This window comes from Ruegeria sp. YKSE079, assembly GCF_059612845.1.
Genome location: NZ_JBXWRJ010000013.1, coordinates 1 through 115,343, shown reverse-complemented (window position 1 = coordinate 115,343; position 115,343 = coordinate 1). Strand labels below are relative to the sequence as shown.

101 protein-coding genes and 1 rRNA gene are annotated in these 115,343 nt (G+C 60.8%); 50 read left to right on the top strand and 52 right to left on the bottom strand.

Annotated features, from left to right (window positions below):
* The 3 genes from pncA to AC2FMY_RS13675 form a co-directional block, all read right to left on the bottom strand.
* On the bottom strand, window positions 1-594 hold the full coding sequence (gene pncA / locus AC2FMY_RS13685) for a bifunctional nicotinamidase/pyrazinamidase (protein ID WP_496807530.1): 594 nt from the start codon (window positions 592-594) through the stop codon (window positions 1-3).
* Window positions 595-684: 90 nt separating this feature from the next.
* Window positions 685-1,710: a trans-3-hydroxy-L-proline dehydratase gene (locus tag AC2FMY_RS13680; protein WP_480748889.1), complete on the bottom strand. Its 1,026-nt coding sequence runs from the start codon at window positions 1,708-1,710 to the stop codon at window positions 685-687.
* A 151-nt stretch (window positions 1,711-1,861) separates the two neighbouring features.
* On the bottom strand, window positions 1,862-2,395 hold the full coding sequence (locus tag AC2FMY_RS13675; protein ID WP_480748888.1) for an invasion associated locus B family protein: 534 nt from the start codon (window positions 2,393-2,395) through the stop codon (window positions 1,862-1,864).
* A 164-nt stretch (window positions 2,396-2,559) separates the two neighbouring features.
* On the opposite strand from AC2FMY_RS13675, the gene AC2FMY_RS13670 reads away from it, so the two are divergent.
* Window positions 2,560-3,567: an asparaginase gene (locus AC2FMY_RS13670; RefSeq protein WP_496807529.1), complete on the top strand. Its 1,008-nt coding sequence runs from the start codon at window positions 2,560-2,562 to the stop codon at window positions 3,565-3,567.
* 19 nt (window positions 3,568-3,586) lie between these two features.
* Here AC2FMY_RS13670 and AC2FMY_RS13665 read toward each other — a convergent pair whose 3' ends face one another.
* The 4 genes from AC2FMY_RS13665 to serB all read right to left on the bottom strand — a co-directional run bounded on the left by AC2FMY_RS13665 (window position 3,587) and on the right by serB (window position 5,614).
* Window positions 3,587-3,901, bottom strand: coding sequence for a YciI family protein (locus AC2FMY_RS13665; RefSeq protein ID WP_480748886.1), 315 nt, complete (start codon window positions 3,899-3,901; stop codon window positions 3,587-3,589).
* Window positions 3,902-3,924: 23 nt separating this feature from the next.
* Window positions 3,925-4,353, bottom strand: coding sequence for an SRPBCC family protein (locus AC2FMY_RS13660; protein WP_496746570.1), 429 nt, complete (start codon window positions 4,351-4,353; stop codon window positions 3,925-3,927).
* On the bottom strand, window positions 4,341-4,670 hold the full coding sequence (locus AC2FMY_RS13655; RefSeq protein WP_496746614.1) for an ArsR/SmtB family transcription factor: 330 nt from the start codon (window positions 4,668-4,670) through the stop codon (window positions 4,341-4,343). The genes AC2FMY_RS13660 and AC2FMY_RS13655 overlap by 13 nt, the downstream gene beginning before the upstream one ends.
* Before the next feature lie 65 nt (window positions 4,671-4,735).
* On the bottom strand, window positions 4,736-5,614 hold the full coding sequence (gene serB / locus AC2FMY_RS13650; RefSeq protein ID WP_496807528.1) for a phosphoserine phosphatase SerB: 879 nt from the start codon (window positions 5,612-5,614) through the stop codon (window positions 4,736-4,738).
* A gap of 370 nt (window positions 5,615-5,984) precedes the next feature.
* Between serB and AC2FMY_RS13645 the strand changes: the two genes are divergently transcribed.
* Complete coding sequence (locus AC2FMY_RS13645; RefSeq protein WP_496746574.1) at window positions 5,985-7,139, top strand: phosphoserine transaminase; 1,155 nt, start codon at window positions 5,985-5,987, stop codon at window positions 7,137-7,139.
* 96 nt (window positions 7,140-7,235) lie between these two features.
* Window positions 7,236-8,831, top strand: coding sequence for a phosphoglycerate dehydrogenase (gene serA, locus AC2FMY_RS13640; protein WP_496746576.1), 1,596 nt, complete (start codon window positions 7,236-7,238; stop codon window positions 8,829-8,831).
* 60 nt (window positions 8,832-8,891) lie between these two features.
* Here the strand turns inward: serA and AC2FMY_RS13635 are convergent, their stop codons facing one another.
* Window positions 8,892-9,278: a hypothetical protein gene (locus AC2FMY_RS13635; protein WP_496746577.1), complete on the bottom strand. Its 387-nt coding sequence runs from the start codon at window positions 9,276-9,278 to the stop codon at window positions 8,892-8,894.
* A gap of 96 nt (window positions 9,279-9,374) precedes the next feature.
* Here AC2FMY_RS13635 and AC2FMY_RS13630 point away from each other — a divergent pair, with 96 nt between their 5' ends.
* The gene (locus AC2FMY_RS13630) at window positions 9,375-10,319 is read left to right on the top strand and encodes a LysR family transcriptional regulator (RefSeq protein WP_496746579.1); all 945 of its coding nucleotides are present in this window, start codon (window positions 9,375-9,377) and stop codon (window positions 10,317-10,319) included.
* A 43-nt stretch (window positions 10,320-10,362) separates the two neighbouring features.
* Window positions 10,363-11,106 (top strand): metallophosphoesterase family protein, encoded by a 744-nt coding sequence (locus AC2FMY_RS13625; protein ID WP_496746581.1) that lies wholly within the window; start codon window positions 10,363-10,365, stop codon window positions 11,104-11,106.
* 9 nt (window positions 11,107-11,115) lie between these two features.
* Here the strand turns inward: AC2FMY_RS13625 and AC2FMY_RS13620 are convergent, their stop codons facing one another.
* From AC2FMY_RS13620 to AC2FMY_RS13610, 3 genes are all read right to left on the bottom strand, one after another.
* Window positions 11,116-12,633, bottom strand: coding sequence for a malonate--CoA ligase (locus AC2FMY_RS13620; RefSeq protein ID WP_496807527.1), 1,518 nt, complete (start codon window positions 12,631-12,633; stop codon window positions 11,116-11,118).
* A gap of 93 nt (window positions 12,634-12,726) precedes the next feature.
* Entirely contained in the window at window positions 12,727-13,431 is a 705-nt protein-coding gene (gene hutC / locus AC2FMY_RS13615) for a histidine utilization transcriptional repressor HutC (protein ID WP_496807526.1), read from the bottom strand.
* A 30-nt stretch (window positions 13,432-13,461) separates the two neighbouring features.
* The gene (locus AC2FMY_RS13610; RefSeq protein ID WP_496807525.1) at window positions 13,462-14,820 is read right to left on the bottom strand and encodes a formimidoylglutamate deiminase; all 1,359 of its coding nucleotides are present in this window, start codon (window positions 14,818-14,820) and stop codon (window positions 13,462-13,464) included.
* A gap of 80 nt (window positions 14,821-14,900) precedes the next feature.
* On the opposite strand from AC2FMY_RS13610, the gene hutI reads away from it, so the two are divergent.
* Genes hutI through hutU form a run of 4 tightly spaced genes read left to right on the top strand, consistent with a single transcriptional unit; the run spans window position 14,901 to window position 20,138 of the window.
* Window positions 14,901-16,109, top strand: coding sequence for an imidazolonepropionase (gene hutI / locus AC2FMY_RS13605; protein ID WP_496807524.1), 1,209 nt, complete (start codon window positions 14,901-14,903; stop codon window positions 16,107-16,109).
* A complete protein-coding gene (gene hutH / locus AC2FMY_RS13600; RefSeq protein ID WP_496807523.1) occupies window positions 16,106-17,641 on the top strand; it encodes a histidine ammonia-lyase in 1,536 nt (511 codons plus the stop codon). Before hutI ends, hutH begins: the two co-directional genes overlap by 4 nt.
* Entirely contained in the window at window positions 17,641-18,459 is an 819-nt protein-coding gene (gene hutG / locus AC2FMY_RS13595; RefSeq protein WP_496746593.1) for an N-formylglutamate deformylase, read from the top strand. The genes hutH and hutG overlap by 1 nt, the downstream gene beginning before the upstream one ends.
* On the top strand, window positions 18,456-20,138 hold the full coding sequence (hutU, locus tag AC2FMY_RS13590; protein WP_496807522.1) for a urocanate hydratase: 1,683 nt from the start codon (window positions 18,456-18,458) through the stop codon (window positions 20,136-20,138). Before hutG ends, hutU begins: the two co-directional genes overlap by 4 nt.
* Before the next feature lie 52 nt (window positions 20,139-20,190).
* Here the strand turns inward: hutU and AC2FMY_RS13585 are convergent, their stop codons facing one another.
* Window positions 20,191-20,649, bottom strand: coding sequence for an Lrp/AsnC family transcriptional regulator (locus tag AC2FMY_RS13585; RefSeq protein ID WP_480748870.1), 459 nt, complete (start codon window positions 20,647-20,649; stop codon window positions 20,191-20,193).
* A 113-nt stretch (window positions 20,650-20,762) separates the two neighbouring features.
* On the opposite strand from AC2FMY_RS13585, the gene AC2FMY_RS13580 reads away from it, so the two are divergent.
* Window positions 20,763-21,965 carry a methionine gamma-lyase gene (locus tag AC2FMY_RS13580; RefSeq protein WP_496746597.1) on the top strand — a complete coding sequence of 401 codons (1,203 nt, stop codon included), beginning with the start codon at window positions 20,763-20,765 and terminating at the stop codon, window positions 21,963-21,965.
* Window positions 21,966-21,976: 11 nt separating this feature from the next.
* The gene (locus AC2FMY_RS13575) at window positions 21,977-24,364 is read left to right on the top strand and encodes a thiamine pyrophosphate-binding protein (RefSeq protein ID WP_496746599.1); all 2,388 of its coding nucleotides are present in this window, start codon (window positions 21,977-21,979) and stop codon (window positions 24,362-24,364) included.
* A gap of 306 nt (window positions 24,365-24,670) precedes the next feature.
* Here the strand turns inward: AC2FMY_RS13575 and AC2FMY_RS13570 are convergent, their stop codons facing one another.
* Window positions 24,671-25,549, bottom strand: coding sequence for a LysR substrate-binding domain-containing protein (locus AC2FMY_RS13570; RefSeq protein ID WP_496807521.1), 879 nt, complete (start codon window positions 25,547-25,549; stop codon window positions 24,671-24,673).
* Window positions 25,550-25,656: 107 nt separating this feature from the next.
* Here AC2FMY_RS13570 and AC2FMY_RS13565 point away from each other — a divergent pair, with 107 nt between their 5' ends.
* From AC2FMY_RS13565 to tcuA, 6 genes are read left to right on the top strand one after another with little or no spacing between them, the layout of a single operon-like run.
* Window positions 25,657-27,201: a trimethylamine methyltransferase family protein gene (locus AC2FMY_RS13565; RefSeq protein ID WP_496807520.1), complete on the top strand. Its 1,545-nt coding sequence runs from the start codon at window positions 25,657-25,659 to the stop codon at window positions 27,199-27,201.
* On the top strand, window positions 27,198-28,484 hold the full coding sequence (locus tag AC2FMY_RS13560) for an aspartate aminotransferase family protein (RefSeq protein WP_496807519.1): 1,287 nt from the start codon (window positions 27,198-27,200) through the stop codon (window positions 28,482-28,484). Before AC2FMY_RS13565 ends, AC2FMY_RS13560 begins: the two co-directional genes overlap by 4 nt.
* Window positions 28,484-30,883, top strand: coding sequence for a GcvT family protein (locus AC2FMY_RS13555; protein WP_496807518.1), 2,400 nt, complete (start codon window positions 28,484-28,486; stop codon window positions 30,881-30,883). Before AC2FMY_RS13560 ends, AC2FMY_RS13555 begins: the two co-directional genes overlap by 1 nt.
* Complete coding sequence (locus AC2FMY_RS13550; RefSeq protein WP_496807517.1) at window positions 30,880-33,291, top strand: FAD-dependent oxidoreductase; 2,412 nt, start codon at window positions 30,880-30,882, stop codon at window positions 33,289-33,291. The genes AC2FMY_RS13555 and AC2FMY_RS13550 overlap by 4 nt, the downstream gene beginning before the upstream one ends.
* A 3-nt stretch (window positions 33,292-33,294) precedes the next feature.
* On the top strand, window positions 33,295-34,965 hold the full coding sequence (locus AC2FMY_RS13545) for a thiamine pyrophosphate-binding protein (protein WP_496746610.1): 1,671 nt from the start codon (window positions 33,295-33,297) through the stop codon (window positions 34,963-34,965).
* A gap of 4 nt (window positions 34,966-34,969) precedes the next feature.
* Window positions 34,970-36,445: an FAD-dependent tricarballylate dehydrogenase TcuA gene (gene tcuA, locus AC2FMY_RS13540; protein ID WP_496807516.1), complete on the top strand. Its 1,476-nt coding sequence runs from the start codon at window positions 34,970-34,972 to the stop codon at window positions 36,443-36,445.
* 37 nt (window positions 36,446-36,482) lie between these two features.
* Here the strand turns inward: tcuA and AC2FMY_RS13535 are convergent, their stop codons facing one another.
* Complete coding sequence (locus AC2FMY_RS13535; RefSeq protein ID WP_480748861.1) at window positions 36,483-37,031, bottom strand: hypothetical protein; 549 nt, start codon at window positions 37,029-37,031, stop codon at window positions 36,483-36,485.
* A 156-nt stretch (window positions 37,032-37,187) separates the two neighbouring features.
* Between AC2FMY_RS13535 and pncB the strand changes: the two genes are divergently transcribed.
* Window positions 37,188-38,480 carry a nicotinate phosphoribosyltransferase gene (gene pncB / locus AC2FMY_RS13530; RefSeq protein WP_480748860.1) on the top strand — a complete coding sequence of 431 codons (1,293 nt, stop codon included), beginning with the start codon at window positions 37,188-37,190 and terminating at the stop codon, window positions 38,478-38,480.
* Here the strand turns inward: pncB and AC2FMY_RS13525 are convergent.
* From AC2FMY_RS13525 to AC2FMY_RS13490, 8 genes are all read right to left on the bottom strand, one after another.
* Window positions 38,477-39,382 carry a DMT family transporter gene (locus AC2FMY_RS13525; protein WP_480748859.1) on the bottom strand — a complete coding sequence of 302 codons (906 nt, stop codon included), beginning with the start codon at window positions 39,380-39,382 and terminating at the stop codon, window positions 38,477-38,479. The genes pncB and AC2FMY_RS13525 overlap by 4 nt on opposite strands.
* Window positions 39,379-39,900 carry a hypothetical protein gene (locus AC2FMY_RS13520; protein ID WP_496807515.1) on the bottom strand — a complete coding sequence of 174 codons (522 nt, stop codon included), beginning with the start codon at window positions 39,898-39,900 and terminating at the stop codon, window positions 39,379-39,381. The genes AC2FMY_RS13525 and AC2FMY_RS13520 overlap by 4 nt, the downstream gene beginning before the upstream one ends.
* A complete protein-coding gene (locus AC2FMY_RS13515) occupies window positions 39,893-41,344 on the bottom strand; it encodes an aldehyde dehydrogenase family protein (protein WP_496807514.1) in 1,452 nt (483 codons plus the stop codon). The genes AC2FMY_RS13520 and AC2FMY_RS13515 overlap by 8 nt, the downstream gene beginning before the upstream one ends.
* A gap of 74 nt (window positions 41,345-41,418) precedes the next feature.
* Window positions 41,419-43,017, bottom strand: coding sequence for an ABC transporter ATP-binding protein (locus AC2FMY_RS13510; RefSeq protein ID WP_480748856.1), 1,599 nt, complete (start codon window positions 43,015-43,017; stop codon window positions 41,419-41,421).
* The gene (locus AC2FMY_RS13505) at window positions 43,014-43,829 is read right to left on the bottom strand and encodes an ABC transporter permease (RefSeq protein WP_480748855.1); all 816 of its coding nucleotides are present in this window, start codon (window positions 43,827-43,829) and stop codon (window positions 43,014-43,016) included. The genes AC2FMY_RS13510 and AC2FMY_RS13505 overlap by 4 nt, the downstream gene beginning before the upstream one ends.
* Window positions 43,826-44,773, bottom strand: coding sequence for an ABC transporter permease (locus tag AC2FMY_RS13500; protein ID WP_496807513.1), 948 nt, complete (start codon window positions 44,771-44,773; stop codon window positions 43,826-43,828). Before AC2FMY_RS13500 ends, AC2FMY_RS13505 begins: the two co-directional genes overlap by 4 nt.
* A 40-nt stretch (window positions 44,774-44,813) precedes the next feature.
* Entirely contained in the window at window positions 44,814-45,857 is a 1,044-nt protein-coding gene (locus AC2FMY_RS13495; protein ID WP_496746147.1) for a ligand-gated ion channel, read from the bottom strand.
* A gap of 108 nt (window positions 45,858-45,965) precedes the next feature.
* A complete protein-coding gene (locus AC2FMY_RS13490) occupies window positions 45,966-47,453 on the bottom strand; it encodes an ABC transporter substrate-binding protein (RefSeq protein ID WP_496746142.1) in 1,488 nt (495 codons plus the stop codon).
* Window positions 47,454-47,622: 169 nt separating this feature from the next.
* Here AC2FMY_RS13490 and panB point away from each other — a divergent pair, with 169 nt between their 5' ends.
* The 3 genes from panB (at window position 47,623) to glpK (ending at window position 50,858) form a co-directional block, all read left to right on the top strand.
* The gene (gene panB / locus AC2FMY_RS13485; RefSeq protein WP_496746141.1) at window positions 47,623-48,462 is read left to right on the top strand and encodes a 3-methyl-2-oxobutanoate hydroxymethyltransferase; all 840 of its coding nucleotides are present in this window, start codon (window positions 47,623-47,625) and stop codon (window positions 48,460-48,462) included.
* A complete protein-coding gene (panC, locus tag AC2FMY_RS13480; protein ID WP_496807512.1) occupies window positions 48,459-49,310 on the top strand; it encodes a pantoate--beta-alanine ligase in 852 nt (283 codons plus the stop codon). The genes panB and panC overlap by 4 nt, the downstream gene beginning before the upstream one ends.
* Window positions 49,311-49,379: 69 nt before the next feature.
* Window positions 49,380-50,858 (top strand): glycerol kinase GlpK, encoded by a 1,479-nt coding sequence (gene glpK / locus AC2FMY_RS13475; protein ID WP_496746137.1) that lies wholly within the window; start codon window positions 49,380-49,382, stop codon window positions 50,856-50,858.
* Window positions 50,859-50,956: 98 nt separating this feature from the next.
* Here the strand turns inward: glpK and AC2FMY_RS13470 are convergent, their stop codons facing one another.
* From AC2FMY_RS13470 to AC2FMY_RS13460, 3 genes are all read right to left on the bottom strand, one after another.
* Entirely contained in the window at window positions 50,957-52,153 is a 1,197-nt protein-coding gene (locus tag AC2FMY_RS13470; protein WP_496746135.1) for an HlyD family secretion protein, read from the bottom strand.
* Window positions 52,146-52,529, bottom strand: coding sequence for a hypothetical protein (locus AC2FMY_RS13465; protein ID WP_496746134.1), 384 nt, complete (start codon window positions 52,527-52,529; stop codon window positions 52,146-52,148). Before AC2FMY_RS13465 ends, AC2FMY_RS13470 begins: the two co-directional genes overlap by 8 nt.
* A gap of 850 nt (window positions 52,530-53,379) precedes the next feature.
* Window positions 53,380-53,538 carry a hypothetical protein gene (locus tag AC2FMY_RS13460; protein ID WP_496746132.1) on the bottom strand — a complete coding sequence of 53 codons (159 nt, stop codon included), beginning with the start codon at window positions 53,536-53,538 and terminating at the stop codon, window positions 53,380-53,382.
* A 77-nt stretch (window positions 53,539-53,615) separates the two neighbouring features.
* On the opposite strand from AC2FMY_RS13460, the gene AC2FMY_RS13455 reads away from it, so the two are divergent.
* A complete protein-coding gene (locus AC2FMY_RS13455) occupies window positions 53,616-54,074 on the top strand; it encodes a DUF2267 domain-containing protein (protein WP_496746131.1) in 459 nt (152 codons plus the stop codon).
* Window positions 54,075-54,199: 125 nt separating this feature from the next.
* Here AC2FMY_RS13455 and AC2FMY_RS13450 read toward each other — a convergent pair whose 3' ends face one another.
* Genes AC2FMY_RS13450 through AC2FMY_RS13435 form a run of 4 tightly spaced genes read right to left on the bottom strand, consistent with a single transcriptional unit; the run spans window position 54,200 to window position 57,187 of the window.
* Window positions 54,200-54,691 (bottom strand): NAD(P)H-binding protein, encoded by a 492-nt coding sequence (locus AC2FMY_RS13450; protein WP_496746129.1) that lies wholly within the window; start codon window positions 54,689-54,691, stop codon window positions 54,200-54,202.
* Between the two features lie 14 nt (window positions 54,692-54,705).
* On the bottom strand, window positions 54,706-55,491 hold the full coding sequence (locus tag AC2FMY_RS13445) for a methyltransferase domain-containing protein (RefSeq protein WP_496746127.1): 786 nt from the start codon (window positions 55,489-55,491) through the stop codon (window positions 54,706-54,708).
* A gap of 41 nt (window positions 55,492-55,532) precedes the next feature.
* Window positions 55,533-56,726 carry a glutathione S-transferase N-terminal domain-containing protein gene (locus AC2FMY_RS13440; RefSeq protein WP_496807511.1) on the bottom strand — a complete coding sequence of 398 codons (1,194 nt, stop codon included), beginning with the start codon at window positions 56,724-56,726 and terminating at the stop codon, window positions 55,533-55,535.
* A gap of 23 nt (window positions 56,727-56,749) precedes the next feature.
* Entirely contained in the window at window positions 56,750-57,187 is a 438-nt protein-coding gene (locus AC2FMY_RS13435) for a hypothetical protein (protein WP_496746124.1), read from the bottom strand.
* Window positions 57,188-57,270: 83 nt separating this feature from the next.
* Between AC2FMY_RS13435 and AC2FMY_RS13430 the strand changes: the two genes are divergently transcribed.
* Window positions 57,271-57,693 (top strand): winged helix-turn-helix transcriptional regulator, encoded by a 423-nt coding sequence (locus AC2FMY_RS13430; RefSeq protein WP_496746122.1) that lies wholly within the window; start codon window positions 57,271-57,273, stop codon window positions 57,691-57,693.
* Window positions 57,694-57,846: 153 nt separating this feature from the next.
* Here the strand turns inward: AC2FMY_RS13430 and AC2FMY_RS13425 are convergent, their stop codons facing one another.
* Window positions 57,847-58,623, bottom strand: a complete 777-nt coding sequence (locus AC2FMY_RS13425) for an SDR family NAD(P)-dependent oxidoreductase (protein ID WP_496746121.1) — start codon at window positions 58,621-58,623, stop codon at window positions 57,847-57,849.
* 224 nt (window positions 58,624-58,847) lie between these two features.
* Between AC2FMY_RS13425 and AC2FMY_RS13420 the strand changes: the two genes are divergently transcribed.
* From AC2FMY_RS13420 to AC2FMY_RS13395, 6 genes are all read left to right on the top strand, one after another.
* Entirely contained in the window at window positions 58,848-59,207 is a 360-nt protein-coding gene (locus AC2FMY_RS13420) for a winged helix-turn-helix transcriptional regulator (protein ID WP_480748838.1), read from the top strand.
* Between the two features lie 345 nt (window positions 59,208-59,552).
* Window positions 59,553-60,317: an SDR family NAD(P)-dependent oxidoreductase gene (locus AC2FMY_RS13415; protein WP_480748837.1), complete on the top strand. Its 765-nt coding sequence runs from the start codon at window positions 59,553-59,555 to the stop codon at window positions 60,315-60,317.
* Between the two features lie 99 nt (window positions 60,318-60,416).
* A complete protein-coding gene (locus tag AC2FMY_RS13410; protein WP_480748836.1) occupies window positions 60,417-60,785 on the top strand; it encodes a MerR family transcriptional regulator in 369 nt (122 codons plus the stop codon).
* A gap of 415 nt (window positions 60,786-61,200) precedes the next feature.
* Window positions 61,201-62,592, top strand: coding sequence for an MATE family efflux transporter (locus AC2FMY_RS13405; RefSeq protein WP_496807510.1), 1,392 nt, complete (start codon window positions 61,201-61,203; stop codon window positions 62,590-62,592).
* On the top strand, window positions 62,589-63,017 hold the full coding sequence (locus tag AC2FMY_RS13400) for a glyoxalase superfamily protein (RefSeq protein WP_496746116.1): 429 nt from the start codon (window positions 62,589-62,591) through the stop codon (window positions 63,015-63,017). Before AC2FMY_RS13405 ends, AC2FMY_RS13400 begins: the two co-directional genes overlap by 4 nt.
* Window positions 63,018-63,133: 116 nt before the next feature.
* A complete protein-coding gene (locus tag AC2FMY_RS13395) occupies window positions 63,134-63,304 on the top strand; it encodes a hypothetical protein (protein ID WP_496746114.1) in 171 nt (56 codons plus the stop codon).
* Between the two features lie 170 nt (window positions 63,305-63,474).
* Here the strand turns inward: AC2FMY_RS13395 and AC2FMY_RS13390 are convergent, their stop codons facing one another.
* The 10 genes from AC2FMY_RS13390 to AC2FMY_RS13345 all read right to left on the bottom strand — a co-directional run bounded on the left by AC2FMY_RS13390 (window position 63,475) and on the right by AC2FMY_RS13345 (window position 72,421).
* Window positions 63,475-64,722 (bottom strand): flavin-dependent oxidoreductase, encoded by a 1,248-nt coding sequence (locus tag AC2FMY_RS13390; protein WP_496807509.1) that lies wholly within the window; start codon window positions 64,720-64,722, stop codon window positions 63,475-63,477.
* A 57-nt stretch (window positions 64,723-64,779) separates the two neighbouring features.
* The gene (gene idi, locus AC2FMY_RS13385) at window positions 64,780-65,322 is read right to left on the bottom strand and encodes an isopentenyl-diphosphate Delta-isomerase (RefSeq protein WP_496746110.1); all 543 of its coding nucleotides are present in this window, start codon (window positions 65,320-65,322) and stop codon (window positions 64,780-64,782) included.
* Window positions 65,323-65,533: 211 nt separating this feature from the next.
* The gene (locus tag AC2FMY_RS13380; RefSeq protein WP_480748830.1) at window positions 65,534-65,947 is read right to left on the bottom strand and encodes a c-type cytochrome; all 414 of its coding nucleotides are present in this window, start codon (window positions 65,945-65,947) and stop codon (window positions 65,534-65,536) included.
* Window positions 65,948-66,061: 114 nt separating this feature from the next.
* Window positions 66,062-67,069: a P1 family peptidase gene (locus tag AC2FMY_RS13375; protein ID WP_496746108.1), complete on the bottom strand. Its 1,008-nt coding sequence runs from the start codon at window positions 67,067-67,069 to the stop codon at window positions 66,062-66,064.
* 36 nt (window positions 67,070-67,105) lie between these two features.
* On the bottom strand, window positions 67,106-67,852 hold the full coding sequence (locus AC2FMY_RS13370) for an SDR family oxidoreductase (protein ID WP_480748828.1): 747 nt from the start codon (window positions 67,850-67,852) through the stop codon (window positions 67,106-67,108).
* 63 nt (window positions 67,853-67,915) lie between these two features.
* Window positions 67,916-68,335, bottom strand: coding sequence for an alternative ribosome rescue aminoacyl-tRNA hydrolase ArfB (gene arfB, locus AC2FMY_RS13365; protein ID WP_496807508.1), 420 nt, complete (start codon window positions 68,333-68,335; stop codon window positions 67,916-67,918).
* Between the two features lie 263 nt (window positions 68,336-68,598).
* The gene (locus tag AC2FMY_RS13360; RefSeq protein ID WP_496807507.1) at window positions 68,599-69,243 is read right to left on the bottom strand and encodes a queuosine precursor transporter; all 645 of its coding nucleotides are present in this window, start codon (window positions 69,241-69,243) and stop codon (window positions 68,599-68,601) included.
* Between the two features lie 93 nt (window positions 69,244-69,336).
* The gene (locus tag AC2FMY_RS13355; protein WP_480748825.1) at window positions 69,337-70,221 is read right to left on the bottom strand and encodes an esterase-like activity of phytase family protein; all 885 of its coding nucleotides are present in this window, start codon (window positions 70,219-70,221) and stop codon (window positions 69,337-69,339) included.
* Complete coding sequence (gene mepA, locus AC2FMY_RS13350; RefSeq protein WP_496746103.1) at window positions 70,194-71,057, bottom strand: penicillin-insensitive murein endopeptidase; 864 nt, start codon at window positions 71,055-71,057, stop codon at window positions 70,194-70,196. The genes AC2FMY_RS13355 and mepA overlap by 28 nt, the downstream gene beginning before the upstream one ends.
* Window positions 71,054-72,421, bottom strand: a complete 1,368-nt coding sequence (locus AC2FMY_RS13345) for an MFS transporter (RefSeq protein WP_496746101.1) — start codon at window positions 72,419-72,421, stop codon at window positions 71,054-71,056. Before AC2FMY_RS13345 ends, mepA begins: the two co-directional genes overlap by 4 nt.
* Window positions 72,422-72,786: 365 nt before the next feature.
* Between AC2FMY_RS13345 and AC2FMY_RS13340 the strand changes: the two genes are divergently transcribed.
* From AC2FMY_RS13340 to yaaA, 4 genes are all read left to right on the top strand, one after another.
* A complete protein-coding gene (locus tag AC2FMY_RS13340; RefSeq protein ID WP_480748822.1) occupies window positions 72,787-74,307 on the top strand; it encodes a pilus assembly protein TadG-related protein in 1,521 nt (506 codons plus the stop codon).
* 70 nt (window positions 74,308-74,377) lie between these two features.
* Entirely contained in the window at window positions 74,378-74,665 is a 288-nt protein-coding gene (locus AC2FMY_RS13335) for a YggT family protein (RefSeq protein ID WP_480748821.1), read from the top strand.
* Between the two features lie 90 nt (window positions 74,666-74,755).
* On the top strand, window positions 74,756-76,795 hold the full coding sequence (recQ, locus tag AC2FMY_RS13330) for a DNA helicase RecQ (protein ID WP_496746099.1): 2,040 nt from the start codon (window positions 74,756-74,758) through the stop codon (window positions 76,793-76,795).
* Window positions 76,796-76,830: 35 nt separating this feature from the next.
* Window positions 76,831-77,601, top strand: coding sequence for a peroxide stress protein YaaA (gene yaaA, locus AC2FMY_RS13325; protein ID WP_496746097.1), 771 nt, complete (start codon window positions 76,831-76,833; stop codon window positions 77,599-77,601).
* Here yaaA and AC2FMY_RS13320 read toward each other — a convergent pair.
* A complete protein-coding gene (locus AC2FMY_RS13320) occupies window positions 77,592-78,044 on the bottom strand; it encodes a VOC family protein (RefSeq protein WP_496746095.1) in 453 nt (150 codons plus the stop codon). The genes yaaA and AC2FMY_RS13320 overlap by 10 nt on opposite strands.
* Window positions 78,045-78,063: 19 nt before the next feature.
* Window positions 78,064-80,298 carry a response regulator gene (locus AC2FMY_RS13315; protein ID WP_496746094.1) on the bottom strand — a complete coding sequence of 745 codons (2,235 nt, stop codon included), beginning with the start codon at window positions 80,296-80,298 and terminating at the stop codon, window positions 78,064-78,066.
* A gap of 136 nt (window positions 80,299-80,434) precedes the next feature.
* On the opposite strand from AC2FMY_RS13315, the gene AC2FMY_RS13310 reads away from it, so the two are divergent.
* The 4 genes from AC2FMY_RS13310 to AC2FMY_RS13295 are packed head-to-tail and all read left to right on the top strand — an operon-like array spanning window position 80,435 to window position 89,303.
* On the top strand, window positions 80,435-85,858 hold the full coding sequence (locus AC2FMY_RS13310) for an alpha-2-macroglobulin family protein (RefSeq protein ID WP_496807506.1): 5,424 nt from the start codon (window positions 80,435-80,437) through the stop codon (window positions 85,856-85,858).
* Window positions 85,855-86,418 (top strand): putative glycolipid-binding domain-containing protein, encoded by a 564-nt coding sequence (locus tag AC2FMY_RS13305; RefSeq protein WP_480748814.1) that lies wholly within the window; start codon window positions 85,855-85,857, stop codon window positions 86,416-86,418. Before AC2FMY_RS13310 ends, AC2FMY_RS13305 begins: the two co-directional genes overlap by 4 nt.
* On the top strand, window positions 86,411-88,447 hold the full coding sequence (gene pbpC, locus AC2FMY_RS13300) for a penicillin-binding protein 1C (RefSeq protein ID WP_496807505.1): 2,037 nt from the start codon (window positions 86,411-86,413) through the stop codon (window positions 88,445-88,447). The genes AC2FMY_RS13305 and pbpC overlap by 8 nt, the downstream gene beginning before the upstream one ends.
* A 13-nt stretch (window positions 88,448-88,460) precedes the next feature.
* Window positions 88,461-89,303, top strand: coding sequence for a 2-keto-4-pentenoate hydratase (locus tag AC2FMY_RS13295; RefSeq protein ID WP_480748812.1), 843 nt, complete (start codon window positions 88,461-88,463; stop codon window positions 89,301-89,303).
* 6 nt (window positions 89,304-89,309) lie between these two features.
* On the opposite strand, the gene AC2FMY_RS13290 is transcribed toward AC2FMY_RS13295, so the two are convergent.
* From AC2FMY_RS13290 to AC2FMY_RS13275, 4 genes are read right to left on the bottom strand one after another with little or no spacing between them, the layout of a single operon-like run.
* On the bottom strand, window positions 89,310-91,352 hold the full coding sequence (locus AC2FMY_RS13290; protein ID WP_496748550.1) for a hypothetical protein: 2,043 nt from the start codon (window positions 91,350-91,352) through the stop codon (window positions 89,310-89,312).
* On the bottom strand, window positions 91,349-94,111 hold the full coding sequence (locus AC2FMY_RS13285) for a DUF4159 domain-containing protein (protein WP_496748549.1): 2,763 nt from the start codon (window positions 94,109-94,111) through the stop codon (window positions 91,349-91,351). The genes AC2FMY_RS13290 and AC2FMY_RS13285 overlap by 4 nt, the downstream gene beginning before the upstream one ends.
* Window positions 94,108-94,983, bottom strand: a complete 876-nt coding sequence (locus tag AC2FMY_RS13280) for a DUF58 domain-containing protein (protein WP_480748809.1) — start codon at window positions 94,981-94,983, stop codon at window positions 94,108-94,110. Before AC2FMY_RS13280 ends, AC2FMY_RS13285 begins: the two co-directional genes overlap by 4 nt.
* On the bottom strand, window positions 94,980-95,987 hold the full coding sequence (locus tag AC2FMY_RS13275; protein ID WP_496747954.1) for an AAA family ATPase: 1,008 nt from the start codon (window positions 95,985-95,987) through the stop codon (window positions 94,980-94,982). Before AC2FMY_RS13275 ends, AC2FMY_RS13280 begins: the two co-directional genes overlap by 4 nt.
* A 64-nt stretch (window positions 95,988-96,051) precedes the next feature.
* On the opposite strand from AC2FMY_RS13275, the gene AC2FMY_RS13270 reads away from it, so the two are divergent.
* Window positions 96,052-96,633 carry a DUF1285 domain-containing protein gene (locus AC2FMY_RS13270; RefSeq protein WP_496747956.1) on the top strand — a complete coding sequence of 194 codons (582 nt, stop codon included), beginning with the start codon at window positions 96,052-96,054 and terminating at the stop codon, window positions 96,631-96,633.
* An 80-nt stretch (window positions 96,634-96,713) separates the two neighbouring features.
* Here AC2FMY_RS13270 and AC2FMY_RS13265 read toward each other — a convergent pair whose 3' ends face one another.
* Window positions 96,714-97,652 carry a DMT family transporter gene (locus tag AC2FMY_RS13265; RefSeq protein WP_496747958.1) on the bottom strand — a complete coding sequence of 313 codons (939 nt, stop codon included), beginning with the start codon at window positions 97,650-97,652 and terminating at the stop codon, window positions 96,714-96,716.
* A 167-nt stretch (window positions 97,653-97,819) separates the two neighbouring features.
* On the opposite strand from AC2FMY_RS13265, the gene AC2FMY_RS13260 reads away from it, so the two are divergent.
* Window positions 97,820-98,575, top strand: a complete 756-nt coding sequence (locus AC2FMY_RS13260) for a hydroxypyruvate isomerase family protein (protein ID WP_496807504.1) — start codon at window positions 97,820-97,822, stop codon at window positions 98,573-98,575.
* 69 nt (window positions 98,576-98,644) lie between these two features.
* Entirely contained in the window at window positions 98,645-98,875 is a 231-nt protein-coding gene (locus AC2FMY_RS13255; RefSeq protein WP_496807503.1) for a DUF2798 domain-containing protein, read from the top strand.
* Window positions 98,876-98,924: 49 nt separating this feature from the next.
* On the opposite strand, the gene polA is transcribed toward AC2FMY_RS13255, so the two are convergent.
* Window positions 98,925-101,732, bottom strand: coding sequence for a DNA polymerase I (gene polA / locus AC2FMY_RS13250; RefSeq protein ID WP_496807502.1), 2,808 nt, complete (start codon window positions 101,730-101,732; stop codon window positions 98,925-98,927).
* A gap of 126 nt (window positions 101,733-101,858) precedes the next feature.
* Window positions 101,859-102,038 (bottom strand): zinc-finger domain-containing protein, encoded by a 180-nt coding sequence (locus AC2FMY_RS13245; RefSeq protein ID WP_480748802.1) that lies wholly within the window; start codon window positions 102,036-102,038, stop codon window positions 101,859-101,861.
* 89 nt (window positions 102,039-102,127) lie between these two features.
* On the opposite strand from AC2FMY_RS13245, the gene AC2FMY_RS13240 reads away from it, so the two are divergent.
* Window positions 102,128-103,120 carry an ABC transporter ATP-binding protein gene (locus tag AC2FMY_RS13240; RefSeq protein WP_496807501.1) on the top strand — a complete coding sequence of 331 codons (993 nt, stop codon included), beginning with the start codon at window positions 102,128-102,130 and terminating at the stop codon, window positions 103,118-103,120.
* Between the two features lie 3 nt (window positions 103,121-103,123).
* Here AC2FMY_RS13240 and AC2FMY_RS13235 read toward each other — a convergent pair whose 3' ends face one another.
* Window positions 103,124-103,591, bottom strand: coding sequence for a DUF1203 domain-containing protein (locus tag AC2FMY_RS13235; protein ID WP_496807500.1), 468 nt, complete (start codon window positions 103,589-103,591; stop codon window positions 103,124-103,126).
* Between the two features lie 123 nt (window positions 103,592-103,714).
* Here AC2FMY_RS13235 and AC2FMY_RS13230 point away from each other — a divergent pair, with 123 nt between their 5' ends.
* From AC2FMY_RS13230 to AC2FMY_RS13215, 4 genes are all read left to right on the top strand, one after another.
* Window positions 103,715-106,609: an error-prone DNA polymerase gene (locus AC2FMY_RS13230; RefSeq protein WP_496807499.1), complete on the top strand. Its 2,895-nt coding sequence runs from the start codon at window positions 103,715-103,717 to the stop codon at window positions 106,607-106,609.
* Window positions 106,610-106,806: 197 nt separating this feature from the next.
* On the top strand, window positions 106,807-107,424 hold the full coding sequence (locus AC2FMY_RS13225) for a cysteine hydrolase family protein (protein ID WP_480748798.1): 618 nt from the start codon (window positions 106,807-106,809) through the stop codon (window positions 107,422-107,424).
* Window positions 107,425-107,546: 122 nt separating this feature from the next.
* Window positions 107,547-107,984, top strand: coding sequence for a hypothetical protein (locus AC2FMY_RS13220; RefSeq protein WP_496807498.1), 438 nt, complete (start codon window positions 107,547-107,549; stop codon window positions 107,982-107,984).
* Window positions 107,981-108,850 (top strand): formyltransferase family protein, encoded by an 870-nt coding sequence (locus tag AC2FMY_RS13215; protein ID WP_496807497.1) that lies wholly within the window; start codon window positions 107,981-107,983, stop codon window positions 108,848-108,850. Before AC2FMY_RS13220 ends, AC2FMY_RS13215 begins: the two co-directional genes overlap by 4 nt.
* A 130-nt stretch (window positions 108,851-108,980) precedes the next feature.
* On the opposite strand, the gene AC2FMY_RS13210 is transcribed toward AC2FMY_RS13215, so the two are convergent.
* Window positions 108,981-109,985 carry a DUF1214 domain-containing protein gene (locus tag AC2FMY_RS13210; RefSeq protein ID WP_480748795.1) on the bottom strand — a complete coding sequence of 335 codons (1,005 nt, stop codon included), beginning with the start codon at window positions 109,983-109,985 and terminating at the stop codon, window positions 108,981-108,983.
* Window positions 109,986-110,171: 186 nt separating this feature from the next.
* On the opposite strand from AC2FMY_RS13210, the gene AC2FMY_RS13205 reads away from it, so the two are divergent.
* Window positions 110,172-110,579: a nuclear transport factor 2 family protein gene (locus AC2FMY_RS13205; protein ID WP_496807496.1), complete on the top strand. Its 408-nt coding sequence runs from the start codon at window positions 110,172-110,174 to the stop codon at window positions 110,577-110,579.
* A 94-nt stretch (window positions 110,580-110,673) separates the two neighbouring features.
* Here the strand turns inward: AC2FMY_RS13205 and AC2FMY_RS13200 are convergent, their stop codons facing one another.
* Window positions 110,674-111,078 carry a DUF302 domain-containing protein gene (locus AC2FMY_RS13200; RefSeq protein WP_496807495.1) on the bottom strand — a complete coding sequence of 135 codons (405 nt, stop codon included), beginning with the start codon at window positions 111,076-111,078 and terminating at the stop codon, window positions 110,674-110,676.
* Window positions 111,079-111,226: 148 nt separating this feature from the next.
* Between AC2FMY_RS13200 and AC2FMY_RS13195 the strand changes: the two genes are divergently transcribed.
* The 4 genes from AC2FMY_RS13195 to AC2FMY_RS13180 form a co-directional block, all read left to right on the top strand.
* Complete coding sequence (locus AC2FMY_RS13195) at window positions 111,227-112,714, top strand: FMN-binding glutamate synthase family protein (protein WP_496807494.1); 1,488 nt, start codon at window positions 111,227-111,229, stop codon at window positions 112,712-112,714.
* Between the two features lie 75 nt (window positions 112,715-112,789).
* The gene (gene msrP / locus AC2FMY_RS13190; protein ID WP_480748791.1) at window positions 112,790-113,692 is read left to right on the top strand and encodes a protein-methionine-sulfoxide reductase catalytic subunit MsrP; all 903 of its coding nucleotides are present in this window, start codon (window positions 112,790-112,792) and stop codon (window positions 113,690-113,692) included.
* A gap of 4 nt (window positions 113,693-113,696) precedes the next feature.
* Window positions 113,697-114,293, top strand: coding sequence for a protein-methionine-sulfoxide reductase heme-binding subunit MsrQ (msrQ, locus tag AC2FMY_RS13185; RefSeq protein WP_496747980.1), 597 nt, complete (start codon window positions 113,697-113,699; stop codon window positions 114,291-114,293).
* A 671-nt stretch (window positions 114,294-114,964) separates the two neighbouring features.
* Window positions 114,965-115,343, top strand: a 16S ribosomal RNA gene (locus tag AC2FMY_RS13180); the annotation flags it as partial.

The following is a 115,343-nucleotide window of genomic DNA, read 5'->3' as shown; positions in this document are numbered from 1 at the left end:
TTACTCCAGGCGGACGCCCGCTTTCTGCATATCCGCGTGAGCGGCGGCAAGTGAGCCGTCCAGGTCGATTGCGCGGCAGGCGTCCAGTTTCACGGTGACGTCGAACCCCAGTTTCGCTGCATCCACGGCCGAGTAATTGACGCAGAAATCAGTGGCCAACCCGACCATCGTCAGGGCGGTGATCCCGCGCGTGCGCAGGTAGCCTTCAAGCCCGGTAGGCGTTGTGTGGTCGTTTTCGAAAAAAGCGGAATAGCTATCGATGGCCGCGCGAAATCCCTTGCGCAGGATCAGATCGGCATCTGTTCTTAGTTCGGGGTGAAACGCGGCGCCGCCGGTGCCCTGAACGCAATGATCGGGCCACAGAACCTGCAGCCCATATGGCATCTCTGTCACCTCGAACGGAGTTTTGCCGGAATGTGAGCTGGCGAAGGAGGAATGGCCTGCCGGGTGCCAGTCCTGCGTCAGGATTACCGCATCGAACCGGCTCATCATGGCGTTGATGGGCGCGATGACCTCGTCCCCTTGCGGCACCGCAAGCGCACCGCCGGGGCAGAAATCGTTTTGAACGTCGATCACGAGCAGGGCATGGGTCATGTGCGGGTCTCCAGGTTGTTTATTCAGGGGTAAGCGGCGCCTTGTCCGGCGTCAACGTTCCGAAACGCCTTGCCGGGTGTCGTTCGGCATCTATGCGCCCCATGTGTCGCTGAGGCGATAGCCTGAGGGCCAGGGGTCTTCGGGGTCCAGCATGTGCTGATGGATGCCGGTGATCCAGGCGCGGCCTGAAATCTCGGGAATGATTGCGGGGCGATCGGCAAGTTGCGTGGTGCCGACGATCCTGCCGGTGAAGCGCGAACCAATGATCGACACCGCTTCAAAGGTCTGGCTCTGTGCGATCTGCCCCTTCGCGGCCATCAGCGCCAGTCTTGCCGATACTGCCGTTCCGGTCGGTGACCGATCGACCTTGCCCGGCTGGATGGCAACGGCAGATTTTCCAGTCAGCCCGCTGTCCGTAGTGGAAAGGGGGCCGCAGAAGGCGCAAAAAGAGATGTGATTCCAATCGGGGTTGTCTGGATGCGAGAACCCGAGTTGTTCGTTCGCGGCATTGGTGATGGCCACGCCCAAACGGGCGATGTGCTTGGCTTCGGATTCGATGATCTCGAGCCCCAACGCGGCGGCATCCACCACCACAAAACTGTCGCCGCCATAGGCGGTGTCGACGGTGATCGTTCCCAGTCCCGGAACTTCGAGCGGTACGCCTAACTTGTCGGCAAAGCTGGGGACGTTCTGCACATGGATGCGTTCGGCCTTTCCGTTCCGGCAATCGGCGCGCACCCGGACCAAGCCTCCCGGCGCTTCCAGCACCAGTTCGGTCACGGGTTCCTGCATCGGAATGATGCCGCTGTCCAAAAGCACAGTCGACACGCAGATCGAGTTTGATCCCGACATCGGCGGCGTGTCTTCGGGCTCCATGATGATGAAAGCGGCATCCGCGTCGGCGTGTTTGGGGGGCACCAACAGGTTCACATGTCGAAATACACCACCGCGCGGTTCGTTGAGTACGAAGTTTCGCAGCGTCTGATCTTGCGCGATGAACGATCGTTGCTGCCACAGCGTGTCACCCGGCGGAGGAGTCACGCCACCGACGATGACATCGCCGACTTCGCCTTCGGCATGGGCGGAGATGACGTGAATTGTCTTGCTGCTGCGCATGTGAACTTCCTTTGGGAAACCCGAAGCGGCCCGGGTCTGGCCGGGTCGAAAGTGCCCTGTGCCCGCCGGAGGACGCAATCTTTTTCGGGACCGGGAAACAAAAAAGCCCCGTCCGGATCGGCGGGGCTTCCCTGTGTTTTGCTGATTGCAATCAGTTTGCGCAGCGTTTCTCGGCATCCTCGACGGCGGCTGTGAACCCAAGCAGCGAGAACGTGTCCTTGGTCTGCGTGCCGCGAGCCGATCGCGCGGTCAGAACCGCCTCGGAGCCGCGTTTCATGGCGGTCACGACTTTGAGGTCTTCGGCCGGGGTGGCGGGCCAGGCCCATTCGCCATCCGTGATCAGCTCGAACTCGGTGCCATCAACAACAAGGTTCACTGTCGATCCCGGTGCAAACGGATAGCCGCCAGTAAAGGTCACCTGCCCCTTTACGTCTTTTTCTGGCCGGAAGAACACGAACAGCAAGATATCGCTGCGCCGTACCGATACGACACGGCCGCCACGGGTGTTCACGGTCTCCTTGGGCGCCGAAACGCTCCAGCATTCTGTTGGGTCGCTTTCCACGAAAACACTCCAGTCGGTCTTGGCGGCGACCCGGTTGGTGCTTTGCGCTTGCTGAGCGATTGCGGTGGTGGCCATTCCGGCCATGCACAGGCCCGCAATTATGCGGACGAGCTTTGATCCCATTTGTCCAGCCTCCTAGCCCGACTTCTACCTCAAGTTATCCGGGCGCGCATGCAGGTCTTTGCGGCCTGTCTCATATTGCGCTGCCCATCATTTGCCGACATACACACACTAACGCAGATTTCGCCATGGGCGAAAGGGCGATTGGCAGAATTTTGCGCAGGAAAATGAGGGACGTCGTGACGCATCCGGTACCGATGACAGAAGTGTGGCGTGGTTCGCTGCTTGAAAGCCTGCATCTGGGGCATGCGGTGATATGCGACGACAACGGTCAGATCGTGCAAAGCTGGGGTGATCCCGATGCCACGATCTATCCCCGCTCGTCCGCCAAGATGATTCAGGCGTTGCCGTTGGTAACGTCCGGTGCGGCGGCGAAATATGGGTTGGGGTCCGAACATCTGGCATTGGCCTGCGCGTCACATACCGGCGCGGCGATCCATACCGACCGCGTGAACGCATGGCTGGATCATCTGGGGCTGGGCGAGACGGATCTGCGCTGCGGCCCGCAGGAACCGTCGGACATGGCGGCGCGGGACGGTCTGATTCTGGCTGACGATACGCCTTGCCAGATCCACAACAACTGTTCGGGCAAGCATTCGGGATTTCTGACGCTGGCGCAGCACATGGGGGCCGGGCCGGAATACGTGGAAGTCGATCATCCGGTACAGCAAGCCTGTTTGGCCGCATTCGAGGAAGTTACGGGCGAGACCAGCCCGGGATACGGGATTGATGGTTGTTCTGCTCCGAACTTTCAGACTTCTCTAATAGGCTTTGCGCGATCGATGGCGTGGTTTGCGTCGGCCGCTGACCGGTCTGACCGGCAAAGCGATGCTGCTCAACAACTTGTCGGCGCGATGATCAAGCATCCCGAGTTGGTGGCGGGCGAAGGCAAAGCCTGTACCGAACTCATGCGCGCAATGGACGGGCGCGTGGCGATCAAGACCGGGGCCGAAGCGGTTTATGTCGCGATCATTCCGGAAAAAAGGATGGGGGTGGCGGTGAAAATCGCCGATGGCACGACACGGGCCAGTGAATGCGCGATTGCGGCCATTCTGGTTGATCTGGGCGTTCTGGATGCGAACCATCCGGCAACTCGAAAGTACCTGAATGCGACGCAGTACAGCCGCCGGGGTATCGAGTGCGGAGTGATAAAACCGGCCGCCGGGTTCATCTGACGGCCGATCTGGCAGAACTTTACATCTCCATGATCTCGGCCACTTCGACCGAGCCGTTTCCGGTCACCACCATTGGGCAGCCCTTGGCCATTTCCGTTGCCGCGCCGATATCCGCCGCTTTGACGACGGAATAACCCGAAAGCGGATTGGCGCCGCCATCATCCGCGATACCGCCTGAGCTTACGGTCTTGGACATGCCGACGGGTGCGCCGGGAATGACGACCGACTCTCCCATGCCTTCGAACCAGGCCTTCCATGCAGCCATGACTTTTTCGCCTTCTTCCGGCGTGTCCGGGGTCTTGCCCCCGTGATAGGCAAAAATGAATTCCGGCATTGTTTTACCTCCCTTGGTGAAAATCAGTTCAGATTGGCTTCGAGCTTGCGCAGGCAGGATGTCCAGCCCTCTTCGTGGCGTGCGCTGAGCTCGTCGTCGCCGAGTTCGCGATGGTCCAGCACCAGCCGCGATCCGGTCTGAGTTGCTTCAACCGTCAGCATCACGTGGCTTTCATCGCCGCGCTGATCGTTTTCGTCATGCCATCCCCAGGTAAAACCAACCGAGGTCGGAGGATTCACATGGGTGACTTGACCCGAAACCTTGAATTCTTGCCCCTCGCCGTTGACCATCACCGAAAACCAGGGACCGGTGCGGGTGAAATCCAGATTGTGCTTGGGAACGTGCAACCCTTCGGGCCCCCACCATTGCACAAGCTTGGCGCCGTCGCTGATCCAGGCGAACAGGGTTTCCGGGCTGACGGGAAAATCCCGCTTCAATCTCAGGTCGGCCATGTGTTTTCCCTTTCGATTAGTTCGCCCAGACGGTCGAGGCTGGATTCCCAGAATTGCCGTTTCGAAATGGTCCACTCGGCGATGGTACGCAGGCCCTCGGCGCGGACAGAGTACAACCGCTGGGTTCCGTTGACGCGTTGGTTTATCAAACCGGCCTCGCGCAGAACCTTGAGGTGGCGCGAAATGGCAGCACCAGACATGCCTTTGCCTTCGATCAGGTCTCCGGCGGGTTGTTCGCCCAGTTCCATCAATTGCTCGATGATTGCGAATCGGGTCGGGTCGGACAGGGCCGAAAATATGGGAAACAGGTTCGTCATATCCATTATTTAACACAAAAGTTAAATAATGGAAAGGGAATTCAGCCGAGGCAGACTCGTGACATTCATTTCACCACAAACTGGTCAGAGGAATAGCCTTGCAGATACAATAAGGCCGTCAGGTCGCCGTGATTGATCCGCACGTCGCATTGCGCGGCGACTGATGGTTTGGCGTGCAGGGCTACACCCGTGCCAGCAAGGCCAAGCATGCCCAGATCATTGGCGCCGTCGCCGACGGCAATTGCATCGGATGTGGCAATGCCCAATTGGGAGGTGATCTCGTGCAGCGCTTGTATCTTGGCTTCGCGCCCCAGAATCGGGCGCTGAACGCCCCCGGTGAGCTTGCCTTGGGCCACAAGCAGGGTATTGGCCCGGTTCTCGTCAAACCCAAGGGTTGCCGCCACGTGCGCTGTAAAGGCGGTGAAGCCGCCAGACACCAGCGCAGCATAAGCCCCGTTCGCGCGCATGGTCGCAACCAGTTCCCGCCCACCCGGCATGAACGTGATCCGCTCGTTCAGAACCTTGGCAATCACGCCTTCATCCAGACCCTCCAGCAAACCGACCCGTTCGATCAGTGCGCCTTCGAAATCCAACTCACCATTCATCGCCCGCGCAGTGATGTCCTTGACGTGATCGCCCACGCCTGCTTCGTCCGCCAGTTCGTCGATGCATTCCTGTTGAATCATCGTGCTGTCCATGTCTGCAAGCAGCATTTTCTTGCGGCGACCTTGTGCTGGCTGGATCACGAGGTCGATGCCAAGGCCCTGCATCTCGGCCCAGATATCCCAGTGATTGACCGGTATGTTGGCCAACTGAAATTCGGCTGCGACGCCGGGATTCAGCCAGACTGCCTCGCCCCCGCCCCATGCATTGCGCAACGACTCGACCAAGACGGCCTCAAGGATCGGGTTCTGAGGATTGGTCAGCAACGTGGCGATATGCATTCGGGATCTCCTGTCTTGGGTAAGCCGCATAGCGCAGGCGCAGAAATTTCACCAGAGAGCAGTTGTAAGCTGGACATCGAAGCCTGTGAGCCAAATGAAATGTGGAGCAATGCCGGAGTTTTGAGTGCAAGAGATTGCAATAAAGTGATTTTTTGCGGCCGAAAGGCCGGTTGGGTCGGGAGACCTGACTGCTGTTCGAATTTCAATCAAGAAACGCAAGTTTCCGATCGTAGCCGATACGCGTCGGAAATGAGTTCCAAAGCGGCGATTTCGGCCGCTTTCGCACTTGCCTGCCGCGCTGCGGCGCAATAGCTCTAACCGCGGGACACCCCTCCCCAACGAGGGGCGTATATCTGGAAGGGTAACACCTATGACTATCGCTCAACCGGCAACGCGGCCGGCCAATCCGCGCTTTTCTTCTGGCCCCTGCGCCAAACCCCCCACATTCGATCTGACGAAGCTTGCCGACGCCGCACTGGGCCGGTCGCATCGCGCCGCAATCGGCAAGGACAAGCTGAAAGCTGCCATTGATGGTACTCGCGAGGTTCTCGGTATTCCGGCGGATTACCGCATCGGCATCGTGCCCGCTTCGGATACCGGTGCTGTCGAGATGGCGCTATGGTCGCTGCTGGGCGCTCGCAAGGTCGAAATGCTGGCTTGGGAAAGCTTTGGCTCCGGCTGGGTGACCGATGTGGTCAAGCAGCTCAAGGTCGATGCCGAGGTAAAAACCGCGGATTACGGAAAGATCGTCGATCTGACCTCGGTCGATTTCGCAAATGACGTGGTTTTTACGTGGAACGGCACGACGTCGGGCGTGCGGGTTCCGAATGGCGACTGGATTGCGGATGATCGTCAGGGCCTGACCATCTGCGACGCGACTTCTGCCGCCTTTGCGATGGACCTGCCCTGGGACAAACTGGATGTGACCACTTTCAGCTGGCAAAAGGTTCTGGGCGGCGAAGCGGCACATGGGATGCTGGTACTTTCTCCGCGCGCTGTCGAACGGCTGGAAAGCTACACGCCTGCATGGCCCCTGCCCAAGATATTTCGACTGACCAAAGGCGGAAAGCTGATCGAAGGCATCTTTACGGGGGCCACGATCAACACACCGTCAATGCTGGCGGTCGAGGATTATCTGTTCGCGCTGGACTGGGCGCGTTCCGTTGGTGGGCTGCAAGGTTTGATCTCGCGTGCGGACGCCAATGCGAATGCTATCCACGCCTTTTGCGACCGTCATGACTGGATCGCCAATCTGGCCGAAGACCCCGCCACGCGCTCGAATACATCGGTTTGTTTGAAGTTCACCGATGATCGCATCCGGGACGGCGCAGCATTCGCCAAGGCGGTGGCCAAACGGCTTGAGGCCGAGAATATCGCGCTGGATATCGGCGCTTATCGCGACGCGCCTGCGGGCCTGCGCGTGTGGTGCGGCGGTACTGTGGAAACCTCGGATATCGAGGCGATGCTGCCGTGGCTGGAATGGACGTTCGAGGTCGAGATTGCATCGCGGACCCAAGCTGCCTGAATTTCATATGCCGGGCCGAAGCCCGGCCTACCCCATCACCGATGTACGGCGGGCTTCAGTCCGCCACACCCTAAATATCTCAAAGGACCAACTGAAATGGCCCCCAAAGTACTCGTATCCGACAAGCTGAGCGAAACCGCCGTTCAGATCTTCCGCGACCGCGGAATCGACGTGGATTTCCTGCCCGACGTGGGCAAGGACAAGGAAAAACTGGCTGAAATCATCGGCCAATATGACGGCCTCGCCATCCGTTCGGCCACCAAGGTGACCGAAAAGATTTTGGAAAGAGCCGACAAGCTCAAGGTCATTGGTCGCGCCGGGATCGGCACCGACAATGTCGACAAGGATGCCGCGTCCAAGAAAGGTGTGATCGTGATGAACACGCCCTTTGGCAACATGATCACCACCGCCGAACATGCAATCGCGATGATGTTTGCGGTCGCACGTCAGATCCCCGAGGCCAGCGCCTCGACCCATGCGGGCAGGTGGGAAAAGTCCAAGTTCATGGGGATCGAACTGACCAACAAGACGTTGGGTGTCATCGGCGCTGGCAACATAGGCGGCATCGTCTGTGAGCGGGCGCATGGCTTGAAAATGAAAGTGATCGCCTATGATCCCTATCTCAGCCACGAGAAAGCGGACAAGATGGGTGTCGAAAAGGTCGAGCTTGACGAGTTGCTGAAGCGCGCCGATTTCATCACGCTTCACGTGCCGTTGACCGATCAGACGCGCAATATCCTGAGTCGCGAAAACCTGGAAAAAACCAGGAAGGGCGTGCGCATCATCAACTGCGCCCGCGGGGGACTGGTGGACGAAGAGGCGCTGGCTGACCTGCTGAAATCCGGCCATGTCGCCGGGGCAGCATTCGACGTTTTCAGTGTCGAGCCGGCAAAGGACAATGTGTTGTTCAATCTGCCCAACGTTGTTTGCACGCCTCACCTGGGCGCCGCCACGACCGAAGCACAGGAAAACGTGGCATTGCAGGTGGCTGAGCAGATTTCGAACTATCTGCTGACAGGTGCGGTGGAAAATGCCTTGAACATGCCGAGCGTTACGGCGGAAGAAGCCAGGGTCATGGGGCCGTGGATCAAGCTTGCGGGCCATCTGGGCAGTTTTGTCGGCCAGATGACCGATGAACCGATCAAGGCCATCAACATCCTATACGATGGTGTCGCCTCGGAGATGAACCTTGCCGCACTCAACTGTGCGCTGGTCGCGGGGATCATGAAGAAATCGAACCCCGAGGTGAACATGGTCTCGGCCCCGGTCGTGGCTAAAGAGCGCGGGATTCAGATTTCGACGACCAATCAGGACAAGTCCGGGTCATTCGATGGCTACATCAAGGTAACAGTGGTTACCAACAAACGAGAACGTTCGATTGCGGGCACCGTGTTTTCTGATGGCAAGCCCCGGTTCATCCAGATCAAGGGTATCAATATCGATGCCGAGGTCGGCGCGCACATGCTTTATACCACCAACGAGGATGTCCCCGGCATCATCGGTACTTTGGGTGGAACCATGGGCGAGCATGGCGTCAACATCGCCAACTTTACGCTCGGTCGCGCTGCGGCAGGGGGTGAGGCGATTGCCTTGCTTTACGTTGATGAACAGGTTCCGGCCGAGGCGCGGGCCAAGCTGGCCGAAACCGGGTTGTTTACCCAGATCAAGCCGCTGGAGTTCGACGTCGCCTGATACACCAACTGCGGAAACGCCGCCCCACCACGCGGCGTTTTCACACTCGGCTTCCCACTCTCATACGTGGATCTCTCGCGCTACCCGAGCGGTGCGAATGACGATAAAGCCAAAGCTTGCCATCGCAGCCAACGCAAGAACTGATCCCAACTTGGCCATACCATCGCCTTGCCCGAGAATGGCCAGCGCGATTCCCGGCGCGAGGATCACCAGAGACGCCAATGACAGTGCGAAGTGTAGGCGCGGCAACGGACCTTGAGCCGCCTCGGGAACCAGATGGTAATAGAACGCGTAAATCGCGCAACTGACCCATCCCAGCAAGTTCAGATGTCCATGTGCAGGTGACAGGGTGTGATCCTGACTCGCCGCCATGTGAATGCCCCATGCCATCCCGCACAAAGCGGCAACAACCGCTATAACCATGAACCAATACGCTATGCCCTTCATGACCCCTCCGTTGGCCTGCCCGTTTCATTCAGGCGGATCCTGCACCGGCTTTTTTGATATGAGAAATTTATTGATACTATTATACATATTAACACCATGAATTTCAGAAGCTTCGATCTGAACCTGCTGCGCGTTCTGGATGCGCTGCTTGAAACCGGATCAACGACCTTGGCCGGAAAGCGTATCGGTTTGTCGCAACCGGCAATTTCGGCTGCTTTGGGGCGACTGCGGCACGCGCTGGGCGACCCGATTTTCATACGCAAGGGCAGAAAGCTGGTACCGACGGACTATGCCAGAAGGCTGAAGGCTCCGTTGAGGGAACTTCTGGAAACCACGGAAACCCTGCTGACCGGCCCAAAGGGGTTCGACCCGAAACTCTCCGACGCCCGGTTCAAGATTTCAGGCAGCGATTTTTATGCCGAAATGCTGCTGCCTCAGTTGGCCGATCATCTGTCCCATCATGCGCCGCGCATGAGAGTGCAATTGGTGGATCTGGTGCCAGACAACTATGTTCATTCGCTGGATCAGTTTGGAGTCGACATTGCGATACTGCCGCGAACCGGATTTCCTGACTGGGTCGGGTCGCGTTTTCTGCACCGTTCGCATTTCGTCGTCATTGCGCGAAAGGGACACCCAAGACTTGCCGCCAGTGGCCTAAGCCCGGGTGATATAATTCCGCTCAAACTGTTTTGTGACTTGCAGCATGTTCTGTTTTCCCCCGAGGGCAACCTGAAGGCATTGGGCGACGCGGCGCTGGAAAAGGTTGGACGGACCCGAAAGGTCGCCATGACCATGCCGGTCTTTTCAGGCGTCTACAACGCGGTATCGCAAAGCGATCTGATTGCGTTGATGCCACATCAACTTGCGGAACGGGTCGCACCGCGTGTCGAACTTGACTTGTATCAGGCGCCTATCGACGTCGAGCCGGTGAACATCATGATGGTTTGGCACAAGCGCACGACCAACACACCCGCGCATGTGTGGTTGCGTGACCAGATTGCAATGCTGATGGCGCGCCTGGATCATTCCCCTTCCTTCTGAGAACCAACTCGTTCAATAAAAGGGAAAATTGCGGAGAACCAATTTGCCACAGCCCATTTATGCAATCGGCGACATTCACGGTCAGCGCACGATGCTTGAGGACGCACTGGCCCGGATCGAGTCGGATGGCGGCGCGAATGCGCGTGTGGTCTTTCTGGGTGACTATACCGACCGGGGCCCGGACAGCCGGGGAGTGCTGGATTTGCTGATCGAAGGCCAGCGGGCAGGCCGGGACTGGATCATGTTGCGGGGCAATCATGACCGGATGTTCTCGCTTTTCATGCAGGACTATCCGGCCAACGATGATCGCCTTCTGGTTGGCCATCACTGGCTGCACGAACGCCTGGGCGGGGTCGAAACGCTGGCCTCTTATGGCGTGCACCTGAGTGAAGACAGCCGAATTTTCCAGATCCATGAGCAGGCGCGCGAGGCGGTTCCCGAAGAACATCTGCGATTTTTGGACGGCTTGGTAAACTATCACCGTGACGGTGATCTGCTGTTCGTTCATGCCGGTATTCGTCCCGGGGTGCCGCTGGAACAGCAAACTGAGGATGACCTGATCTGGATACGGTACGAGTTTCTGGAAGACCTGCGTGAACATCCATGGCTGGTGGTGCACGGTCATACGCCGGCCAAGCATGCAGAGCATCGGGGAAACCGTGTCAACCTTGACGCTGGTGCAGGATATGGGCGGCCATTGGCTTGCGCCGTTTTCGAGGGGCGTGAGTGCTGGTTGCTGACGAAACGGGGTCGCCAGGCGCTGAAAGAATTTCCCTTTTGCAGGTGAGTTTCTGCATCAGCCGCTGGAAAACAGGTCTTTGAAGGTATTCCGTAGAAGGTTTTTCTGAACCTTGCCCATCGTGTTGCGGGGCAATTCATCCATCACGATCAGCTTGCGCGGGTGTTTGAAACGGGCAAGGCTGGACCGCACCGAAGCCATCACGGCCTCCAGGTCGGGATTGGCCCCGGCCTCGGGGACCAGAATGCCCAGTACGGTTTCCCCGAAATCCGGATGCGGAACACCGATCACAGCGCTTTCCAGAATTCCGGGTTGTTCGTCAAGAACCAGTTCGATTTCCTTGGGATAGATGTTGTAGCCGCCCGAGATGATCAGATCCTTGTTGCGCCCCACGATCTGGACATAGCCGGCCTCGTCGATCCGCCCCAGATCGCCGGTGATAAAGAACCCGTCCTCACGCAGCTCGGCGGCGGTCTTCTCGGGCATCTGCCAATAACCCTTGAACACATTCGGCCCGCGAACCTCAATCAGGCCGATTTCACCCTGCGGCAGGATTTCTCCGGTTTCCGGGTTGGTGATTTTCAAGTCTATGCCCGGCAAGGGAAAGCCCACAGTTCCGGCACGACGTTCGCCGTCGTAAGGGTTTGATGTGTTCATGTTCGTTTCGGTCATTCCATAGCGTTCAAGGATACGGTGACCGGTGCGGTCTTCGAATTGCACATGGGTATCGGCAAGCAGCGGGGCAGAGCCGGAAACAAAGAGGCGCATGTGCGATGCCAGTTCGCGGGTGAAACGCGGATCGCCCAGAAGACGGGTGTAAAAGGTCGGCACCCCCATCATCGACGTGGCACGCGGCATCAGGCCCAGGATTTCATCCAGGTCGAATCCGGGCAGAAAGATCATGCTGCCGCCGGTCGCCAACACGATGTTTGTGGCAACGAACAAGCCGTGGGTATGGAATATCGGCAGGGCGTGCAGCAACACGTCATCTGCGGTAAACCGCCATTCCTTCGCCAAAACTTCGGCGTTCGAAAGCAGGTTCTCTTGCGTCAGCATCGCTCCTTTGGATCGGCCTGTCGTGCCCGAGGTATAGAGGAAAGCGGCCAGATCTTCTGCGCTCCTCCTGATCGGAGCAAAGGCCGGAAGCATACCCAGCGCACGGCGCATCAAGCTGCCAGACCCATCAGCGTTGAGCGTTGCTATTTGCGCGTCCAGCCCTTCGGTGACGGGCTGCAGATCGTCTTCACTGGCGGCGTCGCACACCACCAGTTTCGCGCCGCTGTTTTCAATGAAATAGGTCAGTTCATCGACAGTATATGCAGTATTGAGTGGCAGAAAGATCAACCCGGCCTGAGCGCAGGCGGCATAAAGAGCCAAGGCTTCGGGCGATTTGTGCACCTGCACAGCCACGCGATCACCTGCCTCCAACCCCAGCCCGCAAAGCGCATTTGCGATCCGCGCGGCGGTGTCCAGGAATGAGGAATGGGTGATCACCGTGTCATCGGGCAGATACAGGAAAGGTGTCTGTTTGCCGATGTGTTTTCCGAACAGACGATCATAAAGCGGGTTGGCCATGGGCGCATCCTTTCCTGAACCGAAGCGGCGCATGTGGTGTTCTGGAAAGTGTCTTGGTTTGGCCGAATGGTAAAGAGTGCGCAGCGGCGCAGGTCAGATTTGCGTTGTCATCCGGTATCCGGCCGCGAAATAGAACTTGGCAAAGGTGACTGGGCGCCCTTGCAGCCACGTGATCCTCTCGGCGGTGAAAACCGGCTCTCCTTCGGGAACATCCAGAAACCCGGCCAGAGTGGCGTCTGCACGGCTGGCCAGAAAGGTCAGCTCGACGTTGGTGAAGGGCACGGTCTGCACCAGCCAGTCATTTGGTCCGACGACGGAAAAATCGGCTGTTTCGACTTCTGGCACGCTGTCGACGACGATCCACCGATCCTCGTACTGGAATGGCGTGTTGTTCGAATAGTGCATGCATCGTACATGCATCACCTTTTGCCCTGCCTCCAGCCGCAGTCGCGCGCCCAGCCATTCAGGCGCGCCATTCAATTCGGCCGAAACCAGGGCATAGCGATAGGTGCCGCCCATTGCTTCGACTTCGTCCCGAACCAGCGGTATCGTGAAGCGGGCCTGCCGTTGCGGGGAACTGAGAACCCGAGTGCCAGCTTTGCGGCGCCGCTCCAGAAACCCTTCGTCCGCCAATTCCCGCAAGGCGCGGTTCACTGTCGTTCGGGTACAGGAGAACTCGACCGCCAGATCCTGTTCGTTGGGCAACAGAGAGTCTGGCCGCCACTCACCCGAACGGATGCGGTCCAGAACGATCCGCTTGATGTCGCGATAGCTGGTTGTTTCCGTGTTCTGGTTCATTGGCGGGGACCGTTGGTGTGTTTGAAACGTTTAGACATCGCGCAGCAGGTCGGCAATGGCCTTGCGATACCGCGAGGTGATCGCGTCTCGTTCCACGTGCCTTCCGTTCCGAACCCTGTGCCGGCCGGCAGACCACAGATCTGTCACCACTGTGTCGGAAGCCGCGAAACACAGCCCGTCCAGCAGTTGCCATTCCTCCAGCGCACACAGGGTCGGGTGTTCGCGGTTGATTGCAACCATATCGGCAAGCCTGCCGACAGCGATCTCACCGGCGTCCCGGCCAAGGGCCTGTGCGCCGCCCAGTGCGGCCCCGGTATATAGAGTATGACCGACCGAACCTTCGCCGGGAACAAGCACGGTTCGCGCCATGTCGCGCAAGCGCTGCGAATACTCCAGCGTGCGGAGTTCTTCGACTAGCGAAATCCTTACGTTAGAGTCTGATCCAACGCCAAACGCGCCCTTGTTTTCGACATAGACGGCGCCATTGAAAATGCCATCGCCCAGATTGGCTTCGGTAATCGGGCACAGCCCGGCAACCGCGCCGGATTGCGCCAGACCGGCGGTTTCGGCATCAGTCATGTGGGTTGCGTGGATCAGGCACCAGCGGCGATCCACATCTATGTTTTCCAACAGCCATTCGACTGGCCGTTGGCCGAGCTTTGCCCGGACGTCGGCGACTTCCTTGAGCTGTTCCGAAATGTGGATGTGGATCGGCCCGCAGGGTACTTGCGCCAGAACCTCGGACAAATCGGCAGGCGAAGTGGCCCGCAGGGAATGCGGCGCGATGCCGACCTGGGTGTCAGGGGGCATCCCACCGATTGCCTTGCATTCGTCGACAAGCCTCAGAAACCGATCCACGTCATTGCCAAACCGCAACTGACCTCCGGCAAGGCTTTCCTGATTGACACCGCCATAGGTGTAGAGCACCGGCAGATGGGTCAGGCCGATCCCGGTCTGGGCCGCAGCGGCAAAGATGCGTTGACTCAGTTCGGAGAGGTGATCATAGGTCTGTCCCCCCGGCTGGTGATGGACATAGTGGAACTCACCGACCGAAGCATACCCGGCTTCCTGCATCTCCATGAAAACAAGCGCGGCGATGGCTTCGACCTGCTCGGGAGTCAACCGGTCCAGAAAGCGATACATCAGCGTGCGCCACGTCCAGAAGCTTTCTTTGCCCGCCGCGCGCACCTCGGTCATACCCGCCATGGCGCGTTGAAAGGCGTGGCTGTGCAGGTTGGCCAATGACGGAAGCAGGGTATCCACCTGCAGGTCATCCGGGGCCGGAGCGACATCGGATTCGATGACGGCAATCCGGCCATCTGCAATCGTCACCCTTAGATCACTTGCCCAATCAGAGCCTAACAAGGCGGTTTTTGCATGGATTTTCATCAGACGCTCTTTTGTGTAGACTTTAATTTTATATACGTATACGAAAAAATAACTCGAAAGGGGAGCCCCAAAGAATCGTCATGACCGAAAAATTCGTTCTTCGCGGTGCGCAGGTTGCCACATTGGATGACGCCGCGACCCCGTATGGGATGATACCGAACGGCGCGGTTGCTGTTGAAGGCGGCAAGATCGCGTGGGTCGGCGCTGCGTCCCTGCTGCCGGACGCGTTCACGGGTTGGCAGGTAGAGGATCTTGGCGGTCGGCTTGTCACGCCCGCCTTGATCGATTGCCACACGCACGTGGTGTTCGGCGGCAATCGCGCGGTCGAGTTCGAGATGCGGCTGAACGGTGCCTCGTACGAAGAAATAGCCCGTGCAGGTGGTGGTATCCTGTCGACTGTGAATGGCACCCGCGCCGCGTCCGAAGATCAGCTGCTCGCTGATGCCCTGCCGCGGGTCGATGCCCTGTTGGCAGAAGGCGTCAGCTGTATCGAGGTCAAGTCCGGTTACGGTCTGGATCAGGAAACAGAGTTGCGCATGCTTCGCGCTGCCCGCCGGATTGAGCAGGTGCGCCCGGTCCGCGTCAAAACCACATTTCTGGGTGCGCATGCGGTCCCGCCCGAATACAAGGGCCGCGATGATGCCTATATCGACGAGGTCTGCATACCGGCCCTGCGTGCGGCCCATGCCGAAGGGCTTGTCGATGCGGTGGACGGGTTCTGCGAAGGGATCGCCTTTGACCCCGGGCAAATCGCCCGTGTTTTCGATACGGCGAAAGCGCTGGGATTGCCGGTCAAGTTGCATGCCGAACAGCTCTCGAACCTGGGCGGTGCCAAACTTGCGGCCTCGTATGGCGCGCTATCTGCGGATCATATCGAGTATCTCGACGAAGAGGGGGTGGCCGCGATGGCAGACGCCGGAACCGTCGCGGTGGTCCTGCCTGGGGCGTTCTATACCCTGCGCGAAACACAGGTACCGCCTATCGACCAGCTGCGTCGGCACAAGGTGCCGATGGCATTGGCGACCGATTGCAATCCGGGCTCGTCACCGCTGACCTCACTTTTGCTGACAATGAACATGGCCTGCACCTTGTTCCGGATGACGCCCGAAGAGACGCTGGCCGGGGCCACTCGTGAAGCGGCCCGTGCATTGGGTCTGAACGACACGGGCACAATCGCGCTCGGTCAGCGGGCCGATCTGGCGGTATGGGACGTCGAACACCCGGCCGAACTGGCCTATCGCATCGGCTTCAACCCATTGTACAAACGCATCTTTGGAGGCACTGAATGAGCGTCTTGAAGCTCACTCCGGGCATAGTCACCCTGTCCGAGCTGGCCGAAATCTATTGGAAAGAAACTCCGATCCTGTTGGACGAGGGCTGCAAACCTCAGGTTCAGGCGGCCGCAGCGCGGATTGCCGAGGCCGCGGCGGGGGACAAGGCGGTTTACGGCGTCAATACCGGCTTTGGAAAACTCGCCAGCCTAAAGATTGCGCCCGAGGATACCTCGACCCTGCAGCGCAACCTGATCCTCAGCCATTGCTGTGGTGTGGGCGAAGCTGTTCCGCGTCGGCTTGCTCGGCTGATGATGACGTTAAAGCTGTTGTCCTTTGGCCGCGGTGCATCGGGTGTGCGGTGGGAGCTGATCGAACTTTTGCAGCAGATGCTGGCGCGTGGCGTCACGCCGGTGATACCGGCGCAGGGTTCGGTCGGAGCATCGGGTGATCTGGCGCCGTTGGCGCATATGACCGCTGTGGTCATCGGCGAGGGCGAAGCGGAGGTGAACGGACAGGTAGCGCCGGGTGCTGAGGCATTGAAATCGGTTGGATTAGAGCCGATTCAGCTTGGTCCGAAAGAGGGGCTGGCCTTTATCAACGGCACCCAATTCTCGACGGCCTTTGCCTTGGCTGGGCTTTTCGAAGCGTGGCGCGCGGCGCAGAACGCGCTGGTGATCGCCGCGGCATCGACCGATGCGATCATGGGATCCACCGCCCCGCTGCAGCCCCAGATTCACGAATTGCGCGGTCACCGGGGGCAGATCGAGGCGGCAGGTGCGATGCGGGTCGTGCTTGAGGGTTCGGAAATCCGCGAAAGCCATCGCGAGGGCGACACGCGGGTGCAGGACCCTTATTGCATTCGCTGCCAGCCGCAGGTGACAGGTGCCGCGATGGATGTTTTGCGACAGGCCGCTGCGACGTTGACCATTGAGGCGAACGCCGCCACTGACAATCCTCTGGTTTTGTCTGACCCCGAAGCCATCGTTTCGGGCGGAAACTTCCATGCAGAGCCGGTTGGCTTTGCCGCGGACATGATTGCCCTCGCCGTTTCAGAAATCGGTGCCATTGCACAGCGTCGTATCGCGCTGATGGTGGACCCGACGTTGAGTTTCGACCTGCCGCCGTTTCTGACGCCTAAGCCCGGGTTGAACTCGGGCATGATGATTGCCGAAGTGACCACCGCTGCATTGATGAGCGAGAACAAGCATCTGGCCAATCCCTGTGTCACGGACAGCACGCCGACCTCGGCCAATCAGGAGGATCACGTTTCGATGGCCGCCCATGGCGCGCGGCGGTTGGGGCGCATGGTGAACAACCTCAACTACATTCTGGGGATCGAATTGCTGTGCGCGGCACAGGGCGTGGAATTCCGTTCACCGCTTGCAACCAGCGCCCCACTACAGCGCGTGATTGACCGGGTTCGGGCCGATATCCCGCCCCTGACGGACGATCGCTATCTCGCGCCCGAACTTGAAACTATCAAATCTCTAGTGGCCGCAGGCACGGTTCTGTCCGCCGTCGGTGTCGATATGCCGGAGTTGGTCTGATGCAGGTTTGCGATGTCCTGCGTGGTGACGGCCCCATTGTTCTTGGCCAGCCTCATGGCGGCACCCATGTGCCCGATGACATCGCCGCGCGCCTGAACGAAACCGGGCGCGGGCTGGCAGACACGGATTGGCACATAAACAGACTCTATTCGGGTCTTTTGACCGATATGACGGTCGTTCAGTCGCATGTTCACCGCTATGTCGTCGACGCCAACCGCGACCCTGCGGGCGTGTCGCTTTACCCTGGTCAGAACACGACCACTCTGGTGCCGCTTACTGATTTCGACGGGCGGGCGATCTGGACAGAAGGGCAGGAGCCATCGGCGGACGAAGTCGAAGAGCGGCGGCAAAAATACCATGCGCCGTATCACGCGGCACTGAGACAGGAGCTGGATCGGGTGCGGGCAAGGCACGGCACGGCGATCCTGTTCGACTGTCATTCCATCCGCTCGTTGATCCCGTTCCTGTTCGATGGCGAATTGCCCGTATTCAATACCGGCACCAACAATGGCGCGACCTGTCATCCGCTGATCGAGAAGGCGGTGGTTGGCATAGCATCCTCGGCCACAGGATACAGCTCGGTGCTCAATGGCCGTTTCAAGGGCGGCTGGGCAACGCGCCACTATGGTCGCCCCGAAACAGGCATCCACGCGATTCAGATGGAAATCGCGCAGCGCGCCTATCTGGACGAAACCCCGCCCTGGAGTTGGCGCGAGGACCGTGCCGCAACCCTTCGACCGCATCTGAAAGCGATGCTTGAACACCTCCGCGACCTCGCCCTGTCGGGCGATCTGACCGAAAAAGGAGCCCAGTCATGAGCGATCCGCGCAAGAATACCCGCGACGTCTATCCCCCCACCGGCCCCGAGTTGAATGCAAAAAGCTGGGTCACCGAGGCGCCGCTCAGGATGATGATGAACAACCTGCACCCGGACGTGGCCGAGAACCCGCATGAACTGGTGGTCTATGGCGGCATCGGACGCGCGGCGCGCACCTGGGATGACTTCGACACCATCGTGGCCAGCCTCAAGGATCTTGAAGAGGACGAGACCCTGATCGTCCAGTCCGGCAAACCGATTGCGATTATCCGCACCCACAAGGACGCGCCGCGCGTGCTGATCGCGAACTCCAACATCGTGCCGCACTGGGCCAACTGGGATCATTTCAACGAGCTCGATAAGAAGGGCCTGATGATGTACGGCCAGATGACCGCCGGGTCCTGGATCTACATTGGCACGCAGGGCATCGTTCAGGGCACTTACGAAACATTCGCCGAGGCCGGGCGCCAGCACTATGACGGCAACCTCAAGGGCAAGTGGATACTGACAGGTGGGCTGGGCGGCATGGGCGGAGCACAGCCACTGGCGGCGGTGTTCGCCGGAGCCTGCTGTCTGGCAGTCGAGTGCAACCCGGATAGCATCGATTTCCGCCTGCGTACCAGATACCTCGATGAAAAGGCCGAGACCCTGGACGAGGCGTTGGAAATGATCGACCGCTGGACCAGGGCGGGCGAAGCGAAATCGGTTGGGCTGCTGGGCAACGCCGCCGAGGTTTTCCCCGAGATCTACCGCCGCATGATAGACGGTGGAATGCGTCCTGACATCGTTACCGACCAGACCAGCGCCCATGATCCGGTAAACGGCTATTTGCCTTTGGGCTGGACCATGGCTCAGTGGCGCGAAAAGAGGGAAACAGACCCTAAGTCGGTCGAAAAGGCCGCGCGGGCGTCCATGAAACAGCACGTTGCGGCGATGGTCGATTTCTGGAACGCGGGCGTTCCGACGCTGGATTACGGCAACAACATCCGGCAGGTGGCACTTGATGAAGGGCTGGAAAACGCCTTTGCCTTTCCCGGTTTCGTTCCCGCTTATATCCGCCCGCTGTTTTGCAAGGGCATTGGCCCCTTCCGTTGGTGTGCGCTGTCTGGCGACCCCGAGGATATCTACAAGACCGACGCCAAGATGAAGGAGTTGTTCCCCGAGAACGAGCACTTGCACCGCTGGCTTGACATGGCGCGGGAGCGGATCGCGTTTCAGGGTCTGCCGGCGCGCATCTGCTGGATCGGTTTGGGTGACCGTCATCGGGCGGGTCTGGCCTTCAATGAGATGGTTGCGAGTGGTGAGTTGAAAGCGCCGGTGGTGATCGGGCGCGACCATCTGGATTCGGGCTCGGTTGCCTCTCCCAACCGTGAAACCGAAGCGATGCTCGATGGCTCGGACGCGGTTTCGGACTGGCCGCTATTGAATGCCTTGATCAACACCGCGTCAGGGGCGACCTGGGTGTCGCTGCACCATGGTGGCGGCGTCGGCATGGGGTTCAGCCAGCATGCAGGCGTGGTGATCTGCGCGGACGGTACCGAGGATGCCGCGCGGCGGTTGGAGCGTGTCCTGTGGAACGACCCCGCCTCGGGGGTGTGGCGCCATGCAGATGCCGGATACCAGATCGCCAAGGACTGCGCCCGCGAGCACGGACTTCGCCTGCCGCGGATATTGGGCTGAGTTAGGGACTGATCTTACAGGCCGCCCGGGTTTGCCGGGCGGTTTTTCTTGTTCAATCGGTCGATGGAAACACGGCTGTCCGCTTCACCGTGCTGTAGACGAAGCTGGTATCGATCGAGGCAATGCCGCCAATCGGGTGTATGCGATTGCGGATGAAATCCTCGTAAGCGTCCAGCCCCGATACCACGACCCTGAGTTGATAATCGGTAGCGCCTGTCAGGATATGGCACTCGAGCACTTCGTCTATCATCTGGATACGCCGCTCGAACCGCTGCACGTCTTCTTCATTGTGCCGCTCCAGCCGGATGCGGACAAAGACCGTGACTGGCAGACCATAAGTAGTCGGGTCAACATCGGCCATATATCCCCGGATTGCCCCTGAGGACTCGAGAATTCGAACTCGTCTCAGACAGGGTGAGGGCGATAGGTTCACTTCTTCAGCGAGGTCCTGATTGGTCATGCGCCCGTTTTTCTGCAAGGCGCGGATGATTTGACGGTCTTTGGCGTCCATTTGCGAGTCCATTGGCAGAATATGCCAAAATAGTAACTAATGCTGGCATAGTTTGCAATTAATTATCTAGGAGAGTGGTTCATCATGCCTCAAGCACAGATATGAGGTTTGCCATGAGCACGTCCAAGGGATTCGCCACCCGCGCCATCCATCACGCCTATGATCCGCAACAGAACGAGGGTGCGCTGACGCCACCCTTGCACCTGACATCGACCTTTGCCTTTGAAACCGCCGAAGCAGGCGGTGAAATGTTTGCTGGTGAGCGTGAGGGCCACATCTACAGCCGTATCTCGAACCCGACCTGTGATCTGTTGGAAAAACGCATCGCCACGCTGGAAGGGGCCGAGGCCGGTCTGGCACTGAGCAGCGGGATGGGTGCAGTGACGGCCGTCTTGTGGACCCTTCTCAGTCCCGGCGACGAGGTGATCGTCGACAAAACACTTTATGGCTGCACCTTTGCCTATATGCGTCACGGGCTGACCAAATGGGGCGTGACCATCACCCATGTCGACATGACGGATCCCGAGAATCTGCGCAAGGCAATCAGCAGCAAGACCCGCGTGGTTTATTTCGAGACCCCGGCCAACCCGAACATGCGGCTGGTCGACATCGCGGCAGTATCCGAAATCGCACATCAGGCCGGGTCCACCGTAGTGGTCGACAACACCTATGCGACGCCCTATCTGACCCGACCCATAGAATTGGGTGCGGATATCGTTCTGCATTCCGCGACCAAGTATCTCGGGGGTCATGGGGATGTCGTTGCCGGGTTGGTCGCCGGCACCGCCGGGCAGATCAAGGAAATTCGTCTCGTGGGTATGAAGGACATGACCGGCGCGGTCATGGCACCCTTTAACGCGATGCTGATCCTGCGCGGGTTGAAAACGCTGGCGCTGCGCATGGATCGCCATTGCGCTTCGGCCGTCGTGGTTGCCGATTGGCTGGAGGCGCATCCGACAGTATCTGCGGTTCATTTTCCCGGTTTGGAAAGCTTTGCACAGCATGACGTGGCCGAACGCCAGATGGCCAAACCCGGCGCGATGATCGCGTTTGAAATCGAAGGCGGATTGCAGGCGGGAACCACATTGATGAACCGCCTGAAAATGATCCAGCGCGCGGTCTCGCTGGGCGATGCCGAGACGCTCATTCAACACCCGGCCTCGATGACGCATTCTACTTATACGCCAGAGGAACGCGCCGAGCATGGAATCAGCGACGGATTAATCCGTCTTTCGGTAGGGTTGGAAGAGGTCGAGGATATTCTGGCCGATCTGGATCAGGCATTGCCGCGTAACATGCGCTTTGCCGCCGAGTAAGGAGCGCGATCATGACCGCCGATCTGATGTATCTCAAAACCATCGAACAGCGGTTGCTGTGGCTGTCGCATTGGATGATCCATAACGCGAACCACATCCGGCCCAAGACGGACGGGATAAAAATCGGCGGGCATCAGGCCAGCTCCGCCTCGATGGTGTCGATCATGACGGCGCTCTATTTCTCGGCGCTGCGACCCGAGGATCGGGTAGCCGTCAAACCGCATGCCAGCCCGGTCTTTCACGCGATGCAATATCTGATGGGAAATCAGACGCGCGAGAACATGGAGAATTTCCGCGGTTTTGGCGGTGTGCAAAGCTACCCCAGTCGGACCAAGGATGTGGATGACGTCGATTTCTCGACCGGGTCGGTGGGTCTCGGCGTCGGGATCACGGCGCTTGCCTCGCTGGTTCAGGACTACATCAAGGCCAAGGACTGGGGGAACGACGCCATAACCGGGCGCATGGTGGCGCTGGTTGGCGATGCCGAACTGGACGAAGGCAACGTCTATGAGGTTCTTCAGGAGGGTTGGAAGAACGACCTGCGCAATTGCTGGTGGATCATCGATTATAATCGACAGTCGCTGGACGGCATCGTGCGCGAAGGTCTGTTTGAACGGGTCGAAAAGGTTTTCCAAGCCTTCGGCTGGGACGTGGTGCGCGTGAAATATGGCGTATTGCAACGGGCGGCATTTGAAGAAGCCGGCGGCGAACAGCTGAAAGACTGGATCGATGCCTGCCCGAATGCGGTTTATTCAGCCCTGACCTATATGGGCGGTTCTGTATGGCGCCAGCGGTTGATGGATGATCTGGGCGATCAGGGGGACGTGACGGCCCTGTTGAATCGGCGCAGCGATGCGGAACTGGCCGCGCTGATGGAAAACCTCGGCGGCAACTGCGTCGAGACGATGGCCGACACCTTTGCCGCCATTGATCACGACCGCCCGACCTGTTTTCTGGCCTACACGATCAAGGGTTGGGGTACGCCGATTGCGGGTCACAAGGACAATCACGGCGGGCTGATGACCAAGGCGCAAATGGTCGAATGGCAGTCCCATATGGGGGTGCCGGAGGGGCAGGAGTGGGACCCGTTCGCCACCGTCACTGATCCGGCAAGCCTGCGGCGCTTTCTTGCTAGTTCTCCGTTTTTTGCGAAAGGGCCGCGCAGGTACTCCGACGCGCCTCTGCCGGTACCCGGCATCTCGATTGAAACGGGGCGGGAGATGTCCACTCAGGCTGCATTCAGCAAGATCCTGGATGATCTGGCGAAAGGGAATAGCGAACTGGCGTCCCGCATTCTGACCACGTCGCCCGATGTAACGGGAACCACTGGGCTTGGGCCCTGGGTGAACCGGCGCAAGCTGTTTTCACGGCAGGAACAGCGCGATGCATTCATCGAACATCGAATTCCGTCTACCGCGAAATGGAACTTTGCCCCCCAGGGCCAGCATCTGGAGCTTGGAATTGCCGAGATGAACCTGATGCTTCTTCTTGGCGCTGCCGGTCTTTCGCATTCGTTGTTTGGCAAACGGATCATTCCCATTGGAACTGTCTATGATCCGTTTGTCTGCCGAGGACTCGATGCATTGAACTATGCCTGTTATCAGAATGCCCGTTTCCTCATTGTCGGAACTCCTTCGGGGGTCACGCTGGCCCCAGAAGGCGGGGCGCATCAGTCGATCGGCACACCGCTTATCGGTATGTCGCAGGACGGGCTAGCGGCCTTTGAACCTGCCTTTGCCGATGAACTGGCCGTCATCATGCAATGGGCCTTCGACTATCTTCAACGCGATGGCGAAGGCGATCCGGACGAGCGGACATGGTTGCGGGATGAAACTGGCGGGTCGGTTTATCTGCGGCTGACCACAAAGCCGCTGGAGCAGCCCGGAAAGCGTGTCGATGACGCGTTTTTGCAGGGAACGATTGACGGCGCATACTGGCTGCGAAAGCCCGGCCCCAATTGCTCGGTGGTCATCGCCTATCAGGGCGCGGTTGCCGACGAGGCGATTGCCGCTGCAGGTACGATTGGCGAGTTGCGTCGTGATGTCGGTGTGCTGGCCGTAACCTCAGCCGACCGTCTGAACGCCGGATGGACCGCCGCGCAACGCGAACGCGCGCGCGGAAATCCCCACGCCAGATCGCATGTCGAGACGCTCATGGGCGATCTGCCGCGACATTGCACGATCGTCACGGCCATCGACGGCCATCCGGCAACATTGGCCTGGCTCGGGTCAGTCGCTGGTCACCGTACGATTTCGCACGGTGTGGAGCATTTCGGGCAAACCGGCACCATTGGCGATCTGTCCCGGCACTTCGGGATTGACCGGCATTCCTTGGTGAATTCGATCGGGGAACTCACAGACGGGCGCCGACCCGCGCATAGTTTTCGGGTCGCAGGATAGAACGCGAAAATCCGATGCGTCTTTGGAACTGCTAGTGGTGACGGTTCACTCGATGCTGCATCCGTGCACATTGGCGGACGGAGCGGAACATATTCGAGATCATTGAAAACAGGCGGGAACGTCTGGGTGTGGGCATAACAAGCGCTCCAATAACAAATAACTTGCTTTTAGAGTGAGCTTGTCGCGGGATTATGTATGTAATCTCAGTCACATTATGGCGGTTTGTATCGAATAAGTTTACCGTTTCAGGTTCTGATCCTTTGGCAGCACGTTTGAATGAACGTCAGAGTGATCCGAAGACCATTGTTACAGCGCAACCTGGCTGCTGGCGATCAACCAGTCGAAGACCAGGCGTGCCTCTCGTCTCGTTTTCGCCTCTTCCCGAATTTCGACAAAATACCCGTGTGTAGGAGTGATCTCTTCGTCAAACAGACGAGTTACTCGCCCATCTTTCAAATCTTGCTCGATCAGAGGGAGCCAGCCGACAATGGCGCCTTGACCCTGTGCGGCCCCACGTATCAGCACATTTGCGTCTTCGAATACCGCGCCGCGCATCGGCTGGGGTATCTTGATACCCTGTGCGGCAAACCAGTCGATCCAACCCCAGTGGTTGCGCTGATGCAGGATCGGCACCGCAAGCAGGTCCTCGGCACTTGCAAAGGGACCGAACCGGGCAATGAAGCCGGGGCTTGCGACGGCGATCGGTTGCAATTCGATCAGCTTGTGTGCTCCAACCGCCATGTCCTGCAGGCGCTCCCAGCGGATCACAATGTCTGCGTTGTTGCCTGAAAGATCACCAGGGCGATATGTCGGTACAAATTCCAGCTCGACTCCGGAATAGGTTTCCCAGAAATCACTGATCCGCGGCATCAGCCATCTTGCAGTGAATATCGGCCCGGCGGCCACGCGAACAGTTTTGCGTCGTCCCACTCGGAAGCTTTCGACCGCCACTTCGAGCAGGCTGAAAGCTTCTCCTGTCGCAGACGCCAGGCGCTGACCGTCTTCGCTCAGGGTGACGTTGCGCCCCACACGGTGGAAAAGCTTTGTACCCAACTGCTCTTCCAGACCGCGTACATGGTGGCTGATCGCCGTAGCGCTGATCGACAGGGCTTCAGCTGCGGCACGGAAGCTTCCGAGGCGGGCAGCGGCGTCAAAGGCTCTGAGTGCGGGCAGGGACGGAAGCATTCTGTCTACCGATGAGTTCAACTCATCATTTGCTGAGTAAGCTGCCTTTGTAAATAGCGTGACAGCGTGATCATCATTCCTGAGTCTTGCTTGGGAATTATACCCAGATGGTCGAAAATTTACGCAGACGTGGCAGAAAGACTCGCCTTGGGCAGGTCGAAACACCTGAAGGCAACCCTTCTGTCTGGCCAGGTCTTGAAGCCGGAAGATTCAAACCATTGTCGCCGGTTGAAGCGACACTGGTTGAGGAAAGTGCGCTGAATCTGCTGGAAACACTGGGGTTGAGCCAGGCCACTCCGTCATTGATCGACAGAGTGCGGTCTGCCGGGGGTGCCCTGGCTGGCGACGGCAGGCTTTTGTTCCCGCGCGCGCTGGTGAAATGGGCCATCGACGGTGCGCAGCGGGAGTTCGACTTGTGCGGTCGACGTTCCGAAAACGACCTGCGAATCTCTGGCGCGCGCGTGCATATGTCGACCGGGGGCGCGGCGCCGGGGGTGTTCGATCTTGAGACGCAGGCATACCGTCCCTCGACACTGCGCGATCTCTATGATGCCGCCCGCATCGTCGATCGGATGGAAAACATCCACCATTTCAGCCGACCGGTGGTCGCGCGGGATATCGAAGACCCCGCACTGATGGACCTGAACACGGCCTATGCCTGTCTTGCCGGCACGTCCAAGCACGTGTCCATCTCTATCTCGCAAGCCGAAAACGTTCCCGATATTGCCCGCTTGTGCTATCGCGTTGCGGGTGAAGAGGCGGCGTTTCGCGCACGTCCGTTTCTGACCGTCATGGTGTGTCATGTCGTGCCTCCAATGCGGTTCGCTCAGGATGCTTGCGAGGTGCTGGAGGCCGCAATATTGGCGGGGTTCCCGGTGCAACTGATCAGCGCGGGACAGGCGGGGGCGACAAGCCCGGCGACAATTGCCGGATCGCTGGTGCAGGCGCTGGCAGAAACCTTGGCCGGGCTGGTTTTTGCAAGGCTGGTTGACCCGCAGGCCAAGGCCATCTTTGCCCCCAAACCGCTGGTCGCGGACCTGCGCACAGGTTCGATGAGCGGCGGCGGCGGCGAACAGGCCGTCCTGATGGCCGGGGCGGCACAGATGGGCCGGTACTGGGATCTGCCGACCAGTTCGATAGCGGGGATCACCGACTCCAAGTGTCTGGACGCGCAATATGGCGCGGAAAAGTCTCTGGCGGTGACCCTGGCGGCACATGCCGGGGCGAATATCGTTACCCAGGCAGCGGGCATGATGTCGAGCCTTCTGGGCGTCAGCCATGCGGCCTATGTCAGCGACAACGACCTTTTGGGAAATATCCTGCGCACCATTCGCGGGATCGAGGCGAACCCTGAAAACATTGCCGCCGATGTGATTGCCGGAGTGTGCCGCGGCGAAGGACACTATCTTGGCCAACAGCATACGTATAGCCGGATGAAATCCGATTACTTCTATCCGGCTGTCGGTGACCGTCGCTCCCCCACCGAATGGGAAAAGGACGGCGGCAAACGCGTGGGCGACGCGGCCCGGCAAAGAGCTCGCGAGATATTGCACAGTCATTTCCCGGTTCATATCCCCGACGCCTTGGACCGGTGCCTTCACCAAGAATTCGACATTCGCCTGACACGTGCACAGATGGGACGTACCGGATGAGCAACAGGTCACTCAACACCCGCGCCCGCGCGGCGCTTCCCGGCGGGGTCAGCCACGAACTGCGCTTTCGCGATCCTCATCCCATCTATATTAACAGGGCAAAAGGCGCCGAGAAATGGGATGTCGAGGGGCGGCGTTACATCGACTTCAAGATGGGATCGGCCAGCCAATTGCTGGGCCATGGTCACCCCGATGTCGTGGCTGCGCTGCAAATGCAGGCGGCACAGGCGATTTTCAGCGCCGATTGCCATGAGGGCGAAGTTGAGTGGGCGGATTGGATAAATCGCCTGTTCCCGAGCGCCGAACGCACACGGTTCACCGCTTCGGGGTCCGAAGCGACCATGCTGGCCCTGCGGCTGGGGCGGGCATGGTCAGGCAAGGATCGTATTCTCAGGATCGACGGACATTATCATGGTTGGCATGATCATGCGCTGAAAGGCTCGAAACCGGGTAATCAGCGCGCAACGTCACTTGGCGTTCCCGGCGCGCTCGGCGATTTGATCGAAGTCTGTGTCGCCGATCCGTACGAGATGGAACGCGCGTTGCAGGACGACCGGATCGGTACAGTCATCATCGAGGCATCAGGTGCGAACTATGGTTCGGTTCCCCTGCCCACGGACCGCCTGAAAGCCATGCATGACGTCGCCCGCAAGGCCGGAGCCGTTCTGATCTTTGACGAGATCATAACCGGGTTCCGCTGGTCTCCTGGCGGGCGGCAGGCGCGCGACGACATCGTGCCCGACCTGACCACGCTGGCCAAGATCGTGACCGGAGGTCTGCCGGGTGGTGCGGTCTGTGGGACCACCGAGATCATGGAAATGATGAACAATACCGCGACCCGTGACGGGCTGTCGCCTCCGGTCAGCCACAAGGGAACGTTTAACGCGTCGCCGCTGATTGCCGCCGGGGCGCTTGCGGCGATGCCGCATCTGGCTAGTGGCGTGGCACAGCGTCAGGCCGATGACATGGCAGCGCGTCTGCGCGACGGGATCAACCGGTTGATGGCAAAGCGGGGGATCACCGGTGTGGCTTATGGCGAAAGTTCGACCTGCCACATGCTGTTCGGGCAGACGGATCCGCTGACCCTGACGCCTGCGGAGATCCGCAGCGTACCGCCCGCGCTGGTCGCCGGGCTGCGCGGTGGCCTGTTGGCGCAAGGCGTCGATCTGATGAGCCACACTTCATGCGTGACCTCCGCCGCTCATACGCCCGACCTGATCGACGAAGCACTGGGTGCATTTGACGTGGTTTTCGCCGCGTTGACACGGGATGGAGTGATCTGATGCCCCTGCCCACACATGCCCGCACGGTCATTATCGGTGGCGGCGTCATCGGCTGTTCCATCGCCTATCATCTGGCCCGCGAGGGGCGGAAGGATATCGTGGTGCTCGAACGCTCCAAGCTGACCTCAGGCACGACATGGCACGCGGCGGGTTTGGTGCGCCGCCTGCGCCCTTCGGCGACGTTAACGCGGCTGATCAACTATTCGATCGACCTCTATCGCGAGTTGGAACGCGAGACCGGGCAGGCCACCGGCTGGACACAGACCGGGTCGTTGACGCTTGCTACCAATCCCGACCGTCTGACCAACATCAAACGGCAGGTGTCGCTTGGCCGCGCATTCGGACTGAATGCCGAACTTGTAGATGCCGCCCGCGCCAAGGAGCTTTGGCCTCTGATCCGGGTGGATGATGTAATCGGCGCCGTCTGGTCGCCCGCCGATGGCCGGGTGAACCCGTCGGACGTGGCGCTGGCGCTGTCGAAAGGGGCGCGCGCGCGCGGTGTCCGGATTCATGAGGACTCCCGTGTGACAGGGCTGCGAAAAAAAGCCGGGCGGATCAGCGGGGTCGAGATCGGTGATCATGCAATCGAAGCAGGTGAGGTGGTCATCGCCTGCGGACTCTGGTCGCGTGAGGTGGCGGCCATGGCAGGCGCTCACATGCCGCTCTATGCCTGCGAGCATTTCTACATACTGACCAAGCCGCTGGCAGAGGTTCAGGCGCTGGGCAAGGGCATGCATTTGCCGACACTGAATGACCAGGACGCTTACCTTTATGCCCGCGACGATGTTGAGGGGTTGCTGGTAGGCTCGTTTGAACCTCATGCCAAAGGGCTGCCCCTTGACCGCCTGCCCGCCGATTTCAGCTTTGATCTCTTGGACGAAGACTGGGATCACTTCATGCCGATGATGGAAAACGCCCTGCGCCGCATCCCGGCGCTAGAGCGGGCCGAGGTGCGGATGCTCCTGAACGGCCCCGAAAGCTTTACGCTCGACAGTCAGTTCATGCTTGGGGAAAGCCCCGAGGTGCCCGGCCTGTTCCTGATGGGCGGGATGAACTCCACAGGAATCGCATTGGCAGGCGGTGCAGGCAAGGCGATGGCAGAATGGATTATTGCTGGCGAGCCGACGATGGAGCTGAACGAGGCCGACATCCGCCGTTTTAGCCCGGAAATGAACGTGCTGGGCGCGCTGGAGGCGCGGATACCGGAAGTTCTTGGTCGCCACTACGACAATCCCTATCCCGGTCGCACGATGAAAACGGCGCGTGGGCATCTGCGGTCGCCCATCCATGCAGGTCTGGCGGCCGCAGATGCCAGGTTCGAGGTACGGGGCGGCTGGGAACGAGCGCTTCATTTTGGCGGCGAGGCGGCGCATCTGCCATTGACGTTCGGCGTGCCGAAATGGCGCGATCAGGTGGGTCGCGAGGTTGACGCCTGCCGAAATGGCGCCGCCGTTCTGGATCAAAGCGCGTTCGGCAAGATAATGGTTCAGGGGCCGGACGCCTGCACGTTTCTCAACCGGCTCTGTGCCGCGCAGATGGATATCGCGGAAGGTCGCCTCGCCTATACCCAGATCCTCAATGCGCGCGGCGGCATCGAAAGCGATCTGACCGTGCAGCGGCATGGGCCCGAGACCTATCTGATGATCGTCGGCGCGGGCGAAGTGGTGCGCGATCTGAAGCGGATGCGCGAGCTGCGTGGTGCGTTCAGGGTAGAATTCACCGATGTGACAAGCGGTTATGCGATCCTGGGACTTGCGGGCGCAAGGGCGCGCGAGGTGCTTCAGGCCACCACAAACACTCTGGTACCGGATATCAAACGCTTTCATTTCGCAACGGTCGAAGTCGGTCTTGCACGCTGCTGGGCAGGGCGGCTCAGCTATACCGGCGAAGACGGCTACGAACTCTACATTCCCGCCGATATGGCAATGGCGGCGCACGAGGCGCTGACAAAGGTCGGTGCTACCCATGCCGGGCTTTACGCCATCGGCAGTTTACGAATCGAGTCGGGCTTTCGTGCCTTCGGGCACGAGCTAACCCCCGGCACCACGTCGCAAGAAGCGGGGCTTGAGGCGTTCTGTGCATTCGGTACCGGATTTGTTGGCGAGGATGCGCTGGCACGCGACGACCCTAACAGACGGATCGTTTCGGTTTTGTTTGATGATCCGGCTGCGATCCCGCTCCACGACGAACCGATCTACTTCGAGGGCCGGGTTGTTGGTCAGATCACCTCGACAGCATGGAGTTACCGTTTTGGGCGTTCGGTGGCGCTGGCCATGGTTTCCGCACCTCTGGAGCGGCTTGCATGCGAGGGCATCGTTGATGGGTTCGAGGTCGAAATTGCCTGCCAGCGTTTTGCGGCCCGGGCCTCCTTGAAGCCCGCCAAGGAGGCGTTCCAATGACCGATGCACTTCGCACCACGCAGGTGGCAATAATCGGCGGCGGCATCATGGGTGTCGCGGCCCAGTTCCAGTTGGCCGAAAATGGCTGGACCGATACGATTCTGTTCGAAAAGGCGGAGCTGACCAGCGGCTCGACCTGGCATGCAGCGGGGCAGATCGCCCATGCAGTTGGCAGCCGCATCATGGGCTGGATCAACAAGACCTCGATCGAAATCTACAAACGTGCCGAAGCGGAAACCGGCCAGTCGATCGGTTGGCACGAGGTCGGCGGCTTTCGGATCGCCACTACCGGCGACGAGGTGGACTGGATGAAATCCATCATGGGGGTCGGCAAGTTGTTGGACCTGCCGATGGAACTTGTCGGACCAGAAGAAGTCGCCAGGGGCAATCCCTTTTACAAGATCAATGACGTCAAGGCTGCGGTCCAGACCTTCGAGGATGGGCATATCGACCCCTCAGGCGTGACGATGGCGCTGGCCGCCGCGACGCGGGCACGAGGAGCCAAGATAGAGCGCCACAACCGGGTGACCGGCGCCAGCCGCAAGGGGGGCATGTGGCTGCTGAGGACCGAAAATGGTGATGTTCTGGCCGAGCATGTGGTTATCGCCGCAGGGTCCTACGCCAATCAGGTGGGCGAGTGGTTCGGGCTCAGAATCCCCTCGGTCTCGTGCTTGCATCACTACTTGGTCACCGACACTGTGCCCGAGTTTCAGGGGCGGCCGGAACTGCCGGTGATGCGCGACAATGCATTTGGCGGCTATATTCGGCAAGAACAGCGATCGGGGCTGATTGGCATCTACGAGGGTCACACGTGCCCGACGATCTGGGAAATGCCACAGGGTGCGCCGTGGACTGCCGAAAATGAATTGTTCGAGGCGGACTACGACTCGATTGGCGATTTCCTGATGATCGCCCTCGGCAAAATGCCGGTACTGGCCAACCTCGGGATAAAGCGCGTGGTGCGTGGTGCGATCACGCACACGCCCGATGGGGGCATGCTGGTCGGTCCGTCCGGTGCTCCGAATGTCTGGTTGTCCTGCGGATCGTCCATCGGGCTGGCCTGGGGCGGCGGTGCGGGTAAAGTGCTTGCCGACTGGATGGTGCATGGCGCGGCCCAGATCAACACACGCTCGATAGACCCGCGTCGCTATGGCGAATTTGCCAGCGACACCTTCATCATTGAGCGCACCAAAGACGAGTTCATGCGCCGACACGATACGCCATGTCCGGGCAAACAGTTCCAAAGCATGCGCCCGGTCCGGCGTCATCCGCTCTATGACCGGCTGGCCGCCAAGGGTGCGGTGTTTGGTGAAGTCGCAGGATGGGAACGGCCGCGCTATTTCGGAAATGGCGGAGAGGTTGAACAGATCGGCTGGGGCCATCAACCTTGGCATCAAAATGCCAAGGCCGAGGCCAAGGCGACCCGCGCGGCGGCCGGCGTCATCGACCTCTGCGCGTTTGCCCAGTTCGAGATCACGGGCCGGGATGCGGGCGCGCTTCTGGAGCGGTTATCCGCGAACACGATCCCGGCGCGTGACGGGCGGATCAGCTTGAACCACCTGCTCACGCCCATGGGCCAGTTCGAGACCGAGATCACAATCTGGCGCATTGCCAAAGATCGCTATTTTACAGGCTCGCCCATCGCCCGCGCCAAGCCGGACTTCGACTGGATCAAGTCGCATATTCACCCCGGCGAAGACGTGACCATGATCAACCGCTCTGCCGATTGGGGCATGCTGGCGCTTTCCGGTCCGGCCTCGCGGCGTATTCTGTCGGACCTTACCGAGGTCGACCTGTCCAACGCTGCCTTCCCCTGGCTGTCGGGACAGGAAATTTCTGTTGCAGGTATACCCTGCTATGCGCTGCGGGTGTCCTTTGTTGGTGAGCTTGGATGGGAGCTTCACACGCCTTTGGACCGTATTGGCGAGCTGTACGATGAGCTGTTTGCTGCCGGAGAAAAGTATGGGCTGACCGATCTGGGCTCTTATGCCTTCAATGGTATGCGGATGGAGAAAGCCTTTCGGGCTTCCGGTGAACTCACCACCGATGTCGGCCCGTTCGATGTAGGGTTGGATCGTTTCGTGCGCGCCGAGGGGCGAGATTTCGTTGGCCGTGATGCTCTTTTGGCCCGCAAGCCGGGGTGGGAACTTCTGTACGCCGAGCTTCACGCCGAGGACATCGATATTCATGGTGGTGAGCCGGTGTTGTTGGACGGCAAGCCGGTGGGCCTGACAACGTCGGGCGGATACGGATATTCCGTCGAAAAATCACTCGGTTGGCTTTTCGTCCGCAAGGGAACAGCCCGGTCAGGACTATCGGTGCAGATTCTGAACCGGTCCATTCCCGTCACCATTCACCACGAGGCAATCTTCGACCCCCAAAACCTGCGCCCCCGATCCGAGGAGTAAGCCATGGCCACGATCAATGGCGGCGAGGCCGTCTACCGCGTTTTCAAAGCCAACGGTATCGACACCGTCTTTGGGCTTTTGGGTGGTTCGATGCTGGAGCTCTACGACGCGATGTTCCGAGGCGGCGAGATCGCCTATGTGGGTGCGCGGGATGAACGTGCAGCGGGTCACATGGCGGATGCCTGGGCGCGGATGACCGGCAAACCCGGCGTGGTGCTGGGCGCGCAGGCCGGGCCGGGTGTGGTCAACCTTGTCACCGCCGTGGCCGAGGCGCATTTGGCCTATTCTCCGATGGTTGTTATCGCCGGGGCAATCACGCGGTCAGATCAGGCCAAGGACACGTTTCAGGAGGTCGATCAGGTCGCCCTATTCGCACCGATCTGCAAGCGATCTGTCATGGTGACCGATGCTTCCCGGCTGGTCCCGATGCTCGAGGATGCAATCCGGCTGGCCAATTCCGGGCGGCGCGGGCCGGTTGTATTGCATGTTCCGCGCGATCTGTTCGCGGACGAAGTGCCGGCCTTCGATCCGAAACCAGTCAACATCGCCAGACCGGGACCTGCTGCTCCGGAGGATGTGGATGCGATTGCCCGGCTGCTCTCGTCGGCAAAACGCCCTGTTATCTTTGCAGGTGGTGGTTTCAAGTGGAGCAAGGGCCGCGACGTTCTGACCGCGCTGGTGGAAAAGCTGGAGGTGCCGGTTGTTGCTTCGACGGGTCACGCCGATGTCATGCGCCACGGCCATACATGGTTTGCCGGTCAGGCCGGACCGCGTGGCAACCGGGTGGCCAGCCGTCTGACCAAAGAGGCCGATGTGATGGTCGTGCTGGGTGCTCGGCTGGGATTCAACTCCACGTTCCATAGCAACGAATACATAGGGGCTGACACGCGTATCGCGCATGTTGACATTGAAGGTTCTGCAGTGGGGAGGTACTTCCCGGTGGAAGTCGCAGTGCAGGCGGATGCACGCCTGACCGCCGAAGCCTTGACCGCGACCGCATCAAAGCCCGACGCTGATGAGTGGCGCGCTGCCTTCAAGACGGACATGGCCAGCCTTGTTGCGGAACGGGCCAGCGAAGCGCAGATTGCCTCGCGGCCCATGCATCCTCGTCGGGCTTTGGCGGAAATCCGTGCCATGCTGCCTGAGAACGCTATCGTAACGCTCGATACGGGCAACACCTGCCTGCAGGCCGCCGACCGCCTGGCACACTATGCACCCATGTCCCTGATCACGCCGCTGGACTTCGGGCTGGTCGGTTTCGGCTTGGCTGCTGCCATCGGGGCCAAGGCCGCCGCACCGGATCGCCCGGTCGTGGCACTCATGGGCGATGGTGCCATCGGTCATACATTGATCGAAATCCAAACGGCCGTCTCTCACGGATTGCCGATCGTGATTGTCGTTCTCGACAACGAAGCATGGGGGGCCGAGAAAGCCTATCAGCAAGAATTTTTTGGCGGGCGCTTGCTTGGCGCTGAAATCCAGTCGCCACGTTTTGACAAATTTGCTGAACTTTGCGGCGGCAAGGGGATCTGGGTGAACGGCCCGGGCGAGATGGGGCCCGCGCTGGCCACGGCCATTGCCAGCAATGAGACTACGGTTATCCAGGGCAAGATTGATCCCGGCGCACTGATGACGCTGCGCAAGGACCTGTTCAATGCACCGAAAAAGGATTGAAAACATGACGACCTGGGACACCATCATCGTCGGTGCTGGAAATGCAGCCTTTTGTGCCGCGCACGCGGCGCGCGAAAAAGGCGCGAGCGTGCTCATGCTGGAATGCGCCCCCGAGGGCGAGAATGGCGGCAATTCACGCTACACCGCTGGCGCCATCCGGTTCGCCTATGACGGGGTGGACGATATTCGCGCGCTATGTCCGGACCTTTCCGAAGATCAGACCGCCATAACCGATTTCGGAACCTATACGACGGATCAGTTCTTTGACGACATGTTCAGGGTCACCCGTTTTCGCACTGATCCGGCACTATGCGAAAGGCTGGTCACCACCTCGCGCGAGACCATGTTCTGGATGCGAGACAAGGGCATCCGCTTCATGCCCATTTACGGTCGTCAGGCGTTCAAGGTGGACGGACGCTTCAAGTTCTGGGGCGGGCTGACGCTGGAGGCTTGGGGCGGCGGTCCGGGGCTGGTCGATGCGCACGCGACCATTGCACGCGCTGCGGGTGTTGAAATCCGCTATGAAACGCGAGCACTGTCGCTGGTCACCGACGGGCATGCGGTGACCGGCGTCAAGGTACGCCACAGGGGAGAGGTGTTCGAATTGAAGGCCCGCTCGGTCATATTGGCCTCGGGTGGGTTTCAGGCCAGCACCGAAATGCGCACACGCTATCTTGGGCCGGGCTGGGAAATGGCCCGCGTGCGCGGTTCGCGCTTCAACACTGGTGAAGGCATCAAGATGGCGATGGAAATCGGTGCGTCAACCTATGGCAACTGGTCGGGGTGCCATGCGGTCGGCTGGGACTACAACGCACCGGAGTTCGGGGATCTGGATGTTGGCGACGGGTTCCAGAAACATTCCTATCCCTGGGGGATCATGGTCAATGCCACGGGTCGGCGCTTTGTCGACGAAGGCGCGGATTTTCGAAACTATACTTACGCCAAATACGGCCGGGTGATCCTCGAACAGCCCGATCAGTTTGCCTGGCAGATTTTTGACGCAAAGGTCACGCATCTGCTGCGCGACGAGTATCGCATAAAGCGGGTAACCAAGGTGGTGGCCCCGACGCTGGAGGATTTGGCGCAAAAGATGGAGGGCGTTGACACGCGGGCGTTCCTTGACGAGATGGAAACCTACAACGCCTCGGTCGATGCCGACACGCCATTCGATCCCAACGTAAAGGATGGACGCGGAACCAGGGGTTTGGCTGTGCCGAAATCGAATTGGGCTAACACAATCGATCAGGGTCCGTTCGAAGCGTATCAGGTCGGTTGTGGCATTACCTTCACCTTTGGCGGCCTGCGCATTGACCCGGAAACGGCCCAGGTTCTGGACAATGATCTTGCCCCGATTCCCGGACTTTTCGCCGCGGGTGAACTGGTCGGCGGCGTGTTTTTCTTCAACTATCCGGGCGGAACAGGGTTGATCAACGGATCGGTTTTCGGACGTCTCGCGGGGAATGGTGCTGGCGGCCGTTGACACGGCGTTCGCGCCAGAAGTCGCGATCAACGGGGCCTTAACGCTGCATCACCGCGCCCAGCAATTTGGCGACCACCAGAACCAGTACCGCGACCCCGATGGCGAATCCGATACGTGCAATCGGCGACTGGCGTTGCGGAGGCGTGTTCTTGCTGGCAAGTCGAGCAGGCGTTCGTTTTCTTTCCGGCCCCCCCGGCAAGGGACGCGCCAGCAAAAGGTGGTCCATGAATTCGGAAAAATCGAAATCGCCGCAATACTCGCCCTTCAGCGAAGTCGATTTGACGTTGCGGACGAATCTTCTGAGGATGTAATTGCGCGCAGATTGATCCCGCGCCGGATAGAACCCGTCGGGCACGCCGCTGTCATACGTATTCAGCCCGAATCCGGAATCCAGAAACAACTGCCGCACTTTGGGCGAGGCACCGCGCAATGCATCGGCGGTTTTCACATCGCGGAACAGCGCGATCTTGTTGTGCGCCGAATTTTTGTCGATGCCAGTCTGACTCAACAATTCCACGAACTGTTCGTTCTCGAATACCTCATCCGGCATAATCGTAAATATGTCGAAATCGTACCTGAGAGCCATCACAACACTCAATTTTCACCTTTTACCCAACACCGGGAAATCATCAAAACCATTTGCGCCCGGACTATGACACAACTGGGATATTGTCATGTATCAGGGCGCTCTTGCCAATCTCATTGTCGCTTGTTCTAAGTATTTGCGGAATAGGAGCGCCCTATGATTGATATCGCGACACGCGTCTACAATCACAAGTGGAAAATTGATCCGATTGTGCGGTCTTTGATCGACACGGATTTCTACAAACTATTGATGTGTCAGTCAGTGTTTCGAAACAAGCCACAAACAAATGTGGAGTTTTCGCTGATCAACCGGTCGACTCACGTTCCATTGGCCAATCTGATCGACGAGGGCGAGTTGCGCGAGCAACTGGATCATATCCGCTCGCTCAGTCTCAGCCGGGGCGAAAGCACCTGGCTGCGTGGCAATACGTTTTATGGCAAGCGTCAGATGTTCCGCCCGGATTTCATGGAATGGTTCGAAAACCTGCGTTTGCCGCCCTATCACCTTGAACGCAAAGGCGACCAGTACGAACTGACCTTTGAGGGCAAGTGGCACGAGGTCATGCTTTGGGAAATCCCTGCGCTGGCTGTCCTGATGGAACTGCGCTCGCGGGCAGTGTTGAACGATATGCGCCGTTTCGAATTGCAGGTGCTCTATGCCCGCGCCATGACCCGCGTCTGGGAAAAGATTGAGCGTTTGAGAGAGATCAAAGGGCTTGGAATTGCCGATTTTGGCACCCGCCGCCGCCATTCCTTTTTGTGGCAGGACTGGTGTGTTCAGGCAATGATCGAAGGCTTGGGTAAATCCTTTACCGGCACATCCAACTGTCTTATCGCGATGCGCCGCGAAGTCGAGGCAATCGGCACGAACGCACACGAATTGCCGATGGTGTATTGCGCCTTGGCCCAAGATGACGCGGCCTTGGCGCAGGCCCCTTATGACGTGCTAAGCGACTGGCATGACGAGCATGAGGGTAATCTGCGGATCATCTTGCCGGACACTTACGGCACCAAGGGGTTTCTGGAACGCGCCCCCGACTGGCTGGCGGGATGGACCGGTATCCGAATCGACAGCGGTGATCCGGCCAAGGGCGCGGAAATTGCCATCGATTGGTGGAAATCACGCGGCGAGGATCCGACAAAAAAGCGGATCATTTTTTCGGATGGCCTGGACGTAGACAAGATTATCGAATTGCACGCCCGTTTTACCGGGCGGGCCAATGTCTCGTTCGGTTGGGGGACGTTGCTGACCAACGATTTTCGCGGTTTAGTTTCCGGCGACCGGCTTGCCCCGTTCTCTCTGGTTTGCAAGGCGGTTTCGGCCAATGGCCACCCGACGGTGAAACTGTCGGACAATCCAGAAAAGGCGATGGGTCCCAAGGCCGAGATCGAGCGCTACAAGCGGGTGTTCGACGTGGGCCGGCAGGAACCGATCAAGGTCGTGGTCTAGTGGTTAACGGGTTTGCGGCGCAAGCGTCGCTCGCGCCAGATCACCATCAAACCTCCGCCGACAATGAACAGCGCCCCGGGAAACAGGTCTGACCACGGTGTTTCATCAAACACCAGCCATCCCGCGACAAAGGCAAAGGGGATGCCGAAATAGCTGAACGGGGCCAGATTGCTTTGCTCTGTCATCCGGTACGAGACCACAAGACACAAGACGGCAGTGCCGCCGAATGCCCCCATAGCGACGATCCAGATGACGTCCTGAGGGTGGTTGATCGGGGAAAACCCGCCGGCGATGGTGGCAAGGATCAGCGCGCCCAACAAGGCCGATACCACCGAATACAGGTTGAGCAAGGGGCTGGGCACATCCCGGTCCATCAATCGAGCCGACACCCCAGTCAGCGCATACAGAAACGCCGCCCCCAATGGTGCGACCGCATCCAGCGAAAACGTGTCGCTTCCGGGCCTCATGATCAGGATCACGCCGGCAAACCCGATCAGCACGGCCATCCATCGCACGGCCCCGACACGCTCGCCTAGCATCGGTACGGCAAGCGCAGTCATGAAGACTGCATTGGAATAGGTGATGGTGGATGCCGTGGCAAAGGCCAGCTTGCCCAACGAGTAATAGAACAGGAACTGGGCAAAGGTGACGTAAATCCCCCGCATCAGACCCAGTTTCCACTGCCGGATTTTCCAGGGCCTCCCACTTTGTCGCCAGACCGAGGATGACCACAGAGCAATCAACGCGGGAAAAATACCAAAGAAATTGCGATAGGCCGAAAGTTCTGCAGCGGTATACCGGGGCGACAGATACTTGATGATCAATCCCATGACATCGAACAGGACAAGGGCGAGCAGCGACAGGGCGATGGCCAGTGCCACATTGTCCCGGTTGTCGTTCACTGCGAGTGCCTCGACGCCCGGAACATGATCCAGATAGCGGCAAAGATTCCGACGAAGCCGCCGACATAACTTGCATCATGCATCACGCCCGCGCGCAGGAAACCCACCGGCTCGGTGATCGTGGCGGGCAGCTGAATCTGTGACGCCGTCTTGGCGTCGACCGCCATCAACCCGAAAACCCAACCAATGCTGGCAGCAAGCGAAGCCATGAGCAGCACCGCGAATATCGCACGCAGCCCCGCCGACCAGAACATTCTGGCCGAAGACAACAGCAACAGGCCCAGCAAAAAAGGCGGCGAGCCGACCAGAACGCCCATCCACCAGCTTGCCCGCCAACCGACAATCGCAGCGCCGACGCGTGGCGGTGTTTCGGGTGGGATGCCAAACTGAAGGAACTTGAACTGATGGAAATAATCCGGCCCGACCGAATAGGTGACCTGATTGTGCAGCGCGCCAAATATCCCTGCGGCAACGATGGCAACGGCGATCAGCGCCAGGAAAACTCCGATCCTAGCCATGGTAGGCCGCAACCGTTTTCAGTCGCGAAAAGCCATACAACGCCTCGAACCCTTTTTCACGCCCATGACCGGATTTGCCGACGCCACCAAAAGGCAGTTCCACACCGCCACCCGCGCCATAATTGTTGACAAAAACCTGACCCGATCGCAGCCGCTTGGCCAGCCGCATCTGCCGCGCGCCATCACGCGTCCAGATGCTGGCAACCAACCCGTAATCGGTGCCGTTGGCGATCTCCACCGCTTCTTCCTCGGTGTCGAAAGGGATCAGCACCTGAACCGGGCCAAATATTTCGTTCCGGGCCAGTTCATGATCTGAAGGGACTTCAGCAAAAAGCGTTGGCCGCACATAAGCGCCGGTTTCAGGCGCGTGGGCAACAATCTGCCCCTGCGCCGCAATGGTCAGGTCAGCTCCACGAGCCAGAAAACTCTCGACAATCTCCTTTTGCCGGGTCGAGATCAGTGGCCCCACCCGCAGATCCTCGGCGGCTGGTCCGACGGTTAGCTGCTCATAGGCCTCGGCCATGCACGCCCGGACCTGATCATAAATGCCGCGCTGGGCGAGGATGCGGGATGACGCGGAACAGGTCTGGCCCGCATTCTGGATCCCTGCATTGACCAGAAACGGCAAGGCAGCCCCAAGATCGGCATCGTCGAACACAAGCTGGGGGGATTTGCCGCCCAGTTCCAGTGTCACCGGCACCACGTTGCGCCCGGCCGCCTGCTGCACCAGCGCTCCGGTGGCAACCGATCCGGTGAATGAAACATGATGCACGCCCGGATGTCCCGACAGCGCCGCCCCCGCCTCGGCCCCAAGTCCGGGCACCACGTTCAGTGCACCAGCGGGCAACCCGGCCTCGACCGCCAGGTGAGCAAAGGCCAGCGCCGTAAGGCATGCCTCTTCGGCCGGTTTCAACACACAGGCATTGCCCATCGCCAGCGCCGCTCCGACCGAACGCCCGATTATCTGCATCGGATAGTTCCACGGCACGATATGCCCCGTCACCCCATGCGGTTCGCGCAGAGTATAGACGGTGTAGCCATCGAGATAAGGAATGGTTTCCCCCATCACCTTATCCGCCGCACCGCCGTAGAATTCGCAATAACGCGCCAGCGCTACCGCATCGGCCCGTGCTTGCGTCAGCGGCTTGCCCACATCCATCGCTTCAAGCGCAGCCAGTTCGTCTACCCGCTCCAGCACCAGCTGCCCTATCCGCGTCAGGGTGCGACCCCGTTCCAGCGCAGTCATGCGTCCCCATGCGCCATCCAAAGCGCCTTGCGCTGCGCCGACCGCAGTGTCGATATCCGCGCCATTTCCGCGGGCAATCCGGCAGATCTCCAGGCCGTCAGACGGGTTGATCAGCGGCAGGGTCTGGCCGGAGGACGAGGATTGCCATTGACCGCCGATCAGGCAGAGGCCGGGGTCAAACCAGATAGCGTCATTCATCGTGCGGATCCTTTCCTGTTCATGGCAAGAGGTCCCCGTAGGGTCGCTCGCGTAGGCTGCTTCCTGTACCTGTATCACGCTGCGCCCCATCGTATGTCCGGCAGACGCGGCGCTGCGGCGATCAGGGCTTCGGTATAGGGGTGCTGAGGGTCGGTGAACACCTGCTCGGTTTCACCCTCCTCGACAATGCGGCCGGCTTTCATGACCAGCACCCGATCGGTAATCGTGCGCACCACGCTCAGGTCGTGGCTGATGAACAGGTAACTCAGGTCATAGGCATCGCACAGCTCTGCCAGCAGATCGAGGATGCGGGCGCGAACGGACACGTCAAGGGCCGATACCGCCTCGTCGAACAGGATCAGTTCGGGGCGGATGATCAGCGCACGTGCAATGGCAATACGCTGGCGCTGGCCGCCGGAAAACTCGTGAATATATTTTCCTGCGTCGTCCGGCGACAGACCCACGGCGGTTAGCACCTCGGCAATCCGGTCAGTGCGTTCTGATCCGGTCGGGGACCTGTCGAGCAGGTGAAAGGGTTCGGTGATCAGGCGCGCGACCTTGTGGCGGGGGTTGAAGCTGCCGAACGGGTCCTGAAACACGACCTGCATCTTGCGCCGCACTTCCAGGTTGGGATTTTTGCCGCTGAAAACCGGTTGACCGTCCAACAGGATATGCCCCTGCTGGACGTCTTCAAGACCCAGAATGGCTCGCGTTAGGGTCGATTTTCCGCAACCGGATTCACCCACCAGTCCCAGACGTTCACCCCGATGCAAGGTAAAACTCACATGATCGACGGCGCGATGGTGCTCCGGTTTGCCGAACAGGCGTTTTCGCGGCAGGCGATAGTCCCGCACGACGGCTGCCACCGACAGCAAAGGCGCGGAGTCGCGGCCCGTGGGAAGGATGACCTGATGACCCGAGGCCTCGAACAGCATGCGGGTATAGGGATGCTGCATCCCGGTCAGCAACCGGCGGGTGGTGTCGGCTTCCACCACTTCGCCGTCTCGCATGACCACGATCCTGTCGGCCATATCGGCCACCACGGCGAGGTCATGGGTGATCATCAGCAGTCCCATGCCGAACTCGGATACCAACCCTTTCAGCAGATCGAGGATTTGCGCCTGAGTGGTCACATCAAGAGCCGTGGTTGGCTCGTCTGCGATCAGCAGCCTTGGCCGCAAGGCAATGGCCATCGCGATCACCACTCTTTGACGCTGTCCGCCCGACAGTTCGTGGGGATAGCGACCAAGCGGGTAGCTTTCGGGCGGCAGGCCTACGCGCGTCAACACCTCGCGCGCGCGATCCCGAGCTTTTGCAGGGGTCATCGCCTTGTGGATCAGAATCGTTTCAATCACCTGATCCCCGATGGTCATGACCGGGTTGAGCGCGGTCATGGGCTCCTGAAACACCATGCCGATCCCGGCGCCACGCAGGGTACACATCTGGGCTTCGGGTCGGTCAAGCAATTCCTGCCCGTCCAGCAGGATCGATCCGCTTGTACTGGCGCCGTTTGGCAGCAGCTGCATTATCGATAGCGCGGTCATCGATTTGCCCGACCCGCTTTCACCGGTAACTGCCACCACCTCGCCCGGTTCGACCGCAAGGCTGACGCCATTCAGGATGTTCGTCCCCTGGATGGACAGCGACAGGGTGTCGATCTGCAAAAGGCTCATGCGCGCGCCACCCGAATGCGCGGGTCCAGCCAGTCGCGCAACCCGTCCCCCATCAGGTTCAGCCCCAGCACCGTAAGAACAATCGCCAGACCCGGGATCAGCGCCAGGTGCGGCGCAAAGCTGACCATGGTCTGCGCATCCGCCAGCATCCGACCCCAACTGGGCGTTGGTGGCTGTGCACCCAACCCGACATAGCTGAGCCCGGCCTCGGCCAGAATGCCCAAACTGAACTGGATGGTGCCCTGCACGATCAGCAGGTTGGCGATGTTCGGCAGGATATGCTCTGCCGAAATCCGCGCCGCGCCCTTGCCGGCAACACGGGCGGCCATGATGAACTCGCGCTCCCACAAGGATAGCGCGGCACCGCGAGTGATGCGGGCAAAGACCGGAATGTTGAATATACCGATGGCAATGATCGCGTTGACCGCACCTGCGCCAAAGACGGCAGTGATCAGGATGGCGATGACCAGAGACGGAAAGGCAAAGACCAGATCGTTGCCGCGCATGATCAGCTCGTCCAGCCATGATCCCTTGCGTGCCGCCGCCGTCAGGCCCAGCGGCACGCCAAAACCCATGCCGATGCCCACCGCAACCAGCGCGACCGCAATCGACGTACGGGCACCCACCATGATCATCGAGAACATGTCCCGTCCGAAATGGTCGGTTCCGAACCAGTGTTGCGCAGTGGGGGTTTGCAGCTTGTTGGGGATATCCAGCGTCGCGTGGTCATAGGGCGTCCAGACAAACGAGATGAGCGCCGCCAGCACCACCAATGACGACAGGCCCGCGCCCAGGGTCAGGTTACGGCTCATGTGCGGCTCCTCAGACGCGGGTCGACGGCGGCATAGGCCAGATCGACCAAGAAATTCACGGTGATCACCGCAAAGACCAGCAGCATGACCACCGATTCCACCACGATCAGATCACGGGAAGAAATCGCCTGAAATACCAGCCTTCCAAGCCCCGGCAGATAGAACACCTGTTCAATGATGATCGACCCTGCCAACAGGAAGGAAAACTGCAGCCCTATGATGGTCAGCACCGGGATCAGCGCATTGCGTACCCCATGCCGCCACAGCGCCTGACGGCGGCTCAACCCCTTGGCGCGGGCCGTGCGCATGAAATCCTCGCCCAGAATGTCCAGCAGCGCCGATCGCATCACCCGCGCCAGAATAGCGGCCTGCGGCAGCGCCAGCGCAACTGCGGGGAGCGTCAGCGAGTGCATCCCGCCCCAGAAACCGTTTTCCCACCCGGCAAACCCGCCCGCGTTGAACCAGCGCAAGTTGATGGCAAAGACCAGGACCAGCATCATCGCGAACCAGAAATTCGGGACCGCGATGCCAAGTTGGGTCGCGCCCATCACGGCGGCATCTCCGGCCTTGCCACGCCGGGAAGCGGCATAAAGTCCGGCTGGAAACGCGATGGCAGTCGACAGCGCCAGGGCATAAAGCGCCAGCGGCAGCGATACCCATAACCGGTCCGCGATCATGCCTGAAACCGGCGTGCGATAGGTATAGGATGTGCCGAAATCTCCGCTCAGCATCCCGCCGACCCAGTTGAAATAGCGCTGTGTCTTGGGCACATCCAGGCCCAGTTCAGCGCGCAGCGCGGCCAGCGTATCGGGCTGCGCATTGACCCCCAGCATGAATGATGCGGGATCCCCCGGTGCCACCTCGATCACGGCGAAGATGACAACAGAGGCAACCACCAGGCTCAGGATCAGCGAGGTCAGGCGTTTGAGGGCGTAGCGCAGCATCAGCGCCACGTTAGGCGGGGATTACATTCGGGTCCAGCATCTAAGGCGTGACCAGAAACTTGAGGACGGCATAGGCGACAATGGCGGCATAGCCAATGGGATAGATCCATTTCACGGCGTAATTATCAAGCTTCCGGGCCGCGTCCTCGCGCCCGGACAGTTTAAGTTTACTCAGGACCACGTTGAAAACGATGATCGCACCCGTGGCAAGGAACATCCACTGCAGGATGAAATCGAGAAAGGTCAAATAGCCCAGCTTTGGCAGGTCCGCCGATATGGCCCAGTTGAATGCAACAAAGACCAGCAGGTTTGCCCCAGAAATCTCGATCCGCTTGCGATATTCGTCGAGGAAAAAGACCGACCAACTGACCGTGATCAGCACCAGCATCGGAAGGAAGACCCGTATGATGTAATAGGTAATGTGCCTGCTTCCTTCGAAGACCAGCGTGATCTGATCGCTGTCGTTCCCTGAAATCCCCGGCACATTGGTTTTGGTCAGGCGCGCGTTTCCAAGAATCCACTCTTCTTCACCCAGCAGGTCACCGAGGCCGGAGTATTCGTTCAGGGGGTGGTAAGTCACGAAATTTGCGGGCAGAACCGAACTGACCTCGAACTGAAAACGCTGCGTGTCGAAAGGGTATTTGGTGAAATCGAAGTACGGAGCCTGCAGCGTTAGTGACGATTTCTCGACATAGATCACACTTCCATCCGGACGAATGGCCGCGGCGGATTGGTGAATCCAGCGGTTGGATTGCTGGTTCTCGATTACAAATACCGGGATGATCGCGCCAACGGTCGATGCATAGTCTGCTAGGGCCTTGGGTTTTAATATCCGAACTTCGCGCCCGATCTCGTTTGGATCGAATGCGAGTGCGGGATCTGTCCACTCAGCCCTTATGACAGCGACAGCACCATAGTTTTCCGCTTTCTGATCAACGTTGACAATCTGATCGATCCTGATGCCGACCCCGACATCAAGGGGGGCAGCGGGTGTTGTGGTGATGACCTCCAGATTCCCGGACAGCTCCTCCTGTGCGTTGGCGGGAAGGGCGAGGTTGACCAAACTGAGCGCGGTCAAGACCATCACGTGGACAAAAGGCCGAAGGACACCCGATATCATCATGCTCTTGTTACCAGTTCACGGGGTAGAACAAGCGAAGCCCCGCAAGACGGAGGCTACGCATCTGTGTTATCACTCGGCCCAGGATATTCCGGTCAGATCAACTGCGGCCGTTGGCGAATTGACCCACAATCCTTGAACACCTGCCTTAGCTACGCCTGTTTTGGCAAACTGGAACAGATAACCGTTCACGTAATCTTCTGCGATCATCCGCTGCGCGTCGCCCAGCAGTTTCGTGCGCTCATCCGGATCGGTCGTCTTGTTCAGAGTTTCCATCAGCGCCTGAAACTCGGGGTTGTCGTACTGGAAATAGTACTCCGGACGGGCATAAATGCCGATGTCCATTGGTTCAGTATGGCTGACGATCGTCAGGCCGAATTCCTTGCCCTTGAACACGCTTTCCAGCCACTGGGCCCATTCCACATTGATGATCTCGGCCTTGATGCCGATTTCGGCCAACTGTGCGGCGACAATCTCGCCCCCGCGACGGGCATAGGATGGCGGCGGCAGGTGCAGCGTGGTTTCGAACCCGTCGGCTAGCCCGGCTTCGGCCAACAGGGCTTTTGCCTTTTCGGGGTCATAGCCGGAAATTCCGGTCAGATCGACATAGGCCGGATTGTGGGGCGCAAAGTGCGTGCCGATGGGCGTGCCATAGCCGAACATCGCCCCGTCAATAATGGCCTGCCGGTCAATAGCGTGTGCAATCGCCTGACGAACGCGGATATCGTCAAAGGGCGGTTTCTTGTTGTTGGTGGACAGGATCGTTTCACCTTCGGTGGACCCGATCAGGACCTGAAACCGTGGGTCTGCCTCGAATTGCGGCAGATTCTCAGGCGCCGGAAAGTTTTCGAACACGTCCACATCTTCGGCCATCATTGCCGCAAAGGCGGCGGTCGGGTCCGAGATGAATTTGAACGTCGCTCTTTCCAGCGCCGGTTGCGCGCCCCAATAGTCCGGGTTGCGTTCCAGAGTGATCCGGTCGCCCTGCACCCATTCACCAAACTTGTAAGCGCCGGTGCCTACCGGATTGGTCTTGATGTTCTCGATGCTTTCGGGCGCAACGATCACCGCGTCCCCCCAGGCCATGTTGAACAGGAAATTGCCGTTCGGGCCATCAAGCGTCACCTTCACGGTCAGGGGGTCGACGACCTCGACCTCGGTGATTCCGGCAAACAGCGCCTTTTGCGCATTGGCGCTGTCCTCGGCCCGGGCGCGGTCGAGGCTGAACTTGACGTCCTCGGCATCCATCGCGCTGCCATCATGGAAGGTCACGCCATCATGCAGCTTGAAGGTATAGACGGTGCCGTCCTCGGAAATCTCCCAGCCTTCTGCCAGCCCCGGTACAATCGATCCATCGCCCATGAAACGGGTCAGCCCTTCGAACACGTTCGTATAAACCACGGTATCGATGGCCTGGGCTGCTGCACTCGTCGGGTCCAGATGCGGTGGCTCAAGCTGTGTCGCGATGGTGATATCGGATTGTGCCCAGCCCTGTGTCGCAAACAGGCCGGCCCCCAGCGCCAGCGCCGAGGCAAAGGTGCGAAACATCGGTTGTCCCATGAAAACTCTCCCCTTTTTTCGAATGACCGGACTCGCAGAGATGGTCATTTGTCTTTCAATCTCCTCTCAAACCTCGGACCAATCAAGGGAATGTTGGCGCAAAACGCTTTCTTTGAAACGCCCCATCTGCTATGCCGCGCTGCAGCGAACCAATCCCGCAGGACCCATTATGAGCGCCACAGCCCGCAAGAAAGCCCCCAACGCCGAGGACATCCGTTCCCGCAAAGGTGGCGAACCGCTGGTCAGTCTGACCGCCTATACCACTCCGATGGCCCGGCTGATGGATGCCCATTGCGATTTTGTTCTGGTCGGTGACAGCGTCGGCATGGTGCTGCATGGCCTGACCTCGACCCTTGGCGTCACGATGGAGATGATGATCCTGCACGGGCGGGCCGTCGCGCGCGGGCTGGACAAGGCGATGATGGTCATCGACATGCCGTTTGCCAGCTACGAGGAAGGACCGGCGCAGGCATTTCGCAACGCCGCGCGTCTGATGGCCGAAACCGGGGCAGTGGCGGTCAAGCTCGAAGGCGGGGTCGAGATGGCCGAAACCATCCGCTTTCTGGTCAAGCGCGGCATTCCGGTTATGGCGCATATCGGCCTGACCCCGCAATCGATCAATACGCTGGGCGGCTACAAGGTGCAGGGCCGCGATGCGCAGGCCGAAGCAGTGCTGGCCGATGCCCGCGCGGTGGCCGAGGCCGGTGCGTTCTCGGTCGTGCTCGAAAAGGTGCCTCAAAGTCTGGCCGACCGGATCACTGCCGAAGTGCCGATCCCGACCATCGGCATCGGCGCCTCTGCGGGATGCGACGGCCAGATCCTTGTGGTGGACGATATGCTTGGGTTCTTCACCGCCTTCAAACCGAAATTCGTCAAACGCTACGCCGAGCTTGGCCCCTTGGCTGAGACGGCGATTGCCGAATACGCAGCCGAGGTGCGCGCCCGCACTTTCCCCGCGGCCGAACATGTGTTTGCCGATCACGCACCCGACAGAGGCTCGTCGAAATGACAGCACCCATTCTGCGCCACCTGGCCGATCTGCGCGCCAAAACAACCGCCTGGACCCGTGCCGGTGAAACTATCGGGGTGGTGCCCACCATGGGGGCATTGCATCAGGGACACCTGTCGCTGGCCGAAGCTGCCCGCGCCGAATGCGACCGGGTGATCGTGACGATTTTTGTGAACCCCAAGCAGTTCAACAACCCCGAAGATCTGGAGAAATATCCCCGGACCGAGGTCGAGGATGCCGAAAAACTTGCCCCTTTTGGCGTCGACGCGATCTATGTTCCGGCGCCTGCAGAAATCTACCCCGAAGGCTTTTCGACAAACGTGTCCGTCGCTGGTCTGACCGACGTGATGGAGGGCGAGTTTCGCCCCGGTCATTTCGACGGGGTTGCCACGGTGGTGGCAAAGCTTTTCCTGCAGACACAGGCCAGCCGCGCCTATTTCGGCGAGAAGGATTTTCAACAGCTGATGGTCGTCCGTCGCATGGCGCGCGATCTGGACATTCCTATCGACGTGATCGGATGCCCGACCGTTCGGGAACCCTCCGGTCTGGCCATGTCGTCACGCAACCTGCGCCTGTCTGGCGAAGGGCTGATCGTGGCTGCCCGGCTGAACCCGGTCATGCAATCGGTCGCGGATGCCCTGACAAGAGGAGAGAGTTTCGCGCCACTGGCCAAGGCGGCGATTGCTGAACTGCACAGCGCGGGGTTTACGCAAATCGAATATTTCGACTTGCGCAGCGCCCATACCTTGGCGCCGCTGGACCGCCCCACCGAATCCGCGCGCCTGTTGGCCGCCGGGTGGGCCGACGGCATCCGCCTGATCGACAATGTCGAGGTTCCCGCCCTCTGAACTCGGGTCTGGCGCAAATGCGCCGCTTCGGTCTAGTGTCCTTCCAAAAGTGACAAGGGGAGGGTGCCGATGACCTATGTCATGGCCATCGATCAGGGAACCACATCCACAAGGGCCATTCTGTTCGACCAGGACATGCAGCGCGTGGCAACCGCTCAGGTCGAGTTCGCCCAGCATTTTCCACAGGAAGGCTGGGTCGAACATGATGCGGACGAAATCTGGGACAGCGTTCTGAAAACCTGCCGTCAGGTGATGGACACCCACGGCATCACCCCCGCGCAGGTGGCGAGTATCGGGATCACCAACCAACGCGAAACCACCGTGGTCTGGGAAAAGGCAACAGGCAAGCCCATCCACAGGGCTATCGTCTGGCAGGACCGGCGAACAGCGGCGATCTGTGACCGTTACCGTCAGGCTGGATGCGAAGACGACATCATTCACCAGACCGGTCTGCTGCTTGATCCCTATTTTTCCGGCACCAAGGTGAAATGGATTCTCGACTCGATCCCCGGCGCACGTGAACGCGCCGAGAAGGGTGAACTTCTGTTTGGCACCATCGACAGCTTCCTGATCTGGCGGCTGACCGAAGGCCGGATGCACGCCACCGACGCCACCAACGCCGCCCGCACCCTGCTGTTCGACATCCACAAGGGGATGTGGAGCACAGAAATCTGCGATCTGCTGGACGTTCCCACGGCCATGCTCCCGCAAGTTCGCGACTGTGCGTCCGATTTCGGGCACACGACACTTTTGGGCGGTAAAATACCGATCCTCGGCGTTGCCGGCGATCAACAGGCGGCCACCATCGGGCAGGCCTGTTTTGCGCCGGGAATGATGAAATCCACCTATGGCACCGGCTGTTTCGCCCTTCTCAACACCGGGGCCAAGCCGGTATTGTCAAACAACCGTCTGCTGACAACCATCGCGTATCAGTTGGGCGGAAAGCGAACCTATGCGCTTGAAGGGTCGATCTTTATCGCCGGCGCAGCGGTGCAATGGCTGCGCGACGCGCTAAAAATCATCGACAATGCCGCGCAAAGCGGCGAGCTGGCAGCACGGGCCGATCAGACGCAAAAAGTCGTGCTTGTGCCGGCCTTCACCGGTCTCGGCGCGCCCTATTGGAATCCCGACTGCCGGGGGGCGATGTTTGGCCTGACCCGCAATTCCGGCAGGGCCGAGATTGCCCGTGCCACGCTGGAAAGCATCGCCTATCAGACCCGAGACCTGTGGCAGGCGATGCAGGGCGACTGGGGTGCCGAAACGGATGTGATCCTGCGCGTCGACGGCGGCATGAGCGCCTCGGACTGGGCGATGCAGGGGCTGGCCGACCTTCTGGGCGCGCCCGTCGACCGGCCGGTCATGCAGGAAACCACCGCGCTGGGCGCCGCGTGGCTGGCGGGGATGCAGGCAGGTGTTTACCCCGATCAGGAGGGCTTTGCCGCCACCTGGGCGCTGGATCGCCGGTTCGAACCGGAAATGGCCCAAAGCGACCGAGATTCAGCCTATGCCCGCTGGCAGAAGGCGGTTCATGCGGCGATGATGTTTTAGGCGTACGGATCGGACATCCAGTTTGAGTCCGAAATGACCTTTGTGGCTTTCATGGTGAATGTCCGCAAACCACAAACTCGAACTTGCAAAAAATAGATCTAATGCCCACCACCACCGGCCAAACCAATTCCCATCAAAATTGACCCAAGCACCTTAATGCGCAACCCGGCAGCTTTGACCACGCCGGTCGCAGCAACGATATGCCCAAAAGTTCCGTCGATGTTATTTGTGTATCCTTGAACGATGCAGCCTGATCCGTCGAGCAACATGGCTTCGTGTTCTTTGTGCACCAATTCAATAAAGGCCTGAACGCTGCCACGATATGCTGCTTTGTTCAGCTCAAGCAAGTCTCCGCTTGGCACTACCTGACCAGTCGCGACTGCTGGTTGCACAGAAACGATATGAGCCGGGAAAATTGCGTTTCGGAATGCAATATTGGCGTTGGTTTCGCATGCAATCTCTACCGGCATTCCGTCGTAAATCGTGGAGTTGGCTACCTGAGAGAATCCGGCCACGACACGGACTGGTAAATCTTCCTGACGGTCAGGAATGATAATCATCGACGGGCGAACAACCAGTGTCGTCGCGGGGCTGCCAACGCTCAGAGCAAGCTGTGTGACGGTTCCTCGAACCAGACTTCTGACTTCGGTAAATGCGAGTGCGGTATTTGCCTGCTCAATTGTAGTCTTAATCGCCTGGCGTTCTGCCGGGAGGCTTTGTTCAATTTCGACCAAAGCGAGGTCGAGTTGCGATTTTGCTGCCTGCAGGTCGGCTTCGGCAGCTTCCAAGGCAGCGGTCGCTTCGATGACAGTATTCGTCGTTCCTACCCCGCGACTGACCAAGGCTTGAGCATCGCCCAGATCGTTTTCCAGGCTAACAATACGGGCCTCGATTTCGGCCACGCCCGCTTGTGCGACCTTTTTATTGTCCTCTGCCTTAATCTCTTCGGCGTCAATCACAGCTAGTTGCGCCTCTGCCTCCGCCAAAGCTGCGCGTTGGGCACTATCTTCGATGCGAAACAGCAGGTCACCCGGCTCAACCCGCTGGCCGTTGACGACAGCAACCTCAGTCACTGGGCCAGTGGTTTGCGCAACGACAGACACGGTACGGAAGGGCACCACGCCCGCGTAAGTTTTTGGGTGATAGTAAAAGACAATCGTGAAAACAGCGAAGGCCATGATTGCCCACAAAAACACGGCCGTTTTCATATTCCAAACGGTTATTGCTTCACCGCGACGCCGCAATTGAAAATAGCGGATCACTGCAGGAAAGGACGTGAACATAAGCTCAAACATCGTCGTTCTCCCCCTTCTCAAGCGGTGTGGTAGGTGGAGCAGATGGACCGGCATCAGCTTTGAAATTCAGATGAAAACGAGACCAATCAGCCATAAGGGCAATGAGAATGGCGCTTAAGGGCAGCAGCGGGTGAAAATGATCTACAGGAAAGATTTCGTAAATCAGTGCTATCGCCAACAAGGTTGGAATGGTCTTCGCAAGCGGTGTCCCTTGGGCCTTATGTTCCGCCCAGCGGTCGAACGCGGCATAGAGGTATACGATACCGTAGAGCCCGCCAACGACAATAACGAGAACAACGATTGCCAGATAATCGCCGTCGCCTGGAGACACAAACCAATGTGGGTCCGCGTGGCCCCCGTGCGCATTATCTGCCATGTTTCTGAACTCTCTATAGACTTGAACTTGCAACTGCAAATTGGGTTCGATTGTTTAATCAAGCGATTTAGCTTGGGTCAACAGCTTAACGACTTAACGGCAAGCTGTTATTGACGACACAAGCGTCGAGAAATCCAGCACTATGCAAAAACACGCCCCAGAGTTTGTTGGAGTTGGGCGACCTGCAGGTAACCGCATCCAGCAGCCATTGGTGTGATTGCAGAGAACACACACTTTGTCCCGCGTCGTACCCGTTCGTGCGCTGCGCGGCGAACGGCGGTGTTCCCCGAACCAGTCACTCGTGATCAGGCGGCGAATGCCGGTAGTGAACCCATACTGTTGAAAAAGTCAGATTTTGCCAAAAGTCAGCGAAAAAGCAGGCCATAGAATGCCAGCCCGAAAATTTGGCTAAGGGGTCGGCCAAAACACGGGTGCGGCGATGTATGAGGCGCTCATGACCAGCTGGGCGCAAACAGCGGCGACTTTTCTGATGCTCTGGCGTCTTGCGAAAATCGAGAACGTGAAATTTTCGAGTTTTTCAACAATATCAGCCCAAACTACCTCATGCTGCGTAGGGTCCGAACGGACGCTATGCGCACAATAGCTGTCATTGCGTAAGGCGAGGCCGACCCTTTCCCGCCGTACGTCTCCACTTGTCGTTGCCGTGGCGCAGCCCGTTGATCCGGATCTTTATCGAGCGCGCAGCATTTTCGCCGGGGCAATTATTGGGTCGCGGGAAAAGCGGACTGGTGCAGTTGCCGCTACAGCATGAGCAGAAACTTCACGCAGACGCGGCATGGCGGGGGCCGTGGAGCTGCATGTGTCATCAGTTCGGTCATTGTCGGCCACTCTACGCGCGAAAATCAAGCGACGCTTCGCTGCGAGCCGTGTCGACCATCGAGGAGCGGGTAAACTGGACGCAAGCCAAAGGCACCAGATGCCACATTTCGGCGTGTCGCAACATATCGCTTGGCCCGATCTTGTTTTTGGGATGGATGAGCGACTGCATTCTTCGCCTTGCTCACTTGCCCGTTTCCACGTTGCCAAGCTACAGTCCAAGGCGGTTCTTTTTGCCTTGGAAAAAAAATGCCGATGCCATGGACATACCGGCACGCCACGAAGGAATGGCGTGCTTTGCTTGACGATGCCAAAGAAAGAATGTGCCTGGTGTCTGACAACAACGCCTACACAGCGCTTGATGCGGTATTCCAGGTGTTTCGGCGGCGTTTAACTGCTCAGGAGGGGCTAGATTTCGCCAGTGTGCTCCCGTGTGTGCCCCGTGCGATTTTCGTGAAGGATTGGGACATCTCGGAAGAACCGCTTCCGTTCGGTGACCGTGCTTCTCTCATCGATGAAGTCAAAGCCGTCCGAAAACATCACAACCTCACACCTGACAATGCCATCGAAGCGGTGGCTTGGGCATTGCGGCGGCACGTAAATGCGAGGGACTTTCAGCGGATACTCGACAAGCTTTCTCCTCAAGCGCGTGCTTACTGGCACGTTGAGGTTGAAGATCCTTCTGAACTCGAACAGAGGATCATCTAACGAAACTCGGCGATGTTTGGTAACTTTAGGAATACGGATTGCACTCAGAGAACGTGGAAAACCACCTGTCGGCGCAATGTATCCATGTATTCGCGGGCGAGCGCCGCCGAGCATGGCACATTTGCTTAAAGCTCCATTGGCAGCCATGTGAGAATACTCAGCTCGTAACGCATTGACACTAGGCCGCACAGACCGACGACTTTCCGAACTTGACAGGGCTGCCTTATCTCCGAGAGGAGAAATCGCGCAAGCGCAGTGCGTGAAACTGCCCTGACCTCCGCGGGAAGAGAGCCCACCTCGGTCCGGCAAGTTCCGTCAATCCCGTTCTTGAGGAAGCCGGTGCGCACGATTGTCCAGTCGACTGTAGCAGCACAGATGATCTGTTCCATGCGCCGTGCCGCCTCGATGGAGCGCGGCACGGCGCACTGAAGAACCCGCGCCGCCAATATTTCGGTATCGCAAGCGCTGCCCGCGTGGATCGTCAGATTCCGATGGTGGATATCGGAAAGCCTGTCCCTGGACCGCACCAGCGCCGTGACGCTGTTGCCCCCTTCCAGAGCTAGGCGGATGAGCTCGCGGCCGGTTCGGCCGTTTGCGCCGAGCAAGAAGAGTCTCATCTGCGCTTCCTCTTTTACAGGGAGCGCAGCTGCCGCGCCGACCCGTCCCTGGCAGGCTTCCGTGCCGTGGCGCAGAATACAATCTCCCATACGCAGATCGCTTGGGCGCACCGGCGCTCGTCAATCAGCCGTTGATCGAGCGTATCGATATCGATGTCGGCCTTCGATGCAATCGAGAACCGTTCAAGGCGCGGAAGCGCCGCGCGGACGATCGAAGCAATCGGGTAGCGGGACGAGGGTGTCAGAAGGTTCGCTTCGGCACGGAATTCTTCTACCTCCAGTCCTGCTTTCGATAGAACGGAGTGCAAATGGTGGCCCATGTGGATGTCGGCACCTTCTGCCGACAGCATATCGCGCAACCAGCCTCGGACCCGATCATGCAGCGGCCAAGGCGCTCCGACCTGTTCGATCGTGGTCAGGTCATGTTCATGGAACAAGACCCGCCCGCCCGGCTTGACGACACGAACAAGGCTGCGTACCGCGGCCACAGGATCTGACTGATACATCAGCACACGCCGCCCGATGGTGGCGTCGCAGGATTCGTCCCCGACTCCTGCCGCGTCAAAGCCTCCCTCACGGAAGGAAATATTGAGCAATCCCAGTTCGATTTGTCTGGCGCGCGCCAATTGCAATGCGCCGGCGTCCCGATCAAGACCGATCACCTGACCGTGCGATCCGACGCGTTCCGCCGCCATGAATGACACCGCGCCCGTTCCGCAACCGATATCAAGCACGCGCATGCCTGGACCGATTCCTGCCCCTTCAAGCAGCCGCATGGTCATCTGATCGACGACGTTCACTGGCAAACAGCCTTTTCCATTGCCCTTACGACCGACCTATCTCATGCACGGTGCGGCATACCCGTGCCGGTATCGAGATAGGCCTTCAGGCTATCGACAAAGAACCTGTCCCATCCTGCTTCGCAAACCTCGTAGCAATGCAAGTTGGGGGCAAGTCCGACATGTTCGAAGCGGATTCTAGCGCCGTTTTCTTCGGGCGAAATTGTCCAGATCGTCCGCGTGCCGAGCCATTCTGTCTCGATCTCCCTGGGCTTGCCTTCATGCAGGTGCAGCGCCTCGACGCATTCCAACTCGACCAGTTTGCCGGGAACAAGCCGCCTGGCTTCGAAAGTCCAGTACGACCGGCCCGGCGGAAAGGTGAATCTGGCCCGATCGCCCTCATTTCGGATCGGCTGATCAGGTGTGGTCCACCAGTGTTCGAACCCCATTGTCAGTGCTTCGAAGGCTTGTTCCGGCGTGGCCGCGACCGTGAGTGACTTTTTATAGTTTCGCATGGACGGTACTGCCTCCTTTTCATTCCAATGTGGTGGCAACGTCTCCTCTATACCGGGAAGCTCGCTCATCCGGGCTTTCCAATCGGACACCCTTGGATAGAGGTCTGGCGGATAGCCGAAACCGAGCCGGTCCATTACCTTGTGGTGGTTTTCGACCGCCCGTTGGATAAGGCGGATTTCCGGGAACACGACAGCGTCTGCCGCACTCGGTACATCTCCCGCCAAATAGGGGCCTTCCGCGAGCAGGCTCTCAAGCCAGCGACATTCCGAATGCAGCTTCTCGCTGGCCCCGATCAGCGCCTTTTCTTCTTCGCTGCCCGGTTCCGGGTCGAGGCGCTGCAGCAGGACCGGCACCAGTACGGCGCGGTTGGCCTCCCGCACATAATCGCAGGCTTCCATGGTGATCTGCCAGATTCGCGCGGCCTCGTCCGGTGTCGCACCAAAGAGTCGAGGTTCGGGAAAACGTCGATCCAGCCACGCAAGTGCTGCTATCGAATCGCGGATGACGATGCCGTCCGCTTCCAACACCGGGACGGTGCCGCGGGGATTGAGCGACAGGAAAGGCTCGGATTTGTGCTCTCCGGCTGAGGCACGCAGCACGTGCTGTTCCCAAGGGATGCCTTTTAGCGCAAGAGCCACAAGCACCCGCCAGGGCCGTGGTGCGCCGCTGATTGTGTGGATGGTCAATGTCATTTCTGTTTCCTGATTCAGGTTGTGTTCCGGGCCGCCGAGTTCGGTCATTGCCACTCAGCTCGCAGGACTCATCAAAGAGAAACTGCCTTGGATGCGGCCAAGGGTGAGCTTTGCCGCCACGCCAGGGCAATGAGCGGCGCCGTTACCGCAAAGTGTACAAACGTAAACACTGTCTCGAGTGTGATGAATGAGATTGCCGATACCATGTTGTATTTGGCTGCGACCGGTAGAACCTGAAACGACCAGGAAAGCAGGCCAAAAATAAGGAAGAACTTCAACGCACTAACCAGCCAATCCGTGGCCGCGGTGCTGAAGAGCCGGGGGTAGATAAAAGCAAACACCAGCCCCTGCGCGACCATCGCAGCGAGACCAAGAGGGATGATCACCTCCTCTCGGTACAGGCCGAGCGCGTCATAGCGGTGCTGAAAGAAAGACAAGTGCCACAGATAGCCAAGGGGGAAGGTCGGCGCGACGTAGGCAGCAAAGGCGAACCAGAATTTTCTTGCCATTGCGGGTTCTCCAAAATAGGTTGCATTATGCAAGTGGTACTTCGATTACTTGCATAATGCAAGTGATAATTTTGGGGATTCACATGGTCAGACCGTCCCGTGAGTTACGTTCACATTGTCCGATCAACTTCGGGCTTGAGATCTTCGGTGACCGTTGGACGCTACTTATTCTGCGGGACCTGTTGTTTCAGGGAAAACACGGATTCAGAGAGTTCCAGGCATCTGAGGAAAAAATATCGACCAATATTCTGGCCGACCGGCTCGACAAGTTGACCCAGGCAGGGCTGATTACGTCACAGCGTGTCGAAGGCGACAGCCGACAGATCCGTTACGAGCCGACGGCGGCGGGGCTGGCGCTTGTGCCGGTGTTGGTCGAGATGGCCTATTGGGGGGCCAAGCACGACCCTGATACCACGGCCCCGGCCTCTTTTGCCCACGCTTATGAGGAGGACCGACCGAGGCTTCTTCAGGCTATCGCTTCCGGCTCAGACCCGTCAAAAATCTGAAAACCCTTCTGTCGCTTCGATCGTGGGCTCTTTTGAACCGGCCTGAAGACTACCCGTTCGAGGCAAAGGAACCGGTTTGCCTTCTGGATACCCGGCACTTCGGATCAGCGGTAATCCCTGATCTCTGATTGCCGTGAGTTCCGCCAGTCGCCGTCATTCCAGGATATGCCCCGCCGATTGGTTGAGCATGGTGCCTGCCATGCAGGCAGCAAGGTCGGACGCGGCAAAGGCGAAGACCCCGGCAGTGTCTTCGGCAGATGGCAGGCGTTTGAGCGCGGTCTTGTTCTGCTCGACAAAATCCTTCATGCCCGCGTAGTCGAGGCCGATCTGCCCGCCCATCGTCTTGAATGTGTAGTCAATGGTCGGCGATTCCGGCATCGCCTCGGACCGTACGCCGAGAACCCGAATACCGGTCGGGCCCCATTCATGCGCCAGCACGCGCATCAACCCTTCGGTCGCGGCATGTGAGGCCGAAGCCGCCGCTGACCAGGGTGCTCCGACCTTGGCCAGGGTCGAGGTGTTGAAGATCACCGTACCAAATCCCTGCCGGGCCATGTGAGGATAGGCCGCTTTGGCCGAGTTGAATTGAGCGCAGGTGTCGATGGACAGTGGCAGAAGGAACTGCTCAGAGGATACCTCGACGCTCGGTTTGCCGTGATGATAGTCCGTGGGTCGTGCGCCTGCGAGGTTCACCACAACGTCGATGCGGCCTTGCCTGTCCCAGACCGCGTCCACAAAGTCGGACACCGCCGAAGTGTCGGTGGCGTCAATATCTCGGTAATCGGCAAGCTTTTCAGCGATAGGTGCATTGGCACCGTTCCGACCGGCACCGAACACGATCGCTCCTTCCCGCAAAAATCGCTCCGCTACATGACGTCCGATATGCCCGTTCACACCGAGAACGATTGCGGTTTTCCCTTCCAAAAGCATGGTTTGTTCTTCCCTGTTTCTGTTTGCGTGCCAGCAATATGGGGTATTACAACCGATTGAAAAGACGTCAGTTTTTTCATACTTAGTCAGATAATTGCTACTATTGGTGGCAATTTCTCGGCCGCGCGATGGGGCAACCCGGTAAAATTCCATACAAAAGGTTTGATTTGTGAGGATACTCATAAAATGGTAGTTGGTAGCAAATCAGTACTGTGGAGGCCGCCATGAATGTCACCATAAGCAACAGGGACGAACCACGGCCGTCGGGCGATGCCTTTGCCGAGCGCTGCCCCATGCCCGAAATCGCTCGCCTGATCGGTGGCAAATGGAAACTGATCATACTTCAGGTGCTGATCTTCCAGGGCACGAAGCGCTTCGGCGAGCTCAGGCGGGACGTGGACGGGATAACGCAGACCATGCTGACCGGGCAACTTCGGGCGCTGGAGGACGATGGGCTGGTCACCCGAAAGGTGTTTCCGGAAGTGCCACCGCGGGTCGAGTATACGGCCACCGAAAAGGCGATGGCTCTGACCAAGATGTTTCACGCCATGCATGATTGGTGGCTTCTGGAATGCAAGACTTGAGGACAGCCAAAAGGTGCAGCTCCGCGATGGCCTGCCACCGACTTGACGGATCGACAATGCCTCGTCCCGAACCGGTTGAGCGCATCCCCAAGCGGTCAGTGTCGGAGTTGGCCGAACCCCTCAGCCGAAAGCTCCCAACGGGCCTGTAGGGGCATTTTGACCCGAATTTGCCCGATAACCGAGTTTTTCAACAGAGTCCGGCCGGGACCCGAAATGCACATATGCCCGAACCTCCATAGGCTCCCAACCAACGCTATGAAAAGCGCTTGACCTTGACGCTAGTGTCAAGGCGCTAGGCACATCTCCGATCGACACGAATTGATCCAAGGATGGAGATGAAGAGAAGTGACACAGAATGGTGCATGGCAGGGTAAGGTGGCAATTGTTACCGGAGGCAGCTCTGGTATTGGCAAGGCGGCAGCGACCGAGCTTGCAAAGCAGGGTGCGAATGTACTGATCACCGGCCGAAACGCGGACAAGTTGGCGGCAATGGCGGCTGCGAGCGATAACAACGAAGTGCTGCAAATAGATAGCTCCGACCGGACTAGCGGGGCACGGATCGTTGAAGCCGCACTATCTCGTTGGGGGCGTATCGATCTGATTGTCAACAATTCCGGTGCAGGGCAACCTCTTCCCATCGATGCCTATGACGTGGATATTATCGCAAAAATGTCAGCTATAAACATCGGCGCACCTTCGCAATTGGTAAAGGCGGGCAAGGCAGCGCTGAAAGAGAGTAAGGGCGCAATCGTGAATATCGGAACAGCGGTTTCACGGAACGCAGCACCGATGCTGGCGCATTACGGCGCGACAAAGTCAGCCCTGGAGTATTTGACCAAATCCTGGGCTGTTGAGCTTGCTGGTGACGGAATTCGTGTGAACGCGATAGCGCCGGGGCCGGTCAAAAGTGGGGCATTGACTGGCTTCATGGGTCTGCCTGAAGAGATGGCGCAGCAGGTTGAGGAACGGGAAGCCGCCCAAATCCCGCTGGGACGTCGCGGCGTGACGGCTGACATCGTACCCTGGATTTTACACCTCGGGAGCGCCGAAAATGAATGGCTGACAGGACAAGTTCTGACCGTCGACGGCGGTTGGTCGCTGCGAAGCTGATCTCTTGGGGTCCGGATGATTGCAACGAACCATCCGGTTCACCCTTGACTGTCACGTATGTGACTTACATCTCTGTCGGGTCTAGCGGAGGGTTCCCACATGCACGCAAAGGAAGCTGCAGAGCGGCTTGGGATCACGCAGCGCATGTTGCGCCACTACGAGAAAAAAGGCTTGCTGCAAGTTGGACGAGCGCCGAACGGGTATCGTTGCTACGGCGAAGCCGATCTTCGAAGGGCTGGCCGTATCCGCGATTTCATTGCGACGGGCTTTTCTACGCGCGAAATACGGGCCATGAGCGCCTGCCTTTCCGACGAGGGCTCTGGTCCATGCGACGGCGGCATAGACAAATTGACAGAGAAGCTGCAACACATTGACCGGCTCAGAGCAGAGCTTGATGAGAAGCACAGCGCTGTTCTGGAACGACTGGCGGCACTGCGAAAAGGCCTTTCTACCATAGTTAGCCATTGAACGACGGCTTCGAGACACCCAATTCTTCGCGGACCAGGTCGATGCAGGCTTTTGTCGTTTATTGGCCATTCTGATCCTTCGTTTCCCTAAACATAACGGCGGGCCAATTCAGTGGGGGAGGTTCAGATGGCCCTGACCAGGATGTTTCACGCCATGCACGATTGGTAGCATTCTGGAATGCAAGACTTGAGGGCGACCAATAGGTGTAGCTCCTCGATGGCGTGTCACCGGCTTGACGGATCGACAATGCGCAGATAGCTAGGTAGCAGGCCGCAGACGCCCGCCACCCGCTGACAATTCTGTCTTGGTGAAGTGCTGCATAGAACTGTCTTTCTGATCCTCCGAGCAGTTCGCGCGGATGGCAATGCGGGTTCCCATCTTGATAAGCGCGATCTTGTCAGAGGAATCCAGAGCCGTGTCAGCCTCCCTCCCGAACACGTTCCTGAGTGCATCGATTGGTGGTCTTTATGCGAGAACCGCCCTTCCGATCATTTTCGTCATGAGCCTGAACGGCTTGATTGCCATCGTCGATGCCCTGTTTCTGGGATATTTCGTCGGTGCTGCGGCGCTCGCGGCAATCACGGCGGTTTTCCCCGCGTATATTTTGATCGGCGCAATTGCGACCCTGGTTTCCAGCGGCATGTCGAGCGTTCTGGCCCGCCACCTCGGGGCAGGCCATATCGAAGCCGCACGCTCCATATTCGCGGGGGCGCACGGATTTGCCCTGCTTGCAAGCGGCGGGCTGATCCTCCTGTTTCTCATTTTCGGTCCGTGGTTTACGACGACCGTAACCGGCGGGTCAGAAGAGCTGGCCGGAATGGCGCTGACCTATCTGCGTATCACGGTGCTTTTCTCGCCTGTCCTCTATATCCTGTCGGTAAATTCCGACGCGCTGAGAAACGAGGGCCGGATTGGGCTCATGACCGTCGTCAGCCTTCTGACTTCGATTGCAAACATAGGCTTCAATTACCTGTTCATCGCACAGATGGGGTTGGGTGTTTCTGGATCGGCCTATGGCACGGTTGCGGCCCAGTCGCTTGCCTTTGTCGTCCTCCTGACGTTCCGTTTTCGAAGCGACACTCAGATCGCACCGACGGCGCTCGCCCAGGGCAGGCTGACATACGGGTGGCGCCGAATACTCGTTCTGGGCGCACCTCAAAGCCTGAACTTCGTTGGGCTGGCACTCGGATCGGCCGCGATCATCGCCGCACTGCAACTGAGCGGCACTCCTCACTTTGTGGACACGATGTCGGCCTATGGTATCATCACGCGGGTGCTGACCTTCTCTTTCTTCCCGCTTCTGGGGCTTTCGCACGCAATGCAGACCATCATCGGCAACAACTTTGGCGCACGGAACTGGCACCGGTCGGACAGCAGCTTGAAGTTCGCGATTATCGCGGCGCTTGTCTACTGCGTGGCGGCGCAAGCCGCCATGTCGATTTTCGCCGGGCAAATAGGATCTGCTTTCGTGTCGGATGCCGGTGTTGTCGCCGAGGTCGGGCGGATCTTGCCGACCCTCACCGCCATGTTCTTTCTGACAGGCCCTCTGATGATGATCGCGTCCTATTTTCAGGCCATCGGAGATGCGACGCGCGCAGCTGTGTTGAGCCTGTCAAAGCCCTACTTCTTCACAATACCACTGACGTTTGCCTTGGTGATGGCATTTGGAGAGCAGGGCATCTGGTTCGCGGCACCTGCTGCCGAAGGGCTGCTGCTGGGTCTGACGGGCTTCGTACTAGCTCAGAGCATGCGCACCCGAAAACTTCGCTGGGGCCTGCTGCACGACAGGGTGGGGACGCAGCCATGACCGATCTCGAATTGACGGCGGTGCAGGCAAAGCTGTTCGCCCGGGAACTGCGTAAGCGACTTGCGGCGGAGGGAGTGATCGTCAGCCACTCCGCAGCACTGGAACAAGTGGCGAAACAGCACGGTTTTCGAGACTGGAATACCCTGGTCGCCGCAATAGGAGACCGGTCGCCTTATGGCTGGCATCCCGGAGGGCGTGTCGCCGGTCAGTATCTGTCACAGCCCTTTCGTGCGACAATTAAGTCCGCCCAGCGGGTGCGGCCGGGCTGGTACCGCTTGGATCTGGAACTGGACGAAGCGATCGACGTCGTGAAGTTCGACGGCTTTTCCGGCCTGCGTAAGCGCATCAAGGCTGTTGTTGGCCCGGTTGGCGCATCCCGTGAAAAAACGTCTGACGGTGTACCACACATGAAGTTGCACCAATAGTCATCACCGCATTCAGAAAGAAAGATCACGCCACCTGCAGTGCAGTACCAAAAACGGCCGAGGTTGTGTGAAACCTCCGTTGTGAAATTTGCTTTGTCGAAACGGCAGGAGCAGGCATGTCGGGATTTATCGAGGGTATCGAGCGCAGTCAGTCGTCGCTGCTTCCTGATCGGCTTGAGGACTGGGTGGTGCCCGTTGTGAAGTTCCGGTTCCGGCTTTTCATTGCCTTGAACTTGCTTCCATCGATGGCGACGCAGTCGTCAGTATCTGAATGGTCGCTCCCGTAATCGCTCTAGGGTGAGTCTGCGTCTGCGGCGAAAGCCCGGAATCCGCCCGAGGTGATATGCGATGCGATTGCAAAGCTCCTAAACCGGCCATTGGTGCAGGAGAGGCGAATTGGTGCTTCGTCCGCAAAGCAGATCATACTTCGTACAATGGAGTACGACAGAGGCAGAACCTATTCTCCAACCCAGGCCCCCTCGGGAACCGTTCTTGGTCGCGCGTTCAGTTCGGCAATCGAGAACCCGGCGATGGATTTGTATTTCTCCGCATGGGCCGCAAGGTCCGCCTTTGGGATCACCTGATCGATATCCTCGAAATTGCCGCCGGACAGATCCTCGACCCGTTGCAGCACAGCGTCCGGGCCTCCGCCCGCCCGGTTGGCCTGCCCTACGGCGGTGGTGACAGGGCGCAGTTCGGCTTCATAGGCGCTTAACGCCAACGGGTTCACACCATGGCTCAGCATCTTGGCCCCGATCACCCGCGCGTCGATGATGCCTTGACTGGCGCCGTTCGAGCCCACCGGATAGGTCGGGTGCGCTGCATCCCCGATCAATGTGACCGGGCCGTGCGTCCATTGCGGCAGCGGGTCGCGGTCGACCATCGGGTATTCGAAAACTACATCCGCCCCCCGGATCAGCGCCGGAACGTCGATCCAGTCGAAAATCCAATTTTCGAACTCCGGCAGAAAATCGTTGATTTCGGCGGCGCGGTTCCAGTCCTCTTTCTTCCACGACGCATCCAGCGGAAATCGCTTTTCCGCGATCCAGTTGATCTCCGCCAGACCGTTGGCATCCGGATCGGATATCGGATACGCCACCAGCCGCAAATCGTCATGGCCGATCATCACCATCGCGCCGCCTCCGAACCAGACCGGCGCGCGCGTGGTTGCCCGCCACAACACCCGCCCGTTCCAGATCGGCGTGCCCTCGTCCGGATACATCTGCGCCCGGATGGCCGAATGAATGCCGTCCGCCGCGATCAGCAGCGACCCTTCAATGCGCCGCCCGTCCTCCAGCAGTAGAGCGGCCCCGTCAAACCCAACCGCCCGCGCGCCGGTTTCGATACAGCCGGTTCCCGCGCGTGCCTCCAGCGCGTGGTAAAGCATCATTTGCAGCCGCCCGCGATGCACCGAGTATTGCGGCCAGGCATAGCCCGCCCAGGTGCCGCGCGGCTCTTCCCAGATGGTTTTGCCAAGCTTGGAATAGAACCCGTATTGCCGGGTTCGGACGCCGATTGCATCCAGCTCATTGCTCAGGCCGAGGTCAAAAAACTCCCGCACTGCATTGGGTTGCAGGTTGATGCCCACGCCCAAAGGCCGGATTTTGCGGGTTGATTCATAAATGCGAAAGGGTACGCCGATCTGGTGCAGCGTCAGCCCCAGGCTCAATCCCGCGATACCTGCACCGGCGATCAGAACCGTCATCTCGTCTCTCCCCTTGCCTGCGCTCAAAAAAGCAGGCGCAAAGGCGGCGCGCAAGCCTCAGGACTTGGCCGAGATGATCAGGTCAGGCCCAAAGATCGTGTCGGCGTGGTTGTGCAGATAAATCTTCAGCCACGGGGTAAAACGGTCGGGGTGGCGGTGCACCTCGGCCAGCAGATCGTGATAGTCGACCCAGCGAGTGTCCATAACCTCATCCGGGTTCGGCTTGACATCCAGCGGGCCTCGGGAATGGGCCAGAAACACGTCCACGACTTCGTTCTCGACCATGCCATTGCCGACGTCGGCGTGATATTCCAGCCGGTGCCGGTATTCGGGATACAGCCCGGTGATCCCCAGCTCTTCGTTCATCCGGCGCACGGCGCAGGCGGACGAGGTCTCGTCCCAGTCGGGATGGGTGCAGCAGGTATTGGCCCAAAGGCCCGGTGTGTGATACTTGCCCAGCGCCCGGCGCTGCATCAGGATCTCGGTCCCGCGCACGACAAAGACCGACACCGCCTTGTGCTTGAGGCCCTTCTCGTGGGCTTCCAGCTTGTCGACCGGTGCCAGTTCACCGTCGATCCACGCCGGAATCATGAGTCCCATGTCAAACTCTCCTGTTGCCGTTCTCTGCGCGTATGACGCTGACGGACTTGGGGCGGCCGGTCTGGCTCTGTTCTTGTGTCGGTTTTCTCGTCAAGGTTCGGCATGACCGTACAGATCACCCGCCTTGTCAAAGTGACGCTGATTTGCGCGTCGTTCAATCGCACGAAAGGCCGCAGGGGCGTGCGGCCTTTCGGATGGACGGGATGCCGTCTTATTCGGTTGCGACACTCTGCAGATAGGCAAAAACGTCCTCATTGCCCTTCTTCAGCTTGAAGGTCATCTTAGACTTGGCCGAGGTGTCGTCCAGGTAAGTCTGCAGGAACCCTTTGGGGTCCATGCTGAACTCGCTGAACGTGGCTTCGTCCCAGACCAGGCCTTTTTCGCCCGCGGCGACCATGCTGTCGCTGTACTTGAAGCCCTCAACGCTACCTGCGGGGCGTCCGGCAACACCATAGAGGTTCGGGCCGGTCTTGCCACCCTTCACGATCGCTTCGCCCGAGGGGCTTTCGATCATGTGGCAGGATTTGCACTTCTTGAATTCTTTTTCACCAGCAGCGGCATCACCTTCGGCAAAGGCAGGCGCGGCCAGAAGGCCAACAAGGGCGGTGGCAAGAATACGGTTCATGGCGGAATCTCCAGATTTGGTTCGGCTGTCCCAAAAGGAACGCTGTCAGACGGCATAGTCAACCTGCGAGGGGATTTGTACCGGCACTGTGTCGCACCCTTCAGGCAATTGTGATCAGTTTCTGCCTGTAGGGGATGACCAGCACGGCAAAAGGTCGCCGTCCGCAGGTGTCGCATGATATACCGCCCGCGCGATTGCCCGCGAGATGCAAAGCGCGGCGGCATGGCCGATCTGAAGGATATCGCGCTCGGGCATGTCGATCTGACGCTCATTGGTCGAAACCGCAAAGATCAGGTCACCATCGTTCGGCAAGTGGGATGGCACAATGGCCCGGGCGATGCCGTCATGCGCGGCGGTTGCGATGCGCTTGGCCTGCGCCTTGGTCAGGGCGGCATCGGTTGCGACGATGCCGATCGTGGTGTTGGCCAGGTCCTCGAACGCGGCGGTCTTCAGGCTGGTGAACTGGCGCCCAAGCCCCGAACGCGGATCGGGGCCAAGGCCGCCGAACTCTTCCCCGACCTCGAACGGCGCGGCCCAGAAATGCCTGCCGCCGGGTGTGGTGACAGCACCGACCGGGTTGACCGCGACCAAGGCGCCGACAGTCATGCCCGAAGCCAGAACAAGCGAGGCGGATCCCAGCCCACCCTTGTGGGTTCCGGTCAAGGCACCCGTCCCGGCCCCGACGCTGCCGATTTCGAAATCAGCGCGCGCATCATCCAAAGCCTGCCGTCCCAGCGCCGGATAAGGATTGTCGCGCCAGTCCTTTTCTCCGCCGTTAAGCAGATCGAATATGATCGCGGCGGGCACCAGCGGTATACGCAGGTTCAGCAGCGGAAAACCGCGCCCCTGTTCGCGCAGCCCCGCAACCACCCCGGATGCAGCATCCAGCCCATAGGTCGAACCGCCCGACAGAACGATCGCATCGATCTGCGCCACCGTTTTGTCGGCTTCCAACAGATCGGTTTCTCGCGTGCCGGGTGCTCCTCCCATGACGCAGTAGGACCCGGTCAGGGCGCGTTCTCCCACCAGTACGGTTGAACCGGATTTCAGAACATGATCCTGCGCGTTTCCAACCCTGAGGCCGGGAACATCGGTGATGAGGTTGCGGGGGCCGGGTGTCATAACGGGCTCTGGTTTGCCGGGTTCGGAGACAGGCATTCAGATACACCGCCCGCCATCAACCTCCATCGCGACGCCGGTGACCATGCCAGCCTCGTCCGAACATAGAAAACAGGCCGCATTGCCCATATCCTCGGGGGTGGAAAACCGGCCCAGCGGAATGGTCGCCAGGAACTTTGCGCGCATTTCGGGCGTGTCTTCGCCCAGAAAGGATTTCAGCAAAGGCGTTTCCCCGGCCACCGGGCAGATCGCGTTGACCCGCACGCCTGACGGGGCCAGTTCCACCGCCATGGTCTTGGTCGCGGTGATCATCCAGCCCTTGGAAGCATTGTACCAGTTCAGCTTTGGCCGCGGCGACAGCCCTGCGGTCGATGCCACGTTGAGGATGGCGCCCGAGCCCTGGGTTTTCATATGAGGCACCAGCGCACGGGCTGTCAGATAGACCGACTTCATGTTCACGTTGAACACGCGGTCGAAATCCTGCTCGCTGACGTCCTCCAGCAAGGCGGGCAGATGGGTAACCCCGGCGTTGTTGACCAGGATATCCAGATGCCCGAACCAGCGCAGCGCCGCATCGGCCATATCCTGCACCGACGCACCATCGGCCACATCGACATGCACAGCGGTTGCGTTGGGGCCAAGGTTTTCGGCCATGGTTCGGGCCGCCTCATGATGAATGTCGGCCACCATGACCCGTGCGCCTTCGGCGATGAACTTGGCGGCGATTCCCGCTCCGAACCCCGATGCACCGCCGGTGACGATTGCGGTTTTTCCCTCCAGCCTCATGACCTTGTGCCTCCCTTCCTGTCGTTTGAGGAAAGAGTACCAACACGCCCGAAAGATGCCAGATTATTCGTCGGACACCTTGCCGCGCAGCGCCTTGACCTCGCCGCGTGCCTTCTTGGCGGTCAGGCGGCGTTTCACCGATCCATAGGTCGGTTTGGTTGCGACGCGCCGCTTTGGCGTAACCAGCGCCCGCCCGATCAGTTCGACCAGGCGCTCGCGGGCAATCTCGCGATTTCGCGCCTGCGACCGGGTCTCGTCGCACTGGATCACGATTGCCCCGTCCTTGGTCCAGCGCCGCCCGGCCAGCCGTTTCAGGCGGGCCTTGACCGGCCCCGGCAGGGATGGCGAACGCTCGGCCTCGAATCGCAGCTCGACCGCCGTCGCAACCTTGTTCACATTCTGCCCGCCGGGACCCGAGGCGCGCATAAAGCTCTCGGTCAGTTCCCAGTCCTGCAAGGCGATATTGTCAGCGACGCGTAACATGGGCCGGACCTTACAGGCCGCATGCAGAAACAGAAAGGGCCGCCCCGGCGGGACGGCCCTTCGAAAGTTCAGGAGGTCGGGTCGGTTAGATCATTCGACCAGCCGGAGCGAGCGCTCCGCCAAGGGCTGCCTTAACAGGCGATCCCCCCGGTTGTTCCGACACCTCTCTCCAATCTCTTTCTCGACACTGGATCACCTCCTTTTCTATCTGTTGCGGTTGAAAAGAAGCGTGCCACAAGTTGTGCCAATCTCAAAGCGTTTTTTTACACAGGCCGTGCGGTCAGTCGCGCCACGATCACCCTGAACGGAACCAGCGCGATCAACGCCAGCGCCAGCTTGACCAGCCAGTCGGCAAAAGCCAGCGTTACCCACAGCGGTGCTTCGGGGCCGTTCAGCATGAAAGGAACCGGCTCCCATGCCCAATTGATGGCTGCATCCGCGTTGGCGCCAAAGACCGTGATCGAGGCGGAAAAGGCGATGGTAAAAAACAGCACCGTATCCAGCGCCGAGCCGATCAGCGTCGACACCAACGGCGCGCGCCACCAACGCCCACCGCGAAATCGGTTGAACACCACAACATCCGTCAGCTGCGCGATCAGAAACGCGGTGCCCGAGGCGACGGCGATCCGCAACGGCACGGCAGCATAGGTGAATCCGTCGCCCTGCAGCATGATCTGGCTACCGATCAGCGAACAGACGATTCCGGTCAGAAAGCCCGCAAAGACCACCCGCCGCGCCGCCGCCGCGCCATAGACGCGATTCATCACGTCGGTGACCAGAAATGCGACCGGATAGGTGAACGCGCCCCAGGTCAGAAGCCCGTCGAGGATCAGGAACTGGACCAGAACGTTCGACGCCACCACAATGGTGGCCATGGCAAAAATGCCGGGAAGATGTGCGCGTTTCATGATACGGGACCCGTTTTGGCAAGGTAGCGGCAACTTGGCCCACTGCTTCGCGGGCAAGGCGGTCGTCTATTGGAAAACGGTCGCGAAGGCAAGTCAGTCGGGCAGAATGTACTCCACCAACTCCGTACGTTGCAGGCCAAGGAAATTGTCGTCCGACACCATTGTGGCGCGCAGACGGCCCAGTCGGTCACGCCATACGGACAAGCCTTCCAGATTGTCGTGGGTGCCGACACCGGTTTTCAACAGGATTTCTTCTCCACTCACGCCGGTGTCGTCAATGCTCCAGCGGCGTATCTGCGAACGGAAACCAATCAGCGATGCATCCCGTTCAAGCACGTATAGCTTTCCGTCCGGTCCGAAATCCGCGCCGACCGGAAGAAACCCCCCGATCTGGCTCAGCGTGAACGGTGTCGACCACCGTTTACCATCCCACCTGTAAACCGGGATTGACCCATCGGTGGTGCGGCTGCTTTCCGGCATCGTGTAAACCCGCCCCTGCGCGTCGATTGCGAGCGCTTCGAACGAACCGTTCCGCGCCAGCTTGGTAAAGGCTTCGGGACGCGGCAGAACGTTCGAACGTCCGTCCAGCGTTTCGTAACGCGCGACGCGATGCACACCCTCAAAGGAGATATAGATCGTCCCATCGCGGTCGATGGCCAGCCCTTCGGAATCCCCGACCCACCCGGGCAGAACCCGGTTCTGGCTGGAGCGCACCTGAAAACGCGGCCCGATGTCCACTCCTGTTATCGCATCGCCGTCGCGAAGAATCCGGGCGGTCAAAATGGATGTTCGGTCGCTCAGAACCGTCATGTCGGATCCGTTGTCGGACAATTCCAGGGCAGAGAACCCTCCAAACCAGATCGCCTTGTGCCGCCAGGTAAAACTGCTCAGATATGTGGACTGCTTGATGTCCACAGCCTGAACCGAACCCGCGACGCACAGGGCGGATATCAATCCGATTGCAAGACAGCGGCGCATTGGTTCGGCAGATCAGCCAGCACGTATTCACGGCGTTTCTTTGGAGGCGGCGCGTTCGGATCGGGCGGTGGCGGATTCAGGATATTGTTGACCCATTGTTGCGCTTCTGCACAGCCGTCCCCTTTGGGCGGCGGGTTTTGATTGGCGCATCCCTTTGCCCCGCGCGGACAGTTCAGCCTGACGTGAAAATGGTAATGATGGCCCCACCAAGGGCGGATCTTGCGCAAATAGGCGCGATTACCCTTTTCGTCATTGCACATCTGAACCTTGGCGCCGGGAAAGACGAAAATTCGCGCCACTCGCTTGTCCTTGGCCGCCTCGCGAATGATCGCGTGATGGTTGGCTGTCCAGTTGCTGTTGACATAAGCCCCGTTCGCCCGGCGCAGCGAGATGGACGAGATCTTCTCGCGCGCCTGCCGGGTCAGGCGCAGATTGTTGGCCGGCAGCATCCAGATATCAATGTCCAGCCCGATCTGGTGACTGCGATGGCCCGACAGCATCGGCCCGCCGCGCGGCTGACTGATATCGCCGATATACAGCCCGCCCCAGCCGCGCTGCCTGGCGGCAAACTGGCTGAGGTCCTGAACAAAGTCGATGGTTTCCGGGTGTCCCCAGTTGCGATTGCGCGACAACCGCATCGCCTGCCATGTCGGGCCGGTTTCAGGCAGTTGTACCGACCCCGCCGCGCATCCTTTGGCATAGCTGCCATAGGCGGCAGGTTTCTGCCGGGAGGCCTGCTGTTTTGCCCCGAACAATTCCTTGGCTAACGGTGCGGCATTGGCCGAACAGGCCAGAATCGAAATTCCGATAACTGTCAAAAGACGTAAAAAAATCATTGTTTCTGGTCCCCTTCCGGTCTGACCCAACGCATCAGGAACAGCCCCAGAATAAACAACGCCACGATCGGGGAAACCCCCAAACGCGCGCTGCCCGTGCCGATTGTTGCTAGGTCGATCAAAAGCGGCGCGGCAAAGGCGGTGGCGCGGCCCGACAGGCCGTAAAGGCCAAAGCTTTCGACAGGTGCCTTCGGGTCGGTGTGGCGCACCATCATCGACCGGCTGGCAGATTGCAGGATGCCCCCCATGCCCCCGATCAGGATACCGCAGCCGAAAAACACCATGTCCGGCAAGCCCGATCCCTCGGGCAGGGCGATGCCGTAGATCTGAGTTCTGTCCATCGACACGATGGTGACGCACACGAGGATCAGAACCCATATTGTTACCAGAATAACCGGTTTGGGGCCGAACCTGCGGTCCAGCTTGCCGCCGATCCAGGCAAAGACCGCCGAGGCGAGCACGCTGACGATGCCGAAAACACCGATCCTGATCAGGTCCCATTCCAGAACCAGTCGCGCATAGACGCCGCCGAAACTGTATAGCCCGTTCAGCGCATCGCGATAGAACATCGACGATCCCAGATATGCCGACAGGCTGCCGCGATGGCGCAGGTTCGACACCGATTTTCCCAGCAAACGCAGCGCCTCACCGACGCTGCCCTTGCGGTCGCCACGGTCCTCATCCCGGACCCACAGGAAATACGGCACCATGAACAGAATGAACCACCCGGCGGTGAATGGGCCGACAAAGCGCGTTCCCTCGCGCTGACCCGCATCCAGCCCGAACATTGGGTCCATTCCGATCAGCGTCTTGCCGTTTGGCTGCTCGACAAACAGGGCCAGCATGATCGCCAGCGACAACAACCCTCCGAAATAACCGAACGCGAACCCCGATCCCGAGATTTCGCCCACCTCGTGTTCGTTTCCCAGATCGGGAAGTTGGGAGTTGATGAAGATCAGCGCATATTCCGCGCCCACAAAGCCCAGTCCAAAGGCCGATAGGATCAACCACATGTTCGACCCGTCGGGCATCGTGTACCACAGCGCCGCCGATCCCGCCGCATACATCACCGAAAAGGCAAAGATATACGGAATGCGCCGCCCGGACACGTCGGCAAGTGCCCCCAGCAGTGGTGCGCCAAATGCGATGATCAGGCCGGTTATGGTCAGGCACCTTGCCCAGACGCTTTGCGCCTGCGCCGCCGCGCTTTGCGCGTCCAGCCCGGTGCTCGCGAAATACTCGGCGGCCACGCCCGCGAAATAAGGGCCGAACACAAACGTGACCAGCAACGTGTGATAGGGCTGGCTGGCCCAATCGAAAAACCACCACCCCCAAATGCGCCTGCGCCTGGATACCGCTGCCATTCCTGCCCCTCCTGCCTTTTGTTCTCCTTATGCGGGCAGTACACAGGATGAGGCAAGCCTTTCCGGGCGTTCCGCATCTTCGCGAATCGTTGATCCTAATTTGGAAACTGTTTCCATTAGTTTTTCACATTGTTCCGAAATTACCCTGCGTTACGAAAAAAGTGATGGGATTTACGACAGTTCCGCCAAATTACCGCCACAGTCGGGTACTAGGCCCGACACACACTTTAAGCCCCAACCCTTATCCGCCCAGTGAGGATTGCCTCATGACGTTGTTCCCAAATAAGTTGCGCGACTGCTGCGGCAGATCACCAAAAACAATTGCCCTTGCGGCTTGGCAATTCTGCAAGAACGAACGCGGGTCCATGACGATCCTTGGTTTGTTTTTGTTTCTGATCATCCTGATCACCGTCGGGCTTGGGGTTGACCTGATGCGGTACGAACGGGAACGGGTCCTGCTGCAATCCACTCTCGACCGCGCGACATTGGGTGCCGCGGACCTCGACCAGACACTCGATCCCGAAGCTGTTGTCAGGGACTACCTGAAGAAGGCGGGGCTGGAAGATCGGCTTAAGGCGGTCAAGGTGGACGAGGGCCTTGGCTTCCGCAAGATCACGGCCACCGCGGAAACCGTCGTGCCCACGCATTTCATGCATATGTCCGGCGTGGACAGCCTGAGTGCGGTTGCGGGCAGCATCGCCGAAGAATCGATCGGCGCTGTCGAGATTTCGCTGGTGCTGGATATTTCGGGGTCGATGGGGGAAGCCAGCCGGGATGGCAGCACCAAGATCGCGCTGTTGCAGGGCGCGGCAAAAGAGTTTGTCGAACTTTTGCTGGAAAAATCCGAAAGTGATGAAACCTCGATCTCGATCGTGCCCTACGCTACACAGGTCAATGCGGGCGAGACGTTGCTGGACAAGTTCACCAATGTTACGCAGGAACACGACTATTCCCATTGTGTGAATTTTATTCCGGAACAGTTCAGCGACACCGACCTGCACCGCAACGATCGGCTTGAAAGAACCGCGCATTTCGATCCGTTTACCGATAGCGAAGATCCGATAACGAGCCCGGTTTGTCCTATCCGTGACGGGAGCGAGATTACGGCATTTTCCAATAGCGCGACTAAACTGAAAGAGCAGATCGACAAGTTGACCGCCAAGGGCAACACGTCCATCGAAATCGGCATGAAATGGGGGGTCGCACTTTTGGACCCCAGCATGCGCGATATCGTGGGCGACCTCAGCGCCGATGGCGTCGTCCCGGCAGAGTTTGCCAGCCGGCCAATTGATTACGACAAGGACGTGATCAAGATCGTAATCGTCATGACCGATGGTAAAAACACCGACCAGCCGCTTCTCAATCCATCGCTAAGGTCGGGTTTGTCTGACGTTTGGTACAACGCCGAGGAAGATCAGTATTCGGTGTTTTTCTCACAAGGAAACAATCACCAGTATTACTGGCCGGACAAAAACAATTTCCGAACCACGCCCGACACGTCTGACCATCCTTACGGTGACAACGAGCCGGGTGATGCCGTCCGGCTGACCTATCAGGAATTGTTCAATCGTGCGTCCATTTATTGGAACGCATTGTACAACTACTATCCGATAAACAACGGTTACGCCGGCAGGTGGTTTGAAGCCGCTTTTTCCAGGATTAACGCGACCGCCAAGGATCAGCGCACCAAGAACATCTGCCGGATCGCGAAACGAGAGGGCATCATCGTCTACGGCATCGCATTCGAAGCGCCAACCGAGGGTCTTAGAGTTATCGAAAACTGCGCCAGCTCCGACAGTCACGTCTATGATGTGAGTGGACTGGACATCGAAAAGGCATTTGTGTCCATCGCTTCCTCGATCCAGAAACTGCGCCTGACGCAGTGACGATCACGTGCAGGGTTGCTCTTTTGGTCGAGGCTGCTTAGGTCTCGGCTAGTCTGAAAACGGAGTGCCCATGCTGTCGCTGATCCAAATCCTGCTGCTGATCCTGGACGTTGTCTGGTTCTTCATCCTGGCGCATGTGATCATGAGCTGGCTGATCAATTTCCAGGTTCTGAACCTGCATCAGCAATTCGTGGCGCAGATCTGGTATGGGCTGAACCGCATTCTCGAACCGATCTATGGCCCCGTCCGCCGCATCCTGCCACCGATGGGCGGCATCGACCTTGCGCCGCTGGTGGTGCTGATCGGCGTTTATGCGTTGCGGATCGTTCTGGTGAACAACGCAGTCTATTTCTACTGACCTCTTTTGCGCACTTGTTCACCGAATCTTAGTGTGTGAAACTGCCCATCAAGAGCAGACACCAAAAGTTGTGAACAGGGCCACCCGAACATGCTGGACGCCGCGCCATTGCTGCGAGATGTCTTCGGATTCGACGACTTCCGCACCGGACAGGCAGAGATCGTCGATGCTGTGACGGCGGGCGAAAACGTGCTGGCCATCATGCCGACCGGCGGTGGCAAGTCGCTCTGTTTCCAGCTTCCGGCGCTGTTGCGCGACGGGGTGACGGTTGTCATCTCGCCGCTAATCGCGCTCATGCGCGACCAGGTCCGTGCCTTGCAGGAGGCCGGGGTCGAAGCCGGTGCGCTCACCTCGGGCAACACGGTCGAGGAAACCGATGCTGTTTGGGAGGCACTTCAGGCCGGGCGCCTGAAACTCCTCTACATGGCGCCCGAACGCCTCGCTGCCGGGTCCGCGTTGGGCATGCTGCGTCGGATCAACGTCACCCTGATTGCCGTGGACGAGGCCCATTGTGTCAGCCAATGGGGACACGATTTCCGCCCCGACTACCTGCGGATCGGAGAGCTCAGGCGCGCGTTGAACGTCCCGCTCGCGGCCTTCACCGCCACGGCAGACGCCGAAACCCGTGACGAGATCGTCGAAAAGCTGTTCGACGGTCAGGTCCCGCGCACGTTTCTTCGCGGTTTCGACCGGCCCAACATCCACCTGGCCTTTGCCGCCAAGGACGGCCCGCGCAAGCAGGTTCTCGACTTTGCCGATGCCCGCAAGGGTCAGTCCGGCATCGTCTATTGCGGCACCCGCAACAAGACCGAAGTGCTGGCCCAGGCCCTGCGCGAGGATGGCCACAACGCCTGTCACTATCACGGCGGCATGGAGGCCGAGGATCGCCGCATTGTCGAAACCCGCTTCGCGCGCGAGGACGGGCTGATCGTCGTCGCCACCGTCGCCTTCGGAATGGGCATCGACAAGCCCGACATCCGTTGGGTTGCCCATGCCGATCTGCCGAAGTCCATCGAGGCCTACTATCAGGAAATCGGGCGCGCCGGTCGCGACGGAGCGCCCGCCGAGACCCTGACCCTGTTCGGCCCCGACGACATTCGCCTGCGTCGGTCCCAGATCGACGAGGGGCTGGCCCCACCCGAACGTCGCGCCGCTGACCACGCGCGGCTCAACGCGCTTTTGGGGCTGGCCGAAGCGCTGGATTGCCGTCGCCAGACCCTGTTGGGATATTTCGGGGAACAGGCCGAGCCCTGCGGCAAATGCGACCTCTGCGACAGCCCGGCAGATGTGTTCGACGGCACCACCCCTGTGCGCATGGCCCTGTCGGCCATTCTGCGCACCGAAGAATGGTTTGGCGCGGGCCACCTGATCGACATCCTGACCGGCAACGACACCGACAAGGTGCGCGCCCGCCGCCATGACGACCTGCCCACCTTTGGTGTCGGCAAGGCATGGTCACGGCCCCAGTGGCAGGCGATTTTCCGGCAGATGATGGGGCACGACCTGATCCGCCCCGATCCCGAACGCCACGGCGCGTTGCGCATGACCGAGGCTGCCAAACCGATCCTCAAGGCCGAGGCGACGATCCGCCTGCGCAAGGATACGATCAACAAGGCCGTCCGCCGACCCGCCGTCAAGACCATGGTGAGCGAAGAGGACGCGCCGCTTCTGTCGGCGCTCAAGGCCAAACGCCGTGCACTGGCCGAGGCCGCGCGCGTGCCTGCCTACGTCATTTTCCCCGACCGGACCCTGATCGAAATGGCCGAAAAACGGCCCAGGTCGCTCGATGACATGGCCCGTGTCGGCGGTGTCGGCGCGAAAAAACTGGAGCGCTATGGCGCGACCTTCCTCCAAGTGATCTCGGGCGAGGCGGCGGCGCTGCATCCGGCGCGGCGCAAACTGGCCGGTCGCGAGACCGCAGGCGTCTATGACCGCCTGCTCGAAGTGCAATCGGAACTGGCGCGTGGTCCCGACGGGATCGACAAGCCGCTGACCTGTTCGGCCTCACAGCTGGCCAAGGTGGCGCAACTGCGCCCCGGCGATGTGCGCGGTCTGGAACAGGTGCTGGGCGAACGCCGCGCGGAACGTTTCGGCCCGGCCTTTCTGGACGTCCTGGGGGCGGCGGGCTAGATACGGCGGAACGGCAAGGGATTTTGGGGGCGGATATGCTGGTAGTGATCTCTCCGGCCAAGCGGCTGGACTGGGCGGAGCGGGATGTCGAGGCGACCGAACCCGCCTTTCAGGAGGATGCGATCAGGCTGGCGAAAAGTGCCCGTAACCTGACGCTGGGTGACCTGAAGAAACTGATGAGTCTCAGCGACGATCTGGCCCGTCTGAACCGCGACCGCTTTCAGGTCTTCGCCGATACGCCGGATCGTAACGCGACCCGCCCTGCAGCCCTTGCATTTGCTGGCGATACCTATCAGGGGCTCGAGGCCACCTCGCTGGATGCCGACGAAATGGCATGGGCGCAGGATCACCTGCGCATCCTGTCGGGGCTTTATGGCGTGCTGCGTCCGCTCGACGCGATGCAGGCCTATCGGCTCGAGATGGGCAGCAAGCTGAAAACCCGGCGCGGCAAAAACCTCTATGAGTATTGGCGCGATCAGCTCAGCAAGGCGCTCAACCATCAGGCTGAACAGATCGGTTCCGAAATTCTGGTCAACTGCGCCAGTCAGGAATATTTCGGCGCAGTCGACCAAAAGGCGCTGAAACTTCGCGTCGTGACGCCCGTCTTCATGGAGGACAAGGGCGGTGCGCCAAAGATCGTCAGTTTCTTCGCCAAGAAGGCGCGTGGCGCGATGGCGCGATACGTGATCCAGCACCGGTTGACCGATCCGGCCTCGCTGACCGATTTCAACACCGGCGGATATGCCCATCGCCCCGATCTGTCCGAACCTGACAAGCCGGTCTTTGTCCGCCCCTATCAGGCCTGACCGTCCAGCATCGACGGATCAAAGGCCACCAGCTCCACCGTATTGCCTTCGGGGTCTGCGGTGAAAATGCCGCGCCAGCCGATCCAGCCGAACTGTTCCACCCGATAGGACTGGCCGATCCGGTCATACCAGCGCATCACGGCCTCCTGCTCGTCAAACGGCAGCGACAGGGCGATGTGATGCAGCGCCGAGTTGCCGCCCGTCACCGGCCCGCCCGCATCGCCGGGGCGAGGCGCGGTGTCGTGATGGAACAGGGCCAGCACGCTGGTATGCCCGCCGAACCCTTCGGCGATCTTGAAAAAAACGATGGGGCTGTCGCGATCCCCCCGCACCCGTTCCAGCCCGATGACGGTCTCATAGAATGCAATCATCGCCGCCATATCGGCGCAGCGGATGGCAATTTCGCCCAAGGCTCGGGGCCGGAATCCACGGTCTTCGATCATGGCTCAAAGCTATGTCGGGTCAGATGGGCGCACAAGGCAATTCAGGCCTGGACGGGACCACCGGGCGCGCGTCCGACGGTTGATGCTCGATGATCATTTCATGGATCAGGGCCTTTTGCAGCGGCTTGGTCAGATAATGATCCAGACCTGCCGCCAATATCCCCTCGGCATCCCCGGCCATGGCATGCGCGGTCAGGGCGACGATGGGCACGCGCCGCCCGCTGTCTGCCTCGATACGGCGGATTTCGCCGGCGGCCTGTTTACCATCCATCTTGGGCATCGAGATATCCATGAAGATCAGGTCGGGCGCAAACGCCGAAAATGCTTCCACCGCCTCGATACCATTGCCTGCGAACCGCAGTTCGATATCCAGATCCTTGACCATCTTGCTCAGGACCAGCTGGTTGGTCCGGTTGTCCTCGGCCGCCAGAACCCGCATCGTCCGGAGCTGCCCCGAGGGAATGGCCGGCTCATGTGTATCGGCCGTTTCCTCCCGGTCGTCCAGCGCGGGAATCCGATCAAAGACCACTGCTCCCAACGCTTCGAGACGCGAGAACAGTTCCGCCCGCGGCACCGGTTTCTGCATGACGCCCTGAACCAGATGCCGGTTTGCATCGCCGTGGATCGCACCGGGATTCGCGGTCACGATGACGATCGGCACGTCATCCCATCCCCGCTCGCGCATCAGGCGCGCCATCTCCAGCCCTTCCAGATCGGGCATGTGATGATCGCTGAGGATCAAATCGACGCTCTCATCCAGTCGTTGTAACGCCTCGGCCCCCGACCGGCACGACGTCACCCTTGCCCCCAGGCGGTCAAGCTGTTTTTCCAGAATCGCCCGGTTGACCGCCAGATCATCCACCACCATGACATGATGCAGACGTTCCGTCAGGCTGGGGGGAACGGGCTGTGGCCCTTCGGCTGTCGGCAGGGTGATCCGGAATCCGAAACAGGTGCCTTGCCCCTCTTCGCTTTCCACCCAGATCCTGCCGCCCATGATCTCGACCAGCCGTTGCGAAATGGCCAGGCCCAACCCGGTGCCCTCAAAGGCGCGGTTCCGCTCATCCTCGACCTGATTGAACTCGCCGAAGATGTGGTCGATTTTCGATCTGGCGATACCGATGCCGGTATCCTCGATCGCCATATGAATGCTGCATGTCCCATTTTCGGCATCCGGAACGCCGGTTACCCGGATCAGCACATGCCCCTTGGCGGTGAATTTCACCGCGTTCCCCAACAGATTTGTCAATACCTGCCGCACCCGGCCCGGATCGCCGACAAACAGCGTCGGCAGGAACAGGTCGTAATCCACCAGCAGCGACAATCCCTTTTCCCTAACCGTCGGTTGCATCAGCATGGCAATCTCGTGGATGCACCGTTCCAGATCAAAGCTTTCGGGGTAAAGCACCAGCCTGTCAGCCTCGATCTTGGAATAATCCAGCACGTCATTGATGATGACCAGCAATGCCTCACCCGAACTGCGGATGGTGTCGACATAAGTTTGCTGTTCTTCGTCCAGCACGGTATCGGTCAGCAGTTCCGACATGCCGACGATGCCGTTCATCGGCGTTCGGATTTCGTGGCTCATATTCGCTAAAAAGGCCGATTTCGCCCGGTTCGCCGCTTCGGCTTTTTCGCGGGCTGCGCGCAACTCAGCCTCGTAACGGACAGTCGCGGTGATGTTGAGCGCCAGGCTGACCATATCGCCGCCATGGCCTCGTTGGTCGATGAGCTTGACATATTGCCGGTTCCAGAGCTGGATCACGATCGGTTCGGGAATGTCCGACAGCCAGCGGTTGCGCATCATGTCGCGCCACTCGGATGCGGACTGTTCGCCCAGATCGATCAGGCCCTCATCTGTCAGGATCTCAAGCAGGCGCATATAGGATATGCCGGGTGCAACCTCGTCCAGACCATCGAAAACACTCAGATAGGCGGTGTTCGCACCGATCATCCTGTGATCGGCGTCATAATAGGCGAACCCGTCCTGAATGGTCTGGATCGAATGCCACAACCGGCGTTCGGCCACTTCGATCTTGGCATTTGCCACCGTGAGATCTGATTTCACCTTTTCATTTTCATCCCGCACGGTGGCGACTTCGGCGCGGGTCTCGCCAATCTCTTTCGTCAAGGCCATCGCATGCTGGCCAAGCTTGCGGTTTGCAGCAGACAATTCCGCCTGTTTGAGGTCCAGCCGCCGCTCGGCCGCCAGTCGCGCGCGCCGTTCCCGGGCCAGTTTGTCGGCAAGGCTCATTCTTCGGTTTCCTTGACAGTCTCGGCGCAGCATCGGGTGATTAGGTGAAAAACTGTTTAAACCTGTCTTGGCCGCGTCTCTGGCGTTGCAAAGGCACGGCCGCCCGTGTCACCTTGAGACCAAACAGGAGGTCGCCATGCGCCGCTTTGCATTTTTCTCAATTTCCTTGATTTTGCTGATCTTTTCCGGAGCGAACGACCTGCATGCCCAATCCGGCACCGCTGATTTCCGCTTTGTCGTCACCCGTGACGCCGATTTTTATGGCTCGGATCTGGACCCCCTGTTCGACACCGACCTGCAATCCTGTGTGCGGGCCTGTTCCGCCAACAGCCGATGTGCCGCCTTCACCTACAACACCCGTTCAAACGCGTGTTTCCCGAAATCCGGCATATCGCGGCAGGACATCTACGAGGGCGCGCTATCGGCGCAAAAGATTGCGACAGGCGACGAGGCGCTCGCACTGTCCCGCGTTCGCTCCGCGGAACTGCCGTTCCTGAGCGATGACGATCTGGCGCGCGCGCGCAACCAGGCCCGCGATCTTGGCCTGCGCCATCCCGGTGGCGGGTTCGATCCGGCATCGGTTCTGGCGGCGGCCCACGCCGCCGACACGCCGCAACTGGCGATGCGCTGGACCGGTATCGCGGTATCGCTTACTGACCGGGGCGATCTGTGGGCCGACTACGCGCGCCTGTTGCTGGATATCCCGGGCGACGACCGGCAACGCCAGCGCGATTATTCCATGCGGGCACTGAACGCAGCGGTGAATGCCTATCTGCGCGCGGAAGCCCCCGCTGCGCGGGCGACCGCCCTGTCGGTGATGGGCGACGCGCTGGAACGCAGCGATCGGGGCCGCGACATGGTCTCGGCGCTGCGGCTGGCCTCGGACCTGCAGCCGCGCGCTGACATCCTGGCCGCCCTCGAAGCGGCGGTGGCGAAATACGGCTTTCGCATAACGGATACCACTGTTGAAAGCGATGCTGCCCAGCCACGCATCTGCGCAGAGTTTTCCGAACCGCTGGTGCAGGCCGGTGTCGACTACGAACCATTCGTGCAATTGCCCGAACCTCAGCTCGTGGTACAGGCCGATGACCGCCAGCTTTGCGTGGATGGGGTCGAGCATGGCAAGCGTTACCGCCTCGTCATCCGGCAGGGTCTGCCCGCCGCCTCGGGCGAGGCGCTGATCAAGGATGTCGAGCTGACACACTATGTCCGCGACCGCGCGCCATCGGTCCGCTTTCCCGGCCGCAGCTACGTTCTGCCCAAAGCGGCCGATGCGGCGCTGCCGGTCGAGACCGTCAACCTGACCCGGCTTGATCTGAAACTTCGCCGGATCAGCGACCGAAATTTGCTGCGCGCGGTACAGGACGGCTTCTTCGGCCGCCCGCTCAGTCACTGGCAGGATCAGCAGTTTTCGTCAGAGATTGCTCAGGAGGTCTGGACCGGTACCGCCGAGGTGCAATCCGAGCTCAACCGCGACATGACTTCCCGTCTGCCGATGGGGGCCGCAATCGCGCAGCAACCGGCGGGCATCTATGCGCTGACTGCGCGGGTACCGGGTGCCGATCCCTATGACGACCCCGGCGCGACCCAGTGGTTCGTTCTGTCCGATCTGGGCCTCAGCTCGATGTCGGGCACCGACGGGTTGCATGTAGCTGTCCGGAGCCTCGGTGACGCCACTTCGCGCGCGGGCGTCGAAGTCTCGCTGATCTCTCAGGCCAATGCCGTGATTGCAAAAGCCACAACCGATGCCGACGGCTATGCCCGGTTCGATCCCGGTCTCACGCGCGGGCGCGGGGCGGCAGCCCCGGCGTTGATCCTCGCAGAAAGTGGCAGCGATTTCTCCTTCCTGCCGCTCACCGATCCCGCCTTCGACCTGTCCGATCGCGGGGTCGAGGGGCGCCCGCCCGCCGGGCCGGTCGACGTGTTCCTGACAACCGATCGCGGCGTATATCGCGCGGGCGAGACCATTCATCTGACCGCCCTGACCCGCGATGATCGGGCGCAGGCGGTCGAAGGACTGCCGCTGACCGCCATCCTCAGCCGACCCGACGGTGTCGAATACCGCCGCGCGGTCTCGGACGGCGGCAAGGCAGGCGGCCACGTCTTTGTCATGCCCGTGGCGGGTGACGCCCCGCGCGGCACCTGGCGGATCGAACTCAGGACCGATCCGCAAGGCCCCGCACTGGCCAGCCAGACCGTGCTGGTCGAGGATTTCCTGCCCGAGCGCATCGACTTCGACTTGGCCCTGCCCAACACGCCCCTGCGCCCCGGTGACAGCCCGCCGCTGCAAATCGAGGCACGATATCTTTTTGGCGCGCCGGGTTCCGACCTGACCATCGACGGGCAGGTGGTTCTGCGCGCTGCCGAAACCGTGGCTGGGTACGAAGGCTATCGTTTTGGCCGCTATGACGCTCCGAATCCTTCCCCATCCAGCCATTTCGGCGGTGCGCGAACCGATGCTCTGGGTCAGGCGACCGTGGCGGTCGAAATTCCTTCGGTCGATTTGCCGGGCAAGCCACTAGAGGCGACGGTGATCGCCCGTCTGGCCGACGGCTCGGGCCGACCGGTCGAACGCCGCCTGACTGCGCCCGTTCTGCCGCAAACCCCGGTGATCGGCATCAAGCCGATGTTCGACGACGTGGTGGCCGAAGGGGCCGAGGCCGCGTTTCAGATTGTCGCCCTGTCGCCCGATCTGACGCCTGCCAACATGCGCGTGCGCTGGACACTGAACCGCGTCGAGACGCGTTATCAATGGTATCAGCTCTACGGCAACTGGAACTGGGAACCCACCACGCGCCGCACCCGCATCGCCACGGGCGAGGCCGACCTGGGCACCGATCCCCTGCCGCTCAGCCAGCCGGTCGATTGGGGCCGGTATGAGCTGGTGATCGAACGGCTGGACGGCGACTATGCCGCCGCTGCCGTGGATTTCCACGCAGGCTGGTATCAGGCCGCTGATGCCACCGCCACGCCCGACCGGCTGGAAATGTCGCTCGACCGTGACAGCTATCGCCCCGGCGACACCGCGCAGCTGCGGATTGTGCCGCGCGCAGCGGGTATCGCGCAGATCGCCGTCCTGTCGAACCGGGTGATCTTGCGTCAGTCCATCGACGTACCCCAGGGCGCAAGCGTCATTCCCCTGCCGGTGACCGAGGCTTGGGGCGCGGGCGCTTATGTAACCGCGACCGTGATCCGCCCGATGGATGTCACTTCCGGTCAGAACCCGGCCCGTGCGCTGGGCGTGGCCCATGCTGCCGTCGCGGCGCCGGGGCGCGAACTTGCGGTGTCGATCGAGGCTCCTCCGGTGGCCGAACCGCGCCAGACCCAACAGGCCCGCATCAAGGTTGACGGCGTTGCCGAAGGAGAACAGGCCTGGCTGACGCTGGCGGCTGTGGATGTGGGCATCCTGAACCTCACGGGCTTCGACAGCCCCGATCCAACGGGATACTATTTCGGCCAGCGCCGTCTTGGGGTCGAACTGCGCGACGTCTATGGCCGTCTGATCGATGGCATGAACGGCGCGATGGGCACCGTGCGTTCTGGAGGTGACAGCGATGCGGGCCTGCGCATGCAATCACCGCCACCGACGCAGGATCTGATGGCGGTGTTCTCCGGCCCGGTGAAAGTGGACACCAACGGCGAGGCCGTGATTGACCTGCCTCTGCCCGCCTTCAACGGCACGGTACGGCTGATGGCGGTCGCTTGGTCTGCCCGCGCGGTGGGACAGGCCGAGGCCGAGATGACCGTGCGCGACCCCGTGGTCGTGACCGCCAGCCTGCCGCGATACCTGGCTCCCGGTGACACCAGCCGACTGCTGTTGGAGATTGTCCATGCCGATGGTCCCGCCGGGGATATGGGCCTGACCCTTGCCGCCTCAGCGGCGCTGGATCTGGGAGACACGCCCGCCGGTTTCACGTTGGAGGAAGGGGCCAAGGCGGTGTTCGAGATCCCCGTGCGCGCTACCGCGCTGGGCGATCCGGCGATCGACGTGACCGTCACGACCCCCGATGGCCGCGCTCTGACCCAATCACTGACCCTGCCAGTACGTGCCAACGATCCGGTCGTGGCCCAGACGCGCCGCTTCGCGCTGGGCGCGGGTGACAGCTTCCTGTTCTCGGCCGATGTCTTTGCCGGGCTGCACCCCGGCTCCGGCAAGGCTGTCCTGTCTGCCGGGCCACTGGCGCGGTTCGACGCGCCGGGCCTTTTGGACACGCTCGACCGCTATCCCTATGGCTGCACCGAACAGGTGACCAGCCAGGCCCTGCCGCTGCTCTACCTGTCTTCGGTGGCGCAGGCCACGGGGCTGGGAAACCGAACTGCGGTATCCGACAGGATCAACGCCGCGATCCGCAGCGTCCTGGCCCGGCAGGCCGGAAACGGCTCCTTTGGCCTTTGGCGCGCCGAAAGCGGCGATTTCTGGCTTGATGCCTATGTGGGTGACTTCCTGTCCCGCGCCCGCGCGCAGGGCCATGCTGTTCCCGACCGCGCCTTTGCTCAGGCGATGGACAACCTGCGCAACCGCATCAGCTATGCCCCCGATTTCGATCAGGGGGGCGAGGATATCGCCTATGCCCTGATGGTGCTGGCGCGTGAAGGTGCGGCGGCAATGGGGGATCTGCGCTATTATGCCGACGTCAAGGGCCAGGCGTTTTCGACCCCGCTGGCGGCGGCACAACTGGGGGCGGCGCTGGCGGCCTATGGCGACCAGACCCGCGCCGACACCATGTTTGCCCGCGCCGCGCGCATGGTGGCGAACCGCCCTGCGCAGGACGAAACGCTCTGGCGCGCCGATTATGGCACACCTCTGCGTGATGCCGCCGGGCTGCTTGCGCTGGCGACCGAGGCAGGCAGCGCCGCCATCGACCGCGACGCGTTGGTAGCCCGGATCAGTTCCGACACCGGCGCACTGTCGACGCAAGAGGCCGCCTGGTCCCTGCTGGCCGCCCATGCGCTGGTGCAGACGCCCGAACGATCCGGCCTGCAGGTCAATGGCGAGCCCGTCGATGGCCCCTTCGTGCAGGTGCTGGCGGACGCGGCGGACGAGGTGCTCAACATCACCGCCGCCGACGGGCACAGCACCGACATCACCCTCACCGTCTCTGGCGTGCCCGAGGTCGCGCCACAGGCGGGCGGCACGGGGTATTCCCTCACCCGCCAGTATTTCTCGATGGATGGCGCGCCGCTTGACCGCAGCAACTTTGCCGTGGGCGAACGTTTTGTGACGGTTCTGACCGTGACACCGTTCGAGGATGGCGGCGCCCGGCTGATGATCAACGATCCGCTCCCGGCGGGGATCGAGATCGACAACCCCAACCTCTTGCGATCGGGTGATGTGCGTGCGCTCGACTGGCTCAGCCTTTCCGAGGCCACCCATGCCGAATTCCGGTCTGACCGATTCCTTGCGGCGGTGGATCAGTTCGGCCCCGTCACCATAACGCTGGCCTATGTCGCCCGCGCGGTCACGCCGGGCAGCTTTCACCACCCGGCGGCCTCGGTCGAGGATATGTACCGCCCCCGCAACCGCGCCTGGACCGGCACCGGGCGGGTCGCGGTGCAATGACCGGGCGCACGGCCGTCGCCTCGGCCCATTGGCGTCGGCTCGACATCCAGGGCACCGACCGTTGCACCCTGTCGCAACTGGATCAGGGCTGGATGCTGGTCGGTCAGGCGCTCTGGCATGACGATGGCGTTGATGCCAGTCTCAGTTATGACGTGCGCTGCGATCCCGACTGGTACAGCCTGTCGGCGGATGTGGCGGGCCACATCGGCGGGCGCGCCATTGCGCTGCGCCTGCATCGCGGGCCGCAGGGGTGGGTTCTGAATGACGAGATGCAGGACAACACCGCCAACTGCCATGATCTCGACCTCAGCTTTACTCCGGCCACCAACCTGCTTCCCCTGCGCCGCCTGTCGCTGGCCCGGGGCCAAAGCGCCCACGTCAGCGCCGCCTGGCTGAAACCCGGTCTGGGCATGCTGGAACGGCTGAACCAGATCTATACCCGCATCGACGCAACCGGCATCCGTTACAGCTCGCCAAACTTCGAGGCCGAGCTTGAGGTCCACGGATCGGGCTTCGTTACCGCATATCCCGGCTTGTGGGAAGGCTGGGTCGATGGCTAGTCCGGCGCGCATCTTGCTGGGTCTTGCCGCGGGACTGTTCCTGTCCGCACTTGCGCGCGACGCGGCAGACGGGTGGATTGCCCGCACCGTTCTGCCGTCGACACTGGCGCAGACATCGACCGAGGTACGGGACCGCAACGGCGCGTTGCTGCGGGCCTATCCGGTCGAGGACGGCCTCTGGCGATTGCAGCCGGGGCCGGTCGATCCGGATTTTGTCGCAATGCTGATCCGGTATGAGGACAAACGCTTCTGGACCCATTCGGGCGTTGACCTGCTGGCGATGATCCGCGCCTCCGCACAGGCGCTGTGGAACGGGCAGGTGGTGTCGGGTGGTTCCACCCTGACGATGCAGGTCGCGCGCCTGCTGGAAAATGGCCCGACTGGCCGCTGGCGCGGCAAGCTGCGTCAGATCCGGGTGGCGCTGGCACTGGAACGGCAGCTGGGCAAACAGGATATCCTCGACCTCTACCTGACCCACGCGCCCTATGGCGGCAATCTCGAAGGCGTGCGCGCCGCGACACTGGCCTGGTTCGGGAAAGAGCCGCGCCGCCTGACCCCGGCGCAATCCGCGCTGCTCGTGGCCCTGCCGCAATCGCCTGAAACCCGCAGGCCCGACCGGCACCCCGTTGCGGCCGCTCAGGCGCGCGACAGGGTTTTGCGCCGGATGGCCGACCAGAACGCCCTGCCACTGTCCGAGGTTCGGGCGGCCTTGACCGAGCCGACGCCCGTGATGCTGCGCCCCTTTCCGCAACTGGCCGCGCATCCGGCGGATCGCGCGATCGCTGACGCGCCCGAGGCCCAGACCCATGATCTGACCATCGACGCACGGCTGCAGTCACAACTCGAACCGCTGGTCGCCCGCGCCGCCGCCCGCGCCGGGGCGCGGGTCTCTGGCGCGATGATGGTTGCCGATTATACGACCGGCGACATCCTCGCCTCGGTCGGCTCTGCCGGGTATGACGACACGCGGCAGGGCTTCGTGGATATGACCACCGCCCTGCGCTCGCCCGGCTCGACCCTGAAACCGCTGGTCTACGGGCTGGCGTTCGATCAGGGCATGGCCCATCCCGAAACCCTGATCCATGACGGCCCTGTCATGTTCGGCCGCTATGCGCCGCGCAATTTCGACGGGATGTTCCGCGGCGATGTACGGGTGCGCGAGGCGTTGCAGATGTCGCTCAACATTCCCGTCGTCCGCCTGACGCACGAGCTTGGGCCAAGCCGCATCATGGCTGCGCTGAACCGGGCGGGCGCGCACCCGCGCCTCACCGGCGGCGCGCCGGGTCTTGCGGTGTCGCTGGGCGGGGTGGGGATCACCCTGAACGATCTGGTGCAGCTTTACGTCACGCTGGCGGCTGGCGGTCAGGGACCGTTGCTGCGCGACCGCCTGACCGATCCGGCGGGCAACACAGCACGGGTGATTTCCGACGTGGCCGCATGGCAGGTCGGCGATATTCTGGCGGGTCTCGCGCCGCCGCCCGGTGCCCCCGCAAATGTGCTCGCCTACAAGACCGGCACGTCCTACGGCCACCGCGACGCATGGGCCATCGGCTATGACGGGCGGCATGTGATCGGCGTCTGGCTGGGCCGGGCCGACGGCACTCCTGTACCCGGCGCCTTTGGCGGCGATCTGGCCGCACCCGTGCTGTTCGAGGCGTTCGGACGACTGAAACCCGCATTCGACCCGCTGCCGCCGCCGCCACCCGCGACCCTGATCGTCGGCGCTGCGGACCTGCCCGCGCCGCTGCAGCGATTCCGGCCCCGCTCTGCCGCGTTCCAGCCCGCAACCGGTGCGCCGCAACTGCTGTTTCCTCCGGACGGCGCGCGACTGGCGACTGATGGTACGCCGCTGACCGTCAAGCTGCGTGGCGGACAAGGCCCTTATTCTCTGCTGGCCGATGGCCGCCCCGTCGCCACCGGCATCCGGCAGACCGAGTTCGAAATTCCAAACCCTGGCCGGGGCTATGCCTCGTTTGTCCTCGTGGATGCAAAAGGCCGGTCAGACCGGATCTCCATCGCGATCGATTGAAAGGGATGACATCATGAAACGCCTGATTGTGACGCTTGCCGCCACCCTCGCCGCCACATCCGCCACTGCCGATTGCGCCTCCGACGCGCAGATCGACGCCTTTGTCGCGGATTACCTGTCGAACACGGCAACCTCCGCACTTGTGCCCGACGGCAGCATGGATGACGCGCTGTGTGCTCAGGCGAAACTGGCCGCTGCGCTGACACCGCATCTCGGGCCGCTCATCGGCTACAAGGCGGGCCTGACCAGCAAACCCGCGCAGGACCGGTTCGGTGTCAGCGAGCCCGTGCAGGGCGTTCTCTATCGCGACATGATGCTGCCTGACGGTTCCGAAATTCCCGCCAACTGGGGTGCGCGCCCGGTTTTCGAGGCCGACCTGATCCTTGTCGTCGGGGACGAAGGCATCAATCAGGCCACCACACCAGACGAAGTGATGGCCCATATCTCTGCCGTTCGCCCGTTCATCGAACTGCCTGATCTCATCCTGGCCGAAGGTGAACCGCTCACCGCCGTCACCCTGACCGCCGCCGGTGTCGGGTCAAGGCTTGGCGTCATGGGCGCAGATATCCCGGTCGACGACCCCGCCGCCATGTCGCAGGCGCTGGCCGCGATGCAGGTGACGCTGCGCGCGGCAGATGGCGAGGTTCTGGCAACCGCCCCCGGAACGGCGGTTCTGGGCCATCCGGCGAACTCGGCCCTCTGGTTGAGGTCCAGGGGGATCACGTTCAAACCCGGCGACCTGATTTCCGTCGGTTCTTTCGGGCCGCTGATACCGCCCGCAAAAGGCAAGGGCGGTGCCTCGGTCAGCTATATCGGCCTGCCCGGTGATCCAAGGGTCAGCGTAGCATTCAAATAACGGGATTCAGTGCCGCCCCTCGCGCAGCCATCCGGCCAGCAGAAAGCCCGAGGCCAGCAACAGCACCAGCCACGGCGGCAACAACCCGGCTTGGGTAACATCGCGCGTCTCGTAAGCTCCGCGCGGCGTCAGCCCGATCCAGCCACGCCCCGAGGCGGGCCGCCCCTCACGCACCGACCGGATCGCGGGCAGCCCGGCCTCCAGCCGCATGACGCCACCCTTGAGCCCGGCCAACAGCGGCTCGAAGATCTCGCCGCTGGCAATCGTGCGCTCGAATTCCTTGGGTGCGGCAGGCCCCAGACCGATCACCGCCTCGCGCTCGCCTTCGCGCAGGCGATACAACCCGATCTCCGGCCCGAAATACTGTGCCTCGAACCGCCCCGGAGAGACCTCTTCCAGCGTCAGCTCCTCGCTGTCGCCATTGGGCCGGGTCACCGTCAGCGGCCCGACCTCCTCTTCCAGCGTGCGGCGGATGATGCGCATGCTCTGGCCATTGGCCTCGGCCCACAGGGCTTCTTCTTCAAGCTCGGGTTCCTTCATCATCCAGTGCGCCAACCGCCGCAGCAGTTCCAGCTGCGGCCCGCCGCCCTCGTATCCCCGGCTCCACAGCCAGGCGTGATCCGAAGCCAAAAGCGCCACCCGCCCCTCTCCGACACGGTCCAGAACCAGCAGCGGGCGGTCCTCGATTCCCGTCATCAGCACATCGCCCGAACGATCCCGCACATCGATCTGGCGTAGCCACGCGCCCCAGTCGCCGGGATTGCCAAGTTCCGTGGTCACCGGGTGACGCTGGCCCAGATCGGACACTTCCGGAACATATCGCTCCTCGAATACCCGCGCCGTGGGCTGGGCAGGCAGGATCGGCGCCAGCGGAGAGCGAAAGATCGAATCGGCGGTGGCGAAATCCGGCCCCGCCGCCACCAGAACCGCGCCGCCCTTGTTCACATAGTCGGTGACATTGTCCAGATAGATGGCGGGGAGGATGCCGCGCCGCTTGTAGCGATCAAAGATGATCAGATCGAAATCGTCGATCTTTTCCAGAAACAGTTCGCGAGTCGGAAACGCGATCAGGCTCAGCTCGTCCACCGGCACGCCGTCCTGTTTTTCCGGCGGGCGCAGGATGGTGAAATGCACCAGATCGACCGAACTGTCCGATTTCAGCAGGTTGCGCCACGTCCGCCCGCCCGGATGCGGCTCGCCCGAGACCAGCAGCACCCGCAGCCGGTCGCGCACGCCGTTCATCTGGATAAGCGCGGTGTTGTTGCGGTCGGTCAGCTCGCCCTCGGCCGCCGGGACCGTGAACTGGATCACGTTGCGCCCGCCATGCGGCAAGGTGATCGGCACCTCTATGTCCTGCCCGATCGGCAGGTCGAACCGTTCGGGCTCGCCCCCGTCGACCGACAGTTCCAGCGGTGCGACGGCGCGGCCCGCAGGCGCGTCGCGGCTGTCTTCGATCCGCAGGATCAGGGTCATCGGCTCGCCGATGATGGCAAAGGCCGGGGCGTTCCGGACGATCAGCCGCCGGTCCCAGTCTCCGGATCTGCCGGTCAGCAGCAGATGCATCGGCGCGGGCAGGTCGGGGGTCTGATCGGCGTCATGGATCAGCCCGTCCGACAGCGCGATGATCCCGGCAATACGGGCACGCGGCTCTTCGGCCAGCGCCTCGGTCAAGGCCCGCATCACCTGCGTGCCCTCGTCGCCTTGTCCGTCGCCCACGCGAATGCGGCGCAGCTCGGTGTTGTCACGGGACTCGATGATCCCGGCCAGCCGCTCGGCGGCCTCGCTCGTCTGCTGCTCGCGGTCCGACAGTTTCTGGCTGGCGCTTTCATCCTCGATCATCAGCACGATGTCGGTCAGTGGCGCGCGGTCCTCGATCTGATAGACCGGCCCGGACAGCGCCGCGATCAGGATCAGCGCCGCCAGCCCGCGCAAGGCCCATCCCGACAATCCCCGCCACAGGGCCAGAACGATCCCGGCCACGGCCAGTGCCGCAACCGATGCCAGGACCGGCCAGGGGATCAGCGGATCGAATATGACGGTTCCGGTCATTGTCCCAACCTGTCCAGCAAGGCAGGCACGTGCACCTGGTCCGATTTGTAGTTCCCGGTCAGCACGTGCATCACCAGATTGACACCAAAGCGATGCGCCAGTTCACGCTGACGCTCTCCGGCGTATCCGCGTCCGACCGGCAGCAGGGATTGGCCATTGCGGTCCACCGCCCAGGCTCCGGCCCAGTCATTGCCGCCGATCACCACCGGCGTCACCCCATCATTGAGGTTGCGGAACGGCATGCCCTCGATCTGTTCGGCGTCGGGGGGCGCGGATTCGACCCAAACCTCGGTCCCGGCATGACGCCCCGGAAAATCCTGCAACAGGTAAAAGGCGCGCGTCAGTACGTGATCGTGCGGCACCGGCTCAAGCGGCGGAATGTCCAGCGGCTCCGCCAGCGCCTGCAACTTGCGGCCATTCGGGCTGGCCACGCCGAACCGGGCGATATCCGCATCGCGCGTGTCGAACAGGATCATCCCGCCCGAGCGCAGATAGGTGTTCAGCCGGGCATAGGCTTCGGCCGACGGCTCCGGCTGATCGGGCGTGATCGGCCAGTAGAGCAGGGGAAAGAACGCCAGCTCGTCACGCTCCAGGTCGACCCCCACCGGTTCCGCAGGCTCGACCGAGGTGCGATAGAACAGCGTGTCCGACAGCCCGCGCAGCCCCGCCTGCGCGACATCGTCAACCTGACTGTCCCCTGTCAGCACATGCGCCAGCACAAGTTCCTTGGTCGAGGACAGCGCAAAGTCGATATCGTCACCGGCCTGTGCCTGCACTTGCGGTGCCCCCAGCACGATCCCCAGTACCAGCACCGCTGCGCGCGCCTGCCAAAGCCGCCCCGACAGCGCCAGTGACGCCACCACATCCACCACCAGCAGGATCAGCGCCAGGCTCAGCAGGATGCCACCCAGCGGCATGTCCCGCTCGACCTCCACGCCCTTGACCGGCACATCCACCGGCCAGGCTGCCGGTTCCAGCACCTCCCCCTCTGGCAGAACGTTCAGCGCCAGCCTTTGCGTGTCGTTCACATAAATACCCGGGCGCAGCTCAGGCCCGGCGCGCCCCTCGATCAGATCCGCGCCATCGACGCCGGGCAGGTTGCCCGCATCCGACAAGTCGCCAAACCCGTCCAGTACCTGATCCGGCGCCCAGACCGTGCCTTGCAACAGCTCCACCTGTTGCGACTTGGCGGCAGAGGTCACCGCCAGCCGGTCCAGCATCTCGACGAACAGGCCCGACAGGGGCAGGGTGGACCATTCCGCATCCGCCGAGATGTGGAACAGCACCACTTGCCCCAATCCCAGCGGTTTGCGCGTGACCAGCGGTGTACCATCAGTCAGCGAGGCAATGGCTTTTCCGGCAAGATCCGGTCCGGGCTGCGCCATTACCTGCGTGGTCACCGTCACCTCATCGGGGATGGTCAGCCCGTGAAACGGCGAAAACTCGGGGAAGGGCGCAAGCCCCTTGGCCTCGCCCCAGCTCATCGCGCCGCCCACCGTGCGGCCGCCGCTGCGCAGGCGCACGGGCAACAGCGCGTTGTCCGTATCCCGGCCCAGATCACTTGCCGCCATGCGCGTGCCCGCGAAGCGCAGCAACAGACCACCCTTTTCGATCCATTCGATCAGCGCGGTTTCCTCGCGCGCCGACAAAGTGGCGATATCGGCAAGCACGATGACATCCGGATTGGCGGGCAGCACCTCCAGCAGGTCGCCATCCACGAAATCGGCGGTCGGGGTCAGAACCTGGGTCAGATAATGCGGAGGCGACAACAGCTCCAGCCCCTCGCGGTTGCTGCTGTTTGTGATCAGCGCGACCTCGCGCCGCCGAAGACTGTCATCCGTCAGGCTGGCCGCTGCGGCCGACCGCTGGCCTGCGATGTCGAACCGGGTGATCCGCGCCCGCAACTCGGACGGCAGCGCCAGCGCGACCCCGGCCTGCGTCTCCCCTTCGGCAAACTCCGCCGTTGCGGTTTCCAAAACCCGCATGGTGCCTGCCGGGTCACGCCCCTCGGCTTGAATCGTCACCGATTGCGCCGGTGCCGGGTGGGATCGCACCGCAGTCAGCTGCACTGCGCCATCCTCGAACCGGGCCGGCAACAGGCCGATCACCTGTGCGCCGGTCTGATAGACCGTCACGCCGCCCCGATCCCGCAACGCCGCCAGCACATCGTCGCGCCCCGCATAATCCAGCGCGTCGCTGAACCACAGCGTGTCATACCCACCTTCAATCGTATCAAGCGCCGCCAATGAGGCGTCGATCTGAACTTCTCCCGGCTGCCAAGGCAGCGGCACCAATCCGGGCAACCGGCTGCGCCATGCCTCAGCCGCCAGGAAAACCGGCGGCTCGGGGTCGGTGAAGCGCAGAATCGCCACGGGCCGTCCGGCACGCCCCGCCTCGATCAGTTGCGCATCGATCTGGTTCAGCGTTGCAGGCCAGCGCGCCGCCCCGGCCCAGCTTGCATCCAGCACCATCAGCACCGGCCCGCTGCCCGCCCCGTCGCGTGACGGGTTCAGCACCGGTCCGGCCAGCCCGATGATGATCGCCGCCGCCGCCAGAATCCGCAGCAGCAGCAGCCACCAGGGCGTGCGGTCCGACACGCTTTCATCGTCCTTCAACCCCAAAAGCAGCGTGACGGCGGGAAACAACCGCCGGATCGGCGCCGGAGGCACCGCCCGCAGGATCAGCCACAGTACCGGCAACGCCAAAAGCCCCAGCAACAGCCAGGGCGCGGTAAATCCGATGCCAGCCAGCACGGTCATCGGGTGCCTCCATCCAGGGCGCGATACAGCCACAACAAGGCGGCCTGGGCGCTTTCGCCGGTGTGATGCTGTCCAAACTGCCAGCCCGTCGCACGGCACAACTGATATAAGGCGTCCTTGCGCTCGGCCAACCGGTCCAGATAGCGCTGGCGCAAATCACCCGCCTTCAGGGTTTCGTGCCGCAGGCTTCCGCCGACGCTCTCGAAGATCGTGCGCCCCCGATAGGGAAAACTCTCTTCACCCGGATCGAGCACTTGCAGCAGGAGGCCCCGCACGCCCCGGTCCGCAGCCTTGGTCAACGCCAGTTCCACCTCGCCCAGATCACCCAGGAAATCCGAGATGAACAGCGCCCGCGAATGCGGGATCATCGCGCGGTGTTCAGGCGGGGCATAGTCGGCCTCGGCGTCCTTCGCCCAGGCCTGCGCCAGCCGCACCACCTGCGCGTTGCCGCGCCGGGGCGGCAAGGACGTTCCGCTCAACCCGACCCTCTCGCCGCCCCGCACCAGCAGGATCGCGGTCGCCAGCCCCAGCAGGCGCGCCCGGTCGATCTTGGTTGGCAGCGCCTTGTCCGAGGTAAACCGCATCGATGCGCCCTGATCCACCCACAACATCACCGATTGCGCGATCTGCCACTCGCGTTCTCGCACATATTGCTGATCCCCCCGTGCCGAACGCCGGTGATCGATCATCCGCTTGCTGTCACCCACCTGTGCAGGCCGGTATTGCCAGAAATCGTCACCCAGACCGGCGCGGCGACGGCCATGATCCCCCAGCAGCACTGTTCCTGCCAGATGCTCGGCCCGTGCCAAAAGCGGTGGCAGCCGTGACGCCTCGGCCTCGGATCTTTCGCGAAGGGTCAGCGCCGCATTCACGCCGCCGCCTCGCTGCGGGTCAGCCCCGCGGCGGTGGCTTCAATAAGGTCGGCCAGGCTGTCGCCCCGCGCCCGCGCGGCAAAGTTCAGCGCCATCCGGTGGCTCAGCACCGGTCGCGCCATGTCGATCACGTCTTCCGCATTGGGTGCCAGCCGCCCCTGCAGCATCGCCCGCGCCCGCACCGTCATCATCAGCGCCTGCGCCGCGCGCGGCCCCGGCCCCCAGGCCACGGTCTCGCGCACCCGCTCCGACGCGCCCGTCTCCTCGGGCCGGAAGGCGCGCACCAGATCAAGGATCAACTCGACAACCGACTCGCCGACCGGCATCCGGCGCAGCAATACCTGCGCGGCCAGCAGCTCTTCCTTGGTGAAGATCTGCGATGATTGCTCCTCCTCGACCCCGGTCGTGGCGATCAGGATATCGCGCTCGGTCTTGCGGTCGGGATAGTCGACATCGACCTGCACCAGAAACCGGTCCAGCTGCGCCTCGGGCAACGGATAGGTGCCTTCCTGTTCGATCGGGTTCTGCGTGGCCAGAACGTGAAACGGCACGCCCAGCGCCCGGTCCTCGCCCGCCACCGTCACCGTCCGCTCCTGCATCGCCTGCAACAGCGCCGACTGGGTGCGCGGGCTGGCCCGGTTGATCTCGTCCGCCATCAAAAGCTGACAGAAAATCGGCCCCTGAATGAACCGGAAATGGCGCGATCCATCCTCGGCGGTGTCCAGCACCTCCGAGCCAAGGATATCGGCGGGCATCAGGTCGGGCGTGAACTGGATGCGGTTGCCATGCAGCCCCATCACGGTGCTCAGCGTCTCGACCAACCGCGTCTTGCCCAGCCCCGGCAGCCCGATCAGCAACGCATGCCCGCCGCACAACAGCGCGGTCAGCGTCAGGTCGACAACCCGCTCCTGCCCGATGAACCTGCGGGTGATCGAGGATTTGGCCTGTTGCAGCTTTTCTTCAAGCGCTTCGATCTCGGCGACGAGCTCGGCAGGTTCGGACATGGCTTTCCCTTCCGTGGAGTTATATGATTGAAGTGTATCGCGCCGGGAGGAAATGGCAAAAACAATGAGCGGACAAAATACCGTGACCCCCTCCGCCGATGCCCTGGCCGCATCGGTCAGGGCGTCCAAACCAAAGGGCCTGCCACCGATCCACCTGTGGAATCCCCCTTTTTGCGGCGATCTCGACATGCGTATCGCGCGCGATGGCACGTGGTTCTATCAGGGCACGCCGATCACCCGGTTCCCGCTCGTGCGCCTGTTTTCCTCCATTCTCAAGAAGGAAGACGGCAAGTATTTCCTCGTCACCCCCGTCGAAAAGGTGGGAATCACCGTCGATGACGCGCCGTTTGTCGCGGTCGATGTGGACGCCACGGGTGACGGCGCGGCGCAGCACCTGACCTTCACGACCCATGTCGGCGACACCGCCATTGCCGGTCCCGGCCATCCCATCCGCGTTGTTCACGATCCGGAAACGGATGAACCCTCGCCCTATGTATTGATCCGCGCCGACCTCGAAGCCCGGATCGACCGCAAAAGCTTCTACCGGCTGATCGAGCTCGGAACTCATCACGACGGCTGGTTCGGCATCTGGTCCTCGGGCCGGTTCTTCCCGATCCTCCCGTCGCAGGATCTCGAAGACAGCTGAACAAACCCGCGCTTCTTTCTTGTCCCAAATACCCCGGGGTGAATTGCCCGCAGGGCAAGAGGGGCAGCGCCCCTTCCGCCCTATCGCCGCGCGCGACCGGGCCGGATCTGCGACAGAACCACGCCCAGCCCCACGATCGCCGCGCCAAGGGCCTGCGTCCAGTTCCACCCGGCCCCCAGCGTCAGCATGATGATCATCACATAGAACGGCGCGACGTTGATGTGGAACGAGGCCACCGCAATGCCCAGCCGCCCGACCGAGGCGACAAACAGAACCTGGCTCAGCGCCATCGAGATCAGGGCATAGATCACCAGCATCCCGGCCTGTTCCGCGTCGAAGCGCAGGGCCGGTATCACATCCAGCCCGGCCTGCCACGAAAACAACAAAAGACCGCTCGCCGCCAACAGACCACCGACAAAGGTGATCGCCGCGCGTCCGGTCTGGCCAAGTTCGGGGAAATCGCGCGCCGTGGCCATGCTGGCCCAGCAGTAAAGCCCGGTGGACAGCACCGCGCAGGCTGCACCCAGCCCCAGTTGCGCCGGGGCCAGCGCACTTGTGGCGATCAGCCCGCCGATGACCGAGGCCCCCATGCCCAGACCAAAGGTCCACCGCAGCCGCCGGGTTCCGGCGGCCATTTCCAGCATCGTGCTGAACAGCGGCGCGCAGGACACGATCAGCGCCACCGTGACCGGATCGGTCATCTTCTGCGCGATCAGCAACAGATAGGTCCCCACGCCAAACCCGATGCCGCCGACCCACAGGGCGCGGCCCCACCGCGCCCGCAACACGCGGGCAGGGCCATCCAGCATCAGCCAGACCGGAACCAGCACGCTCACGGTCAGCGCCAGACGGGCCACGATCAGCGTCAGCGGCGGCCAGCTTTGCAGCAGGATCTCCGCCGCCGGAAACCCGGCGGCCCAGGTCAGCATCGACGCAACCGCCAGCGCGTTTCCCGAAAACACGTCCCGGCCCGGCGCGGCGGGTGCAAATCCTCGGACGGGGTCCGGACTAAGCGACATGGCGGCTCTTTCGGTCGGTCAGGGTGGAAAACCCGAATCGGGTTCTGCCCGACGCAACGCGAATTGCCCCCGCAGGTCTGAACTGTTTTCGACAAACTGTCGTTTCCTGACCCTTTCACCGGAAATTTTACCCGTCTATGACTTGGCCACACCACGCGAGAGCCGCCATGCCCAGATTTGCCGCCAACCTGTCCCTGCTGTTCAACGAATTGCCGTTCTTCGACCGGTTTCAGGCAGCTGCGGATGCGGGGTTCGAGGCCGTCGAGATCCTGTTTCCCTATGATGCCCCGGCACAACAGACCAAACATGCGTTGCTCGCCTCGGGTCTGGACCTGGTCCTGATCAATGCACCGCCGCCGAATTATGCCGGCGGTGACCCCGGCTATGCCGCCATACCGCACGGCGAGGCCCGGTTTCGCTCCGACATCCGCCGCGTTTTGCGCTATGTTCAGGTCCTTCGCCCCGGTCTGGTCCATCTGATGTCCGGTTATGCAACCGGGGACGAAGCGGCAGACACCTTGGTGCGCAACCTGCAATGGGCCGCCGATCACGCCCCGGATCAGCGCTTCACCATCGAACCGCTGAACCCGGTCTCGCAACCGGGCTATTTCCTGAATGATTACGATCTCGCCGCCGAGATCCTCGACCGCGTGAACCGTCCCAATGTCGGCCTGCAATTCGACAGCTTTCACGCCCAGATGATCCACGGCGACGCGCTGGCGGTCTGGCACAGGGTCCGCGCGCGGGTGACCCATATCCAGATCGGCGCAGCCCCCGACCGCTCCGAACCCGCGCCCGGCGCAATCGACTTTCCGGCGCTGTTCCACGCCTTCGATACCAGCGGCTATGACGGCTGGGTCAGCGCCGAGTATACCCCGTCGACCCCGCGCACTGTGGACACACTGCACTGGATGCGGCAATGATGCGCGCTGACGGCCAGATGCCATATCTCATATACCGAATGTGAAGAACCAACAAACCGAGATGTCCAGATGATCCCCGCCCGCTTTTCGCACACCGTTTTCGCCCTCCTCATATCGGGGCTGATGTCCTGCATCGTGACCTGCGTGGCCACCCTGCGTACGCTGGGCTTTGCGCAGGGTGTGACTTCGAACTGGATGGCGGCATGGGTTACCAGCTGGCCGATCGCCTTTGCGGTCATCCTGATCGCCGGCCCCTTTGTCCGCAAACTGGTGGCCCGCATGGTCAGGCCCGAGGCCTGACCCGGCGCAAAGACGGCCCGCCGGGCCTGATGAGCGGCGCGTTCAGTGCCTAATGCGCCTCGGCCCAGTTGGCGCCCCGCCCGGCATCCACGGTCAGCCTGACATCCAGCTTCACCGCCGGGTCGGCCGCGCCTTCCATGACATCCCGCGCGGCGGCAATGGTGGCGTCCACCGCATCCTCGGTCACCTCGAACAGCAATTCGTCATGTACCTGCAACAGCATTCTGGCGGGCAGGTCCCTGATGGCGGCGGGCATCCGCACCATCGCGCGCCGGATCACATCCGCTGCCGTCCCCTGGATCGGGGCGTTGATCGCCGCGCGCTTGGCAAACCCCGCATGCGGCCCCTTGGCGTTGATCTCGGGCGTGTGGATCTTGCGCCCGAACAACGTTTGGACATAGCCATGTTCCTTGGCGAAGCCGATGGTGTCGTCCATATAGCGCCGGATGCCGGGGAAACGTTCGAAATAGCGATCAATGAAGCCCTGCGCCTCGGCCCGTGGAATGCGCAGGTTCCGGGCCAGACCAAAGCCCGAAATGCCATAGATCACCCCGAAATTGATCGCCTTGGCCTGCCGCCGGATCTCGGGCGTCATCTCCTCCAGCGGCACGTCGAACATCTCGGACGCGGTCATCGCGTGAATGTCCAGCCCGTCGGCAAAAGCCTGCTTCAGCGCGTCGATCTCCGCGATATGCGCCAGAATCCGCAACTCGATCTGGCTATAGTCAAGGCTGACCAGAACATTGCCCGGCTCAGCGATAAAGGCCTCACGAATACGACGGCCTTCCTCTGTGCGCACCGGGATGTTCTGCAGGTTCGGATCGGTCGAGGCCAGCCGCCCGGTATTGGCCCCGGTGATTGAATAGGACGTATGCACTCGGCCCGTGTCGGGGTTGATATGGGTCTGCAGCGCGTCGGTATAGGTCGATTTCAGCTTGCTCAGCTGCCGCCAGTCCAGCACCCGGCGCGGCAGTTCATGCTCGGTGGCGAGGTCTTCCAGGATATCGGCCCCGGTCGAGTATTTTCCGGTCTTGCCCTTCTTGCCGCCTTCCAGCCCCATCTTGTCGAACAGGATCTCGCCCAACTGCGCGGGCGAGCCGACGTTGAACGTTTCGCCCGCCAGCTCGTGAATCTCGGCCTCCAGCCCCGCCATCTTCTGGGCAAAGGCGTTCGACATGCGGCTCAGAACCTCGCGGTCGATCTTGATGCCATGCATCTCCATCTCGGCCAGCACCGGCACCAGCGGGCGCTCCAGCGTTTCATAGACGGTGGTCACCCGCGCCCGGTGCAGCTGCGGCTTGAACAGCTGCCACAGGCGCAGCGTGATATCCGCATCCTCCGCGGCATAGGCGGTGGCCTCGTCGATCGGCACCTTGTCAAAGGTGATCGCCGATTTGCCCGACCCCAGCAGCGGCTTGATGGGGATCGGCGTGTGGCTCAGATAGCGCTCGGCCAGCGTGTCCATTCCGTGCCCGTGCTCGCCGCCATGCATCGCATAGGACATCAGCATGGTGTCATCGATCGGCGCGACCCTCACGTCATAGCGGGCAAAGATCTTGGCATCGTATTTCATGTTCTGCCCGATCTTCAGAACCGCCGGGTCCTCCAGCACCGGCTTCAACAGGGCCAGCGCCTCCTCCAACGGCATCTGCCCCTCGGCCAAGGCGTCCGAGCCGAACAGATCGTCACTCGCGCCCTCGCGATGGGTCAGCGGAATGTAACAGGCCTCGCCCGGCTCGATGCACAGCGATATCCCCACCAGATCGGCGATCATCTCGTTAAGGCCGGTGGTTTCGGTGTCCACCGCGACCCACCCCCGTTCCTTCGCCTGATCGATCCACTTCTGCAATGCGGCGGCATCACGCACGCATTCGTATTTCGCCGCATCGAACGGCGGCTGTTCGGGGGCGGGCGCATCATCACTGGCCGAAGGCGCCGCAACTTCGGCGATCACCGGCGCCTCGACCCCCAGCTTGTCGGCAATCCGCTTGGTCAGGGTGCGGAACTCCATTTCGGACAGAAACGCCAACAGTCTCTCGGGGTCCGGGTCGCGCAGCTCCAGGTCGTCCAGCGTGAAATTCAGCGGCGTCTCCGCGTCCAGCTGCACCAGCCGTTTCGACAACTCGATCTGATCACGCTTTTCGATCAGAGTCTCGCGGCGCTTGGGCTGCTTGATCTCTTCCGCGCGGTCCAGCAGGGTTTCCAGATCGCCGAACTCGTTGATCAACAGCGCCGCGGTCTTGATCCCGATCCCCGGCGCGCCCGGCACGTTGTCGACGCTGTCACCGGCCAGCGCCTGCACATCGACCACGCGCTCGGGGAACACGCCGAACTTTTCGAACACCCCGTCGCGGTCGATGCGCTTGTTCTTCATCGCGTCCAGCATCTCGACCCCGTCGCCGACCAGCTGCATCAGGTCCTTGTCCGAACTGACGATGGTCACCCGCCCGCCCGCATCGCGCGCCTGATGCGCCAGCGTGGCGATGATGTCGTCGGCCTCATACCCTTCCAGCTCCTCGCAGGCGATGTTGAACGCCTCGGTCGCCTGGCGGGTCAGCGGAATCTGCGGCCGCAGATCCTCGGGCATCGCCTCGCGATTGGCCTTGTACTGGTCGTACATCTCGTTGCGGAACGTGTGGCTGCCCTTGTCAAAGATCACCGCGATATGGGTCGGCGCATCGGCCCCGTGATCACCATCCACATAGCGCTGCAGCATGTTGCAGAACCCCGACACCGCCCCGATCGGCAACCCGTCCGACTTGCGCGTCAGCGGCGGCAGCGCGTGATAGGCGCGAAAGATGAAAGCCGAGCCGTCGATCAGATGCAGATGGCAGCCTTTTCCGAACGTCGTGGTCATTTCGCGCCCTTTCCCTGTTCAATCCAAGCACACTAATGACACGGGCGCGGCGACAGAACCACCCGTCACCACGCCCGGTCACTTCATCTTTTCATAAATACTCAATCCCGCGCGTCAGGCCTGCGCTCAGGCGTCCGCTTCGCGCCCGTCCAGCACGTATTTGCAGTCGCAATAGGGGCATTCGACCCAGCCCTGATCCTCGGGGATCTGCAGCCACACCCGGGGATGCCCCAGCGCGCCTTCGCCACCGTCACAGGCAACGCGGGCGGTTTCGACGATCTTGGTTTCCGGCGCATCTAGAGTCACGGCTGGCGATCCTTCTTCGGTTGTCGGCCTTGCGGGCATGTATTAGGTGCGTTTATGAGCGATGAGCCAAGCGGGGGCAAGAGCGACAAATGACCCAGGATGCAATCCGGATCGAAGGGCTGCGCAAAACCTATCGCGGCGGGCGCGGACAGCCGGAAAAACAGGCGCTCAAGGGCATCGACCTGACGGTGCCGCGCGGCTCGGTCTTTGGCCTGCTGGGCCCCAACGGCGCGGGCAAATCGACGCTGATCAACATCCTTGCCGGGCTGGTGGTCAAGACCTCGGGCCAGGTCGAGATCTGGGGCCACGATCAGGACCGGTTCCCGCGCCAGTCCCGCGCCGCCATCGGCGTGATGCCGCAGGAGTTGAACCTCGATCCCTTCTTCACCCCGCGCGGCGCCCTGGACGTTCAGGCCGGGCTTTACGGCGTGCCCAAATCACAACGCCGCAGCGACGAGATCCTCGAACTCGTCGGTCTGTCCGACAAGGCGGGGGCCTATGCCCGGACGCTTTCGGGCGGCATGCGGCGGCGTCTGCTGCTGGCCAAGGCGCTGGTGCATCACCCCAGGGTTCTGGTGCTGGATGAACCGACGGCGGGCGTCGACATCGAACTGCGCCAGATGCTCTGGGCCAATGTGCGCAAGCTGAACCAACAGGGCATGACCATCATCCTGACCACCCACTATCTGGAAGAAGCACAGGAGATGTGCGACGAGATCGCCATCATCAACCAGGGCGAAAAGGTCGCCCAGGACAGCACCGCCAACCTTCTGGGCCGCCTCGACAGCCGGACCATGGTCATCGTGCCCGATACCGCCATCTCCATCCTGCCGCAGGCCCAGGGCGTTCAGGCCGAGCTGCGCCCGGACGGCACGCTCGAATTGCAGTACCACAACCACGACACCAGCGCCGAACAGGTGCTCGAAGCGGTGCGCAGCGCCGGTATCCGCATCCGCGACGTGCGCACCGAAGAGGCCGATCTCGAGGACGTGTTCCTTGCCCTCACCTCCAGCCGCGCCGACGATCCGCCCGCCGACGACACCGCCACCCCTCCGGGCGGGATGCACCGGGTCAGGCTCTGAGCGTCAGCTCCGCTCGATCCGTGCCTGGTAACAGTTGTTGCGGGCCGAGCGCACATGGATATAGGCCACCTCGGGCCGTTCGAATATCCGCGCCACTGCCGCGCCGATCTGGTCGGTCGGCGTCACCGCACCGGTGCCATAGACGATCCGTTCGCCCGCGCTGTACCCCTTGATCAGGTAATCGGGCGATCCCGCCAGAACCTCGGGCATGCCGCCCCCATCCTCGTGCCGGTCGCAGGGCTTGGCGCACAGGAAAATCGGCCCGGTCTCGGCATATGGCTGCGCCTGGGCAAAGGGCCGGTGTGCCAGTATCAGCATCTCTTCGCCTTCAGGGATATAGCGCAGGCAATGACGGCACGGATTGCCGCCGCCCTCTGACACCGCGCGTTCCGGCGGGTTGCCATAGGCATCTGGCGCACCGGCCTGATAGGCGCGAACGTCTTCCGTGGTCATCGCAACGATCCTGAACATCTTTCGTCTCCTTCTTTCGTTGCTCCAAGATGCACGCGCCGCATCGCCGGAACGACCCGTTTCCTGCGCAATGGCAGGAAGGACTCGAAAAAGAACAAAACGTGAATATAATGGTGAATCGCCATGTATGCCGAACTGTCGATCACTTCGAATTTCACCTTTCTCACCGGGGCCTCCCACCCCGAGGAATACATGGAGCGCGCGGTGGCGCTGGGCCTGCCCGCCATCGCCATCGCCGACGACAATTCCGTGGCAGGGATCGTGCGCGCCCATACCCGCGCGCGCGAGATTGCCCGCAAGGTGCGCGAACGCCTGACGTGGGAGGGGCAGAATACCCCCATCGGCCCGCCGCGCCCGGATCATATCCCGAAACCGCCCTCGTTTTCGGTACATGCCGTGCCGCGTCTGATCCCGGCGGCGCGGCTGATCTTCACCGACGCCCCGCCCGTCACCGCCCTGCCGCTGAACCGGCAGGGCTGGGCCAGCCTGTGCCGGCTGCTCTCCACCGGGCGGCTGCGCGCGGAAAAGGGCGACTGTCTCCTGCAGCTGTCCGACCTGATGGAGTTTTCCGAGGGTCTTCACCTGCTGCTCTGGCCACAGGCGCAGCGGGGGCAGGGCGGTGCGGTCGGATGGGGACCACAGGCAGAGCGGCTATCGCGCCACTTTGCCGGTCGGATGCACCTGCTGCTCCACCCCCGCTACGACGGGGCCGATGCCGCCCGGTTTGCCGCGCTGGATGCCGGGGCGCGCGGGCTCGGCATCCCGACCCTCGCCAGCGCCGCGCCGCTGATGCATCACGGGCGCCGCCGCAAACTGGCCGACGTGCTGGCCGCCATCCGCCTGCGCTGCCGGGTCGACCAGCTGGGCCGCCGGGCGCTGGCCAATGGCGAACAGCGCCTGCGCTCGGGGTCCGAGATGCGGCGCATCTTCAAGGGCCACGAAGGGGCGGTGGCCCGCGCTCATGACCTCGGCCAGCAGCTTACCTTTTCCCTTGACGAACTGCGCTATGAATATCCCAGCGAGGGCAGCGACACCGAAACCCCGACCGAACGTTTGCGCCGGCTGGCCCATCAGGGGCTGGCTTGGCGCTATCCGGCGGGGGCGCCCGACCGGGTGCAGGACATGCTGGCGCATGAGCTGGCCCTCATCGCCAAGCTGAAATACGAACCCTATTTCCTGACCGTCCGCGACATCGTGCATTTCGCCCGTTCCCGCCACATCCTCTGCCAGGGGCGCGGCTCGGCAGCCAATTCGGTGGTCTGCTACTGTCTCGGCATCACCTCGGTCAGCCCCGAGATGGGCACCATGGTGTTCGAACGCTTCGTGTCCGAGGCGCGCGACGAACCGCCCGATATCGACGTCGATTTCGAACACGAACGGCGCGAGGAGGTGATCCAGCACATCTATGAACGCTATGGCCGCCACCGCGCGGGTCTTTGCGCCACCGTCATCCACTATCGCGGCAAGCGCGCCATCCGCGAGGTCGGCCGCGCCATGGGCCTGACCGAAGATACCATCTCCGGCCTCGCCTCCCAGCTCTGGGGCTTCTTTTCGACCGACGGGCTCGAAGCGCAGCGGATGCGCGAGATCGGATTGGACCCCGAAGACCGCCGCCTGAAACAGACCATGGCGCTGGTTTACGAGATCGTGGGCTTCCCCCGCCATCTGTCTCAGCACGTGGGCGGCTTCATCATCACCGAGGGGCGGCTTGACGAACTGGTGCCGATCGAAAACGCCACGATGGAGGATCGCACCGTCATCTGCTGGGACAAGGACGATATCGACAGCCTTGGCATTCTCAAGGTCGACGTCCTCAGCCTTGGCATGCTCACCTGTATCCGCAAGGCCTTCGACCTGATCGCCCAGCACCACCAGACCGACTATACGCTAGCCACCCTGCCGCCCGAGGACCCAAAGGTCTATGACATGCTCTGCCGCGCGGATTCGGTGGGCGTGTTCCAGGTCGAATCCCGCGCCCAGATGAACTTTCTGCCCCGGATGCGCCCGCGCAACTTCTACGATCTGGTGATCGAGGTCGCCATCATCCGCCCCGGACCCATCCAGGGTGACATGGTGCATCCCTATATCCGCCGCCGGAACGGCGAGGAGAAGGTCGAGTTTCCCTCGGACGCGCTGGGTGAGGTGCTGGGCAAGACGCTGGGCGTGCCGCTGTTTCAGGAACAGGCGATGCAGATCGCCATCGTCGGCGCGGGCTTCACCCCGGAACAGGCCGACCGGCTGCGCCGCTCGCTGGCGACGTTCAAGAAACACGGCAATGTCAGCGAATTCCGCGCCCTGTTTTTGCGCGGAATGGAACGCAACGGCTATGACCGCGACTTTTCCGAACGCTGCTTTTCCCAGATCGAGGGCTTCGGCAGCTACGGCTTTCCCGAAAGCCACGCCGCCTCTTTCGCGCTGCTGGTCTATGCCAGCGCCTGGATCAAATGCCACCACCCCGGCATCTTCGCCTGCGCGCTCCTGAATTCGCAGCCGATGGGGTTCTACGCCCCCGCCCAGATCGTGCGCGACGCCCGTGAACACGGGGTGCCGGTCCGCCCCGTCTGCATCAACGCCAGCTATTGGGACAACGTGATGGAACCCGACGGGCGCGGCGGGCTGGCCCTGCGGCTGGGCTTTCGCCAGATCAAGGGCCTGGCCGAGGAGGACGCAAGCTGGCTCACCGCCGCGCGCGGCAACGGATACCAAGAGGTTCAGGACGTCTGGCGCCGTGCGGGCCTGTCCCCCGCGGTCATCGAACGGCTGGCCGAGGCCGACGCCTTTGCCGCCTGTGGCCTCAACCGGCGCGAGGCGCTCTGGGCCGCCAAGGCCATCGCCCCCGCGCGCCCCCTGCCGCTCTTTGCGCAGGATATCGAAGGCGAGGCCCTCTCCGAACCCGCCGCCCACCTGCCGCAGATGTCGCTGGGCGAGGAGGTGGTCGAGGACTACGTCGCCCTGCGCCTCAGCCTCAAGGCCCACCCCGTCGCCCTCCTCCGCCACCTGCTGACACCGGGGGCGTGAGGGTGTGGGACGGAGGCTAATCCGACTGCACAGTCCCCTGCAGCCCATCTTTCAACCGCAGGCAAAGCCTCACAGATTTGCGGTTTTGCCCGTTGGTCGGTACCACCCGAAGTCAGTTTTTCTCAATAAAACTTGACCGAATCGGTTCTTTCGGCGAGCATAAAAATCGTTAGTGTACAAACAACAGGGAGAAGGCCATGATTGACCCCAGAAGGAGTGCCGTAATTCTCGTAGACATGGCTCATGAGTTTATTGAGCCGGGATACTTTATCGCTGACGCAGGAGGACCGGACTATCAGGCCCGCGCAAAGGCTATCATTCCGCCCATGCAAAAACTCCTGGAAGGTGCCCGAAAGGCAGGCGCGTTGGTTTTGTACTCAACGGACGAGCATACCCCGGATGACCTCGAAATGAGAAAGTGGCCGCCACACTCGATGAAGGGAACCAAATCGGCCGAGATCGTGCCGGAGCTGGCAATGAAACCCGGCGACCTTAGCGTCCCAAAAACCACATACAGCGGATTCCAATGTTCCGATATGGAAAGCCTTCTTCGGTCCAAAGGCATTGATACATTATACATCACCGGCCTCCACACGGACTGTTGTTGCAGGCACACGTCGGGCGACGCTTTCCAAAAGGGTTTCAACCTCGTCTGGGTCACTGACTGTTTGCAGGCCTTCACCCAAGAGGGCCATGACAGTGGTCTCGAGTATTTTGAAACTTGGTATGCGACGGACCCGGAAAACCAGTTCCTGACCGCAGATGAAGTGGTCGCGCAGTGGGAAGAAGCAACCACCTCTGCCACAGCGGCATAGCTTGCAGCCCACCAAACGCCAGCCGACCGTCGCCCGCGAAGGGGTCCGCCTCAAGACTGATACTTGAACGGACACCGTGATCCTCTTGTGCTAGGATGGGGCCGAGCGGCAGGAGGCGAAACATGCGACGTTTTGCGATCATATTCCTGAGTCTGGGCGTTTTGCCGGGGCTGGCGTTTGCCGAAATACGGTGGCCTGATCCGGACATCCCGGTACCGCCCCGGGTGCGGGATTTCATTGCGACAGAATGCAACCGTGCAAGCGGCGCGTCCGAGGAATCCGTCACCGCGTGCGTTCGGGCCGAGCGTTACGGCTACCGGGCCGTGGTCACCATGCTGATGCAGGACGACATCGGCGAAAGGGCCGCCGAACGGTATCGCGCCTGCACCGGCGGGCTTGGCGCGCTGGGCGGAAAGTTCTACCGCCGCAAAGCCTATTGCATCGGCAAACCGCTGCAGATCGTCTGGCGCTTCGAATTCCTGCAAAAGGCGGCGTTCGGGAACAGTACCAGGATCGCCGAAGCCGGGCAGGGTTCCAGTCAGGGGGCTGACCTCAGATGACGACGGCCTTCGATCAACAGCGGCTGAACCGAAAGCTGCGTCACGATTTGCCGGGGCGGGTATTTCAGGACATTCCCGGATCTCGATGGGGTGAATTGATACTGCCCGCCGCGGCAGAGGCCAGAGCACGCGATGAAGCCAGACTTTCTGTTCTGGCCGTCGCCGCGTATCAGTTCGGGGCACGGATGCTTGAGTCTTTAATTGCGTTCGAACGGGCGCGGCCCAAAGACCTGCGGCTTGTCGCGGTCTGCACCGACGACGCGGTCGAAGAGTCCGCCAAGCTCAGCATGCACAAACGCCTCTGGCGATTCTTCGACGCACATGAGCGGTTCGAGATGACGGCCGAGGTCATTGAAACCGGGCTTCAGGCCGGTCTGTCCGTCTATACCGGCGAACTCAAGATCGACTGGTTCCGCCAGCAACTCAAGACCTGGGCGCCTGACCTCATCCTCGTCTGCGGCTGCGGTCAGCTTTTTGACGATGGTCTTTTGTCGGTGCCGAAATACGGCGTCATCAATTTCCACCCCGCCGACCTGCCAGGGGGGCACGGCGCGGGGGCGCAACCCTTTCGCGACCTGCAGGACCGTGACGATCCCTGGACCCGCATGACCATCCACAAAATGACGACCGAACTCGATGCAGGTCCCGCAATCGGTGTGTCCTGCCCGGTCAACATCGGCAACGCGCAGGGTCACGTCACGGCAACCGGCAAGCAATTTGTGGATCGGATGTCAGCCTGCGTTCCGGAACTGACCAGTGTCCTGATTGACGCTGTGTTGCGAAAGAACGGTCCGGTCGATGCCGTGGATTTCGAAGCCAGGCTGTCGGACGATCTGATCCGACAGATGGCGGAACCGACAACCTGACAGGTAGACACAAAGGGAACGGGTTCACCGACACCGTATTTGAGCCGTTGATCGGGACTCCGCCAGGCACTGAACCTGTTGCTCGATGAATTCAACGATCTGCCTGTCACACCATGCCGAATGCGGATGATCACCCAACGGGTTCGATCTCGGGGAAGGTCCAGCTTCCGTCAAGGATTTCCTGCCGTGGCTGATACAGGCGCACCGTATAGTTCCAGCCGGGCGTTATCGGGATGCAGTTCACCCGCCCGTCGTCACAACCGCCAAAGTGCAGGGTGTAAGACCCGTCATCGTTCGGCATTGCCGATGTGTTGTTGAAGCTGTTGCGCCCAAGTGCATTTGGTTCCAGATAACCGTCCGCGTTATAGACCGTGACAGACCAGAACGCGTCGACCGGCACATCCCTGACCGTGACCGCGTGCGGAATGGTGCCGTCATTCGCCTCAACGCTGCCGATGACGGCAGAGGCCGTCGTGGCCGGTTGCCCGGCCCAACCGGCAATCGCGCCGACCATGTGGTCGATGGGGTCGACCTCGTTCCTGCGGCCAAAGGCGCGGCTGACGTCAAATCCGACTGCGCTGGCCAGATCGTTCACCGCTTTCCGCGCCTGGGCCAGACTTTCAAGATCCCAGTCAGGTGCATCGAACGGGCCGTCGCCTCCGCCGCTCAACGCGATGGCATCCTGCATGTCGTGCGCCACAGACAGATCACCAGGATTGGCCGCGTCGACAAAGGTCCGGAACAGGACAAAGGCAAAGCGCGTGCCCACCTCGTCTTCGGTCAGTTCATAGGTCCCGGGCGTTGCCTCGACGTAACTATAGTGATCCTGGTTGATCACCAGCATGGATTGAAAGCGGCCATCGGCGTTGGGCAGCGTGATTGTCACCGGTTTTGAGAGATCCAGCACGACGGCCGAATAAAGCGTGTCCTGATTGGCGCGGATGATCGGTTGCGGGTTTTCCGCCGATACGGGATTGCGCTCGTGAAGAATCTCTCCAATGCCTACGCCGTTGCTCGCCAAGTTGGCGCGGATCATGGTATCGGATTCGGCCCGAACAAGGTTTCCGATCGTAACGTTCTCGGCAAAGCCGAGGGCAGGGGCACAAATCGCAAGCGCGATCAGGGGCAGTCTCATCATCGTGAATCCTTTCTGAAATACAGGCCATGGTTTCCAAAAATCACCCGGACCTTAACGCAAGGCCCCGCAATTTGCCTTGATCTCAATCATCGCCGCGCTGGCGGGCTTGGCGTCGCAGGTATCGCGCCGGCACTGAACGCGACATGCGTGGCATTCGCGCCGTGTTTGGCCTAAACTCTCTCCATGTCGAAAACCGAAGCCAACAAGCGCCGCCTGCGCGAGGCGTTCCGGCCATGGGAAAGCGGCGACAGCCGACCGTTCTTTGACATGATCGCCGACGACGTGACCTGGACAGTGATCGGCACCACCTCTGTCTCTGGCACCTACCACTCCAAACAGGCGCTCATCGACAACGCGTTTGGCCCGTTGCTGTCCATTCTCGACGGGCCGCTGAAGACGACATTTGTCGATCTTGCGGGCGAGGGCGACAAGCTGTTCCTGCGCTTCACCAGCCGCGGCGTGACAACGACCGGCATCTGCTATGACCAAACCTATTGTTGGGCGATGGTCATGCCCGGTGACCGGATCACCGAAATCACCGCCTATCTCGACACCGACCTGCTGCGCCGGGTCTTCGAGCCGCCGGATTGAGGTTGCGGCATCGGGCTTACGCTCGGATTCTCTTGTACATTTCGCACAAGAGGGGTCCCGAAGCCGGTACAATTCGTACAGATCGCGGGTACATCTAGTCGCCGACGGCATCCCGCACGATTCCGTCCAAAAACGCCTGAACCTCCTGCATCGGGCCTTCCGGGAAACTCCGGTAGCCGACAATCACCTCTCCTGGCTTGTCCGCCAACTCGGCGACAAAGATGTCATAGGGGCAAAAGGCGATGTTCATCGGGTCGGCCTCCATCACCTTGCGGGACAGGGAGGCAGAGCAAAACGAATAAACATTTGCCTTTGTAAACAGAACCTTGTCCGATCCCACATCTTCGCGCGTGCGCTCCAGCATGTCACCGACATAACTGATATGGTCGACCACCAGCCCTTGACCCACGATGGCGCTTTCCACCGCGAAAGACACATCGTCAAAGCTATCCGGGGTCGCGTAACTCACCATATCCTGTGCCTGAGCTGTCTGAGTCATCAAAATAAGGCTTGTTGTCAGGAAAAACTGTTTCAAAGTCATTCTCCTTTTGTGATCAGTCGTGGCTTGCCACCTGGCATTCCAATGATCAGTTTGAGCTGAAATTTCGGGCCGTCCTTGCCCCACATCAACATATCGGAGTTTTCGCATGGGTTTTGCGATGAATGCAATCGAAGTAATGGCCTTTGCCTTTGCAGCAACAGTAGGTCTCTTCGTGCTTGCCGCCTTTGTCCTGTTCTGTATCGACCGGTTCCAGACCACGGATGCGATCCGCAGGAATTATCCGATTATCGGAAGATTTCGTAATATTTTCACAGAATTAGGAGAATTCTTTCGGCAATACTTCTTTGCCATGGATCGCGAAGAACTTCCGTTCAACAGGGCACAAAGGGATTGGGTCGGTCGCGCCTCGGGCGGCAAGGACAACACCGTTGCCTTTGGCTCAACCCGCAATCTCAGCATTCCGGGCACGCCGATTTTCGTCAACGCGCCCTTTCCCACGCTGGACGACGACGCCGCAAAAACCGCGCCGCTCCTGATCGGCCCGACCGCGCGCGTCCCCTATCTCGCGCCGTCATTCTTCAACATCTCCGGCATGAGCTATGGAGCCTTGTCGAAACCCGCCGTGCAGGCGCTGAGCTATGGCGCAAAGAAAGCCGGGATCTGGCTCAACACCGGCGAAGGCGGCCTCAGCCCCTATCACCTGCAAGGCGGTTGCGACATCGTTTTCCAGATCGGAACCGCAAAATATGGTGTGCGCGACGAACACGGGTTGCTCAGCGATAACAAGCTGCGTGAAGTGGCCGCGAATGACACTGTGCGGATGTTCGAGATCAAGATGGCCCAGGGGGCCAAACCCGGCAAGGGCGGCATCCTGCCTGCAGCTAAGATTACCGAAGAAATCGCCTCCATTCGCGGAATACCCATTGGGCAGGACAGCCTGTCGCCGAACCGGCACCCCGACGTTTCCAATATCGAAGATCTGTTGAACCTGATCGTACGGGTCCGAGAAGTCACCGGCAAGCCGGTGGGAATCAAGACCGTGGTCGGAACCGAGGACGTGTTTCGGGAATTCTTTGCGGCAATCAATGCGCGCGGTACCGACTGCGCCCCTGATTTCATAACCATCGACGGCGGTGAGGGCGGCACCGGTGCGGCGCCGATGCCGCTGATCGACCTCGTCGGTATGTCCGTGCGCGAGGCTTTGCCCCTGATCACCAATCTGCGCGACGAACACGGTCTCAAGGACCGTATCCGGATCATTGCCAGCGGCAAGCTGATCAACCCATCGGACGTCGCCTGGGCTCTGGCGGCCGGGGCTGATTTTGTCACCTCAGCGCGCGGATTCATGTTTTCTCTGGGATGCATCCAGGCCCTCAAATGCAATCGCAATACCTGTCCCACGGGAATAACCACCCATGATCCACGCTTTCAGAAAGGGCTTGTCCCGCAGAAGAAAAGCAAACGCGTGGCGTCTTATGCCAAAGAGATCACTCACGAAGTGGAAATCATTGCGCATTCAGTTGGTGTAAGTGAACCGCGCCAGATGCGCCGCCGCCATGTCCGGATCATGCAGGACAACGGGCGCTCGATTCCCATGAACGAGATTCTCCCAAGTTACAATTCCATGCCGTGAATGTGAGTGGAGTTGCTTTGCGCACTTGATTGATCACGCCTAAATCGAAAACATGTGAATTGACCGGAGACTGAAATGGCCCATCGCTGGCAAAATGACCTGAGCCTCACTGATGTGACCCCCGAGGCTGCGTTCCTGAACCGAAGACGGTTTATCGCGGGCGCCGCGGGGCTTGGTATCGCGGCCACACTGGGCCGTCCTGCGGCAGCGGACGCGCTAGAGCCGAACAGCTGGGAAGAGATCACCGGTTATAACAACTATTATGAATTCGGCACCGGCAAGGGTGACCCGGCAGCTTATGCAAGCGTTCTGACCACCGATCCCTGGACGATCAAGATTGACGGTTTGGTGGACCGACCCGGAGATTACTCGTTCAAGGATGTGATGTCCGAAATGACGATCGAAGAACGTATCTATCGGTTTCGCTGTGTAGAGGCGTGGTCCATGGTGGTGCCCTGGAACGGATTCGAACTGGCCGATCTGCTGAACTTGGCAGGCGTGCAGGAAGGTGCGAAATACGTGGCCTTCGAAACCCTCTATCGTCCCGAAGAGATGCCTGGCACGCGCTACCCGGTGCTCGACTGGCCTTATCGCGAAGGATTGCGGCTGGACGAGGCGATGCACCCGCTGACATTGATGGCCACCGGTATTTATGGCAAACCGTTGCCCAATCAGAATGGCGCGCCTTTGCGGCTGGTTGTTCCATGGAAATATGGCTTCAAGTCGATCAAGTCGATCGTGCGGATCACCCTGACCGACGTCGAGCCACCTACCAGCTGGAACATGTCCATTCCGAACGAGTATGGCTTTTACAGCAATGTGAATCCAAATGTGAATCACCCGCGCTGGAGTCAGGCGACCGAACGTAAGATTGGCGGTGGACTGTTTGCCAAACGAGTGCCTACGCTTATGTTCAACGGCTACGAACAAGAGGTCGCGGGACTTTACGATGGTATGGATCTGGCGAAATACTTCTGACGCCATGGATGTTCTGAACACATATCTCCGCCGCGTTCCGGTGTGGCTGATCTATCTGGTCGGTGTGTTGCCCGCGCCTTGGCTCCTGTATCTGGGTGCCACCGGCGGGCTTGGGGTCGAGCCAATCAAGGAGTTGGAGCACAAACTGGGCGAATTGGCGCTGCAATTGCTGATCGCCGGTCTGGCTGTGACGCCTCTACGCCGTTGGCTGGGGCTGAACCTGATGAAGTTCCGGCGCGCCATAGGGGTGCTCGCCTTTTACTACGTGTGCTGCCATCTGCTGGTCTGGCTGGTTCTGGACGTGCAGATCCTGACCCAGATCTGGGCGGACATCCTCAAGCGACCCTACATCACGGTCGGCATGGCGGGCTTTGTCCTGCTGCTGCCCTTGGCGGTGACATCCAACAACTGGTCGGTGCGCAGGCTGGGCCCCAAATGGCGCGGATTGCACCGACTGGTTTACCCCGCAGTATTGCTTGGAGTTGTGCATTACGTGATGCTGGTGAAAGGTTTCCAGATCGAACCTCTGATTTATCTGGGTCTCGTGACCGGCCTGTTACTGTTGCGCTTGTCGTCGGGTCGAAAGAGGGCTGTTGCCTGACCGGTGAATCAAGCCCTTGAACTGGCGCCCCCCCCCCGCGAGTCTGTGGATAACCTTGGGCGAGTCCGATTGTTTGGGGTTTTGTTTTGTTATTTTTTGGGATGTGTGTTTGTGGTGTTTGTTTTTTTGGTTTGATTTGGGCGGGTGTATTTCTTGTAAGGTGTTGAAAACAGGTTGATTTATTGGGGTTTTGTATTTTTTTTGGATTTTGTTGATTTTGTGCTTGCGGTGATTTGAGGTTGGGCCTAGAACGCCCCTCACCGGCGGCGCTGAGGTGCTGTTGGGGGGCTGGATGGAGCGGCTGGGACGGATTGAGTTCTGGATTGGCTGCGAAGCGAGGCGACAAACTGAGGCGATGATGGGCGGGTTGCACCGGGAATTTAGGGTGCGCCGGTTGGTTTTTGTCTCTGGGTCTTTCGGGGCCTGTGTTCTTTGACATTGATGGATAACTGAAGAGATATGTGGGCGGTTTGGTCTGTTTCGACGGATTGAATGTCTGTATATCGCGCTCATAGGGGAGACCCGATGATTGAGTGTCAGCTTCACTGTTTGAGTGGTTCACTGATTTCTTAGGAGATCTGTGTACATCAAACAGATGACTTCATCTGGTTTAGCCACCAGATGAGATGTGCAGAGGTTCGAACGTCAAGGACAAGCATGTAAGTGCTTTTCAACTTGAGAGTTTGATCCTGGCTCAGAACGAACGCTGGCGGCAGGCCTAACACATGCAAGTCGAGCGCGCCTTTCGGGGTGAGCGGCGGACGGGTTAGTAACGCGTGGGAACGTGCCCTTCTCTACGGAATAGTCCCGGGAAACTGGGGGTAATACCGTATACGCCCTTTGGGGGAAAGATTTATCGGAGAAGGATCGGCCCGCGTTAGATTAGGTAGTTGGTGGGGTAATGGCCTACCAAGCCTACGATCTATAGCTGGTTTTAGAGGATGATCAGCAACACTGGGACTGAGACACGGCCCAGACTCCTACGGGAGGCAGCAGTGGGGAATCTTGGACAATGGGGGCAACCCTGATCCAGCCATGCCGCGTGAGTGA

Bases quoted from the DNA above. Each gene is read 5' to 3' on its own strand.
- AC2FMY_RS13215 (WP_496807497.1), top strand. From the start codon at position 107,981: ATGACGACGGCCTTCGATCAACAGCGGCTGAACCGAAAGCTGCGTCAC.
- AC2FMY_RS13195 (WP_496807494.1), top strand. From the start codon at position 111,227: ATGGGTTTTGCGATGAATGCAATCGAAGTAATGGCCTTTGCCTTTGCA.
- AC2FMY_RS13655 (WP_496746614.1), bottom strand. From the start codon at position 4,670: ATGACGAACCTGTTTCCCATATTTTCGGCCCTGTCCGACCCGACCCGA.
- AC2FMY_RS13435 (WP_496746124.1), bottom strand. From the start codon at position 57,187: ATGGCAAGAAAATTCTGGTTCGCCTTTGCTGCCTACGTCGCGCCGACC.
- AC2FMY_RS13380 (WP_480748830.1), bottom strand. From the start codon at position 65,947: ATGAACCGTATTCTTGCCACCGCCCTTGTTGGCCTTCTGGCCGCGCCT.
- AC2FMY_RS13535 (WP_480748861.1), bottom strand. From the start codon at position 37,031: ATGGCTCTCAGGTACGATTTCGACATATTTACGATTATGCCGGATGAG.
- AC2FMY_RS13370 (WP_480748828.1), bottom strand. From the start codon at position 67,852: ATGAGGCTGGAGGGAAAAACCGCAATCGTCACCGGCGGTGCATCGGGG.
- recQ (WP_496746099.1), top strand. From the start codon at position 74,756: ATGCTGGACGCCGCGCCATTGCTGCGAGATGTCTTCGGATTCGACGAC.
- AC2FMY_RS13295 (WP_480748812.1), top strand. From the start codon at position 88,461: ATGAAACGCCTGATTGTGACGCTTGCCGCCACCCTCGCCGCCACATCC.
- pbpC (WP_496807505.1), top strand. From the start codon at position 86,411: ATGGCTAGTCCGGCGCGCATCTTGCTGGGTCTTGCCGCGGGACTGTTC.
- AC2FMY_RS13580 (WP_496746597.1), top strand. From the start codon at position 20,763: ATGAGCACGTCCAAGGGATTCGCCACCCGCGCCATCCATCACGCCTAT.
- AC2FMY_RS13340 (WP_480748822.1), top strand. From the start codon at position 72,787: ATGACGATCCTTGGTTTGTTTTTGTTTCTGATCATCCTGATCACCGTC.
- AC2FMY_RS13410 (WP_480748836.1), top strand. From the start codon at position 60,417: ATGCACGCAAAGGAAGCTGCAGAGCGGCTTGGGATCACGCAGCGCATG.
- tcuA (WP_496807516.1), top strand. From the start codon at position 34,970: ATGACGACCTGGGACACCATCATCGTCGGTGCTGGAAATGCAGCCTTT.
- AC2FMY_RS13360 (WP_496807507.1), bottom strand. From the start codon at position 69,243: ATGAAACGCGCACATCTTCCCGGCATTTTTGCCATGGCCACCATTGTG.
- AC2FMY_RS13455 (WP_496746131.1), top strand. From the start codon at position 53,616: ATGCCGATGCCATGGACATACCGGCACGCCACGAAGGAATGGCGTGCT.
- AC2FMY_RS13645 (WP_496746574.1), top strand. From the start codon at position 5,985: ATGACTATCGCTCAACCGGCAACGCGGCCGGCCAATCCGCGCTTTTCT.
- AC2FMY_RS13620 (WP_496807527.1), bottom strand. From the start codon at position 12,633: ATGGCCAACCCGCTTTATGATCGTCTGTTCGGAAAACACATCGGCAAA.
- AC2FMY_RS13400 (WP_496746116.1), top strand. From the start codon at position 62,589: ATGACCGATCTCGAATTGACGGCGGTGCAGGCAAAGCTGTTCGCCCGG.
- glpK (WP_496746137.1), top strand. From the start codon at position 49,380: ATGACCTATGTCATGGCCATCGATCAGGGAACCACATCCACAAGGGCC.
- AC2FMY_RS13395 (WP_496746114.1), top strand. From the start codon at position 63,134: ATGTCGGGATTTATCGAGGGTATCGAGCGCAGTCAGTCGTCGCTGCTT.
- AC2FMY_RS13315 (WP_496746094.1), bottom strand. From the start codon at position 80,298: ATGAGCCTTGCCGACAAACTGGCCCGGGAACGGCGCGCGCGACTGGCG.
- idi (WP_496746110.1), bottom strand. From the start codon at position 65,322: ATGGGACTCATGATTCCGGCGTGGATCGACGGTGAACTGGCACCGGTC.
- AC2FMY_RS13560 (WP_496807519.1), top strand. From the start codon at position 27,198: ATGAGCAACAGGTCACTCAACACCCGCGCCCGCGCGGCGCTTCCCGGC.
- AC2FMY_RS13240 (WP_496807501.1), top strand. From the start codon at position 102,128: ATGACCCAGGATGCAATCCGGATCGAAGGGCTGCGCAAAACCTATCGC.
- AC2FMY_RS13260 (WP_496807504.1), top strand. From the start codon at position 97,820: ATGCCCAGATTTGCCGCCAACCTGTCCCTGCTGTTCAACGAATTGCCG.
- AC2FMY_RS13465 (WP_496746134.1), bottom strand. From the start codon at position 52,529: ATGGCAGATAATGCGCACGGGGGCCACGCGGACCCACATTGGTTTGTG.
- AC2FMY_RS13320 (WP_496746095.1), bottom strand. From the start codon at position 78,044: ATGATCGAAGACCGTGGATTCCGGCCCCGAGCCTTGGGCGAAATTGCC.
- hutU (WP_496807522.1), top strand. From the start codon at position 18,456: ATGAGCGATCCGCGCAAGAATACCCGCGACGTCTATCCCCCCACCGGC.
- AC2FMY_RS13290 (WP_496748550.1), bottom strand. From the start codon at position 91,352: ATGACCGGAACCGTCATATTCGATCCGCTGATCCCCTGGCCGGTCCTG.
- AC2FMY_RS13450 (WP_496746129.1), bottom strand. From the start codon at position 54,691: ATGAGACTCTTCTTGCTCGGCGCAAACGGCCGAACCGGCCGCGAGCTC.
- arfB (WP_496807508.1), bottom strand. From the start codon at position 68,335: ATGTTACGCGTCGCTGACAATATCGCCTTGCAGGACTGGGAACTGACC.
- AC2FMY_RS13585 (WP_480748870.1), bottom strand. From the start codon at position 20,649: ATGGACGCCAAAGACCGTCAAATCATCCGCGCCTTGCAGAAAAACGGG.
- polA (WP_496807502.1), bottom strand. From the start codon at position 101,732: ATGACCACGACGTTCGGAAAAGGCTGCCATCTGCATCTGATCGACGGC.
- AC2FMY_RS13670 (WP_496807529.1), top strand. From the start codon at position 2,560: ATGAGGGACGTCGTGACGCATCCGGTACCGATGACAGAAGTGTGGCGT.
- AC2FMY_RS13630 (WP_496746579.1), top strand. From the start codon at position 9,375: ATGAATTTCAGAAGCTTCGATCTGAACCTGCTGCGCGTTCTGGATGCG.
- mepA (WP_496746103.1), bottom strand. From the start codon at position 71,057: ATGATTTTTTTACGTCTTTTGACAGTTATCGGAATTTCGATTCTGGCC.
- panB (WP_496746141.1), top strand. From the start codon at position 47,623: ATGAGCGCCACAGCCCGCAAGAAAGCCCCCAACGCCGAGGACATCCGT.
- AC2FMY_RS13665 (WP_480748886.1), bottom strand. From the start codon at position 3,901: ATGCCGGAATTCATTTTTGCCTATCACGGGGGCAAGACCCCGGACACG.
- AC2FMY_RS13310 (WP_496807506.1), top strand. From the start codon at position 80,435: ATGCGCCGCTTTGCATTTTTCTCAATTTCCTTGATTTTGCTGATCTTT.
- AC2FMY_RS13225 (WP_480748798.1), top strand. From the start codon at position 106,807: ATGATTGACCCCAGAAGGAGTGCCGTAATTCTCGTAGACATGGCTCAT.
- AC2FMY_RS13270 (WP_496747956.1), top strand. From the start codon at position 96,052: ATGAGCGGACAAAATACCGTGACCCCCTCCGCCGATGCCCTGGCCGCA.
- AC2FMY_RS13200 (WP_496807495.1), bottom strand. From the start codon at position 111,078: ATGACTCAGACAGCTCAGGCACAGGATATGGTGAGTTACGCGACCCCG.
- AC2FMY_RS13495 (WP_496746147.1), bottom strand. From the start codon at position 45,857: ATGGTCTTGACCGCGCTCAGTTTGGTCAACCTCGCCCTTCCCGCCAAC.
- serB (WP_496807528.1), bottom strand. From the start codon at position 5,614: ATGCATATCGCCACGTTGCTGACCAATCCTCAGAACCCGATCCTTGAG.
- AC2FMY_RS13335 (WP_480748821.1), top strand. From the start codon at position 74,378: ATGCTGTCGCTGATCCAAATCCTGCTGCTGATCCTGGACGTTGTCTGG.
- AC2FMY_RS13520 (WP_496807515.1), bottom strand. From the start codon at position 39,900: ATGGCTAGGATCGGAGTTTTCCTGGCGCTGATCGCCGTTGCCATCGTT.
- AC2FMY_RS13345 (WP_496746101.1), bottom strand. From the start codon at position 72,421: ATGGCAGCGGTATCCAGGCGCAGGCGCATTTGGGGGTGGTGGTTTTTC.
- AC2FMY_RS13430 (WP_496746122.1), top strand. From the start codon at position 57,271: ATGGTCAGACCGTCCCGTGAGTTACGTTCACATTGTCCGATCAACTTC.
- AC2FMY_RS13575 (WP_496746599.1), top strand. From the start codon at position 21,977: ATGACCGCCGATCTGATGTATCTCAAAACCATCGAACAGCGGTTGCTG.
- AC2FMY_RS13285 (WP_496748549.1), bottom strand. From the start codon at position 94,111: ATGACCGTGCTGGCTGGCATCGGATTTACCGCGCCCTGGCTGTTGCTG.
- AC2FMY_RS13265 (WP_496747958.1), bottom strand. From the start codon at position 97,652: ATGTCGCTTAGTCCGGACCCCGTCCGAGGATTTGCACCCGCCGCGCCG.
- AC2FMY_RS13255 (WP_496807503.1), top strand. From the start codon at position 98,645: ATGATCCCCGCCCGCTTTTCGCACACCGTTTTCGCCCTCCTCATATCG.
- AC2FMY_RS13610 (WP_496807525.1), bottom strand. From the start codon at position 14,820: ATGAAAATCCATGCAAAAACCGCCTTGTTAGGCTCTGATTGGGCAAGT.
- AC2FMY_RS13550 (WP_496807517.1), top strand. From the start codon at position 30,880: ATGACCGATGCACTTCGCACCACGCAGGTGGCAATAATCGGCGGCGGC.
- AC2FMY_RS13355 (WP_480748825.1), bottom strand. From the start codon at position 70,221: ATGCGCCGCTGTCTTGCAATCGGATTGATATCCGCCCTGTGCGTCGCG.
- AC2FMY_RS13500 (WP_496807513.1), bottom strand. From the start codon at position 44,773: ATGCTGCGCTACGCCCTCAAACGCCTGACCTCGCTGATCCTGAGCCTG.
- panC (WP_496807512.1), top strand. From the start codon at position 48,459: ATGACAGCACCCATTCTGCGCCACCTGGCCGATCTGCGCGCCAAAACA.
- AC2FMY_RS13235 (WP_496807500.1), bottom strand. From the start codon at position 103,591: ATGTTCAGGATCGTTGCGATGACCACGGAAGACGTTCGCGCCTATCAG.
- AC2FMY_RS13635 (WP_496746577.1), bottom strand. From the start codon at position 9,278: ATGAAGGGCATAGCGTATTGGTTCATGGTTATAGCGGTTGTTGCCGCT.
- AC2FMY_RS13675 (WP_480748888.1), bottom strand. From the start codon at position 2,395: ATGGGATCAAAGCTCGTCCGCATAATTGCGGGCCTGTGCATGGCCGGA.
- AC2FMY_RS13210 (WP_480748795.1), bottom strand. From the start codon at position 109,985: ATGAGACTGCCCCTGATCGCGCTTGCGATTTGTGCCCCTGCCCTCGGC.
- AC2FMY_RS13420 (WP_480748838.1), top strand. From the start codon at position 58,848: ATGAATGTCACCATAAGCAACAGGGACGAACCACGGCCGTCGGGCGAT.
- AC2FMY_RS13220 (WP_496807498.1), top strand. From the start codon at position 107,547: ATGCGACGTTTTGCGATCATATTCCTGAGTCTGGGCGTTTTGCCGGGG.
- hutH (WP_496807523.1), top strand. From the start codon at position 16,106: ATGAGCGTCTTGAAGCTCACTCCGGGCATAGTCACCCTGTCCGAGCTG.
- AC2FMY_RS13515 (WP_496807514.1), bottom strand. From the start codon at position 41,344: ATGAATGACGCTATCTGGTTTGACCCCGGCCTCTGCCTGATCGGCGGT.
- serA (WP_496746576.1), top strand. From the start codon at position 7,236: ATGGCCCCCAAAGTACTCGTATCCGACAAGCTGAGCGAAACCGCCGTT.
- AC2FMY_RS13375 (WP_496746108.1), bottom strand. From the start codon at position 67,069: ATGACACCCGGCCCCCGCAACCTCATCACCGATGTTCCCGGCCTCAGG.
- AC2FMY_RS13460 (WP_496746132.1), bottom strand. From the start codon at position 53,538: ATGCAGTCGCTCATCCATCCCAAAAACAAGATCGGGCCAAGCGATATG.
- AC2FMY_RS13390 (WP_496807509.1), bottom strand. From the start codon at position 64,722: ATGACGGTTCTGATCGCCGGTGCAGGTATCGCGGGATTGAGCCTGGGG.
- AC2FMY_RS13490 (WP_496746142.1), bottom strand. From the start codon at position 47,453: ATGGGACAACCGATGTTTCGCACCTTTGCCTCGGCGCTGGCGCTGGGG.
- AC2FMY_RS13275 (WP_496747954.1), bottom strand. From the start codon at position 95,987: ATGTCCGAACCTGCCGAGCTCGTCGCCGAGATCGAAGCGCTTGAAGAA.
- AC2FMY_RS13510 (WP_480748856.1), bottom strand. From the start codon at position 43,017: ATGAGCCTTTTGCAGATCGACACCCTGTCGCTGTCCATCCAGGGGACG.
- pncA (WP_496807530.1), bottom strand. From the start codon at position 594: ATGACCCATGCCCTGCTCGTGATCGACGTTCAAAACGATTTCTGCCCC.
- msrQ (WP_496747980.1), top strand. From the start codon at position 113,697: ATGGATGTTCTGAACACATATCTCCGCCGCGTTCCGGTGTGGCTGATC.
- hutC (WP_496807526.1), bottom strand. From the start codon at position 13,431: ATGAACCAGAACACGGAAACAACCAGCTATCGCGACATCAAGCGGATC.
- AC2FMY_RS13660 (WP_496746570.1), bottom strand. From the start codon at position 4,353: ATGGCCGACCTGAGATTGAAGCGGGATTTTCCCGTCAGCCCGGAAACC.
- AC2FMY_RS13230 (WP_496807499.1), top strand. From the start codon at position 103,715: ATGTATGCCGAACTGTCGATCACTTCGAATTTCACCTTTCTCACCGGG.
- AC2FMY_RS13565 (WP_496807520.1), top strand. From the start codon at position 25,657: ATGGTCGAAAATTTACGCAGACGTGGCAGAAAGACTCGCCTTGGGCAG.
- AC2FMY_RS13205 (WP_496807496.1), top strand. From the start codon at position 110,172: ATGTCGAAAACCGAAGCCAACAAGCGCCGCCTGCGCGAGGCGTTCCGG.
- AC2FMY_RS13470 (WP_496746135.1), bottom strand. From the start codon at position 52,153: ATGTTTGAGCTTATGTTCACGTCCTTTCCTGCAGTGATCCGCTATTTT.
- yaaA (WP_496746097.1), top strand. From the start codon at position 76,831: ATGCTGGTAGTGATCTCTCCGGCCAAGCGGCTGGACTGGGCGGAGCGG.
- hutG (WP_496746593.1), top strand. From the start codon at position 17,641: ATGCAGGTTTGCGATGTCCTGCGTGGTGACGGCCCCATTGTTCTTGGC.
- AC2FMY_RS13440 (WP_496807511.1), bottom strand. From the start codon at position 56,726: ATGACCGAACTCGGCGGCCCGGAACACAACCTGAATCAGGAAACAGAA.
- pncB (WP_480748860.1), top strand. From the start codon at position 37,188: ATGATTGATATCGCGACACGCGTCTACAATCACAAGTGGAAAATTGAT.
- AC2FMY_RS13545 (WP_496746610.1), top strand. From the start codon at position 33,295: ATGGCCACGATCAATGGCGGCGAGGCCGTCTACCGCGTTTTCAAAGCC.
- AC2FMY_RS13505 (WP_480748855.1), bottom strand. From the start codon at position 43,829: ATGAGCCGTAACCTGACCCTGGGCGCGGGCCTGTCGTCATTGGTGGTG.
- AC2FMY_RS13555 (WP_496807518.1), top strand. From the start codon at position 28,484: ATGCCCCTGCCCACACATGCCCGCACGGTCATTATCGGTGGCGGCGTC.
- hutI (WP_496807524.1), top strand. From the start codon at position 14,901: ATGACCGAAAAATTCGTTCTTCGCGGTGCGCAGGTTGCCACATTGGAT.
- AC2FMY_RS13425 (WP_496746121.1), bottom strand. From the start codon at position 58,623: ATGCTTTTGGAAGGGAAAACCGCAATCGTTCTCGGTGTGAACGGGCAT.
- AC2FMY_RS13680 (WP_480748889.1), bottom strand. From the start codon at position 1,710: ATGCGCAGCAGCAAGACAATTCACGTCATCTCCGCCCATGCCGAAGGC.
- AC2FMY_RS13570 (WP_496807521.1), bottom strand. From the start codon at position 25,549: ATGCTTCCGTCCCTGCCCGCACTCAGAGCCTTTGACGCCGCTGCCCGC.
- AC2FMY_RS13305 (WP_480748814.1), top strand. From the start codon at position 85,855: ATGACCGGGCGCACGGCCGTCGCCTCGGCCCATTGGCGTCGGCTCGAC.
- msrP (WP_480748791.1), top strand. From the start codon at position 112,790: ATGGCCCATCGCTGGCAAAATGACCTGAGCCTCACTGATGTGACCCCC.